Raw genomic sequence first — 111152 nt, 5'->3', positions numbered from 1 at the left:
CGCTCGTCCGGAGCGTCCCCGTCACCCGAACCCACCCGGCCGCGAGTTCGACGAGGAAGATACCCGTCATCAGGAGCGCCCCGAGCGCGGCGCCGAACCCGAAGTCCGCCGCCCACGCCCGGTCGAGGCGGAGGCCGAAGTCGGTGAACCACCGGTGGTCGAGGAGCCGGCCGGCGAGGTAGACGCCCGCGACCGTCAGTCCCGTCGACGACGCGACGCCGATGACCGATATCGAGAGTGTGTCCGCCGTCCCCACGAGCGACGTCGCGAGTGCGCGCATCCCGCTCACCGCGAGCAGCGCCTGGAACGTCAGGCTGACCACGAGTCCGAGGACGACGAACACGATACCGCCACCGAGGAGTCGCCAGGGTGCGCGGAGTCGGTCGCTGTCCGCGTTCCAGAACGCCGCGACGAGCGTACGGGGGAGCACGTCACCGCCTACGGCGCGGCGTGACAAAGGCGTCCCGGACGGACGTAGATTTTAGTGGTTGCCGCGATGAGGGGAGGACGACGCAGCGATGATACAGCTACCGATCCGGCGGTGCCCGGCGTGCGGATACATCGGCCCGGTCAGGCGGTTCAAGACGGAGTCGACGCCCGAACTGACCTGTCCGCGGTGTGGCCAGTCGATGACCGACGCCACCGACCCCAGACTGGCATGACCGCGACCGTCACCGCCGCCATCGACGAGTACCTCGACAGCGTCGAGTCCGGCAACTCCGCCGCCGTCGCCCGCTCGGCGCTGCGGGAGTGGGCGAACTGGCTGGCCGCCAAACGAGACGTGACGGCCCTCGACGACGTCGCCGTCATCGACTGTCGCCGGTACGCCCGACACCTCAAGCGTCGCACCCGGGACGACGACCTGAAGGCGTCGACGGCGAACACCTACTACGCCTACGTGCGAGCGTTCCTCGGGTTCTGCGAGGCCGACGAGCTCATCGAGCGCAACCCGGCCGCCGTCTCGCGGGCGCAGTCGCAGCTCCCGGAGGACCCCGGCGACGCCGACCGGCAGTTCTGGTCGGAGCACGACCGGAACGCCATCCTCCGGTTCATGGACCGCCGCGTCGAGCGCGCGCTCGACGGCGAGACCGACGTCTCCCGCGAGCGCGCCTACCGCGACCGGGCGCTGGTGCGGCTGCTCGCACTGTCCGGCGTCCGTGGGGCTGAGGTGTTCCGCGACCCGGCCGACGACCGCCGCGACGGCGTCACCTGGGAGGACGTCGACGTCGACGGCGGTGCAATCCGCGTGTTCGGCAAGTCCCGCGAGTACGAGTACGCCCAGTTGCCCCAGCGAGCCGCCGAGGCGCTCGAACGCTACCGGACGGTAGCCGAACCGCCGACACCGGAGTTTCCGGTGTTTCCGACGGACCACGCCCCGTCGAAGTACAGCGCCGCACGCGAGCAACTCGGCGAACAGGGGTACGACGACCACCGCGTCGAGCAGATACTCGACGCGAACCCCATCGACGAGGTGGTCCAAGAGTACGAGGTCGTCGTCCCCGCCATCTCGACGCGCGGCGCACGCGGGCTGATGGAACGGCTCTGCGACCAGGCCGGCCTCGACATCGACGGCGAGTACCTGAAGCCCCACGGCGCGCGCCGTGGGCTGGGCCACCAGCTCTACTCGGAGGGGCACGCCGAGCTCGCCCAGTCCGCGCTCCGGCACGCCTCCATCTCGACGACCCACGAGAGCTACTCGAACATCCGGGCCAGCGAGACCGCCGAGCGCGTCGACGACGTCCTTGACGAGTGACGGATTTCGAGAACCGGACCAACAGCCACTTACACCGCGTGGTGCCGAGATACGCACGATGAAGCGACGCTGGACGCTCGCGTCCGTGGCACTCGGGCTCCTCCTCGCCACGGGCGTCGCGACGGCCCACGGAGTCACCACGCGGTTCGACGCACCCATCCCGCTCGTGCACCTCTACGCCGGGGCCGGAGCGACCGTCGCTCTTACCGCACTCTTCCTCACCGTGTCGGTCGGCGACGTCGCGCTCCCCGCGCGACGCGTCGACCTGCTCACGCCCGACACCGGTCGCGTCGCCCGCATCGCCGCTCGCCTGCTCTTCCTCGGGGCGTTCGCAGGCGCCGTGTACGCCGGAATCGCCGGACCGGCGAACCCCACCGAGAACTTCGCCGTCGCGTTCACGTGGGCGGTCTGGCTGAAGGGCGTCGGCCTGCTCGCCGCGCTGTTCGGCAGTCCGTGGCGGACGCTCTCGCCGTGGCGCACTGTCTACGACGGGCTGTCGGTACTCGAGGGCGACGAAATCGCGCTCGCTGCGTACCCCGACTGGCTCGGCGACTGGCCCGCACTCGTGGGGTTCGCCGCGCTCGTCGGCGTCGCCGAGAACCTCACGCGCATCCCCGCCGATCCGCAACTGACCGCCGTCCTCCTCGTCGGGTACGCGCTGGTCATGCTACTCGGCGGCGTCGCCTTCGGACCGTCGTGGTTCGAACGCGGCGACCCGCTCGCGGTCCTGTACCGACTGTTCGGTCGCGTCGCACCGTTCCGGGTGCGGCGAGCGGCGGGCGGATACGAACTCGACGTGCGCGCGCCGTGGCGCGGCTGCACCGACGCGGTGCCGTCGCTGACGACGGCGGCGTTCGTCGTCGCGGCCGTCTACACCGTCAGCTTCGACGGGTTCATGGAGGCTCCGGAGTACCAGACGCTCCTGTTCGACGCTCGCGACCTCCTCGGGACGGGTCCGGTCACGTCCGTCCCGCTGTACTTCGCGGGGGCCGTCGCGTTCCTCGCGGCGTTCTGGCTCGTCACCGTCGTCACGGAGCTGGTCACCGACGGGGGTCCGGACACGTCGTTGCGCGGGACCGTCCTGACGCTCGCGCCCACCGTCGTCCCGATCGCGGTCGCCTACGAACTTGCGCACAACGTCTACTTCGTCGTGCTCCAGACCGCTCGCGTCGTGGACGTCCTCGGTGGGCCCGCGACCGACCCGCTCGCGTGGCTCACGCTGTCGGCGTACTGGACGACCCAGGTCGGCCTCGTGGTCGGCGGCCACGTCGTCGCCGTCGTCGCCGCCCACCGCGTCGTCCACGCGCGCTACGAGCGCGGCGGCCTGGCGCACGTTCCGCTGACGGCACTGATGATCGGCTACACCGTACTCTCGCTGTGGATCATCTCGCGGCCGGTGGCGACGTGACCGGGCGTCCAGCGGGGACCGACGACGCTATCCGGACGTCGGGTTCGCACGGGCGACCCGGTTGAACGGAGAGAACGAACAGGCAGCACCTGCCGGTGGCGTAGGACGTCCGCGAGGGGCGTGCTGCGCTCCGGCCTCGACCCCGTCGCGGTAGTTCGTCAGGGCACGACGGTGCGTGGTCCCGGCTTCGGATTTAAACCCTCGTACCGCGCGTTCGGCCCTTTCGACGCCCGTACCAGAACCCCTTTTCACGCTCCACGTCTAGTCGCGAACGATGACCGAGAGCACTCGCGGCATTCCCCGGCGCGAGTTCGTGAAGGCCGCGGTCGCCATCGGCGGGTCTGCGGCGCTGTCCGCCTGCCTCGACCGCGGCGGCTCGCCGGACGTGGCGACGGGTCCCGACGACCTGTCGACGCTACCCGAGCGCCAGCACGCGTGGAACGACGTCCTCTCCACGGACGAGCACGGGAACGTCCTCGCGGCCCGGCACAAGGTGCTGCTCTACTTCGACTACGCGGGAAGCGGGACGCCGTCGGCGTCCGAGCGCGAGCAGGTCGAGTCGGCACTGCGGAGCCTCGAACGCGCCTACGAGCGGGGGAACCAGGGGCTGCTCTTCACGGTGGGCTACTCGCCGTCGTACTTCGACCGGTTCGACGGGACGTTGCCCGACGCCGTCGACCTGCCGGCCCCGGAGCCGCTCGCGCCGTTCGAGGACCCCGAACCGGACACCCAGGACGTCGTGATCAACCTCGCGAGCGACCACGCGTCTGTGGTGCTGGCGGCCGGGGAGGCGCTGCTGGGCAACCGAGACGCACTCAACGGCGTCGACGTGGAAGCGTCGCTGTCCGGCGTCCTGGAGCGCGTCGACCGCCGGACGGGGTTCGTCGGCGAGGGGCTGCCCGCGGACAACCAGGACGTCCAGGGCATCCCGGACTCCGAGCCCGTTCCGGAGGAGTCTCCGATGTACATGGGGTTCAAGTCCGGATTCAAGAAGAACCAGGCCAGCGAGGACCGCGTGACGATCCGGGAGGGGCCGTTCGCTGGCGGCACGACCCAGCACGTCTCGAAGCTCCGCCTCCACCTCGACCAGTGGTACGAGCAGGACAGCCGCGACCAGCGGGTCGCGAAGATGTTCTGCCCGGCGCACGCCGCCGAGGACCGCGTCGAGGGCGTCGGCGATAACCTCGGCACCGACAGCGCGATGGGCGACGAATGTACTGAGAACGTCACCGAGTACGCCCGCGAGCAGGGGATGGTCGGCCACTCCCAGAAGTCCGCGACCGCGCGCGAGGACGACTCGCCGCTCATCCTCCGGCGCGACTTCGACTCGACGGACGGCGGCGAGGCCGGACTGCACTTCCTCGCGCTGCAACGCACCATCGGCGACTTCGCGGACACCCGGAAGGCGATGAACGGGACCGACGTCGCGGAGGAGTCGTCGGTCGGCCAGCGCGTGAACAACGGCATCCTCCAGTACATGACCGTCGAGCGACGTGGCAACTTCCTCCTGCCGCCGCGCTCCCAGCGGTCGCTGCCGTCGCCGAACCCCAGCTAGCGGTTTCGACGGGCGTACCAGAACCCCTTTTCCGACGCCGTGGCTAGAACGACCCAATGAATCGGCGTACGCTGCTGCAGGCTGCCGGCGCCGGCGTGGCCGCGTCGCTGGCGGGCTGCTCGGGGCTCTTCCAGACGGAGACCATCAACCGCTCCCCGCCGATGGTCGAGAACCGGCCCGACGCCGTCTACGTCCCGTCGCACATCGAGGGGATGGAGATGGGCGGGACGGCGAAGCAGGGACGACTCCGGCTGGCGCTGTTCTACAGCTTCCCGCACCGCTTCTGGCTGATGGGCGGTGGAACGGCGAAACAGCAGGAGAAGGTCGAGATACAGTCCGACGACGACGCGCACGTGATGGCGTCGGTGTGGGACGAGCAGACCGGGACTGTGTTGCCGGCCGGTAACCTCCGCCTCGAACTCGCGAAGGACGACTGGAGCACCACGCGGACGATGTGGTCCATGCTCTCGCAGAACATGGGCCTCCACTTCGGCGACAACATGAGCCTGGACGGCGACGGGGAGTACGAGGCCACGGTGACGTTCAGCGGCGTGACCGCCGACCTGACGGGCGCACTGGCCGGGCAGTTCGGCGATACCACGACGCTGACGACGACGTTCGAGTACAGCCAGGCTGCCAAGGAGGACGTCATGTACGAGACGTTCGACGCGCGGAAGGGCGAGAAGGACGCCGAGCCGCCGATGAGGATGGACATGAAGATGCCCATCAGCAGCGTCCCGAAGGAATCGGAGTTCCCCGGCACGGTCCGCGGGACGACGACGACGGGCGACGCGGACTTCCTCGTCGCGACCGTCTCCGAGGGCGACCTGGCGGGCGAGGGCACCTACATCGCCGTCTCGCCCCGAACGCCGTACAACCGCTACCCACTCCCGATGATGTCGCTCTCGGCGACGCTACAGCGGGGCGAGAAGACGGCGTTCGACGGGGCGCTGACGCCGACGCTCGACCCCGACGCGGGATATCACTACGGGAAGCGGGTCGACGGCGTCGAGTCGGGCGACGAACTGACGATCACGGTCGAGTCGCCGCCGCAGGTCTCGCGCCACGAGGGCTACGAGACGGCGTTCCTCGACATGAACGAGAAGACGGTGACGCTGTAGCGCGACGCGGAGAGAATCAGACGAGGGCTTCCTCGTCCTGGGCGACCTCGAGCAGTTCCTGGTAGCGGTTGCGGATGGTGACCTCGCTCACGCTGGCGACCTCGCCGACCTCGGCCTGGGTGACCTGCTCGTTGGTGAGCAAGGACCCGGCGTAGACGGCGGCGGCCGCGAGGCCGACCGGCGACTTGCCGCTGTGGACGCCCGTGCGCTTCGCGTTCTGCAGCAGTTCGCGGGCGCGTCGCTCGGCCTCGTCGCTGACCTCGAGTTCCGAAGCGAACCGGGTCACGTAGCTCTCGGGGTCTGCGGGCTGGATCTCGAGGTGGAGTTCGCGGACGATGTAGCGGTAGGTGCGCTTGAACTCCATCGCGTCGATCCGGCTGACCGCTGCGACCTCGTCGAGACTGCGGGGGACGCCGGCCTGTCGTGCGGCGGCGTACAGCGAGGCGGTGGCGACGCCTTCGATCGAGCGGCCGGGGAGCAGGTCCTCGTCGAGGGCGCGGCGGTAGATGACCGACGCCGTCTCGCGGACGTTCTCGGGGAGGCCGAGGGCGCTGGCCATGCGGTCGATCTCGCCGAGCGCGTGCTTGAGGTTGCGCTCCTTGCTGTCGCGGGTGCGGAATCGCTCGTTCCACGTGCGGAGGCGCTGCATCTTCTCGCGCTGCTTGCTGCCGAGCGTGTTGCCGTAGGCGTCCTTGTTCTGCCAGCCGATGTTCGTCGAGAGCCCCTCGTCGTGCATCATCTTCGTGGTGGGGGCACCGACGCGGCTCTTCTCGTCTTTCTCGGCGGAGTCGAACGCGCGCCACTCGGGGCCGCGGTCGACGCTGTCCTCTTCGACCACGAGCCCGCACTCCCCACACACCGTCTCGCCGTGCTCCTGGTCCGTGACGAGTCGCCCCCCGCACTCGGGGCAGACGTCCTGGGTCTCGTTCTCCTGTTCTCGCTCGGTCTCGGTGGACTGTACGTCCGTTCCGTCGTAGTTCCTGGTTCGAATGCTTGTCATGATGGTGGTGTCTCCGGTCGCGCTACCGCGTTCGCCACCGGGCGCTCCCGGCGGATGGGGGAAAGTCAGAAACCCCGGAGGGCGAACTCCCTAACCAATAGTAAGGGCGAAAAGTACTTAAAGGTTTCGCCGAATTGTCCGCGTCACACTCGGCCGCAGAAGTGCGACCCTCCGACGCGGCCGTATTCGAACGGAGCACGGTCGAGGGGGTGGCCGGTCTCCATCGAACCGCACACGACCGCGGTCGCCGACGTGGTCGTGCCGGCGGTCCAGAGGCCGCTGGTGACGATGGACGAACGACGGCGGACTGGACCGGTGGCCCGGCCTGCCGTCACCGGTCGAGGTACGACCGCGCCTCGTCGTCCGACACCTGGTCGAACCGCCGGTAGAACTGCCCGACGGCGCCGAACCCCGGCGGCGTGTCGACGCAGATCACCTCGTCGGCCTCGTCGCGCAGGCGCTCGATGGAGTCGGGCGACCCGACCGGCACCGCGAGGACGACGTGGGCCGCCCCGGCGTTCTCGACCTGTCGCAGGCACGCGATGGTCGTCGCGCCGGTCGCGACGCCGTCGTCGACGACCAGGACGCGCTGGCCCTCCAGTTCCGGGACCGGCTTCCCCTCACGGTAGAGGTCGGCCTTCTCCCGGGCCTGCTCGGCCTTGCGCTCGCGCTCGGCCTCGACGTACTCGTCGTCGGCCCCGACCCGGGCGACGATGGCGTCGTTCACCCACGCGCTCCCGTCGGCGCCCACCGCGCCGATGGCGAGTTCCGGGTTGTGCGGCGCCCCCATCTTCTTCGCGACGACGACGTCCAGTGGTGCGTCCAGTCGGTCGGCGACGACGCGCCCGAGCGGCAGTCCACCCCGCGGCACCGCGAGCACGACGTCCGTCTCTACCCCCCGTTGCTCCAGACGGTCCGCCAGTTGTTCTCCCGCGTCCGTTCTGTCGGCGAACATGCTACCTCCGTCGGAGGGACGACCGCGAGAGCGATAAAGGTCGCGCCGGTCGGCGAACCTTTCGAGTCCCTGGCCGTCGAAGGTGGGAGGGATGCAGCGAGTTTCGCAGGCGACGGTGCTCAGACACTGGCTCCGACTGGAGTGTCACAAGCCGGAAGGGCCGGCGGTCGCCGTCGAGTCGCTGTCGGAGCAGGCGGCCCTGGACCGACTGTTGCAGCAGAAACCGGGCGCGGCGGCGTTCGTCTGGCGCGACGGGCCGGTGCGCTGGTACCGGACCACCCTCTCGCGGGCAGAGTTCGAGCAGTTGCGCGTCGTCGAGGGGCCGGAGGACATGCTGTGGCGCGCGCTCTCGCCGGACGGCACCGTCCTCGGCGCGGCGCGGCGCATCGCACGGGGTGACGCGGACGACCTGGCAGCGTCGACGGGCGTCGACGTCGACCGCGTGCGGCGGTTCCGCGACGATCCGCCCGGCGAACCCCTGGTGCTCGCCCGTCGGGAGGGGTGTGTACCGCCGCGCGTCGCCGACGGCAACTACCGGGCGACCGCTCGCGCGCTCGCCCTGGTCCAGACCGGCGATTACGACCCCGTCAGGGCGTACCTCGGCGTCTGTCCGCGCCCGGTGCTCTCGCCGCTCTACCACCGCGCGTGCTCGCTCGTCCAGCGTGTACTCGGCAAGCGCCCCTGGTAGAGCGCTGGCGGTCCGGGCCGCGGTCGGCTCCCCGGCACGGCGAGCGCGAGCTCGTCGAGCGCCACGTCGGCTCCAGGGGCGTCGTTCGAGGTGACGTTGCTCGCCCGGAACGGTCGAAACGTTGCCACGTCGGCATGCAAAATTTGAAGACCTACCTGTCGGTACGGATAGACAAGATGGACGAGGAACAGCGGCTGTCGATCGGTCATCTCGTCGACGACGAGACGCCGGTCTCGCTGCCCGTCGTCGAGATCCTGACGGGGCGCGGGTTCGTCACCGGCAAGAGCGGGTCCGGGAAGAGCAACACCGCGTCGGTCGTCGTCGAGCAACTCCTCGACGCCGGCTATCCGGTCGCCATCATCGACGCCGACGGCGAGTACTACGGACTCAAGGAGGAGTACGAACTGCTCCACGCCGGCGCCGACGAGGAGTGCGACATCCAGGTCAGCAGCGAGCACGCCGAGAAGATCGCCGCGCTCGCGCTGGAGCAGAACGTCCCCATCATCCTCGACGTGTCGGGGTACCTCGACGAGGACGAGGCCGACGAGCTCATCCGGGAGACGGCCCGGCACCTGTTCGCCAAGGAGAAGAAGCTGAAGAAGCCGTTCCTCCTCGTGGTCGAGGAGTGCCACGAGTACATCCCGGAAGGCGGCGGGATGGGCGAGACGGGGAAGATGCTCATCAAGGTCGGCAAGCGCGGCCGCAAGCACGGCCTCGGCATCATGGGCATCAGCCAGCGTCCCGCCGACGTGAAGAAGGACTTCATCACGCAGGCGAACTGGCTCGTCTGGCACCGCCTGACCTGGGAGAACGACACGAAGGTCGTCAGCCGCATCGTCGGGTCGGAGTACGGCGAGATGGTGCCCGACCTCGACTCCGGCGAGGCGTTCGTCCAGACCGACTGGACCGACGGCGGCGTCCGTCGCATCCAGTTCAACCGCAAGGAGACGTTCGACGCCGGCGCGACGCCCGGGTTGGACGACTTCGAGCGCCCGGAGCTGAAGTCCGTCAGCGACGCGCTGATGGACGACCTCGAAGGGATAACGGAGCTCAAAGAGCAGGAGCACGACCGCGTCGCGGAGCTGGAGAGCCGCCTCGAACGCAAGGACGAGCGCATCCGCGAACTGGAGGACGAACTTGAGAGCGCCCGGAACGTCTCCGCGGCGGCCCGGAAGATGGCCAACGCCCTGGCTCACGGCGAGGTGGGGACGGGCGAGGAGCTCCACGAGCGCCTCCGCGAGAAGGACGAACGCATCCGCGAACTCGAAACGACGGTCGCCGAACTCACCGACGACCAGTCCGCGCTCGACGAGTTCGACGGCGAGGAGGAGGCCGAGACCACGGACGACGAGAGCGACGTGATGGACGACGCCGTTGCGGACGACGATGTTACGGACGACGCCGTTGCTGACCAAGCCGACGAGACGTTTCCCGCAGCCGACGCGTCCCCGGACGAGGGAGACGAACCGGACGAACCCGGAGAGAACGACGACCGCGCGACCGACGAGTCGGACGAGGGGACGGACGAGTACGACGACGTCGAGGCCTACCGGCGGAAGCTCCGCGAGCGGGGGTACGAGCTCCGCGACGCGGTGGCGACCGACATCAACCCGGAGACGGCGTCGCTCATCGACCTCGCGCAGTCGGAGCCGGTCGTCGTCCGCATCGACGCCGCGCGCCGGGAGTCGCTCTGCAACGAGGACCACTCCTGGGACGTCGTGGCCGCGCTCGCGAGGGACGGGCCGATGACGGTCCACGAGATCGCTGAGAACGTCGCCGCCTCCGTCGAGCAGATACAGAGCCTGCTGTCGGAGCTCCGCAAGCGGTCGTTCGTCGTGCGCAACGACCGCCGCGAGTACTCGCTGAACCGCGACGCGATGGTGGCGGTCGCCGAGAACCCCGACGAGCGGGTCCGGACCAGCGAACTCGTCGCGCAGTGGCGCGAGTAGCGTCAGCGGTCGCGCCAGGGGTCCTCGACGTCCGCGTCGCGTTCGACGTCGCGAAGCGACCGGGGACGCCACTCGTCGCCGGCCGCGCGGCACTTCGCGACGAGCGAACCGAGCGTGGCCAGTAGCACCGCTCCGACGAGCAGGTCGAGCAGGATGAACGCGCCGATGTCGACCATCACTCCTCGTTCGCGCCGGACTCACCTGTGCGTTCCGGCGACCCGGCGTCGCGACGCGGACGGAGGAAGCGGACGGCGCCGGCCACCATCAGGCCGACGCCGAGCGTCGCACCGACGTAGTCGATACCGCCGGGGAGGACCCCAAGATGGGACGTGGCGAGGTACGCCACACAGCAGAGGCCGAGCGCGGGAAGGACCCGCGACTGGAGTCGGTCGCGGCGGTCGCGGTCGGCGTCGTCGTTCGCGTCTGACACTCGGAACCAGCTACTCCAAACTGCCATCCTCGAGCTTATAAATTTTCGTCAGACGTGGTAGTTGCGTGTGAAAATCTCGAACAGTCGCGTTTACATTCACAATTGTGGTAATTCTGCGCTGGAGCAATTCGAATATCGTCAACAGAATTTCTAGCCGGGGAGCGGCGGTCCGGGGAAACGGACCGCGTGAGGACGTGGCTATGGGGAGAGAGACGAAGGAACGACCGCGACGAGGAGCAGTTGCGACGACCACGGTGCCACCGTCACCGGACGGCGATCCGGCGCGCGGTCGGCGACCGCACCGCGTCGAAGATGCGCTGGAGCCAGAGTTCGACGGTGGTGATCGCGGCGAGCGGTTCCAGGTTGTCGGCGTCACCGCGGAGGTGGGCCTGCTGGAGGTCGCGGACGGCGGCGTCGTCGAACAGGTCGCGGTCGCAGGCGTCGTCGAGCAGTCCGTCGACGAACCGCCGGACGCCGTCGTGACTGCGGTACAGGTGCCCCATCGGGGACGTGTCAGGCGTCCTCCGTTCCCGGACGGCGTCGACGACGGCACCTGCGGCGTGGAACGACAGCGGAAACCGTGGGGCCACGGCAGTTCCCTCGCACGGGACGCCGGCGGCGTCGGCGGCCACCCGGCGCGCCACGCGGAGACGCAACGGGGCGACCCCGTACGGGACGGTACCGCGGGTGAACGGCACGGAGGCGCGGCGGTACCGGTCGTCCGGCATCCGGGCGAGATGGTCGAGGAACGCGCCGTCGGCGAAGGGGACGCGCGTCGCGACCTGGCTCCGGGCGAGGCGGTTCGTCCGGAAGCACGAGTCGGCGAGCAACTGCCAGCGGGCGGATGTCACGCGGTGCTCCGGACGGACGGCGTCGCTCCGCTGGAGGAGATCGACCAGCGTTGCACGGGGAGCGACGTCGCCCGTCAGCAGTTCGGCGGCCTCGTCCGGCAGCCGCGTCGCCGTCGCGGCGGCCAGCGCGTCGACGGGTGACTCGCGAGAGAGATGTGCGCGCGACGGCGAACCGCCGAGAAGCACGTCCTGGCCGCTCGCGGGGAACAGCACGTTCGCACGGGTGGACACGTCGCGGAGCGTCGCGGGGAAGTTAGCGAACGCGGACCACGAGACCATGCCGTCCGTGACCTCGACGCCGCGCCCGACGGCCGCGACGAACGCGTCGGCCGAGGCGTCGCAATGGCGGTGAGGAAGACCGAGCGCGTCCGCGACCCGTGCGCCGCTGCGGTCGGTCGGCGCGGTAGCAGCGTTCCGGGCGTACGTGCACAGGTCGTCGCGTTCCTCGTCGAGCGCGGCCGCGAGCGTCCGGTCGTCGAGGTCGCCGGAGAGCCAGACGCCTGCCGGGCCCGCGGCGGTGGCGGCGACGTCGCTCACGACCCGCCGGTACCGGTCGACCGTCTCGTCGACGTACCCTGCAGGGGACGCGGTGCCGAAGTCCGGCGTCCAGTACCGGCGCGTTTCGGCGTTCCCGGCCTCGTACCGGAGGTACGACGCGGGGCGCAGCGTCACCACGTCACCGGCGAGCGTCTTGGGCCCGGCCACGTGGCCGAGCGTGAGCAGGTCGCCGACCGCGCGTTCGTCCAGTCGCGGCCGCGACAGCTGGGTCAGCAATGGCGCGAGTTCGCTCCCGAAGAGGAACCCGTGGACCGTCGAGTAGTAGCAGGGACGCGTGCCGAGCTTGTCGGTGGCGACGACGACGCGGTCCCGGTCGGCCGCGACGAGCAGGAACGGGCCGTTCAGCGACGGGAGCACGGCGTCGGGGGCGTCGAGCACGCGCCGGAAGAGGTCGGCGGTCGAGAGGCCGAGGGCGCTGCGATTCGAGACGACGCCGTGGACGACGCCGACCGCGTCGCCGCCGTCCCACGTCGTCCGGCCGGCCGGGTCCCGTTCGGCGTGGTGGACGAGCGCGACGTGCCAGTCGCCCGCTGTCAGGGCCTCGGTTCCATACCACGGCTCGCGGTCCATCGCGTCGGCCATCGCCGACAGGGACCGACAGCCGACCGTACCGCCGATTACGCCGGGCATAGCAACGACGTTCACGACTGCCTACATAGTTATGAGACGCCTGAGGAGAACGAAAGCTGGACCTGTCACGCCCGCCGGTCAGCCGGCGTCGTCGAAGAACTCTGCGCAGAGTTTCCGCTGGGCGGCGCGGAGGTGCTCGTGGAACGTCGAACGGGAGATGCCCATGGAGCTGGCGATCTCCTCGCCGGTCACGGGCCGCGGCCAGTCGAAGAAGCCGCCGACGTAGGCGCGCTGGAGCGCCGCGAGCTGGCGGTCGGTCAGGTCGTCGGACACGGACTCGACGAACTCCCGCTTCGTCTTCGCCGGCCGCTGGCGGTGGCGCAGGGCCGCGAGGTCCAGCGTCGGGTACGCCGACTGCAGCTGGTCGACGTGCGAGCGCACGTCCGCCGACTCGGGGAACTCGACCACCAGTCGCCCCTCGCCGTCCTCGGCGGTTATCGACTGGGTCTTGCCGCCACGGCCGGAGAGCGTCGCGACGATCGCGTCGGTCGGGAGTTCGAACTCGACGAGACCGCCGCCGTCGTACTCGGTGACGAGGGCGGCCGACGTCACGTCGTCGCGGTCGGCCGCGGCGTCGACGACCGCCCCGGGATCCCCGCCGCTGACCGAGAACAGCGAGACGAGCGAGTCGTCGTCCTGGTGGACCGAGCCGCGGTAGGTGAGGTCACAGCCCGTCCGGGCAGAGAGCGCGGTGAAGAACACGTCGGACCCCCGGACGGAGAACTCCGTCTCGACGACGCTGTCGGCGACGAGGATGCGCCGCGTCTCCCGCGCGTTGATGGCGCTGGCGATGGCCCGACCGAGCGACCCGAGGACGACGCGCTCGCGCTCGTCGAGCGCGCCGGGACGGGACGCGCGGACGACGAGCACTCCGTAGTCGCCGTCCTCGGCGACGAGCGGGATCGCCGCCGTGCTGCCGTCCTCGCTCACGTGGAGCGCGCCCGTTCCGAGCGCCCGGTCGACGACCGTCGCCGCCGTGTCGGGGTCGTCGACGTCCGCTGCGCCTGCGCGCTCCCGGACCGTCACCGCGTCGGCTCCGACGTCGCGCTCGCCGATCCACGCCAGTTCGTACGGGTCGCTGGCCGCGAGTCGGGCGCAGACCGCCGCCTCGACGTCGGCCCGGGTCTCCGCCTCCACGACCTCGGTCGTCACGTCGCCGAGCAGTCCCTGGATGCGTTCGAGGAGGTGTTCGAGCTCCTCGGCGCGCCTGCGCGCTTCGCGTTCGGCGCGCTTGCGCCCGGTGACGTCGGTCTGGAAGCCGACGTAGTGGGTCACCTCGCCGTCCTCGTTCCGGACTGGCGCGACGTCGACCCGGTTCCAGAACTCCTCGCCGTCCTTCCGGTAGTTGCGGAGTTCGACCGAGACGGGGTCCTCCGCTTCGATGGCCTCGCGCATGGCGGCGACCGGTTCGGGTGACGTCTCCTCGCCCTGGAGGAACCGGCAGTTGCGCCCCAGCACCTCCTCGGCGGGATAGCCGGTCAGCTCCGAGAACGCCTCGTTGATGAACGTGAGCGGGTTGTCCTCGGCCGTCGCGTCCGCGATGGTGATGCCCACCGGCGCCTCGTGGATGGCGCGTTCCTTCAGTTCGAGTTCCGCCGCCACCTCGGCCGCGTCGTCGACGTCGAGCGACGAGGCGGCGCGGCGTCCGTCGCCAGCGTCGGTCGCCGCTGACGCGGCGTCGTCCGGGTGGAACGAGAGCGTGAGTTCGCCGCTGTCGGGGTGCACCCGGACGAGGAAGTCGTCGGCGTCGAGCGCGAGACGGAACGACACCGGGGCGTCCCGACGCCGGGCACGGTCGCAGTGCTCGCGGACGCGGTCACCGACGGCGTCGGGAAGCGCCGCCGGCAGGTGGTCGTCGATGGCCGCGTCGAAACGCGCGCTCGCCGCGTCGTTCAGGTACGTGACGCGCCAGCCGTCGTCGAGCGCGACGATGGGGTCCGCGAGTCGGTCGACGGCCCGGCGTGCCGTGTCGGAGCGGGTCACGTCGCGGGTCTAGGGGGCCGGTCGCCATAGTAGTTCAGTTCTCGGGGCGACCCGCCGGCGACGGTGACCGACGGACGCGACGGCTGACGTGGCGTCGAGGGACGGCGACCGCGTCACCGGCGAACCTCGCGTCGACCCGGTCCCATTGGGAGCCATTTAAGACCCACGTGGACGCGGTCGTACGTACGAGAAACGGATGAACGACAACGACCGCTCTATCGTGGGGCTCGCGATGCTCGCGCACGCGATGGTCCACACCTTCGAGCTCTCGATTCCGATACTGGTGCCCGTCTGGCTGGCCGAGTTCTCGACGACCCGGGCGACCGTCGGCGTCGTCATCTCTGCGGGGTACGCGCTCTTCGGCATCGGCGCGCTGCCGGGTGGCGTCCTGGCGGACGCCTACGGCTCCCGCCGACTCATCGCCGGGTGCATGCTCGGGATGGGGGCGGCGTTCGCGCTGCTGGGCGTCGCCCCCTCGCTCGCCGTCGTCACGGTGGCGCTGCTGCTGTGGGGCGTCGCCGCCAGCGTCTACCATCCCTCGGGGCTCGCCATGCTCAGCAAGGGGGTTACCGAACAGGGGAGCGCGTTCGCCTACCACGGCATGGCCGGCAACTTCGGCATCGCCGTCGGCCCGCTCGTGACGACGCTGCTGCTGCTGGCGTTCGACTGGCAGACCGTCGTCGTCGTCCTCGCCGTCCCGGCGTTCGTCGCGGCGGCGTTCGCCATCCGCGTCGACGTGGACGAGGCGGCGGCGGTCGGCGGCAGCGAGGCCGACGCCCGCGCCGACGGCGGCGTCTCCTCGATGTCGGAACTGGTCGCCGACTCGAGACTACTGTTCTCCGGCTGGTTCGTCGCCGTCTTCGGTGTCGTCATGCTCTCCGGGCTGTACTACCGCGGCGTGCTCACCTTCCTCCCGGACCTGCTCTCCGGGCTGGAACTGTTCGCGCCCGTCGAGTTCGCCGGCGAGTCGCTGGAACCCGCTCGCTACCTCTACGCCGGGCTGTTGACGGTCGGGATGGCCGGCCAGTACGTCGGCGGGAAGCTGACCGACAGGGTCGAGAACGCCCGCGGCATCGCCGCCGCGTTCGGCGTGCTCGTCGTCGTCGCACTCGCGTTCGTCCCCGCGATGGAGGCCGGGCTGGCGTGGATACTCGTCGCCAGCTTCGTCCTGGGCTTCTTCCTGTTCGTGGTCCAGCCGCTCTACCAGGCGACCGTCGCGGAGTACACGCCGGCGGGGGCACGCGGGCTCTCGTACGGCTACACGTACCTGGGTGTGTTCGGCGTCGGCGCGCTCGGCGCCGCCGTCGCCGGGTTCGTGCTCCAGTACGCCTCGCCGTCCGCGCTGTTCGTCGTCCTCGCCGGGTTCGCCGCCGTGGCGTCCGGCATCGGCGCCGTCCTGGCGGTCCGCGGTCCCACTACGGACTGACCGCTGCGACGACCACCTCCTCCCGGTCCTCGTCCACGGGGACGAAACGCGGGCGACGACGACGGCACCGGCCGCGACAGGCGGAGGAAAGACAGTTATGTACGCATCACGATACGTCAGGGTATGGACCCCCGTCTCGACCTCCTCCGCAGGGGCACCGTCGTCCTGGTGCTGCTCGCCACGCCGGCGATGGCGTACCTCCTCGTCGCTGGCGCGATGACCGCCGACGCGGGGCTCGCAGGCTGGTTCCTGCTGGTCGCCGTCCCCCTCTCGCTGCTCGGCACCGGCCTGGTGCTGATGGCAGGCGCGAACCTCCGGTTGCCCATCTCGGTCCGCGACCGAAATTGACTGCCGGTAGGTGACGATTTGCCTTCACGAACGGAGACCGGGACCGTCACGAGAGCCGTCGGCACGCCACTCGACGTCGCCGGAACTATTCGGTGGATATTTGAGGCCGATAGAGAGGCATGGAAACGTATGCCAAAACCGGACCTGGACCGTTTCACGTCCCGGCGCTCGACGGTGTACGCGCCGAACGGCGTCGTCGCCACCAGCCAACCGCTCGCCGCCGAAGCCGGCGCCGAGATACTGCGTGACGGGGGCAACGCCTTCGACGCCGCCGTCGCGACCGCCGCCGCGCTCAACGTCGTCGAACCGACGAGCACCGGCCTCGGCGGCGACGTGTTCGCACTGTACCGCACCGCCGACGGCGACGTCGGTGCGATGCGCTCCTGTGGCGGCGCGCCCGCCGACGCGACCATCGAGAACGTCCGCGACGCGATAGCGGAGCGCGACGACGTCGCCGACTGGTACCCCGAGAACCGCGGGTACGCCGTCGACGGCGACGACGACGCCGACGACCTCGGGATGCCCTTCCTCGGCCCCCACACCGTCACCGTCCCCGGGACCGCACGCGGCTGGGAGGCGACCGTCGACCGCCTGGGGCGGGGATCGCTCGCGGACGCGCTCGAACCCGCCATCCGGTACGCGACCGAGGGGTTCCCCGTCTCGGAGCTCATCGCCCACTACTGGAAGGGCGCCGAGGACATCTTCACCGACGACAACGCCCGCGAGGCGTACCTCCAGGACGGCAGTGCCCCCGACGTCGGCGAACGGGCGACGCTCCCACGGCTCGGCGAGAGCATGCAGAAGATCGCCGAGCAGGGCGCCGACGTGGTCTACGAGGGCGGAATCGGCGAGCAGATCGTCGACGAGGTGCAGTCGAAGGGCGGGTTCCTCTCGATGGACGACCTCGCCGCCTTCGAACCGGAGTTCCCCGACCCCGTCTCCACGACCTACAACGGGACGGAGGTGTACGAGCTCCCGCCGAACAACCAGGGCCTCGTCGCGCTGGAGGCGCTCAACATCGCCGAGGAGATCGGTGCCGGCGACCAGCCGCTCGACTCCCCCGAGCGCGTCCACTACTTCGCCGAGGCGACCAAGCGCGCGTTCCACGACGGCCACCGCTACATCACCGACCCCGAGTACGAGGAGATCCCGCCGCTCGCCGCCGAATCCTGGGCGGAGAAGCGGGCGGCCGACGTCGACGACACGGCGAGCGACGTCACCTTCGGCGTCCCCGACGCCCACGCCGAGGACGCCGACACGGTCCTGCTCTGCGTCGCCGACGACGAGGGGAACGTCGTCTCCTACATCAACTCGCGGTTCGCCGGCTTCGGTTCCGGCCTCGTCGCGGGCGACACCGGCATCGCACTCCAGAACCGCGGGTCGTCGTTCTCGCTCGACCCCGACCACCCCAACCGCCTCGAACCCGGCAAGCGCCCGTTCCACACCCTCATCCCGGGCGTCGCGAATCTCGCGCCGAACGACGACGCCACCGACGACTGGACCGCCTTCGGCGTCATGGGCGGGTACATGCAGCCGCAGGGCCACGTCCAGGTCGTCTCGAACGTCGTCGACTACGACCTGCCGCTACAGGCGGCGCTCGACCGGCCGCGGTGGCGCTACCGCGAGGACGGCGCGCTCGCCGTCGAGGGGCGGATGGACGGGAACCTGACGACGAAGCTCACCCGGATGGGCCACGACGTCCGCGTGCTCGCGCCGACGATGTTCGGCGGCGCACAGATAGTCAGGAACGAGGACGGCGTGCTCTCGGGCGCGACCGAACCCCGCAAGGACGGCACCGTCGCCGGGTTCTGATCAGCTTTCGTCTTCGGTCTCGTCGCTCTCCGCTTCCTCCCCCGCCGCTTCCTCCGTTTCCGCTTCCGACTCCGTTCCCTCCTCCGCTCCGGTCGATTCCTCCGCCGACTCGGCCGCCTCCTCGAGGTCCGCCGCCTCCGACTCCCCGGTCTCAGAGCCCTCGACCTCGACGGACGCGGCGCCGCCCGTCTCCGATCCCTCTATCTCGATCTCCATCGGTTCGGCCTCGCCCGGCGGCACCGCCTCCAGGTCCGCCGCGATCTCCACGTCCGCGCGCTTCCCGCGGCCGGCGAGGTAGCCAGCGAGGAACGAGACCCCGAGCAGCAGCAGCGTTCGCAGCCGTGAGCCGCCACCGTCACCGGTGTCGGCGTCGTTCGTGTGGTCGGTCATAGCACGATATTCACTCGTGAGCGACTTTTCCGTTGTGGTCCGCAAGGCTTTCCTCCAGCGGAGCGAACCCTCCGACGTGCATCCGACGACGAGCGGAACCTTCCGCGTCCTCGACAGCCCCCGCGCCGCGGACGAACGCCTGCTGCTGGACGTCGATAGCCACGACCCGACCTACGTCACGGTCGGGGAGGCGACGACGAACGGCGAGGGGTCCACGGCAGACGACAGCGCGGACGGGGACCGGGACGCGGACGACGGTGCGGACGGGGACCGGGACGGGGAGAGCGACGCCACCGGAAGGCGACTCCTGCCCGGCTACCTGGTCGACGCGACGCTGGAGTGGGTCGACGACGAGCCGACGATCGCGGAGTGCTCGGTCCGCGAGCGCACCCTGTTCGCGTTCGCCGACGACGCGACGAACCTCTTCGAGGCGGCGACGGAGGCCTGCCGCGAGGCCCGCACCGAGGGCATCGCCTCGGACGTGACCCAGGGCACCGACGGCGACGTCAACGGCGCGCTGTACGCCTTCGCCGAGCAGGGCGGCGAGCGCGACCTGTTCGAGGAGTTCCGCTCGGGCGTTCGACCGCTTGACCCGCTCATCGAACGCGCCGCGGAGGGCGTCGACGACCCCCAGGAGGTGTTCGTCCTCAGGCCCGCCGACCTGCCCTGCGTCGTCGTCTACATCGTCCTCCGGAAGGAATCGATGCTGGCCGACACCGTCCGGGACACCTACGACTGTCCGCGGCCCGAGGAGTAGAGAGACTGTCGAGGGACACTCGCCGCTGGTCGGTCGTCACGTCCGAAAGAAGGGTCGGGCCGGGTCGTCGGTTCAGGCGGAGTCCGAGGTCTCGGTCTCGACGGCGGCGTTCGTCGAGTCGGCGTCGGACTCCTGCATCTCCGCCAGCTCCTCTTCGACTTCCTGTCGGCCTTTCTTGAACTCGCCCATCGCCTCGCCCGTCGAGCGGGCGAGCTTCGGAATCTTGTTCGCACCGAACAGGAGGACGGCGATCAGCAGTATCACTGCCAGCTCCATCCCACCCGGCACCGGCCCGAACAGCGGAATCGTTTCGACTACCATCTGTACCGAACACTCGAAGCCACTATTTTATAGGCCTTTTGCCTGTCGTAGTCGGGACGTACTCCCCCGTTTCGGCCCCGTAATCGGCCATTTCGCCCGAAGTCCTGCGATGGTGGCCACCGGACGCAGAGTCCCGGAGCGGTGATTCGGGACGGTGACTCGGAACGAAGCCCCGGGCCGTCGCGTCAGGCCGTCGCGTCAGGCCGCCGCGTCAGTCTGGCCGCGCTCCTCCACGAACGCGACGACGGCTTCGGTCTCCTGGAACCCGCTCGCCATGCGCGCGACCTCCTCGCCCTCCTCGAAGAGGAGCAGCGTCGGCACGCCGCGGATGTCGAACCGGTCGACGAGGTCCAGGTCGTCGCCGGGGTTGATGGGGACGACCGTCGCGTCCGTCACGCGGGCGACGTTCGTGAGTATCGGTTCGATGGACTGGCAGACGGCACACCCTTTCGTGTAGAACTCGGCCAGCACGAGGTCGTGGCGCTCGACGAGGGCGTCGAGTTCCTCGCCGTCCGCGGCCTCGATGGGGCGGTCGACAGGGTCCGTCTCCTCCGTCGGAAGGTCGGCGTCGTCGGTCACGTTTCAGGGTACGTCCTCCTTACTTTTGACTCTCTCGGCGGACGAGGGGTTCGCCGGAACCGCCGGCTCGCCCGCGCGGACCCCGCCGCGACCCGAAGCGGTGATGCCCGACCTGCGCGCCGCCACGTTTTGCCGCAAGAGCTGCGGAACGAAGGGCGTCCGTGCGTGGACTCGGAGACGCTCGCGCCGACCGATGACGGCCGACGAACCGGTATCTCCGGTCCCGCGGCCCGCACGCGACGGACGACGGGCAAGTACCACCTCGTCGCGGCGTCCGGAGTACCGGCGGATGTAGACGCTGCCGACAGCGGTTGAACCACCCGGTGAGAACGGGAGAACACGATGAAAGGGCCGGTGCAACGCACGTGGCGCGGGTACCGTTCGATACCGATCGTCTATCGCATCTCGGCCGGGTTCCTGCTCGGCGCGCTGGTCGGCGTGGTCGTCGGCCAACCGGCGACGCAACTGCGGCCGCTCGGGGACCTCTTCCTCCGGTTGCTGCAGATGCTGGTCGTCCCCATCGTCGTATTCAGCCTGCTCGGCGGGATGCAGAAGCTCTCACCGTCGCGACTGGGTCGGGTGGGCGGCACCGTCGTCGGCCTCTACGTCGCGACGACGGCGGCCGCCGGCGTCGTCGGCCTCGCGGTGGCGAACCTCGTCAACCCCGGAACCGGCGTCGCCTTCACCGGCGGCGAGGCCCAGTCGGCCGAGGCGCCGTCGCTGGCGAAGGTCGTCCTCGGCATCGTCCCGGCGAACCCCGTGTCGGCGATGGCCAGCGGCGACCTCCTCGCGACAATCTTCTTCGCCGTCGCGTTCGGCCTCGCGCTGGCCGTCGTCCGCGACACGACCGACGACGAGTCGGTCCGGGAGGGCGTCGAGACCATCTTCGGCGCCGTCGAGGCCGCCACCGAGGCGCTGTTCGCCATCGTCTGGGGCGTGATGGAGTACGGCGTCGTCGGCGTGTTTGCGCTCGTCGCCGCGTCGCTCGGCGAACACGGCGTCTCCTCTATCGTCTCGCTGGCGGCGCTCGTCGGCACCATCGCGCTCGCCATCGCCGTCCACATCGCCGTCACCTACCTCGGCATCATCACGGTCGGCCTGCTCGGGCAGTCACCGCTCGCCTTCCTCGACGGCGCGAAAGACGCCATGGTGACCGCGTTCAGCATCCGCTCGTCCAGCGGCACGCTCCCGGTCACCATCGCGGACGCCCGGGACAACCTCCGCATCGACGAGAGCGTCTACGGCTTCTCGCTCCCGCTCGGCGCGACGATCAACATGGACGGTGCGGCCATCCGCCAGGCAGTCACGGCCGTGTTCGCGGCGAACCTCGTCGGCGTCCCGCTCGGCATCGCCGAACAGGTGACCATCCTCGCCACCGTCGTCCTCGTCAGCGTCGGCACCGCCGGCGTGCCCGGCGCTGGCCTCGTCATGCTCACGGTCATCCTCAACGCGGCCGGCCTCCCGCTGACTATCGTGGGATTCGTCGCCGGCGTCGACCCCATCCTCGGGCGCATCGCGACGATGAACAACGTCACGGGTGACCTCGCGGTGTCGGCGCTCGCGGGCAAGTACAACGACGCCATCGACCTCGACGGCGGCGTCTGGAGCGGGGGACGGACGGCGGGCGGCGGTGCCGCACCCGCCACTGACGACTGAGAACGCGCCGGTCGCTGGCGAGCAGGCCTACAGGTTGCGCTCGATCTCGTCTTCGAGTTTCGATTCGATCTCGCCCGTCGACTCGTCGGTGACCGTGATGCGGGTCAGGCGCTCGTCGATATCCGCCATCTCCGCGAGCAGGCCGCCGCGGCGGTCGACCTCCAGTCCGAGTTCGAGGTGGTCGGCGGCCGGTCGCGGGACGACCTCGAGTTCGTCGAGACGACCCGAGAACGGGCCGCCGCGGGGGACGAACTCGATCTCCTGGACGAAACCGGTCGAGAACAGACCGCGGGGGACCGCCTCGCACTCGGCGGTCCGGACCGTGAAGCCCAGCGACTCCAGCGCGTCGAATGCGCGGCCGAGACGCGGACCGGGGTCGACCTGCACCGGATCCTCGTCCTCGGGGTCGACCGCCCAGTCGATGTCGAGGCCGGTCTCCAGCTAGACGTTCGTCCGCCCGACCGTGACAGGGGTGTCGCGGGGGACGTCGACGGTCACGTCGAAGGTACGCTCTTCGCCCTCCTCGACGGTGAACGACTCGGCGACGCGGAACTTGTCGACGACGCCCGTCCGCTTGCTGTCGTCGGTCTCGTAGCGGGTCAGCAGCGCGAAGTATATCTCGTCGACCTCCTGTTCCGCCGAACCACCTTCGACGTGGACCTCGGCCTCGACGGACTCGCCGGCCGTCAGCGTGGTCGTGGGGAGGACTGTGTCGACTGTGGCGGCACCGATGCCGACGCGGGAGAGCAATTCCTTCATACGGCATCCATTGCGTCGATGTACGGTGTAAACGTTCTCTCCGCTCCGCGAAACCAAACCTGAAAGTTTGGCGAGACCGCCAGGGCGAGCGATACGGTTTTGTCGTCGGCGCTGTCGCGTTCCACCGATGCCCGACGAGACCCGACGGACCGTGGCGGCCGCCCGCGAGCGACTCCTCGACGACCACGGCGAGACGGTGGCCGCCGTCCTCCGCTGCGCCGACGACGTGGCGGCGTCGTGGGACGGCGCGGCCGCGACCGACCGCGCGGCCGTGGTCGACCCCCTCGAACGGCGCTTGCGCGAGGCGGACCTGCTCCAGCGCCTGCCCGAACTGCTCGCGGACGCCGTGGCGGCGACTGAGCACTCCCTCGCTGCGTCGCCGGTCGCCGCGCCGCCGTACGTCGTGGTCGCGAGTCGTGGCCCGGTGCTGCGCGGCACCACCGACGCCGGTCGACTGGTCGTCACCGTCGGCGCGTTCGCGGTCGAGCGCGGCGAGACGGTCCGCTACGTCCGGGGACCGACCAACCCGGCGGCGGCGCTGTCGGTGTCCTTCGAGTGACCGACCCCGCTGGTGACGTCCGGTCCGCGGTCGTCACCTGGGGTACGGGCCGGTCCACTCGTCGAGACAGTCCTCGCTACAGAAGTGGAGTTCGTCCGTCTGAGAATCGTTGGCCGTCGTTTCGTGGCGAACCATCACCCGCGGGTGGCTCTCGGACAGGTCGACGAGATTGCCGCAGTTGGCACATTCCGTGAACGCGTCCTTCTCGGGGGTGTCGACGGACATGGCCCCGTGTACGCGCCCGGCGGGAGTAAACCTGGCGTCCGACCCCTGAAACCCTGGCGTCCGACCGCCGCCGCCGTGGAACGGCGTCCGCACTACTCCTGGAGCGCGCCCGGGTCCATGGTCTCCGCGTTCACGGTGACCATGTTCTCAAACGCCTCCCGGACGTCCTGGGAGAGCACCGAGAACGCCATCGCCCGGACGAACAGTTCGTGGTCCGCGTGCGTGTCGGTCTCGTCGCCGGTGATGATCTCGTTCACGATCTCGATCTCGGGGTCCTTCTCGGAGAGTTCGCAGACACGCAGCGACGTGTCGTGGTTCCAGAGGTCCACGATGCACTCCCCCACCGAGCGATACAGCGCGGCACGGACGCTCATCCCGTCCTCGACGCGCGCGTCCACGTCGCCGGCGAGGCGGCGCACCACGCGTCGGTACTCCGTCCGGTCGAAGTTCGTCATCCGCAGTAACGTGGGATTTCCCGGTATTAATAACTGGGTGACGGGACAGAACCGGGAGCCGAGGATCGACGCGGCACCGCTTCGACAGGAGGGGTCCTCCGGTGGTGACGTCGCTTTATGTTCGAGACAGAGCCACCACCTTTTTAAAATGGTCCAATAATATTGAATCGCATGGCACGCGAGCAACGTAACGAGAAATTACCGCGCCGGCTGGCGCGCGACGGACAGGCGACAGTCGGTAAGCCGGGCTTGAACTGCCAACCCGGGCGGGAAACAGGACCGAACCCGGGCGAACCATGAGCGCGGCGTCGGATTCGCCCCAGTCGCAGGGGATGGAAGACGCGGGGGAGTCGGTACCGGCACTGCCACGCGACAAGATCTTCCACATCCTCCAGACACAGCGCCGCCGCGACGCGCTTCGCTACCTGAAGGACAACGAGGGGCCGGTCGAGATGCGCACGCTGGCCGAACAGGTCGCCGCCTGGGAAAACGACACGACGGTTGCGGAACTTTCCTCGGACGAACGACAGCGGGTCTACATCGCGCTCTACCAGTCTCATCTACCGAAGCTCGCCGAGGAGGGCATCATCGAGTACGAGAAGGGTCGCGGCATCGTCGAGCGCGGTCCCGTGGCCGAGCAGTTCGATCCGTACCTAGACGCACCCGAGGACGACGAGGGAGCCACGGAGGACGAGGAAAGCGGCGACGAGCAGGCGTCGCCGTGGCTCGACTACTACAGACGGACCACGGTCGTGAGCGCGTTCGTCGTCCTCGCCTCCTGGCTCGGCGTCCCGCCCGCGACAGTCCTCCGGACCGGCGAGTGGGGCGCGGTGGTCGTCGCCGCGTTCGCACTCCTCTCCGCGGCACAGGTCGTCTTCGGCGACGACTGAGCCCCGCACTCCGTCTCGTTCCCCGTTGGCCGACAACGAGCGTCGTGACCGCGGAACCGCGAGACGAGCGGTGACTGCGCAGGCGACAGTTCGAACGAGGTGTGAGCGAGGTGAGAACGGACGAGGAGAGAACGGACGAGGGGAGAGCCGAAGACGGGGCGGTCAGTCAGGGGAGAGCCGAAGACGGGGCGGTCAGTCGAGCGACTCCGAGGCGTCGGCGTCGCGCGCCGTCGAGGACGCGTCGACGTCGGGGCCGAACCAGCGAGACCAGAGGACGAGCAGGCTCGGGAGGACGAAGACGCTCGCGACGAACGAGTAGACCAGCGCGAGCCCGACCATGATGCCGAGCTGGCGAAGCTGCGGGATGATGGCCAGCGACATCGTGCCGAACGCGCCCGCCGTCGTCATGGTGCTGCCGAGCAGGGCACCGCCGGTGCCGGTCACGGCACTGTCAACGGCTGTGAAGGCGTTGCCGCTGCGCTCCAGTTCCTCGGCGAAGCGCTCGCTGACGTGGATGCTGTAGTCGATGCCGAGCCCGATGGCGAGGCTGGACATCAGCGTCGTGAACATCGTCAGCGGCACGTCGAGCGCCCACATGCTGCCGGCGACGAACGCCAGGACGAGCACGATGGGGACGGTGGTCACGAGGCCGCGCGAGGCGCTGCCGGACGTCAGCCGGGAGACGATCGCCAGCAGCGCCGCGATGGCGGCGAGCGAGACCAGCAGCGTCTGGAGCAGATTATCGATGATCTGCTGGCTCTTCACGTCCCAGATGAGGTCGTTGCCGGTCGCGGTGGCAGTGAGCGTGTCGGCCGACGCCGTCTCGACCTCCGCTGCAGCGTCGCGCATCGTCGTCGCCACCGTCGAGGGGTCCGCCCGCTGACTGGTCGGGACGACGAAGCGCAGCGAGCGGTACTCGCCGTCGGTTCGCTCGACGACCGACGCCGCCTGCTGGGGCGCGACCGCGTACAGCGCGTCGTACACCGCCTTCAGGTTGCGGTCCGGCACGCCGTCGCCGTCGGTGTCGGCATTCTGGAACTTCTGCCGGAACGCCGCGTCGCGCTCGGCGACCGACTGCATCACCGTCACCGGTCCCGTGTACGGGACGGTGCCGTCGCCCTGCCGGTAGGCGACGTCGCTCTCCGTCGCCGTCTCGCCGGCGCTGGCGACCCACTCCAGCGTCCCGTCCTGCGTCACGTCGCCCTCGACCAGCAGCTGCGACGGATTGTAGTTCGCGCCGGTGACGCGGTAGCTGTCCTGGACGTAGTTCATGTTGCGGATGAACCGGTACTCCCCGACGCCGAGGGGCTCGGGCAGGTCCTGCTTCCACTGCGCCGGTTCACCGACGGTGTTGCTCGTCTCCGTGTCGAGCTGCGTGCCGCCGTAGACGCCGACGCTACCGACGATGAGAGCGGCGAGGATGACGAGCACGGGCGCGACGCGGGCGGCGTTCGCGCCGACGGAGAGGAACCGGTTGACGAGGCCGCCGCCGACGCCGAACGCGCGCTTCCGGCGGTCGAAGCCGTACCGTTCGAGCAGCGCGTCGATCTCCACCTTGAGCGCGGGGACGAGCGTCAGGAACACCGCGAGCGCGGCCACGACACCGACGCTGGTCGCGACGCTCAGGCTCCGGATGGTCGCGAGCGAGTTCGTCAGGTTCGAGAGGAAGCCGATGGCCGTCGTGACGGTGACGAGCGCGAGCGCGGCACCGACGCTACCGATGGCGACGCGCATCGAGCGGCGGAGTCCGGGGTCGTCGGCTTCGCCGGTGCCACGCCGCTCGCGGTACCGCATGAAGACGTGCAGCGCGTAGTCGATGGAGAGCCCGATGATGAGGATGGGCGCGATGATGCCGGCCTGGCCGAAGGGTACGTCGAGCCAGCCGATGAGGCCGAACATCCACACGAGCGTCAGCACGATTCCCACCGCGCCGACGACGACGTCGACGAGGTCGCGGTAGGCGAGCGCCAGCGCGACGAGCACGAACAGGAGCGCGAACGGCCCGACGATCTGCAGCGAGTCGTCGACGATCTGCTCGTTGACGTCCTGGACCGCCGGGCCGTCGAGCATGAAGTAGGCACCGTCGTGCGGCTGCAGTGCGTCGTACGCCACCTGCTGGGCGGTTGCGATGCGGTCTCCAGCGGCTGTCTCGTCACCCGAGGCGTCGAGACTGAAGACGATTCGTCGCCCGGTAGCGTGAGTCGTGCCGGGCTCGTAGGACGACGGGAGTAGCGCGAGAGCCTCGCTCCCTGGCGCGAGCACGGCACCGACCGTCGCGTTCACCGTCGACGCGTTCGCCGCTTCGAGCGCGCTGATCTGCTGGTCGAGCCTCGCGTCACGGGTGCCCGCCAGGCGGGTAGCGACGAGGTTCGAGACGCCCGTCGTGGCCCGGCCGTCGACCAGCGCGTCGTCGAACGTGCCGTTCGACCGAACCTCGCGCTGGTAGCGCAGCGACCGCAGCAGCGACTTCTTCGAGAGGACGTTGCCGTCTTCGCGTCTCACGTACACCTGAAGCGTCGTCGTGTTCTCGTTCCCGACGTCGTAGTGCTCCTGGATGTAGTTGAGCTTCTTCTGCTCGACCGTGTTCTCCGCCAGGTTCGTCTCGGCGGGGCCGCGCATCATCGTCACGCCGCTCCCGACCGCGAGCGTCAGCACCAGCATCACCGCGATGGTGATGCGACTGTGGTCCGTGACGAAGTCGAGCAGGCGACCGAGTTGCTTCATCGTCGCCTCCCGTGGGCGTCGCAGTCGGGCGAGCTAGCCCGGTCGTTTCGACCGCGGATGGACGGCGACGACGCGCCGCCCCGACCGTCGCGGGAACCTCTACTGCCGGGGGCGGTCGGCACCGCCGCTCGACGACCCTCCACGGACCGTCGAGCGCCGACACCGAGGTGGCAGTCAGACATCCTACTCGCCACTTCTGACGTATCGGTAAAAGCCGTCCACCCACAGTTGCAGGTTCTGCAACGGTGGCATTACTTTAAATACCCCACCACAGTGATAGGACGGTACGGTGAGTGAAGACTGCGAACTGCAGGACGTCGCTGCGCTCCTGGAGGACGAGGTGGCCCGCACGATACTCACCGAGACGAACGTGGAACCCATGTCAGCGAACGAACTCAGCGACCGATGTGGCACGTCGGAGGCGACCGTCTACCGGAGACTCGACAGACTGAGCGGGTGTGCGCTCGTCACGGAACGGACGCGCCTCGACGACGACGGCCACCACCACAAGGTGTACGAACCGAACCTGGAGCGGTTGACCGTCGAACTGACCGGTGATTCGTTCTCGTTCCGGATCGAACGAACGGAGACGAAGGCGGACCGGTTCACTCGCCTCGTCGAGGAGATGTGATACCGATGGTCGACCTCTCCGCACTCGGACGGAACCCCCTGCGCGTCACCGTGTTCCTTACACAGATCGTGAGCGTCGGGCTCGGACTCGCCATCAGCTACTACGCGTACCAGGGGTACCGCCGCAACGACAGCAGACCGATGCTGTTCATCTCGGTCGGGTTCGTACTCGTCCTCGGGATCCCCGCCGTCCTCGCCATCGGGTTCTACAGTTTCGGCATGAACCGGATGCTCGCGGGAGTGCTCAGCCAGACGTTCCAGATACTCGGCCTGCTTAGCATCCTGTACGCCATCCGGCTCTGAGCGAGCGATCGCGTCGCGACAGCAGACGTCCCGGAACGCCACGCGACTGCTTCGGGTTCCACGAACCGGCGACCGCGCTCTGCTTGAGGACGTTTCGCAACCGGTACCAGCAGGACTCCAGAACGCGCAACCGGTACCGGCGGGGAGCCAGAACGGCCGGTCGCTCGAACCGAACTCGAACGACTGCTTCACTCAAACACTGATTTCAGTCCACTCAAGGCCTTTATCACTCCCGTCCGTCGTCTCTCCTATGAAGCGACGTGCCCTCCTCGCGACGCTCGGAAGCGGTATCACGCTCGTGTCGGGGTGTCTCGGACTGGTTGCGGACGCCGGCGACGCACCAGGCGACTCCAGCGGTGCGAACGGTACGACCACCGGAGGTTCCGGCGACGGGGCGACTGGTAGCGCGACGCCAGGCGGCGAGTCCGGCGGATGTCCCTCCTTCTCCGAGGGCGCCGACGAGACGGTCTGCTTCCGGTCCGTCGACTCGTCGACACCGGTCTTCCTCGAACCGAGTTCGCGGACGTTTGCGGTGGAACCCGCGGATGCGAAACCGGACGCGGTGTCGTTCACGCTCCACAACCGCAGCGGCGGGACGGTCGAGTTCAACCCGGCCGGCTGGCGCCTCCGGCGCGAGTCCGACGACGGCTGGACGCACGTCGCGCCCGACGCCACCTACCTGCCGCGCAGTGAGCTCGAAGCCGGGGCGACTCACACGTGGACGCTCTCGACGGCGACCTACCCGACGGCGAACGACGACGACCGCCAGCACGTCGCCGTCGACGCCGACCTCTCGCCCGGCCGCTACGCGTTCCAGGTGACCGCGTCGTCCGCCACGACGGTCATCGACCACGGTGGCCCCGACCAGACGGTCACACACGAGGCGGAACGGCGGACCGTCGTCGAGTGCATCGCCACGTTCGAGTACGACGAACCGACCCAGATGGTCATCGCCCCCTTCGCAGACGGGACGCGAGGGTAGCGTGATCGACACGTGGGGAGCGCGAATGACGTGAGGTGAGCGTGACCGACACGTGGGGAGCGCGAATGACGTGAGGTGAGCGTGACCGACGCGAATGACGTGAGGTGAGCGTGACCGACGCGAATGACGTGAGGTGTGCGTCGTGCGGGGGAGCCTGAGCGCCGCCGCTAAACCAAGGTACTGACCTATGCCGACGAAACATCCAGAATTTTATACTATTATTGACATAATTTTCATCAATAAGGTGAGATGCGAACGACGCAGACGTCGGGCAGTATCGGCAGTGGTGGGACGTCGTCCTCTAAATCATACTATGTACTACACGAGCAGTTTGTGATACTATCTGCCAGTAGTACAAACTTATTTAATAGTAAGCTGTGAGACTTGTGGTGTAGAATGGAACGTCCCTCCATCCGGGTCCTCCATGTCGAAGACAACGAGTTCTTCGCAGCCGTGGCAGCGGACGTCCTCGAAGCAGAAGCTGACATCACTGTTCGCACCGAGACGGACGGCTCCACCGCCCTCCAACGACTCGAATCGGACGAGTTCGACTGCGTCGTCAGCGACTACGAGATGGACGGCATGGACGGCCTCGAACTCCTCGAGTCGATCCGCGACCGTTACCCCGAGATGCCGTTCATCCTCCTGACCGGCGGCGGCAACGAGGAGACCGCGAGCGACGCCATATCGGCCGGCGTCACCGACTACCTCCAGAAGGGAGACGGCAAGCGACAGTTCGCGGTCCTGGCCAACCGCATCGAGAACGCCGTCATGCGGCGCCGGGCAGAGAAGTCCGCGGACAGACAGATAGAGATCAACCAGCTCTTCTGGGACGTGAGCCAGTCGCTGCTGCAGGCCACGTCCCGTGAAGAGATGGAGCGCGCCGTCTGCGAGCGCCTCGCGGGGTCCGAATCGTACCACTTCACCTGGATCGGCAACGTCGACGAGGACGGCGACGTGATACCGACCGTCTCGGCGGGCGTCGAACGGGGGTATCTCGACTCGATCTATCAGGACGGCGAGGAGGGCAACGACGACGGCCCGGTCGTCCGCGCGGTCGAGACGCAGGAGATACAGATAACGCAGAACATCGCGACCGACCCGGAGTTCGAGCGGTGGCGCGACCGCGCGCTGGAACGCGGCTACCACTCGAAAGCTGCGATCCCGCTCTGTTACGAGGGACGGGTGTACGGCGTCCTGAACGTCTACGCCGACTACCCGTACGCGTTCGACGACGGGGAACGACGAATCCTCACCAAGTTCGGCAACAGCATCGCGTACGCGATGAACTCCGTCCGGACCCGACAGGAGCTCGTCCGCCGCGAACAGCGACTTCAGGTCTTCAACCGCATCCTCCGTCACAACCTCCGCAACGACCTGAACGTCGTCCTCGGTCACGCGCAGAACCTCGCCGAATCGGAACCGGCCGCCAGCGACAGCGTCGAGGTCATCAAGCGGAAGGCGTCTGACCTCATCGACATCAGCGAGAAGGCCCGCGAGGTCGGGAAGATTCTCGAGAACGATAGCCCTGATCGACGGCAGGTCGACGTGACGAGCATCGTCGAACGCACCGTCCAGGAACTGCAGGACCGGTACCCCGAGGCCGACCTCTCGGCCGACTTTCCAGACGTCGCGTGGGTGTACGGCGACAACAGGCTCGACGCGGTCGTGGACGAACTCGTCGAGAACGCCATCGAGCACAACGACAGGGACGTCCCGGAGGTGTCGGTCTCGGTGAACGCACCCGCGGAGAGCGACGACGGAACGGTCGAGATAACCGTCACCGACGACGGACCGGGGATTCCCGAGGAGGAGCGGGCGGTGCTCCTCGAAGGGCGCGAGACGCCGCTCCACCACGGCAGCGGCCTCGGCCTCTGGCTCGCGAACTGGGTCGTCGGGAAGTTCGGCGGGGAACTCGAGTTCGGACACAATCAGCCCCGAGGTAGCGTCGTGACGATATGTCTCAAGCGGGCCGAGACTCCCGCCAGATCCTGAATCCCGGCTGGACGCCGACCGCAAGTACGACCCGAAGCCTGTTTCGAGCGTCGATCGCCACTACGGCACGACCCCCGTTTCGACCTTTGTTTCGGTGCTTACGGCGACATATATTTATCGCTCGACAGTGTAGAGCCCGAAGAATCAGGATGAACGGAGAGCTTCCGATACTCGGCCGCCTTCGACGACCCGAGTACACTGGCGAAAATCGCTGTACTGCGTGCACCCTCGTCAACGTGTCAATCGCGCTCGTACTGGGTGCGGCGGTTGCGACCGTCGCCGTACCGGTCGGCGTCGGCGTGTTCGTCCTGAGCCTGGTCGCCATCTACCTCCGCGGATACCTCGTTCCGGGGACGCCCCAACTGACGAAGCGATACTTCCCCGACTGGTTCCTGCGCTACTTCGAAGCGCACGACGCGGCCGGGGTCCATGGAGGTCAGACGGCCGGAATCCACGGAAGCGCGACGGCCGAGAGGGGCGCGGTGTCGGAGGGGAGCGCGACGATCGAATCGAAGGAGACGACAGGCGGTCAGGTCACCGGGACGACCCAGGAGGAAGACGGCGGGACCGACGTCGAACCCGAGAAGGTGCTGACGGCTGCCGGCGTCGTCGAACCGTGCGAATCGGTCGACGACCTCTGCCTGACGGACGAGTTCCGTACTGCCTGGCACGAGGACATGGCGCGTGTTGAGGACGACGGGGTGAAGAAACGCGACCTCGCCGGAATCCTCGACGTCGAGGAGTCGGAACTGGAGTTCGAGGAGCACGACGAGGCGTTCCTCGCGCGACTGGACGGGCGACGTATCGGACAGTGGGAGTCGAACAGTGCTCTCGTCGCCGACCTCGCCGCCGCTCGGACGCTCAGCGAGCAGTACCCCTGCTGGGATTCGCTGTCCGTCCACAGTCAGAGTCGCGTCCTCAGCGGACTGCGCATCTTCCTCGAGGAGTGCCCCGATTGTGGCGGAACCGTCGTGCCGAAGCAGGAGACCGTCGAATCCTGCTGTCGGTCCATCGACGTCGTCGCCGTGACGTGCCAGGACTGCGGCGTCCGCCTGCTCGAGGTCGAACAGGACCCCTGAATCCCCGACGGCCGGACGCGAGCCGGTCTGCGTATTCCAGCACCCCGTCGTTTCCGCTGTTTCTCGCCGCGCCGTTCTCGCCGGCGTTGATTTCGCTCCGCTTCGCCGACACGGCACGTGCGGAGGACCGTGGACGACGACCACTGCCCGTGTGGCTAACACGCGTGTAGCTAACACGGGGATCGGAGAGGGCTTCGAAAGACCTCACCGTCGTTGTACGAGACGAGTGGCGAGGGTCCCTGACGGTATCCGAGAATCGCTCACTGACGGTATCCGAGCTTCGGAGTATCCACTGCCGGTTTCGTTCGGGGCTCCACCACGGGACCTTTCGTGATCGACATATCGTCGTTCATTCCAGAGGGCTGCTAGTTCCGGGATTTCGTTGGATTCGGAGGGTTGCTGGATCCGGGAGATTGCTGATTCAAGGAGGTCGCGGTCCACACCGTCTTCGCAACCCCACCGTTTCCGGTGTCTTTTCGGACGTGAAGTCGACCGAGTGACACGTGGCCGACTGTCCGACCCGACCGTAGATCTGGTTCTGGACGGCCTGTTGGCGGTGGTCTTCGCACGGAGCAGGGCGTTCGAGGAGGAGAGACAGACGGGAGTAGTGCGATGAAATCGGAGGGTGCTCGTCGGCCGGTGAACCGCAGTGACCCCGTCGTTTCCGGTGTTCGGCGTCCGAAAGGTGGGGGGAGTGCGTTCGACACCCACCCCATCGTTTCCGCTGTCCCGGGAGACGCAAGGGGAGGGGACACGTCGGAATTGTCCTTCGGAGTGTAATCGATGGTGGTTAGCACGGTCACCCCCCGACGCTCAGACGTCGAACGGAACTGACCGGAAACGAAGCAACGGAAATGGCGGTGTTCAACCACGTCGGACGCCGGTTCTCGAACCACGGGATGAACACCTAGACCGTTGAATGCCGTTTAACGATTATTCGATTTCTCTAGTACGGGTATGGTTTGATTCTGATATGTATAAATCTGTCGACTATACAGAGGCCCCATCCCCTCCCCTTTCCTCTCCGACTAAACACCGGAAACGATGGGGTGGGTGTCTCCTGCGCGACACCACCGATACCGTTTTCACTCGATTCCTCTCCGAGACGTATCCGAACGGTCGCTACTGCTCTGACGAACAGTCGTTACTGCTTCGAGCGTGTCACACACGGCCGTTCGACGACCTCATGTCCTGTCGGATCGTGTATCGAGCCAGGACGCACCGCTGGACATCGGAAACGACGCACCCGTCTCTTACGGCGATTGCTTATAAGAGTTTGGGACAGAAGAAACAGCGGACGCCACAGTTTTAAGTATCGTTCCGAGAATGATGACGTAATGTCATCGTTCAGTTTCGACCGAGACAACTCCCTCTACAAGAACAGGGACGCGCTCCTCGAGGAGTACACCCCGAACAACCTGGTCGGTCGAGACGACGAACTGGAGGAGTACCACGCTGCCCTCCAGCCGATCATCAACGGCGAAGCGCCGTCGAACATCTTCCTCTACGGCAAGAGCGGCGTGGGCAAGACGGCCGCGACGCGGTTCCTCCTCAACCGCCTCCAGGAGGACGCCGCCAAGTACGACGACATCTCGCTGTCGGTCATCGAGATCAACTGCGACGGCCTCAACTCCAGCTACCAGGTCGCGGTCCGGCTCGTCAACACGCTCCGCGACCCGGCGGACCAGATCAGCAACACCGGCTATCCGCAGGCGCAGGTCTACAGCTTCCTCTGGGACGAACTCGACAAGGTCGGCGGCACCGTCATCGTCGTGCTCGACGAGGTCGACCACATTAACGACAACTCCATCCTCTACCAGATTCCGCGCGCCCGCAGTAACGGCTACCTCGAACACGCGAAGATCGGTCTCATCGGCATCAGCAACGACCTCTCCTATCGAGACTCCCTCTCCGCGAAGGTCCGCTCTTCGCTCTGCGAGAAGGAGGTGTCGTTCCCGCCGTACGACGCGAACGAACTCCAGAAGGTCCTCAGCCAGCGCGAGGAGGTCGCGTTTCACGACGGGGCGCTCGCGGAGGACGTCATCCCGCTCTGTGCGGCCTACGGCGCCCAGGACGCCGGCGACGCCCGGCAGGCGCTGGACCTCCTCCTGGAGGCCGGCGACCTGGCGCGCAAGGACGCCGAGCAGGTGACCGACGAGCACGTCCAGGAGGCCAGACAGAAGCTCGAACGCGACCGCATCATGGAGGGCGTCGCCGACCTGACCCAGCACGCCCGGCTCATCCTCTACGCCCTCACCTCGCTGGAGGCGGAGGGCGCGACGCCCGCTCGCTCACGCGACATCCGCCCCCGGTACGAACAGCTCTGCAAGCACATCGGGACCGAGGCGCTGACCAGTCGACGGATGCGCGACCACCTCGCCGACCTCGCCATGCTCGGGGTCATCTCGTCGACGGAGAAGAACGAGGGGATGTCCGGCGGGAAGTACCGCAAACACTCGCTCAAGCAGGATCTCCAGCTCGTCGTCAGCGCGCTCGAGGAGACCATCGAACTCGCGGGCGTCCACGACAGCATCCGGCCGTACTACCAGTCGGACGCCGAGGAGAGCGCGTAAGCGACGCCGTCTCTCGTCTCCCCCGATCGGTTTCCGCTCGCCTCGCCGAGCATCGGTTGCGGTCGTCTCGGTGAACGTCGGCAGTACAAACAGTTCGTGCGGTGTCCGGTCGGAAGCGACTCCTCTGCCCCGCTTCCGTGCTGCGTCAGACACCACTGTTTCCGCTGTCTTCCTCGTGACAGCGTACTGGGGGACGACCTGAGTTCCCGGACCGCTACCCCGCCGTTTCCGCTGTTCGCACCGCTATTTCCTGTGTCTTCACTCGGTTAGCGCCGCTCGATGAACTCCACCGTTTCCGCTGTTTTCACTCCGGAACAGATAAGATGATAGTTACTTCATCGGTGCTCGTACCCCTGAACCAGCCGTCCGAACCCGCACCAGGGCGAACCCTTCACTCACACCGAACACCGCGGTTTCCGCTGTCTTTGGCGGCTGCGTACGAGCGACGTCGACGGCATTCGGCGCCCCTCAACGCCCATCGCTACGCCCCGTCCGACGCACTCCGCCGGATTCGCTCGCCGACGTCGAGACCACTCCGGAGCGCCCGGTGGACGCGTCCCTCGCCCGCGACCCAGTCGCCGGCGAACCAGAGGCTCGCCCGTTCGGCGCGAGCGAGTTCGTCGGGGTCCGCTCCGGCGTCCGGGAGCGCGTCGCGCCACCGCACAACGTCGTACCAGTCGGGTGCTGCGAGGGCGTGGTCGTCGAGCAGGTCCGCCACGCCGTCCGCCGCGGCCGCGGCGACGTCCGCGTCGCTGCGGTCGTACCACTCCGCCGACCAGTCGGGCGCCATCTGCGCGACGAGCAGACTCTGGCCGTCGGGGACGTGTCCAGGCTTGCACTCCTCGCGCGCGAGCCATCCCACGTCGTGACTCTGGACCTCACCGTTCGTTCCGCTCTCGGTCGACCCACTACGGCGTCCCCCGTCGTACACCAGTGCGTAGTAGGGCCGTTCGACCTCGAACGTGTAGTGGAGTGCGACGGTGGTGACGGTCCGGTAAGGGACGTGGCCGACGTGCTCGCGGAGGTCGCGTCGCAGGTCGTCCGCCCAGTCGGCCTGGTCGAGCAACGACGCCGTGACCGGCGCAGGCGGCGTCAGAACGAGGGCGTCCCACGGTCCTTGCCGCCCACCGTCGTCGTTCCGGCGTCCACCGTCGTCGTTCCGGCGTCCACCGTCGTCGTCCCGGCGTCCACCGTCGGTCTCGACGTGCCACTGCCCGCCGTCCGCGTCGTACGCCAGTTTCTCGACGCGGACGCCGGTTTCGAGCGTCGCGTCTGTTGCGGCCACCAGGCGGTCGCCGAACCGTGATATCCCCTGCCGGTCGGTCCACTTCGGCGCGTCGTCTCCCCGCCCTTCGCTGACCGTTCCGTCGGCGTCGAACGTCCAGACGTCCCCATCGACGGTGACGAGGTCGTCGCCGAACTCCTCGCGGAGTAACCCCGAGACGCGCTCGTCGTCGTTCTTGACGTAGTTCGCGCCGGTGTCGTAGACGCAGTCGTCGTGTCTGCGCGTCGCCATCCGGCCACCCGGCCGGTCGCGGCGCTCGAACAGGGTCACGTCGTGGCCCGCGGCGTCGTCGGCGTCCCTCTCGTTCGGTTCGGCGTCGTCGTCTTCGACGTCGACATTCCTTCTATCGCCGCCCGTGAGCGCGTACGCGACGCCCAGCCCGGCAGCGCCCGCACCCACGACCGCGATGCGCACGGGTCAGTCGTCCCCCGTATCGGGTTCCTCGCCGTCCGTCCCGTCCCCGTCACCGCCGTCCGACGACGCTCCGGCCGACTCCTCCTCCGCGGTGGCCGCGTCGTCCACGCTGTCGCTCTCTTCCTCGTTCGCAATCTCCTCGATATCGTCCTCGATGAACGTGTCGTCTCCGGGAATCGGCATCGATTGTCACCGAAACCCGGTTCGGTCGATACGTCAATAGAGGTTGTGGTGGTAGCTATCGATTCACGGGGGCAGCAGTGGACGACGACCTCGTCCGACTGATGGAAAGGCGACCGAGGAGGTACTGTGGGGCGATGGCGGAAAAGCTGCGATGGAAACGTGATAGCCGAAACGAATTTGTCGCCCTCCGTCGCCTATAGGCTGTGACGGCCGCCAGGACGTTGCGGTTCACCGAACCGCGGGAGGTGGAGGTGCACGAACGACCAGTCCCCGACCCGGGTCCGGACGAGGTGCGGGTCCGGACCGAGGTGTCGGCCGTGAGCCCGGGGACGGAACTGCTCGTCTACCGTGGGGAGGCGCCGACGGAGATGGCCACTGACGCGACTATCGACGCCCTCGATGGAACCTTCGAGTTCCCGCTCACGTACGGGTACGCCGCGGTCGGGCGCGTTACAGCCGTCGGCGGCGAGGTGGGAGACGAGTGGCTCGACGAGCGGGCGTTCGCGTTCCACCCCCACGAGAGCCACTTCCTCGCCACGCCGGACGAGCTCGTCCGCGTGCCGGACGACCGCTCGTTCGCCGAGGCCGCGCTTCTGCCGAACGTCGAGACGGCGGTCAACTTCCTGCTCGACGGCGACCCCCGCGTCGGCGAGCAGGCCGTCGTCTTCGGTCAGGGGCTCGTCGGTCTGCTGACGACACACCTGCTCGCAGACCACCCTCTCGCCGATCTGGTCACGCTGGACTGCTACCCCGAGCGGCGCGCGCTGGCCCGCGACCTCGGCGCCGACCGGGCGTTCGCTCCCGGCGACGCGCCGACGACGGTTCGCGACGCGCTCGACGCCGACGCGACCCCGTCCGGCGCGGACCTGACGTACGAACTGTCGGGCGACCCGTCGGCGCTCGACGACGCGATCTCGGTGACGGGGTACGACGGACGCGTGCTCGTCGGGTCGTGGTACGGCGAGAAGCGCGCCGACCTGGACCTCGGCGGGCGATTCCACCGGAGCCGGGTCGCCGTCGAGAGCACGCAGGTCAGCACCCTCTCACCGGAACTTCGCGGCCGCTGGGACAAGGCTCGCCGCCTCGACGTCGCGTGGCGACGACTCGCGGACGTCGACGCCGAGCGGTTCGTCACCCACCGCGTACCGGTCGAGGAGGCCGACCGGGCGTACAGACTGCTGGACGAACGCCCGGACGAGACGCTCGGCGTCCTCCTCACCTACGACTGACGCCTGCACCGCACACGACCGACCCCACGAATACCGACCACCGACAACGCCCACGGACGACCAACATCATCCAAGATTATGTACGAAGTTAGCGTTTCACACACGTTCGTCGCACAACACTACCTCACCGTCCCCGACCCAGGCCCCGAGGGCGACCTGCACTCCCATCGCTACGAGGCCGACCTTCGACTGCGCGGCGAGTCGCTGAACGAGTACGGCTACCTCGTCGACATCGACGACGTTCGCGACGCCGTCGGCGACGCCGCGTCCCGCTACCGCGACGAGACGCTGAACGACCTGCCCGAGTTCGACGGTCGCAACCCCAGCGTCGAACACCTCGCGCGGGAGTTCTGCGACCGCGTCCTCGACAGACTCGACGCGCCCGAAGCGTCGACGGCCGAACTGCGACTGTGGGAGGACGAGGAGGCCTGGGCCGCCTACGAGCGGCCGGTGTGATGGACCTCGCGTTCGTCGTCTACGGCTCGCTCGACGAGCGGTCCGGCGGCTTCAGGTACGACCGCCGGCTGGTCGACCAGCTCCGCGACCGCGGTCACGACGTCGACGTGGTCTCTCTCCCCTGGTCGTCGTACCCCGCCGCACTCACGCATAACCTCGGCACCGGCCTCCCGTCGCGACTGTCGGGGTTCGACGCCGTCCTCGAGGACGAACTCTGTCACCCGTCGCTCGTCGGCGTGAACCGCCGCGTCGACGCGCCGGTCGTCTCCGTCGTCCACCACCTCCGGTCCAGCGAGCCCGGGCCGCGTTGGCGGACGGTGGCCTACCGGGCGGTAGAGCGCCGGTACCTCCGGAACGTCGACGCCGCCGTCTGCAACGGCGAGACGACGCGCGCCACCGTCGCCTCGCTGGCCGACCTGCCGACCGTCGTCGCGCCGCCGGCGGGCGACCGCTTCGTCTCGCTCGGCGACCCGGCGGAGATGGCGGCCCCGTCGACTGACGGCGGCGATGCCGGGGCCGACGCGACGGCCGCGGTCCGGCCGCCCGGTCCCGACGAACCGCTCCACCTGCTCTCGCTGGGGAACCTCGAACCGCGGAAGGGGACGCACGTCCTGCTGGACGGCCTCGCGCGCGTCGACGCCGACTGGGAGCTGACGGTCGTCGGCGGCGTCGCCGACCCGGAGTACGCCAGGCGAATGCGACGTCGCGTCGCCGAACTCGACCTCGGCGACCGGGTGACGTTCGCGGGTCGGCTTCCCGACGACGCGGTCGCCGACCGCCTCGCCGAGAGCCATCTACTCGCCGTCCCGTCGCTGTACGAGGGGCTCGGCCTCGTCTACCTGGAGGCGATGGCGTTCGGCGTGCCCGCGCTCGCCACGACCGCCGGCGGCGCGTCCGAGGTGGTCACCGACGGCGAGAACGGCGTCCTCGTCCCGCCGGACGACCCTGCGGCCGTCGCCGACGCCGTCCGGAGTCTCCGCGACCACCCCGCGCGCCTCGCGGAGATGAGCGTGGCGGCCCGCGTGCGGTTCGCGGCGCAACCTGGCTGGGACGACGCCGCGGCCGACGTCGAGTCGCTGCTTGCGGCGGTGGTCCCGCCGTGACCGACGACTCCAGCGCCGGAGACGATTCTAGCGCCAGCAGCGACTCCACGCCGCCAGAACCGCGCGCGTACTCGTTCGAGCGCTACCTCGACGCCAAGCACACCGTCGACGACCGCGCACTCGACCGGCGCGTGCTCGACCGCTTCGCGCACGAACTCCCTGCGCCCGCTCGCGTCCTCGAGGTCGGGGCTGGCACCGGGGCGATGGTCGAGCGCCTGCTCGACTGGGGCCGCCTCCCCGACGAGGTCCACTACACCGCCGTCGACGTGGACGGGACGTCGCTCGCGACGGCGCGCGACCGCCTTCGGGAGCGCGGGTTCGAGCCCCGGGTCCCCGTTCCCGACGGTCACGAGGCGGCCGTCCTCGCGGCCGACGGGGCCACGGTCGAGTTCGCCGCCGCCGACGCGGTCGAGTTCGCGCGGGTCACCGACCGCCGCTGGGACGCCGTCGTCGGGCACGCCGTCCTCGACCTGCTCGACCTCGACGAGGCGATACCGGCGCTCTGCGGCGTCGTCCCGGGGGGTCTCGCCTACTTCACCGTCACCTTCGACGCCGAGACGGCGTTCGAACCCTCCCGTCCGCTGGACGACCGGGTCGTCGCGCGCTACCACGAGCGGATGGACGACGGCGACGGGTCGAGTCGCGCCGGCCGTCGCCTGCTCGCGCGCCTGCCCGCCCACGGCGCACGGGTGCTCGCTGCAGGGGGGTCAGACTGGGTCGTCCACCCCCAGGACGGGGGGTACCCCGCCGACGAGGCGTACTTCCTCCACCACCTGGTCCGGACCGTCGAGGACGCGCTGGCCGACGACCCCGCCGTCGACGGGGACGAACTCGCGGAGTGGGCCGCCGCGCGCCACCGGGCCGTCGCGGACGGCGAACTGGTCGCCGTGGCGCACAACCTGGACGTGCTCGCCCGCGTACCGGAGTGACCTCGGCTCACCGCTGCCGCCTTCCAACGGCGCGACCCCGTCGGGTTTGATATGGTCGCGCCACCCACGTCCTCACATGTTGATGACCCCTGGCCCGACCGAGGTTCCGCCATCGGTTCGGGAGCGGATGAGCGAACCGATGCCGAACCCCGACGTCGACCCCGCGTTCCGCGAGCTGTACTTCGACGTGACCGACAAGCTCGCCACGGTCTACGGGACGGACGACGACGTCGTCGTGATGGGCGGTGAGGGAATCCTCGGCCTGGAAGCTGCCGTCGCCTCCCTCGTGAACGAGGGCGACGAGGTGCTCTGCCTGTCGAACGGCCTCTACGGGGCCGGATTCGCCGACTTCGTCGAGACCTACGGCGGCGAGCCGACGACCGTCGAGGTCCCGCCCACCGAACTGCTCGACGCCGAGGACGTGACGGAGGCGCTTGCAGGCGAGTCGTACGACGTCGCGACGATGGTCCACTGCGAGACGCCGACGGGGACGCTGAACGACCTCGACGAGATACTGGGCGTGCTCGACGACGCCGGCGTCCTGACCGTCGTGGACGCCGTCTCCTCGCTCGGCGGCGCCGAGGTCCCGGACGAGGGCGTCGACGTCTGCTGTGGCGCGTCCCAGAAGTGCTTCAGCGCGCCGCCCGGCCTGACGACCCTCTCGGTCAGCGACGACGCCTGGGCGGCGACCCAGGAGGGCGACGCACCGTCGTTCTACGCCCACCTCGGCCCGTGGGACGGCGTGGTCCACGACGACGCGCAGTTCCCGTACACGCAACTGCCGGCCAACGTCGCCGCGCTGGACGAGGCGCTCGACCTGCTGCTCGACGAGGGCCTGGCGAACGTCCGCGAGCGCCACGCCGACGTGGCCGACTACTGCCGGGAGCGCGCTCGGGACCTGGGCCTCTCGCCCTTCCCCGACGAGGATGCCTACTGCTCGCCGACCGTCACCGCCCTGGAGGTTCCGGGGCGGGCCCGCCAGCTCCAGGAGCGACTCGCCGACGAGCACGACGTCGTGCTCGCGACCGGCCTCGGCCCGTACGAGGACGACGTCCTCCGCGTCGGCCACATGGGGTACGGCGCCGACCGCGAGAAGGTCGAGCGGACGATGGACGCGCTCGCGGCCGCACTCGACGACTGACGGTCAGGCTCGCGGACTGAACCTTTCTGTCTGCTCGTTCACGAACCCGACTGCTTGTGGAACAGTCCGAGCAGGAGGTACACGGTGGCGACGGCTGCCCGGCCGCCGACCAGGACGGCGACCTGCCACGCGGCGAGCGCCAGCGCGCCGACGGCGACCGTCCGACGGGTCCACCGCGAGACGACCGCGGACGTCATCACGCGCTACCAACCCTGCGACGCGACAGAACGATTTCCCCGCACGCCTGCGGTCTCAGTCCGCGAGCCAGTCGAACTGCGCGTCGACGGCGTCCTGGTACGTCGACCGCCGGACGAGTCGGACGAGCACGCCGAAGTGGCCGGCGTCCCACTCGGTGCGATTCTGCGGCGGGACGTCCCACCGCCTCAGCAGGTCGTGCGCGTCACGGTACGGCGCCATCCGGTCCCGGCGGCCGGCGAACGGGAACACGCGCTCAGGGGGGAGACCGGGGTCGTTCGGGGCCGTTAGCAGCGGGGCGAAGTTGGCGAGGCGGCCGGGCGTCCACCCCTCCTCGCGGACCGCGTCGCGGACGCCGAGCAGTTCCGTCAGGTCGCTCTCGACGAGCACCCGGTCGAGCCGTGTCGTCATCGCCGCCGGGAACGCGAGGTCCGGCGTCGTCTCGTCGGGCCACGGCCCGCAGAACCCCGCGAGCAGCAGCGTCGCGATGCCGCCCAGGCTGACGCCGCCGACGCCGACCACCGGCGCGCCCTGCTCGCGCGCCCACGCGGTCAGCACCGCCCACTCCTGTAGCTGGGCGGCGTACAGTTCGACGAAGGAGACGGGCGGGGCGGCGAGGTACGGTTCTCCGCTGTAGCGGCCGGGCCGCTCGCGCCGGCCGTGCCACGGCGACGTCGGGAGGACGGCGCGGTACCCCCGCGCGGCGAGTTCGCGACCGGCGTACTCCTCCTCCGGCCAGTAGGGCAACTGGTCGTTCTGCATGCCCAGGCCGCCGCCGTACACCAGGGTCGGTCGCTCGTCGCGGCGGGCGTCGGGTTCGACCACCTTCGCGAACGCTGGCGCGTCGACGTACGACGACGGCGACGGGAACCGGACCCAGTACTCGCGGGTGCCCGGCCCCGGAACGGTCGCCGACGTCTCCACGTCCGGCATAGAGTCCGGGGCGGCGTACACCTCCTCCGGGGCGTCGATGCGGTCCTCCCACTCGTCCATCGCTTCGCCCGGGTCCGGAACGTCGACCCCGACCGGCGGGACGTCGACGGCGTCGGGAACCGCCCGGCGGACGTCGGTCGCCTGCGCCAAGCGACCGCTTGCCTCGCGTCGGTCGGACTCCAGCGCGACCCGCTCGGCGAGCGTCTCGTCGCCGCCGTCCCAGAACACCGACTCCCAGCGCGCTTCGAGGGCGTCGCGCGCTCGCTTGCGACCGGCGTGGCGGCCGAGCGCCGACCGCAGTCGGTCGCGTTTCGTGACCCGCTCGGTGCCGAGTTCGTCGAGGAAGGCGTCGACGCCCTCGTCGGCCGTCGCGTCGGCGACGGCGCGGACGCGGAACGTCCGGAACTCGCGGGGGAGACTCCGGCGCTTCAGCCACTCGTACGGTCGGGTCGAGAGCACCGCGCCGACGGGCGACGTTATCGCCCGGTGGACGAGCGGCGTCTCGAGGTGAGGAGTCATGGCTCCGTCGTACGACGCCCTCCCGGACGTGCGTTACGGGCGGTCCGCTACGCCGAAGGCCCGCTACGCCGAACCGCTCTCGAACGTCGAACCGGCTCCGGTGTCGTCGGTCTCCTCCCGGCCGAACACCCGCCCGCAGTCGGTACAGGCGCAGGCGTAGTCGAAGAAGGGGTTCGCGACAGGGTAGAGCGTTCGCCCGCTGCAGTCGTCGTCCGGACATCGGCTCGGCGGCCAGCGGTCGGTCGCGCCCGTCATGTGCGGTCGTTGTACGCCGGTCGCATAAACGTCTCCGGCCGCGAAGACAGGACGAGAATAGGAGGATTACGCCGCTGCACCCTCGGGGCCGTCGGCGTCGTCGACCGTGACGTTCGTCGGGAGGGCGTCGGTCTCGCCAGCGGCGGCGAGCAGTTCCTGGTAGCGGTTGCGGATGGTCACCGTGCTCACGTCGGTGACGTCGCTGACCGCGTCCTGGGTGAGGTCGTCGTCCTCCACCAGCGCGGCACCGTAGATCGCTGCAGCGGCGAGGCCGACCGGCGACTTCCCGCTGGTGACGCCCTCCTGCTTCGCGGTCTCGAGCAGGTCGTGGGCGCGGCGCTTGGTCGCGTGTTCGAGGTCGAACTCGCTCTCGTACCGCTTGAGGTAGCTGTGGGGGTCTGCGGGCTGGATCTCGAGGTGGAGTTCGCGGACGATGTAGCGGTAGGTGCGCTTGAACTCCATCGCGTCGATCCGGCTCACGACCGCCATCTCGTCGATGCTGCGGGGGACGCCAGCCTGTCGTGCGGCGGCGTACAGCGAGGCGGTGGCGACGCCTTCGATCGAGCGGCCGGGGAGCAGATCCTCGTCGAGGGCGCGGCGGTAGATGACCGACGCCGTCTCGCGGACGTTCTCGGGCAGACCCAGCGCGCTGGCCATGCGGTCGATCTCGCCGAGCGCCTGCTTCAGGTTCCGTTCCTTCGCGTTCCGCGTGCGGAAGCGCTCGTCCCACGTGCGGAGGCGCTGCATCTTCTCGCGCTGGCGGCCGCTCAGGGTCCGCCCGTAGGCGTCCTTGTTCTGCCAGCCGATGCTGCTCGAGAGCCCCTCGTCGTGCATCATCTTCGTGGTGGGGGCACCGACGCGACTCTTCTCGTCCTTCTCGGCGGAGTCGAACGCGCGCCACTCCGGCCCGCGGTCGACGCTGTCCTCTTCGACCACGAGCCCGCACTCCCCACACACCGTCTCGCCGTGCTCTTCGTCCGAGACGAGGCGCCCGCCACACTCGGGGCAGACCTCCTCGTGCTCGACGGCGTCCTCTCGTTCGTCGTCCACTCGCTCGTCGTGCTGTACTCGCTGACCTTCGTCGTAGCTCTTGATGGTTGTCTTCGTCATGGTGGTGATCGCGGAGGGCAGCCACCGGAATCGGGCGCACGGGACCGGCAGCCGACTGTCGCTAACGTAAGGTAAGGGGGAAAAGTATTTAAATCTTTCGCCGATGACGAGGGGCGTTCCGCCGCCAGTCGCCGCGTCGGTTCCGTCGCCTGCTGGCGTTCACGTAGGTCGCGATACGGCGAGCGCTCACAGCCGTCGACGAAGCCAGGACTTCGCGTTTCGCGAACGCTCACGCGAAGATTCAAGGGAAATGACGTGTACATCGGGAACAAAATGGTCCCTCCTGTCGTTATCGCGTTCGCTGCCCTCCTGCTGGTCGGCGGTGGCTGGGCCGTCCAGTCGTGGCGCGCCCCCGACGACGCGGCCGCGCTGGCGACCGGCAAGATCCGCGCCCACCCCCTCCCGCTCGAACTCGCCGAACCGCCGGCCGTCGCGACCGTCGAGGACGGCGACGACGGCGTCGCTCCGATAGTGACCGTCCTGCTCGACGACGCGGGCGACCCCGCCCAGCACCTCGTCTGGAGCACCGTCGACAGCGTGCTCGACGCCGTCCACCCCGTCTTCGCCTCCCGCCCCGTCGAGCGCTACGAGTTCCAGCTCGCCTACGCCACCGACGACACCGACCGCATCCGGTACCGCCGCGTCGCCGTCCCGGGGGACCTCGCCGAACGACACCTCGACGACCGCGACTGGCGCAGTCTCCGCGACGCGGTCGAAAATCGCGACGACGCCGTCTTCTGGAACGCGCTCGAGGCCGGGACCGGACCGAGCGTGGCCGACCGCCAGGACGCGCCCATCGTCGCCGCCGTCGCGTCGTGCGACACGGGACCGCTCGCCGACCGCCCCGCGACGACGGCCGCATCGACCGGTGACACCGCCGAAACGGCGGCGGGAGACGCATCGTGAGTACAACGAACTTTTGGTGATGGGGGGCGGACTGCCGAACATGTCTCCCAGGGAGCACGTCGAGTTCCTCGCCGCCTCCCCGAACCGGCGGGCCCTCCTCGAACTCCTCGGCGAGGGACCACACCGGCCGTCGACGCTGACCGACGCCGGGTCGTTCTCGCGGTCCACGGTCCACCGCAACCTGGACGCGTTCGTCGAGCGCGGATGGGTCCGGAAGGACGGACAGCGGTACGACCTGACGTCGGTCGGCGAGCGGATCCTCGACCGCTACGGGTCGCTTCTGGACGCGGTCGAGGCCGTCCACGACCATCGTCCGCTGTACGACCACCTCGACGACGCGAGCGCGACCCTTCCCTTCGCGGCGGTCGACGAGGGAACCGTGGTCACCGCGACGGCGGGCGACCCGCACGCCCCGCTGAGCCACTACGCCGCCGCACTGGGGAACGTCGAGGCGGACACGTTCTACGGCGTCACGCCCATCGTGAGCCAGGTGTTCAACGACGCGAGCAGTCGCTTCGTCGAGTCCGACACGGCGATCGAACTCGTCCTCGACGAGTCCACCCTCGAGACCTCTCGCGAGGAGTATCCGGACGCGTTCGACACCGCCAGGCAGGCCCGAAACATCACCCTCTACGTCTCCGACGACGTCTCCTTCGGTCTCAGCATCTTCGACGACCGCGTGTTCGTGGGTGCGTACGACGACGACGGTCGACTGCGGGCCCTGCTCGACGGGACGACCGACCCGCTCCGCGAGTGGGCGCTCGAACGCTACGAAGATGTCCGGGCCGACGCCACCCGGGTCGGCGTCCGGGCCTGACGCCCCTGGATGTTGCACGCCGTGACACAGTTCCCGCGGTGCGACACGACGTCCGTCGGATACGTATAAATTTAGTGGCCGCATCGGTTCCGATGGCGGCCCACCAGAGTCTTCCTCTGGCGTTGTCCCCCGGTCCCCCGGGACCGCCGCCCTGACCTCAGACATCTCGCAGTTTTCGGTCCTACGTTTTTAGTTCAGGGGCACGTACGGGAGATATGCCAGTCAGCCCCGACTACGTCAAGAAGATCGGCAACGTCCTGCTGGAACGGTACCCGACGGCGTTCACCGACGACTTCGAGCAGAACAAAGAGAGCGTCGACAAACTGACCAACGTCGACTCGAAGGACGTCCGCAACCGCATCGCCGGCTACGTCGCCCGCAAGAAGGGCCGACAGCAGGCCCAGTAGCTACCCGTCCCAGTAGACGCCGACCGGTTCCTCGTCGTCCATCTCGGCGGCGGCCTCGACCTTCGCGCGGTTGATCTCCTCGACCAGCGATTCGGCGTCGCGCATCCACGCCGCGAGACCGCGCTCCAGGCGTCGCCGGACCTCCTCGACGTCCTTCGGCGAGTAGACGTTGACGTACCCGCCCTCCGAGAGCAGGCGCTGTCGCTTCCCGAGGACGCCGACGTCGACGAGGTGGTTGACCTGCCGGGCGACCGTGCTCCGGTCGAGGTCGAGCGCCTCGGCGACCGCCGGCACCGTCGACTCGCCGTCGCGCATCAGGCAGACGCAGATCTCCAGGCCGGTCCGCGAGATACCGAACACGTCGCGCAGCACCAACTGGAGGTCGGGATCGCGGACCGGCGTCGCCGGCACCTCCCGCATCGGCCGGTCACAGCAGGTCCCTGCCGTCTCCTCGACGGTGTCGCAGGCGCGGCACTCGTAGACGGTCGCGACGCCGCCGTCCCCGCCGTGGTCGTCGACCCCGTGGCTGTCGGATGTTACCATACGACACGTTCGTGCGTCGTGACCAAGAGCGTTTTCGTGCCGGCACGGACCCCCGTTACTCGTGCGGGAGCGAGAGGACGACGGCCGACCCCGTCAGCACCGCCTCGTCCGTCTCGGCCACAGTCTCCACCTCGAGGCGGTCGTCGCCGAGGTCCTCGACGACCTCGACGGTCGCGGTGACGGTCTCGCCGGGGAAGACCGGGTTCTCGTAGGCGGTCTCCTGGGAGAGGTAGACGATGTCGCCGTCGAGGCGCGCCAGGGCGGCGCTGACGACGCTGGCGGTGAGCGCGCCGTGGGCGACGCGTCCGCCGAACAGCCCCTCCTCGGCGTACGTCTCGTCGGTGTGCAGCGGGTTGTCGTCGCCGGTCAGGTCGGCGAACCGGTCGACGCGGTCGGCGGTCAGTTCCAGTGTCGCTCGCGCAGTGTCCCCGACGGATGCGACTGGCATACCGGTACTGGGCACGCTGGCGGGTTGAATCGGCGGGTTAACATGTGAAGGAATGGCTTGAATACGCGTTCGGCCGTCGACATATCCATGCCATACGCTGACAACGACGGCGTCTCGCTCTACTACGAGACGGACGGTCCCGCCGACGCCGAGACCGTCGTCTTCGTCGAGGGGCTGGGGTACGGCCGCTGGATGTGGCGCTGGCAGCGCGAGCGCTTCGCCGAGGAGTACCGCGTCGTGGTGTGGGACAACCGCGGCACGGGCGACTCCGACGCGCCGCCGGGTCCCTACTCCGTCGCCGAGATGGCGGCCGACCTCGACGCCGTCCTCGCGGACGCGGGCGTCGACGCCGCTCACGTCGTCGGCGCGAGCATGGGCGGGATGGTCGCCCAGCGGTACGCCCTCGACCACGACCGCGCCGAATCGCTCGCGCTCCTCTGTACCTCCCCCGGCGGCGACGACGCGGTCCCGACGCCCCCCGAGACGCGGGAGCGGATGTTCGCGGTCCCGGAGGGCGCAGACGAGCGCGAGACCATCCGCCACCGGATGGCGCCCGCGATGACGGACGAGTTCGTCGCCGAGCACGACGACCTGATCGCCGACGTCGTCGACTGGCGGCTGGCGAGCGACGCCGACAACGCCGCCCGCGAGGCCCAGGCCGCGGCCGTGGCGGCGTTCGACCCCGGCGACCGCCTCGACGAGGTCGACGTGCCGGCCCTGGTCGCGCACGGGACGGCGGACCGCGTGCTCCCCGTCGAGAACGCCCGCCTGCTTGCCGAGCGACTCCCTGACGCCGAACTCGAACTGTTCGAGGGCGGTCCGCACCTCTTCTTCGTCGAGCAGGCGGACGCCGTGAACGACCGACTCCTCGCATTCCTCGACGATGCCTGACCACAGCCAGCGCCCCTACGACTGGGTGGGAGCGTGGAGCGAACGCCGGGCGCGCCTCTCGCCCGACGCGGTCGGTCTCGTCGACGCGACCACGGGCGAGTCGTTCACCTACCGCGAGCTCGACGAGCGAGCGAACCGCGCGGCCAGACTCCTCCGCGAGCACGGCGTCGGCGGTCCAGCGCCGTCGGCGCACTCGGACCCGGAGCGGGCGACCGGCGACCGCGTCGCCGTCCTCTCGCGCAACCGGCCCGCGTTCGTGGACCTGTTCTTCGCGACGGCCAAGACCGGCGGCGTGCTCGCGCCGCTGTCCCATCGACTCGCGCCGGCCGAACTGGTGGCGTTGCTGAACGACGTCGACCCCGAACTGCTCGTGGTCGAGGAGCCGTTCGACGACCTCGTTCGCGACGTTCTGACCCGCGACGACCGCGCGTTCGACGCCGACGTGGTGTCGCTCGCCACCGACGGCGACCACGCGTGGCCGGCGTACGCCGACGCGCTGCCCGCGGACGACTCGCCCGTCGAGTCTGCGGCCGTGTCGATGGACGACCCGCACCTGTTCCTGCACACCGGCGGGTCGACCGGTACCCCGAAGGAGACGGTGCTCACGCACGGCTCGATCCTCTGGAACTCGTTCAACACCATCACCGCGTGGGGACTCCGCCCGGAGGACGTGACGCCGATGACGTTCCCGCTGTTCCACACGGGCGGGTGGAACGTCCTCACCGTCCCGCTCTTCCACCTCGGTGCGACGGTCGTCATCAGCCGCGAGGTCGACCCCGGACGCATCCTCCGGACCATCGAGACGGAGTCGGCGACGGTGCTCGTCGCCGTGCCGGCCGTCCTCCGGATGCTGGCGAACCACGACGACTGGGAGACGACCGACCTCTCGTCGCTGCGGTTCGCCAAGAGCGGCGGCGGCCCCGCACGCGAGTCGGTGATGGAGGCGTGGTGGTCGCGCGGCGTCGACCTCTCGCAGGGCTACGGCCTCACCGAGTGCGGCCCGAACAACTTCACCATGCCCGACGGATGGCCCCGGGAGAAGGCCGACAGCGTCGGCGTCCCCGCGATGCACGTCGACGCCCGCGTCGTCGACGACGACGGCGACCGCGTCCCGACCGGCGACGTCGGCGAACTCGAACTCGCGTCGCCACACGCCGCCGACCGCTACTGGCAGACCCCCGAGGAGACCGACGACGCCTTCGGCGACGGCTGGGTGTCGACCGGCGACCTGGCGCGTCGCGACGAGGACGGCTATTTCTACGTCGAGGGCCGCAAGAAGAACATGTTCGTCAGCGGCGGCGAGAACGTCTACCCCGCCGAGGTCGAGGACGCCGTCGCCGACCACCCGAAGGTCGACGAGGTGGTCGTCGTCGGCGTTCCCGACGACCGCTGGGGCACCGTCGGCAGGGCCGTCGTCCAGGGCGACGAGTCGCTGACGCTCGACGAACTGACGGCGTTCCTCGACGGCCGCCTCGCGCGGTTCAAGCGCCCCCGCCACCTCGCGTTCGTCGACGAACTCCCGACCAGCGGCCCGTCGAAGATCGACCGCGAGGCGGTGAAGGCCGAGTTCGGCGGCACGTAGCCCGCTGCAGGCCGTCCGCTAGCTCTTGCTCGTTGGCGTCCTACCGTGGCATATCTCCTCCGACCACCGGGAGTTCACCGAACTGGACGACGTCGACCGCGGCATCCTCCACCTGCTCCCCTCCACCTGCTCCAGTTGAACGCGCGCAACACGCTCACCTTCGTCGGGGAACAGGTCGTCGTCTCGGCGACGACGGTGACCAACCGCATCGAACAACTCGAAGACGACGGCATCATCTGCGGGTACCACGTGGACATCGACTACGCGAAGGCGGGCCTGCCGCTGCAGGTGCTGTTCGTCTGCTCGGCCGCGCCCAGCGACCGTCCGGCGTTCGCCGAGCAGGCGATTGACATCCAGGGCGTCGTCAACGTCCGGGCGTTTCTGGGCGGCGAACTGAACGTCCGAACGACCGGGCAGATCGAGGAGGTGGCCTCCGAGCTCCACGACCTCGGATTTCCGGTCGTCAACTCGGACATCGTGCACGCCGAGTCGACCAGGCCGTGGAACCAGTTCCAGATCGAGGAGGATGCCGAGTGACCTCTCCGGGCGCGGGTTTTAAAAGCCCAGGTTTGCAGGTGTAGCTTTCCACTCTGACCCGGCATTGATCAATCATTCCAAATTTGAAGGCGGGGATGTTGAAAATATGGTATTTGACAGCCTGTATATAAACAATGATTAAGCACTACCGCGCCTCATCCTCGTATGTCACGATGGAACCGAGTAACGAAACGACGACCGACGAACTCCTGTCGGTGCTCGCTGACGCACGTCGTCGGTTCGTGCTCCACTACCTGCGCCGGAACGGTCCGACGGCGAGCGTCGCGGAACTCGCGAACCACGTCGCGGCGTGGGAGGCCGACGCGAGCGTCAGTGACGTGTCCGACGGCCTGGTCGCGGACGTCCGGACCTCGCTGCACCACGTCCACCTTCCAAAACTCGACGACACGGACGTCGTCCAGTGGACCGACCAGCACGTCAGGTTCGACGCCGGGAACGAAACCGTCTCGCAGTGTCTCGATATCGTCGTGGAGTTCGACCGCTGAGAGCGGCCCCACTACCGACCTCGAGGTTCGTCCACCGGCCTGTCGGAGCCACGGCGTCGTCCGCGGGGCCACCGTTCTCTCTCTCTACCCGACGGCCGCGCCCGACTCAGAGGATGGAGTAGGACGCGGCGACGGTCAGCGCGAGCGCGGCCAGCAGGCCGACGAGCACGAGCACGGTCACGGAGCGCGGTTCGTACCGGAGGTGCTGGTAGTAGCCGGCGACGAGCACGGCCTTCGCGAACGAGACCCCGAGTATCGCAGCGAAGGCGGTCCAGTAGGCCATCCCCATCGACTCGATGAACACCTGCGCGGTCGCCATCCCGAACAGCAGGACGTAAATCGCGGTGTACAGTTTCGTGCTGGTCATGGTCACAGGATGTAGAAGAGGGGGAACAGGAACAGCCAGACGATGTCCACGAAGTGCCAGTACAGCCCGAAGTACTCCACCGGCCGCTCGTCGTCGAGGTACGCGCCGTTCCACGCCCGTACGAGGAGGTAGAGGCTGATCAGTAGTCCGACCGCGACGTGTGCGCCGTGGAGTCCCGTCGTCAGGTAGAACGTCGACGAGGCGACGTTCGTCCCGAGCTCCCACCCGTGCGGGAACGCCTCGCTGTGGACGTGGAACAGGTGCTGCCACTCCATCGCCTTGTTGACGAGGAAGGCGACCCCGAGCGCGAACGTGGTCGCGAGCGAACCGACGAGGCCCCAGCGACTCCCCCGCTCGGCCGCGACCAGCGCGAGCACGACGCTGAAGCTGCTCGTCAGCAGCAGGTAGGTGTTGATGAGCCCCGGTAGCGGGACGTGAGCCGCCGGGACGAGGTCGTGCCACTCCTGCCAGCCGTGGGCGACGCGGATGAACACGTACGAGCCGACGAACGCGCCGAACAGCACCACGTCGGACGCCAGGAATATCCACACGCCCAGCTTCGTGTTCTCGACGCCCGCGAACGGCCAGCTCTCGCCGAACGGGCCGCTCTCCACGGTGAACTGTTCGCGCGCCATCGAGACCAGCGCGTACCCGCCCAGCGCGGTGCCGAAGGTCAGCGACGCCATCGCCAGCACGCCGCCGACGCCCGGCGCGAGCGTCCCCGTTTTGAACCCCGAGACGCCGAGCAGCGCGAAGAAGGAGGCGAGACCGACCACGAACGGCCACACGCTGGCGTGGTCGGCGCCGTGGCCGGTCGGGTGCGCCGAACCGGTCGCCTGCGCGACCGGCGTCGCGTTTGCGGCGAGGCCGCCGTCGGAGCGTTGCTCCGACGAGGGTCGTGTCGTCGACGTGCTCCCGACCTCGCCGCCATCCGCGGCGCCGCGTCCGAACCGCAGCGACCCGCTGGCGAAACTCGGCACCTTGGGGAAGTTCTCCAGCGGCGGCGGCGAGGGGAGCGCCCACTCCGTCGTCCGTGAGTACTCCCACGGGTTGTCCTCGGCGTCATCGCCGGCGACGAGGCTGGTCGAGAGGTTGTAGAACATGACGAGGAAGGAGGCCCCGAGCAGGAAGGCCCCGACGGTGGCGACGCGGTGCTCGGTGACGAACGCGGCGTCGTACACGAAGTCGCGGCGCGGCGTCTCCCAGGCGAGGAACATCGGGAAGTAGAGGAGGTTGAACCCGACGAAGTAGATCGCGAAGTGGAGCTTCCCGAGCAGGCGGTCGTACATCTTCCCCGTCATCTTCGGGAACCAGTAGTAGAGGCCGCCGACGAGCGCCGTTACGCCCGCGACCATCACGTAGTGGAAGTGCGCGACCACCCAGTAGGTGCCGCGGAACTCGTAGTCGAGGACGACCGCGCCGAGGAATACGCCCGTGATGCCGCCGAGGATGAACAGCAGGAGCGCGCCAAAGGAGAAGAGGAACGGCGTGGTGAAGCGTATCTTCCCCTTGATCATCGTGTAGATGAGCGCGAACACCATCAGGTCGAAGGGGAGCGAGATGCCGATGGTGGTCGCCATGAACAGCGTCTTGATCTCCAGGTTGATGCCTGTCAGGAACATGTGGTGCATCCAGACGAGGAAGCTCTGCAGCGCCACGAGCACCATCGCGGCGATGAACCACTTCCGGCCGACGATGCGCCGGCCGGTGAACGTCTGGAACGTCTCGGCCATCACGCCCAGCGCGGGGAAGAAGACGATGTACACCTCCGGGTGGCCGAAGAACCAGAACAGGTGCGCCCACAGCAGCGACCCGCCCGCCTTCGCCGAGAAGTACGTCGTCCCGAGCAGGCGGTCGGAGGCGAGGATGAGCAGCGCGGCCAGCAGCGCCGCGAACGCAAAGAGCATCATCCAGACCGTGAGCAGGATGGTCCACGAGAACAGCGGCATCCGGCGCAGCGTCATCCCCTCCGCCCGCATCCGGTGCATCGTCGTCAGGAAGTTCACCGAGGAGACGGTGACGGAGGCGACGAACAGTATCAGCGCCAGTACGGCCGTCGACGCGCCCACGTTCGGCGTGTAGACGGGCACGTTCAGCGGCGCGTACATCGTCCACCCGCCGGCGAACGTGCCGCCCTGGAAGAACGAGACGCCGAGCAGGAGCCCCGAGAAGAGGTAGAGCCAGTACGACAGCGCGTTCAGCCGCGGGAACGCGAGGTCCTTCGCGCCGATCTGGAGCGGGACGACGTAGTTCGCGAACCCGAACGCGAACGGCGAGAGGAACCAGAAGATCATGATGAGCCCGTGGGCCGAGACGGCCTGGTTGTACGACACCGCCGAGAGGACGTCCGCACCGGGCGACCACAGCTGCAGCCGCATCAGGAGTGCGAGCACGCCCCCGAACACCAGGAAGAACAGCGATGTGACGACGTAGAGGATGCCCACGTCCTTGTGGTTCGTCGTGACCAGCCACCGCCGGACGGAACTGGTCGGCGGGAACTCGTGGGCGTGACCGCCGTCGGTCGCGGCTCGTCCCGCGCCGCTCGGTTCACCCTCGTCGCTCATGCGCCACCTCCCGTGGCGACGCGGACGGCGATGGAACTCGCGTTCGTCGCATCACTCGCGTTCGTCGCATCACTCGCGTTCGTCGCATCACTCGCGTTCGACGCACTCCCGTCAGTGGTCTCGTTCCCCGTGCTCTCGTACCACTCGCGGAACTCGGCGGGCTCCATGACCGTCACGTTCGCCGTCATCTGGGAGTGGCCGGCTCCGCAGAGCTCGTAGCACCGCGCTTCGTACGTCCCCGTCCCGTCCGGTTTGAACCAGGTGTCGGTGTGCTGGCCGGGGATGGCGTCGGTCTTCACCCGCAAGCCGGGGACGCCGAACGTGTGGAACACGTCTTTCGAGGTGACGTGCAATTCCACGGCGCGGCCGCTGGGGACCCGTAGCTCGGTCGAGGTGTGACCGTTCGGGTAGACGAACGTCCAGCCGAAGCGGTAGCCGACGACCTCCACGTCCAGAGCGTTCGCGTCCTCCGCCGGCGAGTTCGCCTCGACGTACTGTAGCGTGCCGTACGTCCAGACGATGAGCGAGGCGATGATGACCGTGCTCAGGAACAGCGAGAGGAACAGCTTCCGGCCGCCGCCGCTGCTCGACGGCAGTTCCCCCAGCTCCGGGGGATCGAACGCCTCGCCGCGTTCCTCCTCTCCGTTGCCGTCCCGGTACTTCACGGCGTTGTAGACCGTGTACGAGACGACGACCACGCCGACGACCGTACCGAGCAACAGGAACACGTCGAATATCTGCCGGAAGATCTCCGTCCTCGTCCCACGGGGGACGACGCTGTCTCCGTGGAGCAGGGGGAGTGCTGTGTTAACTACCCGCATGACGCCACTCCTGTCCTTAATCATCGTCCACGCACTTAGTGATTCTGGAGGTTGGCGGTGTGAAACGCCACTCCATCGTCGTTCACTGGTGAACGGCACGCGGCGACCGACGGACGTCCCCGCGTTATTTGTACCGGCGATGACAACCCCCGCCAGATGGCGACCGACGAACGGCCGGTCGGGGACGAGTACCCCCCGGAGACGCGCGAGCAACTGCTCGAACGCGCCGTCGACTACGCCCGGACGGTTCCCATCGACGTGGACCCGACCGACCTGGAGTGGGAGATATCCGACCGCGCGAAGCGGCGCGCGGGAGCCTGTATCTACGACCACGGTACGGGACGGGTGACGGTCCGTCTGACGTGGGACGCCTACCGCGAGTTCGGCTGGGAGGAGTTCACCGGCACCATCCGCCACGAACTCGTCCACGCCTGGGAGTTCCAGCGGTTCGGCGAGTCCGGCCACGGGGAGCGGTTCCGGGAGAAGGCGGCGGCGGTGGACGCGCCGCGACACTGCCAGGCGTTCGCCGCCCCCCGCCTCCGCCTCGTCTGCACCGACTGCGACTGGACCGCCGACCGCCACCGCGCCTCGAAGGCGGTCAGCCGACCTGCCGAGCGTCGCTGCGGATCGTGCGGGAGCCGCTACCGCGTCGAGCACGTCGACAGCGGGCGGACGTGGCGGACCCGCGCTGGCTACCTCGTCGCGCGTAACCGACTCGGCGACGAGTGGTGACCGTCAGGCCCCATCGGGATTCTGAACGGTTCTTCGCACCCGGAAGGTTTAGTTATACTTGACTCCCAATGTACAACTACCTATGTCGAGTAGCACCAGGAACCCCGAGATTGTACGGGTGTCACAGAAGGGGCAGACGACGATCCCGAAACCGCTCCGCGAGAAGTTCGGTATCGAGACCCCCGGTGAAGTCTTCGTCTACGAGGAAGGCGAGCGGATCATCATCGAACCGATTCCCTCGCTCGACGAACTTCACGGCATCCACGGTGGCGAACGCGAACCCGGTGAGCTGCTGGACAGGGTACGAGAGCTGAAAGACGAAGCGCACCAGCGCGAAAGAGAACGGGCCGAGCGGCTTCGCCCCTCCGACGCCGAGGACGCCGAGGAATGAGCGACGCCTACGTCTTCGACACCGAAGCGCTCGTCGCGTTCCTCTACGGCGAGCCCGGCGACGACGTCGTCGCCGACCTGCTGGCCGACGTCTTCGAAGGCGGTTCCGAAGGGTATCTCGCCGAGGCGAACGCGAGCGAAGTGTTCTATCTCGTTGCTCGGTTCGAAGGCGCTGAGAGCGACACGCCCACCGACGCGTCGCTTCGCGTCGCCGACCGGGACATCCGTGCTCTCGAACGGCGGGGCCTGACCATCGAGCGGGCTGACTGGCGACTCGCTGGAGAGGTGAAGGCCGACGGTCACGTCTCGCTCGCCGACGCTCACGCGGTTGCGCTGGCGGACCAACGGGATGCGACGCTCGTCGCCGGTGCCGACGACGACTTCGAAGCGCTTCCGGTGGCGGTGGATCTCCTCCGGTTCCGGGACCACGGCGTTTGAGTGACTCCCTTTCACTTCTTGCTGCCGTCCTCTCGTTCCACCCGCCGGTTTTCCGTTCTGAACTGCCCCGGTCAGGGCTCGACCCGCGTGACCGCCTCGCCGTCCCAGCGGACGACCTCGACCGTCCCGTCGGCGTCGACGGTGACCGTCTCCAGCTCCCCGTCGAGCAGGGCCGGCAGCGCGTCCTGGAACCGCTCGTACGCGTCCGACTCCTGGTGGGTCTCCAGCGCCGTCTCGTCCTCGTAGCGCTCGAAGAACCGGACGGCGTTCGGATCCAGCACGCCCGTCGACGCCCGGTACGTCGTCGTTCCGTCCTCGGCCCGCGACTGCGCGACGAGTTCCTCGACGAGTTCGAGCGCCACCGCGCGCTCGTCCGGTTTCACTGGAACGGTGGTGTGAACGACGATGGTCACGTCGGCGACGTCACACCCCGCCGGCATAACTGCTCGGCGAACTGCAGTTCGCTCCACGGGCTGACAGGTTCGGCGGGCGTCGGGCCGACGCCTTCGGTCCCGTTTAGTGACGGCGGACGGTAGCGCATCCATGGTCCGCGACCTTTCCCACCCGCTCGGCCCGTCGACGCAGGTGTACCCGGGCGACCCGCCGGTGGAGGCGTCGCCGCACGCCACCCACGACGAGGACGGCTACCGGGTGACCCACCTCTCGCTCGGCACCCACAGCGGGACGCACGTCGACGCGCCGAGCCACACCGAACCCGACGGCCGCACGCTCGACGCCGTCCCCGTCGAGACGTTCGCGTTCGACGCGCGCCTCGTCGACTGCACCGACTGCGGCCCCCGCGACGCCATCGAGCGCGCAGCGCTCCCCGAGACGGACGCCGAGATGCTCGTCCTCCGGACGGGATGGGCGGACCGGTGGGGAACCGACGCCTACCTCGACCACCCGTACCTCGCGCCCGACGCCGCGGCGTGGTGCGCCGAGCGCGGCCACCACGTCGCCCTCGACGCGCTCAGCGTCGACCCGACGCCGACGCCGAACGCCGCCCCCGGCGAACCGGACGGCGTCCCGGCCCACCACGAACTGCTCGGTGCTGACCGACTGGTGGTCGAGAACCTGACGAACCTCGCGGACCTTCCCGGCCGGTTCACGCTCCGGGCGTATCCGCTGCCCGTCGCGGCGGCCGACGGAGCGCCGGTCCGCGCCGTCGTCGAGGACGCCGAGTGACCCCTGCAACCGCTCCGCCTTTAACTCGGCCGCTGCAAGTGAGGTGCGTGCAGAACGTCACCGACCGAACGAGCAACCCCTTCGACATGTCGCCGCCGTGCGACCACGCCTGCACGCCCGACGGCGACCACCGCGCGGTGTTCGGCTACGGCGACGCCAACGCCGACTTCCACCTCGTCGGCGACCACCCGAACGTCCACGGCGGGACGAGCACGGGCGTCCCGTTCACCGACGGCGTCGCTGGCGAACGTCTCCAGCCGGTACTGAACGAGGTCGGTCTGCTCGGCGACGTCTACAGCGACGAGCCGACCGTCTCGAACCTGTTCGCGAGCTACCTCCACATGTGCTGTCTCCCCGACGGCGAGTCGCCGACCGAGGGAGCGTACGCCGACCTCGAACCGTTCTTCGACGCCGAACTGCGGGCCATCGCGGCTCACGTCCTCCTCCCCGTCGGCGAGCGCGCGACGGCGCACGTCCTCTACGAGTACACGGCGCGAGCGGCGGAGATGGAACGTGGGATGGCTGCACTCCACGCGACGCCGTTGAAGGGCCGCGGGTTCCTCGTCGTTCCCATCCGCGACCCGGCGGAGTGGTCGGACGGCGACGGCGACCGCCTCCGCGACGAACTGTCGGCGCTGCTCGCGTCCGACTACCGACAGACGGCCGACCTCGGTCGGTTCACCGCGACCGACGGATCCTACGAGGTTCGGTGATCACCCGGACGACGGTCTCCACGATTCCGGCGACGAACTCGACCGCCAGCAGCGCGACCGGGAGCACGACGAGTTCGACGACCAGCAGGCCGACGACGCCGCCGAGTGCGAGGGCGACCAGTTCGAGTCTCCCCTCCGGCGGAATGTCCATGGCCGAGCCACGACGCCCTGGCACTTGGCAACTCCGGACTACGGGGTCCCCTCGCCGGAGTCGTGACTGGGACGCCGCCTCGACGGTGACCCGTTCGTCGGCGGTCGGACCGTGGCTGCGGAGAAGAGACCGGTAGCCGTGACGTCACGCGTCCGCGACGGTGACGTCGCCCGCGGCGGACACGGTGACCTCGTATCCGGCGTGCGTGAACGTGACCGTCCCGGATCGCGTGGACGTGCCGTTCCGCGAACTGAAGAGCGCGTCGAGCGCGTCGGGGTCGATGGTGTTGAAGAGCGGTTCGAGCATGTCGTCGCCCGGCCGGTCGGCGTCGAGCGACGGCGAGCGGTCGCTCGCTTTCCGGAGGGCCACGATCACGGCTTCGCTGGGGTTCTCGTCCTCGGCCGCAGTGTAGGTGATGGACGTCTGCTGCTCCGTACCGTCCGGGTAAGCTGAATCCATTGACATTGGCGTAGTTGTACTGATGGGGTGACGACGGGAGTCTTTCCGGGTTTGCCCACCAACGTTTTAAATACCGTCCTCGCTGGCGACCGTGCTCTGCAGCAGCGCCGCGTGGCCGCGCCGGAGGAGTGCGGAGAGCGCCTGGCCGGAGATGTCGAACTCCTCGGCCAGTTCCTTCGTCGACACCTCCCGTGGAACCTGGTAGTAGCCGCGTTCGAGCGCGCGCCGGAGTACCTCCGCCTGCCGCGGGGTGACGCCGTACCCCTCCGTCTCGTCGTCCTCGCTCCGGTAGAGCCGATGGAGTTCGAACGAGAGGTCGCGTTCCTGGCACTCCTCGCGGTAGTTCAGGAACGCCTCGCGGTTCGGCATCTGGGCGCGGTAGTTCACTTTGTCCGTCTCCGTCCCTCCTTCCGCAGTGATGTCGAGCAGCGTGATGCCGTAGTCGATAGCGCTGACGTACGTCAGGCCGCGCTCCCCCTCCTCGGACAGCGTCACGCGGAAGAGCCGAAGGCCGGCGAGCCGGGACAGGACCTCGAATCCCGAGATTGACGGGTCGTCGGGGAGTGCCCGGAAGAATCGTTCGAGGTCGTCCTCGCACCCCTTCGCCCAGAGGATCAGTCGCGAGCGGTCGCCGGAGACGAACTGCTCGTCCTCCACGGAGACCTCGACGTCGGGAACCGTCCGCCGGGTTTCCAGCAGGATCGGATTCGACAGCGAGTACTCGGCGATGAACCCCATCGGTCTAGAGTTCCGCCCGGACGACAAGGCTCTTTTCGCCGACGCGACGAGGTGGTCGTTTCCACGTCGAGGGCGTCCCGAAGATAGCGGCGTCGGCTCCCGGTCGCGACCCCGTTCTCACGGCACGGCTCGCGTGCCGGGGGTCAGTAGCTGCGGACTTCGAGTCTGTCGACGCGGCCGGGGCCGCGTGACGCTCTCGTCCCGTCGTGTCGTGACGGTGCAACCCCACCGTAGATTCTTGCCACTGGTGCACGTACTGCTGTCGATGGTCTCGCAACTGCACAGCCAACCGGCCAGTAGCGTTCGGCGACGCCGTCCCGCTCTCCGTCCCCACCGGCGTGGTCGCTGCGTCGTTCCGAAGCGGCCGTCGTCCACCTCGGTCCCGGCCGCCGGCGTCCGCGTCGGAAGCGCCGCCCACCGACCGCAGCGACCGCCGGGGGACCGACGGCGATGACCGAGTTCGACGTCGTGGTGGTCGGCGGCGGGACGGGGAACAACGTCGCGGCCGCCGCCGCGGACGCCGGACTGGAGACGGCGTTGATAGAGAAGGGTCCGCTCGGGGGGACGTGTCTCAACCGGGGCTGCAACCCGTCGAAGATGCTCGTCCAGCGTGCGAACGTGCTCAACGGCGTCCGCGACGCCGGCCGGTTCGGCGTCGACGCCACCGTCGAGGGTGTCGACTACGCCGGGATGGTCGACGAGATATCGTCGACGCTCTCGTCGGCCGCGGAGAACATGGAGGCCGACTACCGCGACCGCGAGCACCTCACGCTCTACAAGGAGGAGACGCGGTTCGTCGACGAGCGCACCCTCGCGGTGGACGGCGAGGAGATCACCGGCGAACGCGTCGTGGTCGCGGCGGGCAGTCGGCCGTCCGTGCCGCCCATCGACGGCATCGACGAGGTCGAGTACCTGACGAGCGACGAGGCGCTGTACCTCGACGAACCGCCGGACAGTCTCGTCGTCCTGGGCGGCGGCTACATCTCGGTGGAACTCGGCTACGTCTTCTGGTCGATGGGGACCGACGTCGCCATCCTCGAACGCAACGACACGCTCGTCCACCGGGAGGACGGCGACGTGGCCGAGACGATCACCGACGTCGCACGGGAGCGCCACGACGTGTACACGGGGTACAGCGCGACCGCCGTCGAGGATGACGAGGAGGGCGTCACCCTGCACGCCGAGAGCCAGGCCGGCGACGTCGCGCTGACCGCCGACGAACTGCTCGTCGCGACCGGCCGACGACCAAACACCGATCTGCTCGCCCTCGACGCGGTGGGCATCGAACTCGACGAACGCGGCTTCGTCGACACGAACGAGTACCTCGAGACCACCGCCGAGAACGTCTGGGCACAGGGGGACATCGCCGGCAACAGCCAGCTCAAGCACGCCGGCGACTACGAGACGCGTCACACCGTCGCCAGCGTCGTCCACGGCGAGCGTCGCTCCATCGACCTCTCGGTGATGCCGCACGTCATCTTCACCGAACCGCAGGTCGCCGGCGTCGGCGCGACCGAGGAGGAACTCGCCGCCGAAGGCCGGGAGTACGTCGTCGGCACGGCGCGGTACGAGGACACCGCGATGGGTCGCGCGAAGAAGCTCGACACCGGTTTCGCGAAGGCCATCGCCACCCTGGACGGCGAGATACTCGGCTGCCACGTCGTCGGCGAATCCGCCTCGACGCTCGTCCACGAGGCGGTCATAGCGATGCAGTCCGCCCCAGGCACCGTCTCGGACGTCGCCGAATCCATCCACGCCCACCCGACGCTGAACAAGGTTGTGGAGGCTGCGTTCCGTGACGTTCCGCGCTGACTGCTCCGGCCGACCCTGCGGCACGTCGCGTCGTCCGGTGCGATCTGTTTTACCGCTGGCGTCTGTCGCCCCGGACGTGACCAGCACGTCGACCGGACCGCGGCCGCACCGCCCTCTCACCGACCGTCGTTCCCTCCGCAACCGCCCCGTGCAGGCGCCGATGCATCGTCCGACGTCGGTAACGGCCGTCGGTCCGTCCCGTCCCGCGAGGTGCGCCGCCGGAGGCGCGGCGTGACCGGGACCGTCCTCGTGACCGGCGCGACCGGGACCGTCGGCTCGGCGGTCGTCGACCAGATCGCCGACCGCCCGGTCCACGTCCGCGTCGCGACTCGCCACCCGTCGCAGGCCGCCGCCTCCGGCGGCGAGTCGGAGCCCGTCGAATTCGACTTCGAGCGCCCCGAGACGTGGGGGACGACGCTCGCGGACGTCGACCGCCTCTTCCTCGTCCGACCGCCGAGCGTCGGCGTCGACCGTCTGCAGGAGTTCGTCGACGCTGCGGTGCGGGTGGGCGTGGAACACGTCGTCTACCTGTCGGTCCTCGGTGCGGAGCGCAATCCGCTGCTCCCCCACTACCGGATGGAGCGCCACCTCGAACGCGCGGACGTGGCCTACACCTTCCTCCGGGCCGCCAACTTCATGCAGAACTTCAGCGAGATCCACCGCCCCGACGTCGTCGAGCACGACCAGATCTACGTACCCGCGGGCGACGGCGAGACCGGGTTCGTGGACGCCCGCGACGTCGCCGCCGTCGGCGTCGCCGCGCTCACCGACCCCGGCCACGAGAACGCCGCGTACGACGTGACAGGCCCGGCGGCGCTCGACTGCTACGAGGTCGCCGACGCGTTCACCGCCGCCCTCGACCGCCGCATCGCGTACCCGAACCCGTCCATCCTCCAGTTCGCGCGCCGGATGCGCTCGCGCGACGTCCCGTCCCGGCTGGTCGGCGTGATGGTCGTCCTCTACACCGTCACTCGACTCGGCCTCTCCGGGCGGGTCAGCGACGACGCGGAGCGCGTGCTGGACCGGAAACCGAACAGCTTCCGAACGTTCGTGGCGGACCACACCGACTGCTTCCGGCGGTGAGAGGCCCGTCTACGCGGTCGTGGTGCCGCAAGCGACCAGGGTCTCGTCCACCGAGGTTCCGACGCGACCGTCCCCGAGGAGGGCGACGTTCACGTACTTCGCGTTGCAGTCGAAGTTGCCGCGGTCGTCCGTGATTGTGACTTCCGAGACGGTCTCGCTCCCTTCGGCGACGGTGACAGTCGTGCGGTACGTGTCCGGTTCGTGCACGTCGACGCGAACGACTGCGTCCGGCGGTAACTGCAGCGCTTTCTCGGCGACCGTCGCGTTCGACGCCCGGACCGTCATCGCCACGGTGCGGTCGACCGACGCGTCGTTCCAGACGACGTAGGCGTGCGACTCCGCGTCACTCGCTCCCTGGTTTCCCACCGAGATGGTCGTCATGGTGCCGTTCCGCGGCAGTTGCCAGGCGTACCCGGTGGCCCGTTCTGCCCCTGCGAGCGTTACCTGTGGCATCGACGCGTCCTCGCTCGTCGACGTGGCGGTTCGCTGGGTCGGCCCAGTGGTCGCTGACGGCGTGGTGGTCGCCGTCGGCGTCATCGACGCCGTGGCTGTCGGCGTCACTGACGTCGTCCCGGATGGGTGCTGGGTCGGTGCGTCAGGGCTACCCTGGAGGCTAGCACAGCCACTGGTCACGACGGCCATGGCGACGACGAACGCGAGCATCGTTCGACGCATACTGCAGCCGTTAGACTGCGAACAGTAAGTACTTCTTGCGGTGAAAAATCCGGCACGGGTCATCTCCGGGTGTCGGCCTGTGCCTGCCGAACGTTCGTTCGGGCCGCGAGGTCGCGGGCGGTTCCCTGCCGCGCCGGGTTCGAGCGTTACCGGAACAGTTCGCTGTTGAGCCAGGGGTCGTCGATCCAGTACGACCGGAGGTACATGTAGCCGACGCCGACGAAGACGCCGACTGCCACGCCCGTTTCGAGTAGTTCCATGGTCTGACCTTCGACTCCTCCAACAAATAGATTCTGACTGGTCTGGCGGCCGACCGTCTCGCGGGCGTTCTGCTCGAATACGTCCCGTTCGAAGACATCGCTCCCACGCTCACTGCACGTCGGAACTCGACGCCTTCGAGAGCATGTAGACGGCGACGCTGCCGAGGACGAGGTCGAGCGCGAGCAGGACGCCCAGGCCGGGCAGGAGCGTGTTCCAGACGGTGCCGAACTCGACGCCGGCGACGGTCGTCGGGAAGACGGACACGTCGACGACCGTCATCACGTCGCGGCCGAGCATGAGCGACCGCGCCGAGTCGACGCCGTAGGTGATGGGGTTGTACGTCGCGACGGTCTGGATCCACCCGGGGAGGACCCGCAGCGGGAGGAAGGCGGTCGAGACGAAAAGCAAGGGGAACTGGAGCAGGTTCGCGCCGATGATGGTCGACTCCTGGTCCTTCGTGAGCACGGCGATGGTGTTCGACAGCGAGACGAACCACATCGAGAACACGACGCCGACGAGCATGATGCCGAGCGCCCCCGGAATCCCTGTGGCGACGTCAGCGCCGAGCAGCACCCCGAGGCCGAGGATGATGCCGATCTGGACCAGGATGCGGAGGATCTCGGCGGCGGTCTTCCCGAGGAAGACCGCGGTCCGGTTCATCGGCGTGACCAGCACCTTCTCGAACATCCCGTTCTCGATGTCGTTGACGAGGCCGACGCCGGAGGTCGCCGCGGCCGCCAGCGACACCTGGATGGCGATAGCCGGCACGAGGTACGTCTCGTAGGTGATGTCCGCGCCGCCGCGGCTGATGGCACCCGTCGCGATCTGGCCGAACACCTGCGTGAACAGCACGAGGAAGATGATGGGCTGGACCAGCGAGACGACGAGGACGAACGGGTTCCGGACCGCTTTCAGGTTCCACCGCTTGAAGTTCACCCACCAGTCGCCGGCGAAGGAGTTGCCCGACCGGGGAACGTCGGCCGGCTCCTCGCCGTCCGCGGCGGACTCGGTCGGCGCGCTCATCGGTTCACCCCCGTCGGCGCGTTATCGGCGGCGGCCGCGGCGTCGCTCTCGACGTGCTCGCCGGTGATGGCGAGGAAGACGTCGTCGAGCGTCGGCGAGCGCACGTTGAAGCCAGTGACGGTGAGTCCGGCGTCGCGGAGTTCGACCAGGAGGTCCGTCCCGCGCTCGCGGGCCGCCCGCGACGTGACGGTGACGCCGTCCTCCGTCACCTCGACCGTCGCTTCGTCCCCGAAGGGGTCCGCGCTCCGAGCGACGTCGGCGGCGCGTTCCCGTTCGCCGGCACCGCCCTCGACGTCGATGTCGAGTATCTCGCCGCCGACCCGCCGCTTGAGGTCGTCCGGCGACCCCGTGGCGACGATCTCGCCGTCGAGGATGACCGAGATGCGGTCGCAGAGCTGGTCGGCCTCCTCCAGGTACTGCGTGGTGAGGAAGATGGTCGTCCCCTGGTCGTTGATGCGCCGGAAGTAGTCCCACAGCCGGTTGCGCGCCTTCGGGTCCAGCCCCGTGGTCGGTTCGTCGAGGAAGACGAGCGGCGGCCGGTGGACCAGCGCCGTGGCGGCGTCCAGCCGTTTCTTCATGCCGCCGGAGAACTCCTCGGCCCGCTTGTCACCGACCTCCGCGAGGTCGGCGAGGTCGAGCAGTTCGTCGATGCGGTCCTCGCGCTCGCCGCGCGGGACGCCGTAGGCCTCGCACGCGAACCGGACGTTCTCCCGCGCGGTGAGCTCCTCGTCGACGCTCGTCTCCTGGGCCATGTAGCCGATGGACTCCCGGACCGCCTGTGGGTCGGCGACGGCGTCGAAGCCGTTGACCCGAACGTCGCCGGCGGTCGGTTTCAGCAGCGTGGCGAGCACCTTGATGGTCGTCGTCTTGCCCGCGCCGTTCGGGCCGAGGAATCCGAAGAACTCCCCCGCCGGAACGGACAGGGAGACGTCCTCGACGGCCTCCGTCCCGTCGCCGTAGGTCAGGTTGAGCCCTCGCGTGTCGATGGCGTGCCGACCGGGTGACGGTTCCGTCCCACTGCGCTCCTGCGTTCGTTCCGTCGTCGAGTTCGGTCGTGCCATGGTTCCTGTGGTTTTCGGACGCCGTCGCGTACGTCTCCGGTGGCGTCCGCTCTCGCTACCTCGTCGATGGCGATGCGAACGTATATAGCTGCTGACTGAATATTCAGTCATGTGCCATCGTCTCGTCCCATCGACGGCGACACGGACGACACCAGGACCGCGATCATGCAGGCGACGTACCACGCGCTCTGCGAGCACGGGTACGCCGACCTGACCATCGAGCGCATCGGCGACGAGTTCGAGAAGAGCAAGTCGCTGCTGTACTACCACTACGACAGCAAGGACGAACTGCTCGTCGACTTCCTCGGGTTCATGCTCGAGAACTTCACGTCGGACGTGCCGGTCGAGGCGAGCGACGACGCCCACGCCCACCTCCAGGCGCTGCTCGACCACGTCCTCCCGCCGACGCTCGACGACGAGCGCTTCGAGTTCACGAGCGCGATGATGGAACTCCGCGCGCAGGCGTCCCACGACGCGGGCTACCGCGAGCAGTTCACCCGCACCGACCGCTTCTTCCGCGACCGCATCGCCGACGTCGTACGCGACGGCGTCGAGTCGGGCACGTTCCGCGAGGTCGACCCGGAGGCGACGGCCGCGCTGCTGGTGACCACCATCAACGGGTCGATGCTCGAACGCGTGACGACCGACGAACCCGCCGACGCCGTTCGCGCGACGCGACGCGAACTCGACGCGTACGTCGACGCGCGCCTGCTGGCGGACGACCCGGAGTGACCGTCGGCCGACTCCGCGGTCATCCCTGCACCGCGTCCACGACGGTCATGCTGCACTTTCGCCATGAGTTCGGGGACGACGCTCCTGTGCTCGCTCTCACACTCGGAAGGGTCGTCGTACCCTGGCTCCCGTGTCGCCTCCACCGCGAACTCGCCGTCGGTCAGGCGCTCGGCTGACGGGTGCCGGCGGCCCCGTGCTACGTGCGGATCACGTCGACCACGTCCCAATCACATGAGCGTCACGAGCGCGCCGACGCCGAACACTATCAGGCCCAGGGCGAAGAACGCCTTTCTGGCGCCGAGGTGCTCGTTCTCCTCGTGGACGACGACGCTGTCGTCCCTCGACTTGAGTCCTGACACCGCCTCCGGCTCCTGGGCCAGGGTCGGGCCACCGCCCTTCCCGCCGGCTGCGGCCCGCCACATCAACAGCAACCCGACAGTGATAGCGCCGAGCAACGCGTATGGGCGGATGTGGCTCGGGAGGAGGTAAGCGACGCCGACCGTGCCGCCACCGAACAGTACCGTGTACCGACCGCCGTACCGGGCGACGAACTCCCAGTCCATGTTCCGGTACGCCGACGGCTTTCGGTATAAGCGCTCGTATCATAGAACTAACAATCCCGCTGGCAACATCGTTTGCTCGGGCCGTGGCCGATCCGGGCCCCCGGCTGACGAGAACGGTATCGCGTTATACGATTTATCAATGGTTTGCTCCGGCGGCTATCTCAGCGGAGCGCCGTTCACAATCAATCACTGAACGCCGCGTTCAGCGCCTCCAGATATCGAAACCTGGACGCATTGGGTCGTCTATATACCTGGGTGCCATACCTTCACCCATGCCCGAACGCTCGCCGCTCGGCGTGCGGTCTGCAGTCTCGTCCGACCGGTCCATCGCGTGGTGGTGGCTCCTCGGCCTGGTGCTGGCCGCACTGACGCTGTTCGTCTTCTACTCGTACGTGGGGACCCTGATGTTCGGACTGTTCCTGTACTACGCCGCGCGACCGGTGTCGCGCGGCCTGGAGCGCCGGACCGGGTCGCCGGGCGTCGCCGCGGCGCTGACGATGCTGCTCATCGTCCTCCCCTTCGTGGCCGTCGCTGCAGCCATCGTCCTGGTGAGTCTCGGCCAGCTCGCGGCGATACGCCCGGCGGACGTCGCGACGTTCGCTTCCGTCCTCTTCCCGCAACTCGACGTCGCGGCCGTCCCGACCACGCCCGAACAGCTCTACTCAACGGCCGGCGAGCTCTGGGCGAACCAGAACGTCCAGCAGGGTCTCGACCTCGCGCTCGGAGCGGCCGGCGCGTTCGCGAACGCGGTGTTCCACGGCTTCCTCGGCCTCGTCTTCGTGTTCTTCCTGCTCCGCGACGACCGCCGACTCGCCGACTGGTTCCACGCCGAGATCGCCGACGAGGGGACGGCGGCCTCCAGGTACCTGACGGCGGTCGACGAGCACCTGAAGGGCGTCTACTTCGGGAACCTCCTCACCATCTTCGTCGTCGTCGTCCTCTCCGGTCTCATCTACTCCGTCCTCGACCTCGTCGCACCGCCGGGTCTCTCCATCCCGGTCCCGATACTGCTCGCGGTCGTCACCGGCGTCGCCACGTTCGTCCCGCTCGTGGGTCGCAGCGTGGTCTACCTCCTCGTCGGCGGCTACCTCACCGCGCTCGCCGTCCAGACGGACCCGGCGTCCCTCTGGTTCCCCGCGCTGTTCTTCGCCGTTCTCCTCCTCGGTCTCGACACCCTCGTCCGCTACGGCGTCCGCCCCTACCTCTCCGGCCGGTCGTTGCACACGGGACTCATGCTGTTCGCTTACCTCCTCGGTACCGCCCTCTTCGGCTGGTACGGCGTCTTCTACGGCCCGTTCCTGCTCGTGGTCACCGTCGAGTTCGCCCGGCTGGTGCTCCCGCGACTGATCCACGGTGAGAGCGCAGCGGAGCGCCCGGATCCTGCCGATTCGGACGCACAGCAACACCTCGAACGGTACGTCGAGGACGAGTCGGTCCGCCAGTCCGACGTCGACGACTACGAGGGTGCGCCCGGGTCGACGCGGGGCTGACCGGCGACGGCGAAAAGTTACTCGTCGGCGGGCGTCCAACCTGCGGTATGCAGGAGTTCGATTTCGTCGTCGTCGGCTCGGGGTCGGGCCTCGACGTCGCCTCGACCGCGGTGCGCCAGGGCCTTGACGTCGCCGTCGTCGAGGAGGGACCGCTCGGCGGCACCTGTCTGAACCGGGGTTGCATCCCCTCGAAGATGCTCATCCACCGCGCGGACCTCGCCGAGGAGATACGCGACGCGTCCGCGTTCGGCATCGACGCGACTATCGAGGACGTCGACTTCGCCGGCATGGTCGAGGAGGTCACGGACGACGTCGCGGGCGACGCCGAGAGCATCGAGCGCGGCCTCCGCGCCTCCGAGCACCACACCCTCTTCCACGAACGCGGCCGGTTCGTCGACGAGCGCACACTCGAGGTGGGCGACGAGCGCATCCGGGGGGAGACGGTGCTCGTCGCGGCCGGAACCCGTCCGAAGATACCCGACATCGACGGCATCGACGACGTGTCCTATCTCACGAGCAAGGCGGCGCTCGAACTCCAGGAGCGCCCCGACCGCCTGATCGTCGTCGGCGGCGGCTACATCGCGGCCGAACTCGGCCACTTCTTCGGCGCGTTCGGCACCGACGTGAGCATCGTCGGCCGCCGCGACGTCCTCCTCCCGGACGAGGACCGCGAGGTGAGCGAGACTTTCACCGAGGTCTTCGCCCGCGACCACGACGTGTACGCAGGTTACGAGGCCACCGCCGTCAGCGAGGACGGCGGGGACATAACGGTCAGGGCCGAGGGCCCGGACGACGCCGTCGAGGTGACCGCAGACGAACTGCTCGTCGCGGCGGGCCGACAGCCGAACACCGACACGCTGAACGTCGAAGCCGCTGGCATCGAGACAGACGAGGAGGGGTTCGTGGAGACGAACGAGTACCTCGAGACAACCGCCGACGACGTCTGGGCGCTGGGCGACATCGTCGGCAACTACCTCTACAAGCACTCTGCGAACCACGAGGCGCGCTACGTCGCCAGGAACGCGCTCGGCCGCGGCGAGAAGCAACCGGTCGACTACACGGCGATGCCACACGCCGTCTTCTCCTCTCCGCAGGTCGCCGGCGTCGGGCGGACCGAGCAGGAGCTCCGCGACGCGGCCCGCGAGTTCGCCGTCCGGACCTACGAGTACGGCGACACCGCGATGGGCCAGGCGCTCATGGAGGACGACGGCTTCGTCAAGGTGCTCGCGGACCCGGAGGACGCCGCGATTCTCGGCTGTCACATCGTCGGCCCCGACGCTTCGTCGATCGTCCACGAGGTCGTCGTCGCGATGACGTCCGGGTCAGGGACGGTCCACGACGTCCGGGAGACCATCCACGTCCACCCGGCCCTGAACGAGGTCGTTCAGCGGGCGTTCAGCGGGCAGTTCCGTCCGTCGGACCACGAACATCACCAGCACGGACGCGGTCACGAGCACGACCACAATCACCAACACGACCACGAGCACGGGCACGACCACTGAGTCGACGCCCGTACCGACCCAGACAGTCGAACGCAGGCGGTTGCCTTCCGGCGGTCCGTCGTCTATCCGTCGTCAGCGTCGCGCGACCAGGAAGAACGTCTCCGGGCGTTCGTACCCGTGTTCGACGGTGAATCCGGCATCGACGAGTTGCTCGCTGGCCTCGTCCACGTCGAAGCGTTCGTCGACCGGCGGTCCGCTCTCTCCGATACCCTTCCCGCTCCAGTCGGCGACGACGAGTCGGCCGCCGTCCGCGAGGACGCGCGCCACCTCGGCGAGCGCGTCCTCCCCGGCGAACTCGTGGAACGTCATCGTCGAGAACGCACCGTCGAGCTCGCCGTCGTCGAACGGAAGCTCCGCGACGTTCGCCGTCACGAGCGAGACGTTCTCGGGAACGCCCTTCTTGCGGTACTGGTCGTGCATCGGCTCCTGGACGTCCACCGCGTAGAGCTGTTCGACGTGCGGGGCCACGTCGTCGGTGTAGAATCCGGTCCCGCTCCCCAGGTCGGCGACCACGTCGTCGTCGGACGGGTCGAGGCTGCCGACGAGTTCCTCGCGGGAGACGTACCGGTAGCGAGAGTCGTCCTCGAGCTTCTCGGCCTTCTCGGCGTCGAACGTGTGAAATCCCATCGTCCGAGCGTTCGTACGCCGCCCCCTTAAAGACGCGAGAACGACGTCGACGAGGATCAGGCTGCGTGCTGCTGGATCTTGTTCCGGAGCGTCGACTCGTCCTGGACGCCGACCATCTGCTCGACGGGCTCACCGTTCGCGTAGAGGAACAGCGTCGGGACGCCCTGGACGCCGTTCTGGCGGGCCAGCATCTGGTGCTGGTCGATGTCGACCTTCGCGACTGCCGCGTCCGTGTCCGCCGCGATGGACTCGACCACCGGTTCGAGCATCTTGCACGGGCCACACCAGTCCGCGTAGAAGTCGACGAGCACGACGTCGGCGTCCTGGACGAGCTCGTCCAGGTGGTCCGACCCCTCGATGTGGATGGGCTCGTTCGGCACGTCGGTGCCGGACTCGTCGTCCTCTCCGAGCAGTTCTTTCTTCTTCTGTTCCTTGATGCTCTCTATATCGTCACTCATGTACCCTCCACTTGCGTCTCCACCGACTTAACGGTTTTGTACACAGAATACAATACCGGTGTCTGGTGGTTCACATCGTTCTCCCGGTTGTACTCCCGTTGTTTCGCCGGTACCGCCCGTCCGGCCGGAGAAGACCGCTGGGGGCTCTGTCTGTGAATATAACCAGACACTCATACGTATAGCTAAGTGGACATCTATTTGGATAGCTATCTAGATAACCGCAATACGGAACGGACCTTTCGCTATCGGCGGCCGTATCCCCACTCCTCCATCACGCGTTCCACGTCGTCGAAGTTATCGAGCCCCGCCCGCACCAGCGCCTCGCGGACGTCGAGTGCCATCACCTTGTCGCTGTCGAACTGCTGGTCGAGTTTCCGCTCTACCTCCTCGATCTCACTGGCAGTTTCGTCCTGGACGTACACCGGGACGGCCTCGCGGTCCGCCTTCACCGTTCGCCGCGCGAAGATGAACGGGAGTGCGTCCGTCTCGTCGTCGCTGCTTTCCTCGTCGCCGGTCTCCTCTGCGGCCTCCGTCGTCGACGCGCCGGTCGAATCCGTCAGGTCGCTGAGGTCGTCGCCGTAGTCGTCGTCGGTGACTCCGTAGCGGTCGTCCTTCGTCATGCCTCCACCTCCGGAACGTCGACCGTTCCCCGTTCGACGATGCGAGCGAGGTGTTCGAAGTTGGCGAGCAGGTCCTCCTCGTACTCGCGGAGGTCGCGCGTCTCCTCGCTCTCCGCGAACTCGAAGACGTTCATCTGTCGTTTCCACGCCTCCTTCAGGACGTCACGCTTGCGAACCCCGAACGGCGTCACCGGCTTGCCGGCGGCCTCCAGTTCCTCCCGCGTGTCGCGGTAGATGTTCGAATCGCCGACCTCGTTGGGGACGACCGCGAGGATTCCGAGGTCGAAGTCGTCGTCGAACTTCTGGAACCCTCGCTCCATGCTGTCGAGGGTGTCCTCCAGGCCCTCGATGGAGATGCTGCCCTTCCGCGTCAGTTCGATGGGGATGAGGACGTTCCGCGCGGCCACGAGCGCGTTGTCGACGAGGACGTTCAGCGTCGCCGGTGGGTCGACGACGAAGTAGTCGTAATCGCCCGCGACGCTCTTCAGCGCCGACCGCAACTGGAACTCCCGCAACGACGTGTTGCGTGCCGCCATCTCGCTCTCGATGTTCGCGAGCCCCTCGTGGGACGGGACGAGGTCGAAGTCCTCGGTCTCGACGATGAGCGACTCGACGTCCTTCTCCTCGTCGAGCAGTACGTCGCCGAGGTGCTCGCCGTCGTGTGTCTTCAGGTCCTGGTATCCGACGTGGTCGGTCAGACTACCCAGCTGGGGATCGAGGTCGATCACGAGAACCCGTTCGTCGCGCCGGCCCAGCGCTGCGGAGACGTTGGTCGCCATCGTCGTCTTGCCCACTCCGCCGGACTCGCTCCACAGTGTGATGGCTCGTTTCATATATCTGGACTGTATACGCTTACCCCTCATAAATTCTCGTCAGACGAGAGGCTCAAACTATCCGGATAGCTATACAGTTAGCTATCTCGCCAGATATATTCCTGGATAGATTGCCAGATAACCGCCATACGGCGGCTTTCTGGTGCTGTATCGCGGGTTCGCCTCGTCCTGTGTCTTGGCTGCAGCCTCGAAGATATCTAGATAGATATCTGGATGGCTGTCTATCTCTCTGGCAATCTACGTCGTAGGGTTGACGCTCACCTCCCCTACGCGCCGATCGTCTCGCTGCTGGAGTTCTCGCTTCCGATGTCGCGTCCTCGGCCGGCCTGCCTGGTCCGCCCGCCGTTCGAACCCCTTCCGTCCTCTGCAAATCTGGCAAGATATCTGGATATATTTCTCGATAGCTATCTGGAATCCCTTCATGGCTTTCTTCGCGGGGCGTGTGAGGCCTGCGTGATGGACGATACAGTCCACACTCCCAGCGTCAACTCCCTTCTGGACTGCGTCTCCGTTCGACGGGCTCGCACGTCGCGTCCCCATCCACAGACCAAACCTGGCTTTCCGGTTAGCTATCTAGATAGCTAACCAGGATGTCTGGCTGGATCTCCGGTTGCCGCGGCACTGCCGGGTATCCTCTCTGCACTCGCCGTCACCACAGATAGCTGTCCAGATAGCTGTACAGAAAACCACCGGCGAGGGCGACTACAACGGAACGGTGGTCCCGACGTCGTTCTCGATCGCGCGCTGGAGGACGTGCTCGCTCGCCGCGGCGTCGAGGACCGCCGACCCGACGCTCTCGACGACGAGCACCTCGTCTGCCCTCTCGCGCCCGGCGCGTCCCTCGAACGCTTCTGAGAGCGGTACAAGCTCGTCTGCTGCGAGGTCGGCGGCGCGAACGCCACCCACGTCGGCGGCCTCCCCGGGGACGTCGGCGAAGACGCGTGCGGCGCGCTCGAACGTCGCCGCGTCCAGTTCACGCATCGCGGGGGTGTAGGCGCCGACGGCGACGACCACCGCTCCGTCGGCCAGGTCCGTCCCGTCGAAGACCGGTTCCGTGCTCGTCGTCGCCGTGACGATGGCAGTCGCCTCCGCGACGGCGTCGGCAGGCGTCTCGACCGCCTCGACGGTGGCGTCGAGTTCCGCGTCCAGGTCGTCGGCGCAAGCGTACTTCGAGTCGCTCGGCGAGTACACCCGGACGGCGTCGAGGTCGGTCGCGGCGTCGACGCAGCGCGTCTGCCAGCGGGCCTGCGTTCCCGCGCCGAGGACGCCGAGCGTGACGGGTGCGGCTGCGAGTTCCGCGACCGCGAGACCGCCGATGCAACCGGTGCGGGCGTTCGTGATGCGGTTTCCGGCGAGCAGCGCCGCCGGCTGACCGGTCTCGGCGTCCGTGAGCGCCACCTGAGCGTTGACCGTCGGCAGGTCTCGCCGGGGATTGTCCTCGTGGACGCTCGCGAGCTTCGTGACGTAGTAGTCCGCGCCGTGGACGTACGCCGGCATCACGAGACCGGTGCCGAGCGGTTCGTCGCCCGATAGCCCGGTTCCGACGGGGAAGTGTGGTCGCTCCGGCCGTTCTACTTCGCCGCGTCCCTGGCTGACGAAGGCAGATCTGACGACCGGGAGGAGTTCGGCGACGTCGAGGCAGTCGGCGACGTCCGCGTCCGAGAGTATCCTGACCATGCGCGGCGTTCGTCCGGGAGCGCCGTCAGCGTTTGGTGCCCGTTCGCGTCGCAGAACGCTCTCGTTCTCTGTGGGGGCACCCGGAACGTCATTACCCGGGCGTCCGTACCCCGGCACATGCGCGTCGTCGTCGTGGGTGGCGGTATCGTTGGGCTCGCGAGCGCCTACTACCTTGCCGAGCGAGGGGCCGAGGTGGTCGTCTGCGAGCAGTCGTCGCTCGGGGCCGGCAGTACGGAGCGGTCGGCCGGCGGTATCCGCCAGCAGTTCTCCACGCGCGTCAACGTCGAACTGTCGCGGGCGAGCGTCCCCGTCTGGGAGAACTTCGAGTCCGAGTTCGGCGTCGACATCCAGTTCCGACGCCCGGGATACCTCCTCGTTGCCAGGGAGCAGTCCACCGCGGCGGCGTTCGCCGAGAACGTCGCGATGCAGAACGACTGCGGCGTTCCGAGCGAACTGCTCTCGCCTGCCGAAGCCCGCGAGCGCTGCCCGGAGTTACGCGCCGAGGAGTTCGTCGCTGCGACGTACTCGCCCACCGACGGCTTCGCCGACCCGCACCTCGCCCTGCAGGGATTCGCTGCCGGTGCGCGCGACGCCGGCGTCGAGATCGTGACCGGCGTCACCGTCACCGACGTCCTGCGGCCCGACCGCGGCGTCGCTGGCGTCGCGACGACCGAGGGGCGACTCGACGCCGACGTCGTCGTCAACGCCGCCGGTCCGTGGGCGCACGAGGTGGCCGCGATGGCGGGACTGACGCTTCCGGTCGCCCCCAGGCGTCGGAGCGTCGCCGTCGTCGACCCGGAGGTGCCGGTTCCAGAATCGGTGCCGCTGACCATCGACCTCGACTCCGGCGCGTACTTCCGGCCGGAGCGAGACGGTGCGGCGCTCGTCGGCGGTCACTTCGCCGACCACGACCCGGACGCCGACCCCGACGGGTTCGCCCGGTCCCCGGGACTCGACTGGACCGCCGAGGCGCTGGAGCGAGCCGCCGATTGCGCGGACTACTTCGGCCCCGGGACGCAGGTCCGCCGGGGCTGGTCTGGACTGTACGCCGTCACCCCGGACCACCACCCCATCGTCGAGGAGACGATACCCGGCTTCGTCAACGCCGTCGGCTTCTCGGGGCACGGCTTCCAGCAGGCGCCCGCGACCGGCGGCGTCGTCGCGGACCTCGTCCACGACGGCGATACGTCGCTCGTCGACGGCTCTCGGCTGACCAGCGAGCGATTCGAGGACGGGCAAACCGTCTCGGAACGGAACGTGGCCTGACCATGGGCGCGGTGCCGGCGACACGTAAGCTCGAATTTCTCCCACGTGAGCGACTTCGCATCCGTTCATCGCGGCGTGAACCGTCGCGGCCGTTAATGCGCTATCCATCGTAGCAGAGAACGTGAGTGAGTCAGAAACCGAACGTCGAGAGACGACAACGTCAGAACAGACCACGACGGCGCACTCCAGCCTGAAGTGGCTCAGCGGTTTCGTATCACTCTTCGGCGCGTGGGTGTTCGCGTCCGCGTTCGTCTATCCGGGGCTATCCCTGGCGAACTACTGGAACAACATCATCATCGGGCTCGCCATCTTCCTGGTCGCCGGGTACAACTACTACCGGATGACGAACGGGTACACCGTCAGCGTCGGCAGTTCGGCCTTCGTCGCGCTCATGGGGCTGTGGATGATACTCGTCCCGTTCGTGCTGACCGGCGTCGGGACAGCGTTCTGGAGCGACGTCGTCTCCGGCGCCATCGTCGCCGTCGGCGCCGGCTACAACGCGTACGCAGGTAGCTCGACGGAAGCCGGTGCCGCGACCGGCGCGTAGACGTCTTCTTTCGACGAGGCGAACGAAATAGCGACGGCTCATCTATGGCTCGTCGCGCTCCAGTCGCCGGACCCGGAACGACACGAGGTGATGGCGAGTGACGAGTACGGCGAAGGCGATCATGACAACCCCGAACAGGGCGTGGTAGGTCAGCGTGGTCCCGTAGTAGATCCCGTTGAACAGCTGTGCGATCGCGAGCACGACCGGTCCGAAACTGAAGAGACTGGTCTGTACGGGTAGCTCGCGGAACATCTCCCGGAACGTGACGTCCCCCTCGTTCATCCGTCGACTCTGGCTCCGACTGCCTGCCGTGAGGACAATACCGTTTCGGTCCGTTCGTTACGCGTCGACACCGTCCGGATCGTGGCCTTCCGGAGCGTAGAGCGTCAGCGATCCGTCGCTGTGGACGACGACCTCGAAGCCGCGAGCGGTGAAGACGACCTTCCCGTTCGTCCGCGGAGTGCCGTCGTGTTTGTCGTCGAAAATGGCGTCGAGCGCGTCCGGGTCGATGCTGTCGTAGAGCCAGGTGCTCTCCCCGTCCTCGTCGCCGATCTCCTCGATGGCCTGAATGACTCGGGTGCTGACGTCGTCATCGTCGTCGCCGGCCACGCGGTACGCCGCGCGGTCGTCCCGGTCAAGGCTCTTCGCTCGTTCGGTGATGCAGTCGGTTTTCATGATGCGCTCCCATCGTCTCCTGATTCGATTGCCGGGCCAGACTGGTTGCGTTGAAAAAAGAACACCGACTGCAATTGAAAGCAACGAATGAACCTCCAGTCGAAACCGAACTTCTGTGCGCGAGGGTCTACCGTGACGTCACGGGACAGACTCCGTCACGTGGCCCAACGTCCTCTCGAAATCGTCGATCCGGTCTTCCGACCGTCTCGGGGTTGGTAGGCCGTACTTACGCGTCGGTAGGTCGCCCCTGCGCGACCGTTCGGGACGTCCGGGGCAGCTGGACCGTCTGTAACGGGGTGCCGACTGTCCCTCCCGTCGTCGTGTGAGCACCCGCTCGACCGCCGGAGGGATGAACCACATGTCGCTATACGATATCCCGGGTGCCTGGCCGAGGCCAGCGGGTTCTACCGTCCGTCGCGCAGTGGTCGGCGGCCCGACGTGTGGACGTCCACCCCGTGTTTCGTGCTCGTTCCGTCACGTGCGGTTGTAATCGACGTTACGGTTCGCGAGACCGGCGTCGCGACGCCCGCTGCACTGTCACGACGTGGCTCTCGTTTCCGGGTGGTCGCCCGGGAACGAGGGTTGACAGACGCTCAGAACGCCATAATATCGTGTTTCAGGCCGTTAACCTGCTGTTTCCGGTCGTGGGTTTTTGGTTCCGGAACACGTAGCGCGGGCGGAGGGGAGAGAAATGAGAGCAATCGAGAACGACAACGCGACGAGTACAGTGCCGGACGGCCGAGGGGGATGAACGCGCTCGAGAGCCTCCGCATCAGCTGGCGTAACATCCGGGAACACAAGCTCCGGTCGGCGCTGACCACGCTGGGCGTCATCATCGGCGTGGCCGCCGTCATCACCTTCGTCACGCTCGGGGCGAGCCTCCAGGCGGACATCGTCCAGACCGTGGCGGGCGGCAACGCGGCGACGATGTACGTCTCCGCGCAATCTGGCGACAGTACCGGCCTGCCCAACCTGGGTGGCGGACGCCCCGTGTTCACCGAACACGACGTCCAGGAGATCCGGTCGCTCCAGGGGGTCGAGGCCGCGGTCCCACAGAGCGGCCTCGCCGCCTCGTCCGTGACGTTCCAGAACGACACGGTCGGCCGGCAGTGGGTGACGGTGACGTCGCCGTCGTACTTCGCAGTGCGCGACCAGGCGTTCGTCGCCGGCGGTGCGTTCCAGAGCGGAAAGCGCGAGGTGGTGTTGAACCGCCCCGCGGCGACGATGTTCGGGGACGAGAACGTCTCCGTCGGCGACACCATCGGCATCCAGCGCGCGGCCACGGGCGAGACGATCAACGCGACCGTGGTCGGCGTCGTCGAACCGAAAGAGCAGTCTGCGCTCGGCCTGCAGGAGGGGCCGCAGCCGCAGCTGTACGTACCGCCGGATCCGTTCTACCAGCGGACCGTGTTCAGTCCCACGGAGAACGAGAACCAGCGCGTCTACGGCCGACTGCTCGTCCTCGCCGAGGACACCGGCAAGGTCGACGCCGTTCAGGGCCGGGTGTACACCTATCTCGGCGAGCAGTCCGACGCACGGCAGCTGAAACCGGAATCCTACGACTTCCAGGTCACCACTCAGGACGAACTGGTCAACCAGGTCCAGCAGGTGAGCGACACCTTCACCGCGTACATCACCGGTATCGCGCTCATCTCGCTCGTCGTCGGCGCGATCGGCATCGCCAACATCATGCTCGTGTCGGTCACCGAGCGCACCCGCGAGATCGGCATCATGAAGGCCGTCGGCGCGCAGAACCAGGATGTTCTCCAGCTGTTCCTGCTGGAGGCCATCCTGCTCGGCGTGTTCGGCTCGGCACTCGGCGCGGCCGTCGGCCTCGGTGCCGCGTTCGTCGCCGCCGAGTTCATCGGGCTGCCGCTGGCGTTCCGGGTCGAGTGGTTCGTCGTCTCCATCGCGGTCGGCCTGTTCGTCGGCGCGCTCGCTGGCCTCTATCCCGCGTGGGACGCCTCTCACATCGACCCCATCGACGCGCTCCGGTACGAGTAGCGCCAGGCCCTGGCGTCCCCCGGTTCGATGGCCGGCGAAAAGGGGTCGTTACCGGCCGTGAAAGCGCACCCAAACGAGCGACATCGTACGGTATCCCGGCCATAGCCACTGGATAACAAAGAATGAGTCGGGCAATAGGTTCCCCGGAGACCGGGGTCGCCCTCGGCGACCACAGTTCAGAACCATGGCCAGGGAGCAGACGCACACGACGACGCAGGACCAGAAACACCCAGTCGGCGAACTCCTCTGGCTGGCGCCAGCACTGCTGGCCGGACTCTGCATCCTCTTTTTCTACCTCGAGTCCCATCCCTACCCGGCGTTCGGCGCGGGCCTGTACTTCAGTATCGCCGACCAGATATCGACCAGCGGGTACGCGCTCCCGTCGCGGATACCGGGTTACACCGCCGAGGGCGTCCCGTTCGCGTATCCGCCGCTGATGTTCTACGTCCTCGCGGCGATGCAGGACCTGACCGGGCTCGACGCCATCACCATCTCCCGCTTTCTCCCCGGTATCGTCACCCTGGCGTACCTCGTCCCGCTGTACTACACCGCCCGCGACCTGCTCGGGTCGCGGGCTCAGGCGACGCTGTCGGCCTTCATCGTCGCCGTCAGCCCGCCGGTGCTGCAGTGGCACATCTCCGCGGGCGGAATCGTTCGAGCGCCCGCCATGCTGTTCGCGCTGACGGGCATCTACGCTGGCGTCCGCATCTTCCGCGCCGGCGATCGCAACTGGTTCGTCCCCGCCACGGTCGCGTTCGCGCTGACGATACTCACCCATCCCGTGTACACCGTCTTCTTCGTGGTCAGCTTCCTGTTGCTGTACGTCCGGTTCGACCGGTCGTTCGACGGACTCCTCTGGGGAGCCGCGGTGGCGGCGGGCGGTCTCGCCGCCACCGCGCCGTGGTGGCTGCAGGTGGTGACGATGCACAGCCCGGGGGTCTTCACCGCCGCGGCGGGGACCCACGGCGGCATCGGGAGCAGCATCCCGACGATAGAGCACCTCGTCGAACGCCGCATCGAACAGATGCCGCTGCTGTCCGTCTGGCAGGTGGTCCCGACCGTCGGCTGTCTGTACCTCGTCGCGAAGCGCAAGTACTTCCTCCCGGCGTGGCTGCTGGCGGCCGTCCTGACCGTCGGCAAGGCGCGGTTCGTGTTCCTCGTCGGCGCGATGGTCAGCGCGGCGTTCGTCGTCGACGGCGTCCTGCCGCGTCTGCGGCACGAGGCGGCGGTGCTGGACAGGGAGGTGGTCGTGACGGTGTCGGTCGTCCTCGTCGTCCTGCTCGGGGTGAGCAGCGGCGCGCTCTACGCCGCGAGCGACGTGGACGCCCACGCCGGCAGCCCCTCGCTTCCGCAGTTCGTCGACCGGAGCGAGATGGCGGCGATGGACTGGGCGGAGGAGAACACGGCGCAGTCCGCTGACTTCGTCGTCCTCGGCGACGCTGCCGAGTGGTTCCCACAGCAGACCGGTCGGACCATCCTCGTCGGGCCCTGGGGGGTGGAATGGAAGGGACACGACGCCTACCGTTCACAGCTCCATCAGTTCAGGCGGCTGTCGCTCTGTCGCAGTGCCAACTGCCTCTCGGCCGAACTCGAACGGAGCGACGTCCAGCCGGACTACGTCTTCGTCCCGAAAGGCCAGTACACCGTGCGCGGGATGCAGAAACACCAGCGGGCGACGATGACGACGACGCTGCTGTTCTCGCCCGGATACCAGCTCGCCTTCGAGAACAGCGACGTCGCTATCTTCCGGGTCGCCGACGGCTGGGTGAGCGACCAGCCGTCCTCGTCGAGTCCCACGCCCACGTGACGCCGCGTCCCGCAGCGAACGCGTGCGAAGAACCGGGCCGTCGTCCCTCGCCGACCTGGCCGCTGCCGGACTCGCCCGCTGCGACGGCGCGGTCGTCCCGACGGACCGCGTCGGTTCGCTCGACCCCTACTTCGCGCTCCTGGAGTGAACGGTCAGAGCCGGTCGCCGACGCGGTCGCTGATGCGGTCGACGTCGAACTCGTCTTCCTCCTTGGCGTAGACGTCCTCGCCGTCGACGCGCACCTCGAACACGCCGTCGTCGCCGGTCTTCAGCGCCACCGCGTCGAGGCGCTGGCCGTACTCCGAGAGCAGGGCGTGCTGGACGTCTTCGGCGCGTTCGAGCAGTCCGCAGGGGACGCAGTACTCTATCTCGACTCGAGCCATGTCGGTTGCTAGTCGTTGGCAACCACACTTAAGCCCCAGCGAACCGGAACTGGTCGCCGCGACCCGCGGGTGGTACGACTCTCGAAACCGACGGCGGAGTGAGAGCCCTTTTGCCGTCGGACCGCCAACTGCCGCCGATGCGGACCGTCACCGCTCTCGCACTCCTCGTCATCGTGGCTGCACTCGCCGGCGCCGGGGCGTTCGCCGTCGTCCAGGGGGACGGCGGGTCGCTCGACGAGCGGTGGGTCAGCGACACCGGCCGGGACATGAAGGGCAACCACCACGCGCCGGCCGTCGCCACGGTCGACGGTCACACCTTCGTCTTCACGCCGGTCAGCGACCGCGGCAACGGCGACGGCTGCGGCCTCTACGCGCTGAACGCGAGCGACGGCAGCGTCGCGTGGGAGTACCAGGTGCCCCCCGCCAACTGCACGCTCCACGCCGTCGCCGACCCGACCGTCGCGGACTACGACGGCGACGGCGACCGCGAGGTGCTCGCGACGAGCACGGAGGAGGACGTCAAGGCCTTCGACCCCGTGACCGGGGAGACGGAGATGCGCCACGAACTGCGCGCCTACGGGTACACCCAGCCAGTCGTCGCGGACCTCAGCGACGACCCCGGCACCGAGACGGCCGTCGTCGACGTGAAGGGCTACCTCCGGGTCGTCCGGGCGGACGGGACGGCCGCGTGGACCAGGGACCTCGGCGGGATGGTGTGGGGCCAGCCGACCGTCGACGACGTGGACACGGACGGCGACCCGGAACTCGTCGCTGGCGTCGCGCCCTCCTCGGGCGGTCGCGTCGTCGCGCTCGACGGGAACGGCTCGGTCGAGTGGTCGACGAACGTGAGCAGTTCCATCCTCTGGATGGGGTCCGGACAGACCGACGACGACGCCGCGGTGGAGACGGTCGTCGCGACGTCGAGCGGCCACGTCGTCGCGGTCGACGGCCGCGACGGTTCGGTCGAGTGGCGGCGCGACGTCGGCGACCCCGACACCGACGCGGGCGACCTCTCGGCCGTCGACCGGATCGTCGACGCGGACGGCGACGGAACGGCGGAGGTGTACGCTGCCTCGGCCGACGGGACGCTGCACGCGCTCGACGGCACCGACGGCAGCGTCGAGTGGTCGACGTCGCTGACGAGCGGGACGAAGATGATGCCGCCGCCCGCGGTCGGCGACGTCGACGGCGACGGCGACCCCGAACTGGTGGCGGTCACGAACGACGGCACCGTCGCGGTCGTCGCACCCGACTCGGGCGAGGTGCAAGCTACCTACTCTCGGTCGGTGCCCATCTACACCCATCCGGCGCTCGCGGACGTCGACGGCGACGGTGCCGCGGAGATCCACGTCATCTACGGCGACGCCCGACTCGTCTCGCTCTCGTTCTCCGCCTGAACGCGCCGGCCTCCCGTCGCTCCCTTTCGCTCGGCGATACGAATTAAGGGGCCAGTCGCTGAAACGACGTGCATGCCTCGTTACGGTGGGGGAAGCAATGGTGGAGAGTAGTCCGGGACCGGAGAAACTGCGCGTCGGCGTCGTCGGCGGCGGCTACATCGGGAAGACGGTCGGTGCCGAGTTCGTCTCCGACCCACGGTCGACGGTCGTCGCGCTCGCCGACATCGACGAGGAGGCCCGCGAGGTGGCGGGCGAGACGCTCTACGTCGGCCGCGGCTCCCGGTACGAGAACTACGCCGAGATGCTGGACGCCGAGGAGATGGACGCCGTCCTCGTCGGGACACCGCACACGTTGCACTACGAGCACGTGACCGCCGCGCTCGACCGCGACCTCCACGTGCTCTGCGACAAGCCGCTGACGACCGACCGAAAGCGGGCCCGCGACCTCGTCGAGCGCAGCGACGCCGCCGACGAGGTGCTGATGGTCGGCTACCAGCGCCACCTCAACCCCGCGTTCGTCCAGGCGCGCAAGCGCTGGGCGCAGGGGAACCGGACGCCGACGTTCGTCACCGCCGAGATAACCCAGGACTGGTACTCGCGGTTCTCAGACACGTGGCGCGCCGACCCGGAGCTCTCGGGCGGCGGCAACCTCTACGACACGGGCAGCCACCTCGTCGACGGCGTGCTCTGGACGACCGGGCTCACCCCGACGGCGGTCCGGGCGGACATGCAGTTCGCTGACGACGAACAACGCGTCGACGTCGAGGCGCTGCTCAACGTCGAGTTCGCCGAGGGTGCCCGGGCCAGCATCTCCGTGTTCAGCCAGGCTCCCTGCGTCCGCGAGCACGTCCACGCCTGGGACGACGAGGGTGCGATCTACCTCGAGGGCCGCCAGTGGGAGCCCCGCCGGCTGACGAAGGTCGAGTCGGACAGCACGGACGTGGTCCCCTACGTCGACCGCGAGCGGGAGGGGAGCAAGGCCGGGGCGTTCATCGACGCTATCGGGACGGGAGCGACCCCGCCGGCGACCGCCCGCGACGCGTTCGCCGTCACGGCGCTCACCGAGGCCGCCTACGAGGCGGCACGGACCGGGGAACGAGTGCCGGTCGACGTCGACGTCTGAACGCGGTCAGACGCCGGTGGTAAAGTAAAAGAGGCGCGGCGAGAGAGCGACGATAGTGATGAATCGACAGCGGCGTCGGCTCTTCCTCTACGTCGGCGCGTTCGTCATCGTGGTCGTCGCCTACACCTTCGCCTACTCGTGGGGGATGGCGACGTTCGAGGGCGAAGAGCGGAGCCTGCTGGAGTCGTTCTCCATCGTCGTCGAGACGTTCACGACGACGGGGTACGGCGAAGACGCGAGCCTCTGGCAGTCGATGGAGATGGAGCTGTTGATGATCGTCATGCAGATGACGGGCGTGTTCCTCATCTTCATGGCGCTGCCGCTGTTCGTCGCGCCGTGGGTCCGGGAGGCGGTGCGCGTGAGCCCCCCGACCGCCATCGACGAGCGCAGCGACCACGTCGTCATCTGCGGCTACTCGCCACGCGCGGAGGCGCTCATCGACGAACTCCGGACCTGGGACCGCGAGTACGTCCTCGTCGTCGGCGACCGCGACGTGGTGCTGGACCTCTACGAGCAGAACTTCGACGTCATCCACGGCAACCCCGAGTCCGCAGACGTCCTCCGGAACGCCCAGGTCGAGACCGCCGACACCGTGGTCGCCGACGCGAGCGACGAGCAGAACGCCAGCATCGCGCTCGCCGTGCGCGAGGTGACCGACGAAGTACACGTCATCAGTCTCGTCGAGGACACCGACCTGGAGAACTACCTCCACTACGCGGGCGCCGACGAGGTGTTCTCGCCGCGCCACCTGCTCGGGACCAGCCTCGCCGAGCAGGTGACCGCCTCCGTGACGACCGACCTCGGCGAGACCGTCACCGTCGGCGAGGACTTCGAGATACTCGAACTCTCCGTCCACGAGGGCGCGGAGATCTGCGGCAAGCGACTCTCCGACAGCGACATCCGCGAGCGCACCGGCGCGAGCCTCATCGGCACGTGGACCCAGGGGGAGTTCCAGACCCCGCCGTCGCCGGACACGCTGCTCGACGAGGACACCATCCTGCTCGTCGCGGGCCAGGAGGCCCAGCTCGAACGCCTGAAGGAGATGACCATCGGCGAGGAGTACGTCCGCTCCCACCGCTCGGCCGTCGTCGCCGGCTTCGGCGAGGTCGGGAGTACCGTGTGCGACAGGCTGGCGACCTCCGGGCTGAGCAGCACCGTCGTCGACCTCGAGGCCCGCGACGAAGTGGACGTCGTCGGCGACGTGACCGACGAGGCCACCCTGCGCGAGGCCGGCATCGAGCACGCGAACGCCGTCATCTTCGCGCTCAGCGACGACACGACGACCATCTTCGCGACGCTCGTCGCCCGCGAGATATCGTCCTCCGTCGAGATCGTCGCCCGCGCCAACGAGACGGAGAACATCGGCAAGCTGTACAGCGCGGGGGCGGACTACGTGCTCGCACTGGAGACGGTCAGCGGCCGGATGCTCGCCTCGACCATCATCGAGGACGAGGAGATCATCTCGCCGAACAAGCAGATCGAGATCATCCGGACCACCGCGCCACAGCTCGTCGACCAGAGCCTCGGCGAGGCCGACGTCCGCTCGCGTACGGGCTGTACCGTCATCGCAGTCGAGCGCAACGGCGAGGTCATCACCGACCTCGGCCCCGACTTCGTCGTCGAGTCCGAGGACCAGCTCGTCGTCGCCGGTACGGACCCCGACACGAACGCGTTCACCAAAATCGCGCAGTGAGCGACGCTCGCCTCCCACCTCAGACGAGGCTGGCCACCCACCACGTGACGAACGCCTCGATGAAGGCGGCCACGATGAACACCGGTAACAGTCCGAGCAGCGCGTAGTACGTCCGGACGAGCTCCGCCGCGAGGTCGTCGGCCGACGCGCGACCGCGGACGTACGACCACGCCGACGCCCCGAGGTGGAGCCCGAGCGCGCCCGAGACCGCCAGCGCCGGCACCTCCAGGATGCCGTGCGGGACGACGAGCGCGGCAACGTCGACCGGGTTCTCGCCGAGTCCGACGACGGCACCGACCAGCGCGCCGTTGAACAGCATGTTGATCACTGACGGCACGCCGAACCCGAGGCCGGCGAAGGCCGTCGCGATGGCGACCAGCCAGTTGTTCGCCGTCAGGCTGACGAACGTGTCCACGGGGAACGCCCCGAACACGTTCGTCGTCGGCGAGGCCGGGAACGGCACCGCGTACGGGCGCACTGCGGCCAGACCGCCCGCGATACCGGCGGCGAACAGGCCGAGCGCGGCGACGACGAGCAGTGCCCGCTCTCGCACGAAGACGAGCAGTTCGTCCCAGCCGCGCCGGAACGCGGCGACGACGGACCCGACAACCCCGGGCTCGCCGACCGATGCCGGTTCGGCTCCCCAGCCGCGCTCGCCCGCCGTGGCGTCGTCGACTCCGACGCCCGTCGCGTCGCTCGCACCTGCGACCGAGACGTTCGACGGGTCGAGGTACAGCGCCGTCTTCAGCACGCCGAGCGTCGGCGCGAGCGCGAAGGCCCCGACGACCTGCGCCAGCGGTCCCACGCCGAGGGCCTGGAACGCGAACGCCGCACCACCCGCCGTCGCGACGAGGAGGAAGACGACGACGAAGTACGCGCCGACGCGGCCGGGATTGCGGCGGACGAAGCCGGCGCCGTGTTCGATTCCGCCGAGGACGCCCACGCCGTCGACGACGATGGCCTGTGGCGCGAACGCGAAGAGGACGTAGACGGCGACGGTGACCGGCAGCCACAGTAGGACGGCGAGGGCGAGCAGCGGCAACAGCGCGCTGTCCGCGACGACGAGAGCGACGAGCGCGAGAGCGACCGTCGGAGCGAGCAGCGCGAGCCCCCGGAGGACCCCGAGTGCGAGGAACGTCCCGGCGTCGGCGCTCGCTCCGCGAACGCCGGCGACCACCGGACGCTCGCCACGGAGCGCCGCGACGACGGTGTGGACCTGGGCCGCGCCGACGACGGCCCGCGCGACGAGGAACGCGACCAGGCCGCCGACCGCCGACCCGACGAGCAGGGCGACCGTCGTAGGGGTGAGAAGCGCCGTCGTCGCGTCGGCGAGTTCAGACGCCGCGGCGTCGCTCGTGGGCCCGGTCGGGGATACGTCGACGCTCCGTACCGTCGATACGAACCGGTCGATGCGCCCCGTTCCGAGGAGGGAGACGAACGCCAGCGCGACGCCGACGAGCGGGACCGTCTGCGCGACGAGCGCGACGCTGGTGCCGGCCAGGTACGCCGGCAGGACCGCTGTGAGTCGGTCGACGAGCACCGAGCGCGTCGCCGACCCCGCGTCACCGAGCTTCATGATCGTGCAGTGATACGCCAGCCGGATACGTCTATCCCTGGTCCGGCCTCGCCGCGTACGTCACGGTCAGGAACTGCCGGCCGAACGCCCACATCTCGTGGGTGGCGCGGACGCCCCCGCCGTCCGACCACACGCGGAACCGCTGGGACAGCGGCAGGGCGACGGCGCCCAGCGGCGTGACGAGGTAGAGCCCCTCGTCGTCGGTCCCCGCCCGGGTGGTCAACTCGACGCCGCCCCCCGGCGTCGTCCGGGGCAGCAGGACCGTGCTCAGGTTCGAACGGGGGAGCGGGACGGCGATGTTGACGTAACGGCGGCCGTCGGACACGTGGCTAGCGTAGATGGCGACGAAGACCGCAGTGCCAGCTTCGTCCGTGCGGATCCACGCCCGCGCGCCGTCGCGCGGGTCTGACCGCTCGCCGACCGCGACGATGCGACTCCGGAGGCGACCGCCGGCCTTTCCGGGTGCGGGGAGGTCGAGTTGCTCGATACGACCGGTCAACCGCACCGCCAGGGTCGCTCCGAGGCGGAACCCGCGATGCCAGCGGACCGCGTAGTCGAGGTCGTAGCTCGCAGTCCGCTCGTAGAACTCCCTGACGGTGGGGTCGAGCGCGTCGGGGTCGAACGCGTCGCTCGCGTACGCCGCGACGTCGTCCATCTCGCCGGGGAGGGCCTCGCCCGTCTCCACCCCGTACCGGTCGAGGTAGTCCGCGCCGACGCGCCACCGGGCGAACAGGGGGCTGAACGGAACCGTGCGCTCGACCGCAGCCCCGAGGCGCTCGAGGGTGAGGGCGACCAGCGCCAGCGCCACGACGGCGCCACGTCGTCTCCACGTCACGCCGGACGGTTGGACGAGCGGCCACTTCAACCTCGCCTCCGTCGCCCCAAGGTTGATGCGCGTTCCTCTCGAACGTACCGGTCGGTCCAGCGTTCGGCGGGGGTCGAGCGTTCGGCAGGGGCCGGGGGTGGAAGATGGGCGAACACAGGACAGAGACAAGACCTGACAGCAACGCCAGCGGTGACCTCCAGGCGGAGGAGAGCCGCGAGGCAGCACAGGCGGAGAAACGCAGCCGGTTCAACTCGACGCTTCGGGAGGCGTTCGGCTCCCAGCCGTTCATCCTCACGAAGTTCGACAAGTTCATGAACTGGGTCCGGGGGTCGTCGATGTTCATGCTGCAGTTCGGCATCGCCTGCTGTAGCATCGAGATGATGCACACGTACGCCGTGAAACACGACCTCGACCGGTTCGGCGCGGGCGTGCCGCGGGCGTCGCCCAGGCAGGCCGACGTCATCATCGTTCCGGGGACCATCGTCTCGAAGTTCGCGCCGCGGATGAAGCGCGTCTACGACCAGATGCCCGAGCCGAAGTTCGTCGTCGGGATGGGCTCGTGTACCATCTCGGGTGGGCCGTTCCAGGAGGGGTACAACGTCATCAAGGGCGCAGAGGAGGTCATTCCCGTGGACATCAACGTCCCCGGCTGCCCGCCGCGTCCGGAGGCGCTCATCTACGGCGTGGTGAAACTCCAGGAACGGACCGCCAACGGAGAGAGCAGCCCCGTCACCGTGAAGCCGTACGAACTGGAGCAGTTCGGCGACCTCGAACGCGACGAACTGATCGACTCGCTCGCCGACCGCATCGACGAGGACACTCTCGTCATGCGGTACAACTGGAGTGATTCGCCATGAGTTCACAGGAGGTCACCGGGCGGGAGGTCGACTACGACGAACTCGCGGAACTGCTCGACGAGTACGTCGTCGGCCGCGAGGACCACAGCAACGCGGAGGCGTTCGTCGTCCGCCCGGACGACGTCCAGGCCGCCCTCACCGCGCTGCGCGACGAGGCCGGCTTCGACCACCTCACCTGCCTGACGGCCCAGGAGTACGAGGACCGCTACGAGAGCATTTACCACCTGACGAAGTACGACGACCGCACGCAGGAGGTCAGCGTCGTCGTCCCGGTGCCGACCGACGACCCCGTCAGCGAGACGGCGGAACCGGTCTTCCGGACCGCCGACTGGCACGAGCGCGAGGCGTTCGACCTGGTCGGCATCGATTACGAGGGTCATCCCGACCCCCGTCGTATCCTCCTGCCGGAGACGTGGCAGGGCCACCCGCTGAGTCTCGACTACGACCAGAACCGACCGCAGGTCGTGCCGCTGCGGGAACACCGGAATCCGCTCCAGGACGACCATCGCGCGGGCAGCCAGGACACGATGTTCCTCAACATCGGCCCGCACCATCCGGCCACGCACGGCGTCCTCCACCTGAAGACCACCCTCGACGGCGAGCAGGTCGTACAGGTCGAACCAGACGTCGGCTACCTGCACCGCTGCGAGGAGCAGATGGCCCAGAGCGGCAACTACCGGTACGAGATCATGCCGTACCCCGACCGCTGGGACTACACCGCGAACATGACGAACGAGTGGGCGTACGCGCGCGCCATCGAGGACCTGGCGGACATCGACGTCCCGGAGTACGCCCAGGTCCTCCGGACGCTCGGCGTCGAACTCTCGCGGATGACGGGCCACTTCCTCGCTGCCGGTACCTTCGCGCTGGACGTGTACGGCGACTTCACGGCCATCTTCATGTACGCGATACGGGACCGCGAGAAGGCCCAGAACATCCTCGAGGACCTCACGGGCCAGCGGATGATGTACAACTACTTCCGGCTCGGCGGGGTCGTCTGGGACGTCCCGGAACCCCGCGAGGAGTTCTTCGACAAGGTGCGGGACTTCGTCGAGGACCTCCCGACCGCGCTGGAGGAGTACCACGACCTCCTGACGGGCAACGAGATATTCCAGCTCCGCTGCATCGACACCGGCGTTCTCGAACCCGAGGTCGCGAAGCAGTACGGCGTCACGGGGCCGGTCGCGCGCGGGTCGGGCATCGACTACGACCTGCGCCGCGACGACCCCTACGGCTACTACGACCAGCTCGACTGGAACGTCGTCACGGAGGACGGCTGTGACAACTACTCGCGCGTCCTCGTTCGGCTCCGTGAGGTCGAGGAGTCGGCGAAGATCGTCGAGCAGTGCGTCGACCTGCTGGAGGACTGGCCCGAGGAGGAACGCACCCTCCAGTCGAACGTCCCCCGGACCGTCAAGCCGCCGGCGGACGCGGAGACCTACCGGGCCGTCGAGGGTGCGAAGGGAGAACTCGGCGTCTACATCCGTTCGGACAACACCAGCCAGCCCGCGCGGTTCAAGATCCGCAGTCCGTGCTTCCACAACCTCTCGGCGCTACCGGAGATGTCCGAGGGCGAGTACGTCCCGGACCTCGTCGCGTCGCTGGGTAGCCTGGACATCGTGCTCGGCGAGGTCGACCGGTAGCACGCGCCGGCGGTGTCAGGTCTTCCTCTTTCCGTCCCTGCCTGCGACGTCACTCCTCGTCGACGTCGACCCGGAGGTACATCCGGAACTCCAGGTCGTCGGGGTCGTCGCCCTCGACCGCCGACCCCACCTTCTCCAGTCGCTCGGAGCGGTCGACGACGTCCTGGACCTCGCCGGCAGCCGTTCCGGGCGCTCGCACGACCAGCCTGGCCGCGCGCTCGTCGCCCGACAGCGATTCGGTGGCCCGGGCGAGGAGGTCCGCCGCGTCGTCGACGTCGTCGAACGCGACGGGCGCGTACTGCTCGCCCAGGTACTGCTCGCTCCCGCCGTTCCCTGCATCCGGCGACTCCTCCCTGGCCGTTCGCACCGCCCGGTGTAGCCGTTCGATGCGCCGCTCCTGCTGCTCCAGCCACGCGTCGACGTCCTCGTCGGGACGACAGCGGACCCAGTACTCCCCGTCTTCGCGGTCGAGGAGACCGTACGCGGTGAGCAGGTCGAGGGCCGCGGGCACGTCGACCGTCGCCGGGTCGATGCCGTGCTGGTGCGCCTCGAACTCGGACAGCAGCGCGTCGGCGGTGAACGGGTCGTCCCCGTACCGCCGCCAGACGGCCAGGTAGCAGTCGACGGCTTCGTCGAGGTCCGGTAGCGAACTGGACGTGGACATCGGGGGAGCAACGACGGCGACCGGATTAAAGACTGGTGTGCCCGGCGGACTCTCTGGTCGCCCGGTCGCCGACGACCGTTCCGCCTCCTCGCCGGCTAAACTATCGACGAGAAACGATTAACTATTAATAATCAATTATTTGGCTGGCACAGTTGGACGCTAGCACGGACCATGCCAGAAACAGTGTTCGAGGTCGACGTCGACGCCGCACCGGAGGAGCAACCCGACCCGATCGTGAACCGGTGGCATCCGGACGTCCCGCCGGTCGAGCGCGTCTCGCCGGGGGAGAAGTTCAGGGTCGAGTGTCTCGACTGGACCGGCAACCAGGTGAACAACGACGACAGCGCGAGCGACATCCGCGACATGCGGCTCGACCCCAACCACCACCTCAGCGGCCCCATCGCGGTCGACGGGGCGAAGCCGGGGGACCTGCTGGTGGTCGACATCCTCGACCTCGGTCCGTTCCCGGACAACGAGTGGGGGTTCACGGGCATCTTCGAACTGGACAACGGCGGCGGCTTCCTGACCGACCACTTCCCGAACGCGCGGAAGGCCATCTGGGACTTCGACGGGGTCTACACCTCGTCGCGGCACGTCCCGGACGTGCGGTTCGCCGGCCTCTCGCACCCGGGCATCCTGGGGACAGCGCCGTCGCACGACCTGCTCGAACGGTGGAACGAGCGCGAGCGCGACCTCATCGAGCGGGGTCCGGACGACGAGACGGCGGTCAATCACGAGACCCACGACGACGACCCGCCGCTCGCGCTCCCACCGGAACCGAACGAGGTCCTGCTCGGCGACATGGACGACGAGGCGGTCGAGGAGGCCGCCGAGAAGGCCGCGCGCACGATTCCGCCGCGCGAGAACGCCGGTAACTGCGACATCAAGAACCTCAGCCGCGGGTCGCGGGTGTACCTCCCGGTGTTCGTCGAGGGTGCGAACCTCGTCACCGGCGACCTCCACTTCTCGCAGGGCGACGGCGAGATCACCTTCTGCGGTGCCATCGAGATGGCCGGCTACGTCGACCTCAAGGTGGACGTCATCGAGAACGGGATGGAGCGGTTCGGCGTCGACCACGCCATCTTCAAGCCAGGCAACGTCGAGCCGCAGTTCTCCGAGTACGTCGTCTTCGAGGGTTACTCCGTCGACGAGGACGGCACCCAGCACTACAAGAACGCCAACGTCGGGATGCGGCGCGCCTGCCTCGACGCCATCGACTACCTCACGAACTTCGGCTACACGCCCGAACAGGCGTACATCATCCTGAGCACCGTCCCGGTCGAGAGCCGCATCGCCGGCATCGTCGACCTCCCCAACACCTGCGTCACCGTCTCGGTGCCGGAGGCCGTCTTCGACTTCGACGTCGACCCCGACAGCCTCGCGGAGATATCCAGCGAGGGCCGCGGTCGGGCGGCACGACCGTCGTAACCTGCTCTCGTTTCCTCTCCTCGGTACTGTTACTCCGCCACCGCCCTCAGTGGCCGATAGCCCAGGGGTAGCCGCCGCCCCCGCCGCCACCGTGGTCGTGGTCGGCGTGGCCGCCGCCGGGCCCCTCGTCGCCCCCCTCCTCGCCGGTCGCAGCGATGACGTCGTCGATGCGCAACAGCGCGTTCGCGGCCTCCTCCGCGTTGGCGACGGCGTGCTGCTTGACGACCAGGGGTTCAAGGACGCCCGCCTCGGCCATGCTCCGCGGCCGCCCGGCCCCGACGTCGAGGCCGACGTCGCGGTCGCCGTCGTGGTGGCGCGCCCGCAGTTCCACCAGCGCGTCGACCGGGTCGACGCCCGCCGTCGTGGCGAGCGTCCGCGGTACCGCCTCCAGCGCGTCGGCGAACGCCCGGACGGCGAGCTGTTCGCGCCCGCCGACGCCGTCGGCGACGTCGCGGAGCTCGCGGGCGAGGTGGAGCTCCGTCGCCCCGCCGCCGGGGAGCACCCGTCCGTTCTCGACGGCGAGCGTCGCGACGTGGACGCAGTCCTCGACGATTCGCTCGACCTCGTCGACGACGTGCCGGGTGCCGCCGCGGAGCAGCAGCGACACGTGCTCGGCGTCGCCGCCCTCGGTGACGACCAGCAGGTCCGTCGCCCCGAGTCGCCGTCGTTCGACCGACTCCGCCCGGCCGACGGTCGCCGGCGACAGTTCGTCCAGCGACGCGACGAGTTCGGCCCCCGTCGCCGCGGCGAGGTCGTGCATCTCGTCCTGTCGCGTCCGCTCGACGGTCAGCACGTCGGCCCGGGCGAGCTCCCGGCGGAGCGGGTCGTCGATGGACTTCTGGCAGACGACGACGTCCGCACCGACGTCGCGGAACGCCGCCACCGTCGCCGCGTAGGCGTCGTTTTCGTACTCCCGGAGCGCCTGCAGCGTCTCCGGCGAGTCGACGGAGACGTTCGACACCGCGTCGGCCTCGTCGACCGTCAACTGCCTGTCGAACAGGGCGACCGTCGCGCCGTCGATGCGCTTCGGAACGTCGACGTTCTCGATGGACGTCGAGGAGGACTCCATGTCGACCGCGAGTCCCGAGACGAGCGCCGAGTCGTCGACGCTCCCGCCGGCGACCGGCCGGAGCGTCACCCGGGAGAGGTCGACGGTGCCGTCGGCCTCGGCGGCGCGAACGGCGCGGACGGCGAGATCGGCGAACGTCGCGTTCGCGTCGTCGTCCCACTTCCCGGTCACCGCCGTCGCCGCGACGTCGCGCAGTCGGGCGTCGTCCCCGGGGTCGACCTCGACGGCCGCGGCGTCGAGGCGGTCCATCGCCGTCTCGCCCGCGCGCCGGTACCCCCGCGTCACCGTGAACGGGTGCAGCCCCATCTCGAACAGCTCCGCCGCCTCGCTCAGCAGTTCGGCGGTCAGCAACACCGCGGTCGTCGTCCCGTCGCCGACGCTGCTCGACTGGTTGGCCGCGACGTCGACGACCAGCTCAGCCGCGGGATGCTCGACGTCCATCCTGTCGAGGATGCTAGCCCCGTCGTTCGTGACGACGACGGTTCCCGACGACCCGACCAACATCTTGTCCAGCCCCTTCGGCCCGAGCGTCGTTCCGACGGCGTCGCCGAGCGCCTTCCCGGCGGCGACGTTCGACTCACGGGCGTCCGTCCCTTCGAGTCGTTCCACCGTCGCGGCGCTCACCGCGGACAGCGGTCCGTTTCCAGCGGGCGTTGTCATGGCACGACATAGCACGACGCCGGTTCACAAAAACCCGCCAGTTCATCGGAAACGTTACAGAAGCCGCCAGTTCGTCGGCTTCATCCCGCGGCTAAAGCCGTGGGGTTTCACCTCGCACTTTCTATAACGACGGCGGGCAGTCGGACGAACTGTTAATTATATATGCTTTTCCACCGACGATACAGATGGCGAGGGCTGACACCGGGGGCGATACGCATGTCACTGTACACCATTCTGGGGATGGGGCTGGTGTTCGTGGGTGCCGTGCTGATAGTGAACGGCATCTGGCTCCTCGGACGGGCCGAGGACCGGGACACGGCCGTGCTGAACTTCTTCGTCGGCGCGCTGACGTTCCTGATCGCCATGTGGTGGGCGTTCGGCGGCGACGCGTCGGAGGGGACGCCGTTCAACGCGGCGGGAACGCTGCTGTTCTCGTTCACGTACCTGTGGGTCGGGTACAACGCGTACCGGAGCGCCGACGACCAGCGGTCGCTCGGCTGGTACTGCATCTTCGTCACGGTGGTCGCCGTCCCGACCGGCTACCTGGTGTGGCTCACCGGCGACGTCGGTCTCGCCGCGCTGTGGTGGATCTGGGCCGTGCTCTGGGCGACCTTCTGGCTGCTGCTCGCGCTGCGCCGGAGCGAGTACACCGCGCCCGTCGCCTGGTACACCGTCGCGGTCGGCGTCGTCACCGCCGCCGCCGGGTACGTCATGGCCGCGGGCATGTGGCCCTGGGCACCCGCCTGAGTGGTCCTCACGGCGCGACGAGCCACGCCAGGCCGATGGCGAGCACCGCGCCGACGAGGTTGACGACGGCGTTCGCGGCCGACTTCCAGCGGTTGCCTCGCTCCCAGAGGCGGACGGTGTCGTAGGAGAACGACGAGAACGTGGTGAACGACCCGCAGGCCCCGGTTCCGACGAACAGCAGGACGTCGTTGCCGACGCCGAGGAACGTGACGAACCCCAGCACGAAGCTCCCGACGACGTTCACCGTGAGCGTGCCGACGGGGAACGTCTCGCGCTCGATTGCCGCGGTGACGAGGTAGCGCAGCACCGCACCGACCATGCCCCCGAAGCCGACGAGGTGCCCCGGCGTCACCATCACTCCTCGCCCCCTATCGACGACGCGACGTACCGTCCGAGCAGCACCGCGAGGAAGCCCGCGGCGTAACTCGCCGCGACGTTCAGCAGGCCGACCAGCGGCTCCGCCTGCACGCTATCGAGTGCGAACGTGCTGTAGGTGGTGAACGACGAGAGGAAGCCGGTGCCGAACACCACGACGGACTCCTCGGCCAGCATGGAGGTGTAGAGCGCCTCGTAGAGCAGGACCCCGAGCAGGAAGCTCCCGACGACGTTGGCGACGAAGGTTCCGCGGAGGCCGGGGAGAGCGGTCCCGACGAAGAACCGCAGGTTAGCCCCGACGAATCCGCCGATGGCGACGAGCAGGACCTCCTCCAGTCGTAGCAGCGGGTGCTCCCCTGACATCTTCGACACTCGACACCTACGCGCCCCACTGTCCTTGTCTTTTCCCCCACCGAACCGGCTGGTTTTATGCGCCTTTCCTGTCGACGACTCGACGTAAACGAAGACGACGAGCCGCTACTGGAGATGGGAACGGGCGGACTCGCCGTTCTCTTCGCGAGTGCCGTTCCAGCGGTCAACTGGGCCGTCGGCGTCGGGTCGGAGACGTTCCGGACGGCGGAGTTCCTGCTCCTGGACGCCGCGGCAGTCGTGATTTGGGTCCGCTGGACACCATCCGGGTGAACGCCGTCCCCCACTTCGGCGGGCGACGACCGATTCCACAGCAGGTCGACTCCCACGCGTTCCGAGCACGTCCGTCGCGTCCAGGGGCACCGCCGGGAGTCCGGTCGCCCGCCGACCCCGGTCCTCAGTCGCCCGGCTCCGCGGCCGGTTCGACGTCCACCATCGCGGCCGAGGCCTTGTACTCCGGGATCTTCGCCTCGGGGTCGAGCGCGTCGTTCGTCAGCCGATTGATGGGCGAGTCGGGGAAGTGGGTCGTCGTCCAGATGACGCCCTTCTTGATGTCGTCCGTGACGTGGGCCTTCACCTCGACCTCGCCGCGCCGCGAGACGAGTTTCACGTACTGCTCGTCCTCGACGCCGAGCGACTCCGCGTCGTCGGGGTGGATGTCCACGAAGTTCTCACCGGTCCGGCGCATCAGCGTCGGCGACCGCGTGCTCATCGTCCCCGTGTTGTAGTGTTCCTCCAGCCGCGCCGTCGTCAGCACGTACGGGTACTCGGCGTCGGTCTCCTCCTTCGGCGGCTGGTGGCGGACGCCGCGGAGTTTGCCGAGCCCGTTCTCGGTGTCGAACGAGTCCTCGTAGAGGAAGAGGTCGCCCTCGTCGCCCTCCTCGTAGCAGGGCCACTGGACGCCCTCCAGGCCGAGGCGGTCGTACGTGATGCCGTGGTAGATGTCCATGACCTGGCGCAGCTCCTCGAAGATGTCCTCGGCGGAGTCGAATTCGAAGCCTTCGTCGAACAGGCGCGTTCCGACCTCGCCGAGGATGTTGCGGTCGTGCTTCGTGTTCCCGGGTACGCGCGTGGCGGCGCGCATGCGCTGGACGCGCCGGTCCGTGTTCGTGACGGTGCCGCCGCGCTCGGCCCAGGAGGTGGCAGGGAGCACGACGTCGGCCAGTTCGGCCGTGTCGGTCATGAAGATGTCCTGGACGACGATGAACTCCATCCGTTCGAGGTTCTCGACCACCTCGTTCCCGTTCGGCTCGCTGATGACCGGGTTCTCGCCCATGACGTAGAGGCCGTGTATCTGGTCGCCCGCGGCCTGGGTTATCTCGATGTTGGACAGCCCCGGTTCGGCCGGCGGCTCGAAGCCCCACACCTCCGCGACCTCCGCGCGCTGCTCCTCGTCGTCGGTCGGGATGTAGCCCGGGAGCGTGTTGTACATCGCACCCACGTCGCAGGTTCCCTGGACGTTGTTCTGCCCGCGGAGCGGGTTCACGCCGGTCCCGGGGCGTCCGAGGTTCCCCGTCGCCAGCGCGAGGTTGATGAGGTTCTGGACGTTGTCCGTCCCGCAGGCGTGCTGGCTCATCCCCATGCCGGTGAAGATGGCGGCGTTCTCGGCGGTGGCGTACTCCTCCGCCGCGCGCTGGATGTCCTCCAGGGGGACGCCGCAGGTCTCCGCGGCCTCCTCGACGTCGAAGCCCTCGAGCGTCGCCTCGACGTCCTCGAAGCCCTCGGTCCGCTCGTCGAGGAACTCCTCGTCGACCCACCCGTTGTCGAGCACCGTCTTCAGCACGACGTTCAGCAGCGGGATGTCGGTCCCGGGCGTCAGCTGCAGGTGGAGGTCCGCGTCGCGGCTGGTCTTGTTCGAGTGGGGGTCGACCTGCACGACGAAGGTGTCCTCCAGCGCGGCCTGCTTGAAGTACTTGCTGTGCGCGATGGGGTGTTGCTCCGACGGGTTGGCCCCCTGTATCCAGTAGACGTCGGCCTCCTCCATGAGGTCCTGCATGCTGTTGGTCATCGCGCCCGCGCCGAGGCTCGCTCGCAGCGCCGCGACCGTCGAGGCGTGGCACATGCGCGTGCAGTTGTCGACGTTGTTGTTGCCGTACCGCCGCGCGAGCTTCTGGAGCAGGTAGTTCTCCTCGTTGGTACACTTCGAGGAGCCGAAGAACCCCATCGCCTGCCGGCCGTGCTCCTCGCGGATGCGCTCCATCTCGTCCGTGACCACGTCGAACGCCTCCTCCCACGTCGCCTCGCGGAACTCGTCGCCGTCGCGGATCAACGGCTCCTTCAGTCGCTCCTCGTGGTCGACGACCTCGGTCGCCGCGCCGCCCTTGATGCAGAGCGCGCCCTCGTTGACCGGCGCGTCGAACCACGGTTTGATGTTCACGTCGCCCTCCTCGTTTCCTTCTTCGAGCTGCAGTCCACAGCCGACTCCACAGTACGGACAGATCGTGTGAACGCCGTCCTCGGATTCCTTGCTCATGCTTGGTGTACCTCGTTGATTGCGCTGTCGTCGTCCGACGCCCGGATCGGCTGCCGACCCACGGCGGTGGTCGAACCACGGGTAGACGTCGCCGCTAGCTACGCTATCACTCACCAGACGGGGCGCAGGGTATTAGCCATTACGCCGGTCACTGTCTCGCTGTCGTTCGTTTCGCCGCGCGGCCCGGCGTTCGTTCCGTGGTCCGACCGGTATCCGGCAACACGCCTGCCATCCAGCAAGACCGGCAAGATGGTCGAACGTCTGCGCGTGCGAGGTCCGGTCCGGCCGACACTTATGATGGTCGAGGTCGTGTCCCCGACTGGAGGCGACCGGGACTCGACCCGTCGACGTCCCCGTCGTCACACGTCTCCACGATGACCCTGGACAGCCAACTCGTCCGCGAGAAGAGCGAGGAGTACGAGCGGCGCGAACCACTGTACCTCGTCGAGCGCGACCGACTCGACACGATGCCGGCGGCGTTCGAAGACGGCGACTTCGTCTGGAAGGACGTCGAGTGGATCGTCCGCTGGTACTACCGCCGCGACCTCGGTCGTCGGCCCCACGAGGAACGCGCTGCGGCAGAGAACCGGTTCCGCGAGAACGACTGGGAGACGGTCCAGTCGGCGATCGCCGCCGCCGTCGACGCGCCGGACGCGCGAACGGCGGTCGAGCGGTTGCGAGAACTGACCGCCGTCACCGTTCCCGTCGCGTCCGCCGTCCTCCACTACGTCGACCCCGACCGGTACGTCGTCGTCGACGAGCGTCCCTGGTCGGTGCTGTACGACCGCGGCGAACTGGCCGACCCCTGGCCTGACCCGCCGTCGGTCGACGACTACCTCGCGTACCTCGACCTGTGTCGCGAGACGGCCGCCGACCTCGACGTCGGCCTTCAGACGGTGTACCGCGCGCTCTGGCGGCTCGGGGCGACGGACGACCGGGCGACGTGAGCGCGGCGGCGGGCACACTCGGCTCGACGGGGGCAGTTCCGAGACCGTCTCTGAACGGTGTTCACAACTGACACACTTGGAACAGACTGCATTACGCTCCGAAAATTCTCAAAAATCTATATTTGTCTGGGTGGCGACGCGGTACTGGGGGTACCATGCCTGAAGTACGATTCGAAGTGGACGTGGACGCCGACCCGGAGGAACAGCCGATGCCGGTCCACAACCGCTGGCATCCAGACATCCCGGCCCAGATCTCCGCCGAACCCGGTGACCAGCTGCGGGTCGAGTGTCTCGACTGGACAGGGGGGCAGATCCACGACGACGACAACGCGAACGACGTCCGCGACGTCGACCTCGACGCGGTGCACTACCTGAGCGGCCCCATCGAGGTCGAGGGTGCTGAACCGGGCGACCTGCTCGTGATGGACATCCTCGACATCGGGGTCCTGAACGAACGCTGGGAGTACGGGTTCACGGGCATCTTCTCCCAGCAGAACGGCGGCGGCTTCCTCACCGACCACTTCCCGGACGCCTCCAAGTGCATCTGGGACCTGCAGGGGACCAAGACCACGTCGCGGCACATCCCCGACGTACGCTTCGAGGGGAAGATACATCCCGGGCTGGTCGGGACGGCGCCGTCGCACGAACTGCTCGAGGAGTGGAACGAGCGCGAGCAGGAACTCATCGACAAACACGAGGCGGACCCGTCGTCGATCCCGGACCACCCGACCAAGGAAGCACAGCCACCGGTCGCCAACGCGCCGACGACGCACTCCGCGGTCATGGGCGGCATGGACGACGACGAGGCCGAGGCGGCCGCAGAGGAGGGTGCCCGCACCGTTCCACCGCGGGAGAACGGCGGCAACTGCGACATCAAGGACCTCTCGCTCGGGTCGCGGGTGTACTTCCCGGTGTACGTCGAGGGCGGCAAGCTCTCGATGGGGGACATCCACTTCTCGCAGGGCGACGGCGAGATCACCTTCTGCGGTGCCATCGAGATGGCGGGGTACCTCGACATCGAGGTCGACCTCATCGAGGACGGGATGGACAAGTACGGCATCGACCATCCCATCTTCGAACCGGGCCATCGCGGTCCCACGTTCGAGGACTACGTGGTCTTCGAGGGGTACTCCGTCACCGAGGACGGCGAACAGAAGTACATCGACTCCCACGTCGCCTACCGCCGCGCGGCGCTGGAGGCCATCGAGTACCTGAAGAAGTTCGGCTACACCGGCGAGCAGGCGTACATGATACTGGGGACGGTGCCCGTCGAGGGCCGCCAGAGCGGCGTCGTCGACATCCCCAGCGCGTGCTCGACGCTCGCGGTGCCGAAGGCCGTCTTCGACTTCGACGTCACGCCCGACTCGCTGGGCGAGAGCGAGGACATGGGGCAGGTCGCCATCACCGACGACCCGCTCGGCGACTGAACGACGCTCACCCGGGGTCGCGCGACCCCGTTGGCGTCGCCTCGTCGACCACGTCGGCGAGGCCGACCGCTTCGAGCGTCGCCCGCGTCGGCCGTCCTGCGGCGTCCCAGCCGCGGACCGCGTAGTAGGCGTCGAGCATCGCCTCGAACGTCTCGGCGTCGAGTTGCCCGCCGACGCCATCGCCGGCCGACGAGTCCAGCAGCAGGTCGGGGACGTCGTCGTCGGCGCGGGTGAACCCCTCGCGCAGGTTGAACAGCCGCGTCAGGGTCCAGATGCGCTCGCCGGTCCGCAGCAGTTGCTCGGGGGTGAACTCCATCCCGGCGGCGCGCAGCCACTCGGCACCGAGCGTCTCGCGGAGCGACCGGCCGACGAAGTCGTCGGCGACCAGGCTCCAGAGTATCGAGCGGACGTCCTGGTCGTGAGCGACGAGTCGGGCGGTGTCGGCGGGCGTCCACGACGCCCCGGAGAGCGCCTCTGTCTCGACGGGGAGGGCCCGCCGGTGGCAGGCTCCCCGGTCGCTGGTCGCGTACGCGAGCGCCATGCCGACCGCACCGCGCGGGTCGTAGGCCGGCAGCGCCATGCCCTTCACCGTCGGCACGAGGTCCTCGCCGCCGTATCGCCGTGCCGCCCGGGCGACGCCCTCGGCCAGCGCGTCGCCGAGCTCGGTCTCCCGGGCCGCGACGTCCTCCAGCAGTCGCCGCGCGTCCTCCGGGTCGCCGAAGTCGAGGTCGCGGCCGTGGTCGGCGGCGATCTCGGCCCTGATGGCCCAGGCGACGGCCGTTCCGGCGCTGATGACGTCGATGCCCAGCCTGTCGCATGTCTCGCCGAGGGCGGCGACCGCGTCGAAGTCGTCGATGCCGAGGCCGGCGCCGAGCGACATCGGGGTCGCGCCCCGGGGGACGCTCTCGCCCGCGTCGGTCTCGACCCGGAACCCGCCGGGGATCGGCTCGTCGCGCCGCTCGCGCTCGCTCGCCGCGCGCGACGCCGCCTCGATGCCGATGTCGTCCGCGCCCTCGAACTCGCGTTCCCGCCAGCCGCGGGTCGCGAGCGCCCCGATCTCGTCGGCGAAGTCGACGGTCTCCAGCGTCTCGCTGGTCAGGTACCACTCGTTCTCCTCGTCCTCCGTGAACCGCTCGGTCAGTCGCTGTCGAAGCTCCGCGAGCGCGTCGGGCGGCCGACCGCGCGCGACCACCGCCTTGAGTCGCTTCGACCCCATCACCGCTCCCGCGCCGCCCCGGCCCGCCTGGTGCTCGCCGCCGTCCGACGCGATGGTCGCGTACCGGACCCGGCGCTCGCCCGCCGGGCCGATGCAGGCGACGCCGGCGTCCGGGAACGCTGCATCGGTGGCGCGGGTGTCCTCGCCCCAGAGCCCGTCGGCCGGCCGGACGTGGGCGGTTCCGTCGGCGACTTCCAGCCGCACCGGCCGGTCGGCCGCGCCCGTCACCAGGACGCCGAGGTGGTCGCCCAGCGCCCCGACGAGTCGCCCGGGGAAGGTGCCGCCGCCGTACGAGTCGAGGAACGCGCCCGTGAGCGGCGACTTCGTCACGACGGCGTAGCGAGCGTCTCCCGGGAGGACGCCCGAGAGCGGCCCCAGCACGAACAACAGCGCGTTCTCGGCCCCGAGCGGGTCGACGCCGGCGTCCAGTTCCTCGTAGAGGTACCGCGCGCCGAGTCCCTTCCCGCCGACGAACCGGCGTCGCCACTCCCCGGGGACCGCCTCGCTTTCGACCGTTTCGGCGTCGAGGTCGACCCTGAGCAGGCGGGTGGGCGGCTCGTACATGACCACGAGGAGTTACACCCGCGTTCGGATAAGCGTTCTTTCGCCGACTGTGCGGTGGTCGTGTGGTCGGTCGCCGGTGGGATGGTCGTCGTCCGGGCGCGTCCGCGGAAGCGCGACGGTCCGTTGCCGGGGGCGCCGCCGCTTCGCGCGGGAGGCTCCTGGGGACGACGGTGCACCTGCCGGTCCTCTGGGAGACGGTGCACCTGCCGGTCGCTGGAGGACTGGCGACAGAGAATCGTTTCGACGGAGGAGGGCGGTTCGCGGACGATACAGCGGCTCGGAGTGGCGTCAGGCCAGCCGGTTCCTGACGCCGTAGTAGATGCGCCGGCGGTGGTAGACGAGTTCGCCGACGATCCACCCGAGGAGCAGCAGGATGGCGGCGAGCGCAGCGATGAACTCGTACTCGTCCATCCAGATGGGGCGGACGAACTGCGCGCCCTGCTCCCACTTCTCGCCGAGCGTGCGGGCCTCCTCCTGGAACGGCGTCGCGGCGAACAGGTTACCGAGCATGCTCGCCATCGAGAAGCGGTCGCCGCCGGGTTCCAGGTTCGCGCTGCCGGTGACGTCGTAGTGGCCGGTGACGTTCGCGTCGGCCATCGTCGGGCCCTTCGACTCGTCGCCGTACGTGACGCGCTCGACGTCGTAGGGTAGCCACGGCGAGTAGAACTCCCAGACGATCTCGCCCGTGGGCGTCACCTCGACCACGCGGTGGTTCGCGGAGTCGACGACGAGCGTGTTGCCGTTCGGCAGGCGGTCGGCGTCCCGGGGCCAGTTGAAGCTGTCCGACGAGCCGACGGACCACGTCCGGTTCCACTCGCCGTTCTCGCGCTCGTACTCGACGGCGCGGTTGTTGTGCGAGTCGGCGACGATGAAGGTGGGGTCGCCCTCCTCGCTCTCCAGATAGTCGGGGTTGTGCTGGCGGTTGATGATGGACTTGTTGTTCTGCTTCCCGAGGCTCATCGTGACGTCCTTCGTCTCCTTGTCGACGACGATGACACGGTTGAAGTTCCGGGGGGAGGCCATGTACTTCCCCGGCGCGATCTTCTCGACGTCGTTGACGTGGGTCCAGTCTTTCGTGTACTCGTCGCCTGCGCTCTTCGGGAAGTGGTTGCGGAAGTACCAGCGCCAGGTGATCTCGTCCTTCTCGAGGTCGTAGACGAAGATGCTGTCCCTGTTCGTCCCGTCCTCGTAGTGCTTGAGGTTGGCGACCAGCAGCTGGGTGCCGTTGTTGATGAGGTCGACGTCGTGGGTGTCCTCGATGTCGAGGCGCTGTGTCCACACCTTCTCCTTCGTCTCGGGATCGAACTCGTAGACGAGGGTGCTTCCCTTGCGCGTGGAGGTGACGAGCAGGTTCCCGTTCTCCATCGGGTCGACGTCGTAGAACCACGTCGCACCCTGCTCGGAGCCGTTGTACACCCATTCGACGTCGCCGCGGGGACCGACGGCGACGAGGCGGGCGGGCTTCTTCTTGTTCCCCTGTCCTTTGAAGTGGTACCCCTGGACGCTGATGACGGTCGTGCCGTTCACGGCCTTGTCGATGGTCCCCTTCTGGAGGTTCGACTCCTCCGGATCGTACGTGATAGCGGAGACGCCGGAGGGGGCGAGCAGAGCGAGGACCAGCAACAGGACGACCCCGCGCACCAGCCACGGGCGCGCAGGGAGGCGTTCTTCCCAATCCATACACAGCTAACGCCTCCGCTCGCGTTTGAATATCTTTCTGTTTCATCTACCATCGATACCGCCTGAATACGACGGTGTCGAGGAGAATTCTTCGTCCTCGCGAGGTGCGGCGAGCGGCTACCCGGGGAGGACGACGTTCAGCAGCGCGACGACGACGCCGGCTGCGCCCATCCTGACCCCGGCGCGGTACCAGACCCCGCCCGATATCGAACCCATGTACGCCCCGAAGACGAACAGAAGGGTGACGCCGCCGGCGATGGCGAGCAGCGTCGCCGACAGCGGTGCGAGCCCTCCCTCGACGGCGAGGAACGGCAGGACGGGAACGAGCGTCCCGACGACGGGTCCGATGCCGCTCATGGTGGCGGTGACGGCACGCGCCGCGCGCTCGTCCCGGTGTATCCGGGTGTCTTCGAGTCCGCGGAGCATCGCCTGCTCGGTCCGCCGTCGCTCGACGCGGCGCTCGGCGCGCTCTATCTCCCACACGCTCCAGACCCCGGAGGTGCTCAGGCCGACGGCCGCGCCGACGCCGATCTTGACGACGGTGAGGCCGTCGGTGACGCCGGAGAGGTACGCGCCGACGACGACGCCGATGCCGGTGAGAACCCCGTCGAAGCCGTTCGAGACGAAGTAGCGCCTGGAGATGGAGCGCACCTCCTCGTCCGCCAGCGCGCGACGCAGTGCGCTGCGCACGGTCACTCCTGGGGGACGGTCCGTTCCTCGACGACGTACTCGCCGCAGGCGACCTGGTCGACGGAGTGGACGGTCCCCCCGAGGTCCTCGACGGTGTCCTCGACGTCGTCGAGGCGTATCGCCTCCCCCTCGACGGTGAGTTTGACGTTCCGTACCTCCCGGTCCGACTCGAGCAGCGTGACGTCGACCGCGGTGACGCTCTCACTGTCGGCGACCTCGCTCGCGATTTCCAGCATCGTCGGTTCGTGCGGCGTCAGGACGTCGACGACGACCCTCCGGAGCGGTGCCATACGTCCTCCACGGCGGCGAGTCAGTTCGCCTTTGGGGTCAGCGCAGTTCGGGCGCGTACTCGTCGAGGAGGCGCTCGACGCCGACCTGGAGGTCCTCCACCGTCTCGTACCGCTCCGGCTTCCGCTTCGCCATCGCGCGTTCGACGACGGCGTCGACGCCGTCGGGGAGGTCGGAGTCGACCTCGGTCGGTGACGGCGGGTCGTCGGACGTCACCTGCTGGACGACGACGTGCGAGTCGCCGTCGAACGGCTGCCGTCCGGCCAGCAGGGCGTACAGCAACACGCCGAGTCCGTACACGTCGGTCGACTGGTCGGGCCGGCCGAACGTCTCGGGGTCGACGTGCTCCGGCGCGGCGAAGGCCGGCGGCACGGGGGTCGTGCCCGCCTCCGCGAGCACGCGGCCGAATCCCCAGTCGGCCACCTTCGGGGCGGCCCAGGTCGGTCCGAGCGTGCCGACGAACCCGACGACGCCGGGGCGCAGGCTGCCGTGGACGATCCCGACCGCGTGTGCCTGCGCGACGGCGGTCACGACGCGGTGGGCGTACCACAGCGACGGTCTGAACCCGTCGTTCACGTGGTCGTCGAGGGTTCCGGCGTCGAAGAACTCCGTGGCGACCCAGGGGGCCGGCTCCTCGCCGTGGGCGATGACGCCCGCGACGTGGTCGTGGTCGTCGATGGACGCCCACTGCCGGGTCGCCCGACGGAACGCCGCGGCGTGGTCCGGCCGTCGGTCGTCGCGGAGCGTCCGCAGCGTCGCCAGCGTGTGTGCGCCGGGGCCGGACGCGAGGACGCGAGCCCTGTGTCCGTCCGTGAGCGGGTCGGTGCCCACCCGTCGCAGGGGTTCGAACTCGTCGTAGTCGGCGTCGACGGACGGGGGTGAGGCGACGTCGACGGGGTCGGGCGGACGCCCGGGGCGCTCCGTACGGTCGTGGCCCTCCTCCGGGGCGGCGCGCGTCGCGTCGACGTCCGACGCGGGCGCGATGCGGATGGGGGCCGACTGCTGGGACTCGCTGGTCTGGACCACGTTCGGCCCCGAGACGACGCTCGCGAGTTCGGGTCCGGCGACGCTGATGACCACCGGCTCACCGTCGAGTTCGACGTCGGAGAGCGCGTCCATGACGTGGTGGAGCGCCTCGGAGGCGTACCGGCGGACGATGGCGTCGTCGTCGTCGGTCAGGTCGCCCAGCTCCTCGATGGCCGGTTCGGCTGCCCTGGGGAACTCCGTCGCGACGCCGGCGACCGTGACCACGGCGTTCTCGCGGACGAGCGCGTCGTCGGCGTCGACGAGTTCCGTCGTCCGCTCGACGGCGGGGCGGGCCGCCTCGGGGTCGGCCTGCGCGACCTCCGCCAGCGCCCACGTCGCGCCGCGGCGCACCCACACGTCCTCGTCTTCGGTCGCCCGTTCGAGGTCCGGGACCGGGATCTGCTCGGGCCGGTTGGCGGCCTGCTCGGCGAGTGCCCAGGCCGCCGTCGCACGCCGACGGCTGTCGTCCGCCGAAAGCGACAGGACGAGGTCCGACACCTCGCGGCTCTCCGGCGCTCCGACCTCCTGCTGGTACCGGTTGGCGAGCTGGGTCCGCTCGTCGGACTCGAAGCGCGTCATGAGACGATTTTACGAAGGGTTCTCACCGCTTCAGATAAAGGTTTCTCAGTTTCGACAGGTCGGCGCGGCGAGCGTCGCCGGGTCAGTCGAGGTCCTTCCGCCGGAACCACCGCTGGCTGGCGACGACGAGGGCGACGGCCGCCGCGAACAGCAGCGCGGCCCCGGCGACGTCGTACTGGCCGTCGACGAGGACGGCCGTGGGGTCGTAGTACCGCATCGGGGCGACTGCGCCGACGGCGCTGTAGTCGGTGTCGGAGACGACCGACTCCACCAGAAAGAGGGCGAACACGACGCCGAGGCCGACCCGCTGGGCGACGCTCTCGCGGTCGAAGACGACGGAGGCGACCAGCCCGACGCCCGCACAGGCGAGCAGGTAGGGGACCGACAGCGCGTGGACGGCGAGGAGGTCCGCCGCCGGTAACGTGTGGTCGATGAGGACGCTGCCGACGTAGACGACGACGGCCGTGATGGCGTTGACGAGGAGGATGGGCACGACGAGCGAGAGGTACTTCTCGCGGACGATGCGCGACCGCGAGACGGGCAGCGACAGCAGCATGTCCATCCGCTCGCGCTCGACGTCGTCCGCGACCAGCGAGGCGGCGCTGTACGCGAAGTACAGCCCCAGCAGGATGACCCACGCGAAGCTGTACAGCTCGACCGCGAGGAACCCCGCGAGGGTGCTCATGCTCTCGACGCCGAACGCTTTGAGCACCGGCTGGGGGTACGACTGGACCAGCTGGTCCATGTCGATGCTCTCTGCGAACGAGGGGTACAGCCAGATGACCAGCGCGGCCAGCACGGAGAGCCCGACCGCGAGCGCGACGGCGCCCCGGACCCGGTGGCGGGTCTCGTAGCGCGCGAACTCAAGCATCCGCGACGCCTCCCTCGCGGTCGGTCGCCCCGTCGCCGCCGGTCGCATCGTCGGCTCCGCCCGCCTCGTCGCCGTAGAACCGCATGAATACCTCGTCGAGCGGTGCCTCCTCGACGTCGAGTTCGAGGACGTCGTGGTCGCAGAGACGGACGAGCAACGCGTTCACGTCGCCGGTGTAGGTGAACGACAGCTCCGTCACGGTCGTCGATGCGCTGGTGCCGTCGCCGCCGCCACCGCCGCCACTGCCGGGCGCAGCGGCTTCGAGTCCGAGGGTCTCGCCGTCGACCTGCCGGGCCGTGAGGTCGTGGACGCCGTCGAGGTCGAACTCGCCGTCGTCGACGCCGTCGGCGACCGTGAGGTGGACGACCTTGCCGCTCCGGTGCATCAGCCCCTCGACGCTCTCGGTCGTCACCAGCCGCCCGTCGCGGATGATGCCGACGCGGTCGCAGACGCGGCGCACCTCGCTGAGGATGTGCGAGGACATGAACACCGTCGTCCCGGAGCGCTGCTCCTCGCGGACGAACTCGTTGAACCGCTGCTGTTTCAGCGGGTCGAGGCCCCCGGTCGGTTCGTCGAGGATGGCCAGGTCGGGGTCGTGCATGAACGCCTGCACGATGCCGAGCATCTGGCGGTTGCCCGAGGAGTACTCGCGTACCGGCCGGTCGAGCGGCGGGTCGAAGATCTCCAGCAGTTCGTCGCGCCGCTCGTCGCCGCGGACCTCGCCGTACAGGTCGAGGATCTCGCGTCCGGTGACGTTCTCGTCGAATGCGGGGTTCGACGGCAGGTAGCCGACGTCGCGTTTCGCCTCGATGAGTTCGCTCTCGTCGCGCACGTCGTGCCCGAGGACCGTCGCCGTCCCCGCGGTGGGCGACTGGAACCCCATCAGCGTGCGGATGGTCGTCGTCTTGCCCGCGCCGTTCGGGCCGAGGTAGCCGAACACCTCGCCCGACTCGACCGAGAACGAGAGGTCGTCGTTCGCCAGCACCTCACCGTACCGCTTGGTGAGATTCCGGACTTCGATGGTCGCCATGCGCCGAACGAGACTCCATGACTAAAAACCGCTTTCGGTTATGAGGTTTTGCGCCGTTCGAAGCGCGTTCCGGACCGCGAGACCGTCGTTCGGCGTCGCTACCATCCCCGCGCTCGACCGTCACTCCGGGCGTCGTAGCCGGCCACTCTGCCACTCCGTCGCGCTTCCGTCAACCGACTGCCACGATTCTTTCCCCGTCCCGGCGTCCGAACGCGACGGTCGGAACCAAGTGACGGTCCGTCGTACACGTCGTCGAGAATGGGAGACACGAACGACACGGCGGGCCGACGACCGCGGCTCCGGTCGGCCCGCGACAGGGGGTTGCAGACGATGGGCCGGCGTCGCTTCGTGGAGACGCTCGCAGCCGCGGGGCTCGGAGGGATGGCGACGCTGCTCTCGGCCGACGACGTGCTCGCCGCCGGCAGCGACCAGGTACCGGTCGTCTACGGCTTCGCCGGCGGGGACGGCGGGACCGACGGTCTCCGGCCGCTGAAGACGGACGTCCCCGCGGACTGGTTCGCCGACTTCCGTGCGGCGCTCGACGCCCACCGCTCGAAGCGGTTCGCCGAGCGCGACGGTGTCGTGGCGTCGTCGGTCGTCCCGGGCGAGTTCGGCGGCCGTAACGCCGCCGTCGAGGTGGAGGCGACCGGCGCGGCCGACGTCCCCGAGCGGGTCGGCGAGGTTCCCGTCGAGGTGAGCCGCGTCGACTCCGCCTGGTCGCCGCCGGGGAGCGTCGACGCGACCGGCTCCGACCCCGGGACGCCCGTGCCGGGCGGGGTGGCCTGCGGGACGCGGGAGACGTCCGCGACGCTCGCCCCGGCGATGTACGACGGCCGTCGACCCTTCTTCACGACCGCGAACCACGTCTACGGCGGCGACGGCACCGACCACCGCGGCCGACCGTTCCGCCTCGTCGGCGCGGCCGACTCGCCGGTCATCGGCACCGTCGAACGGGGGCACGCCCTGGACGACTTCGTCCGCGTCGCGCCGACGAACGGCTTCCGCCCCGCGAGCGTCATCCGCGGCGCCACTCCGAACGAGGTCGTCGGCCAGTTCTCCCGCTCGGGGCTGGCGACGCTGAAGGCGCGCGGCGAACCGCTGGAGAAGGTCGGCATCACGACCGGCCACACCACGGGGGGCATCCACGCCGTCGCCGGGATGACCTGCGCCTACGGCCAGGTCTGCAAGCGCGGCCAGGTGAAGTGGGGGTCGGAAGGCGCTTTCGACGACGGCGATAGCGGCAGCGTCAACTACCACCCGGACCCGGAGCGCCCCGGGGAGGGCGTGCTCGTCGGGGGGTTCAACAACGCCCGGACGTGGTGGCCCGGCGAGAACTACGTCTGGGGAACAGCGGCCCACCGCATCACGGAGCGCCACGGCTTCACGTTCGCACCCAGCGCCGGGCCGTAACCCGGGCGGCGACCGGTCGACGGGACCGCAGTCGGCCGTACTCCGGTCTTTTCGCCGACCAGTCGAACAGCTTAAGTAATCGCCGCGTCACGTCGTAGGAGATATGCTCGTTCCGCTCGCGCAGGTCGAATCGGGGGCCAGCGCCAGCATCGTCCAGTTCGTGGGAGCGGGCCTGCTCGCGGTCTCGTCGGCCATCTTCTCCGTCTACGCGTTCCAGAACCGCCGTCTGGACCGACTGGAGTCCCAGCGGTCGTTCTGGCGCTATCTCGTGCTGCTCGGCGTCGCGGGGACGACCTACGGGCTGTCCGGCGTCCTCCGCGTGGCGTCGGACGCCCGCCTCCTCGTCGCGCTCTCGCACGCGTCGCTTCTGTTCGCCACCGTCTTCCTCGCCTTTGCCATGCGCGAACTGTACTACAACAGCGCGCTCGCGCCGCCGCCGGAGGAGCGTCGCATCTCCCTGGAGCGACTGCGCCGCATCGAGACCGGGTTCGTCGTCGTCATCCTCGTCGAACTGGTCGTCGTCCTGCTCATCGGGCAGGCGGGCGTCGCCGCGTTCGTCAAGGGCGTCGGCAGCCTCGCGTTCGCCGGATACGGCGTCGTCTTCGCCGAACGCCTCGAATCGCTCACCCGAGGGACCTCCGTCGACACGCTCCGTCGCCACCTGCTCCCGGTGCTCGTCTCCATCGGCGGCATCGGCGTCGCCGGCCTCGCCGTCTTCGTCGGCGTCCGTGCGCCGGTCGTCCGGGGCGTCGAGAGCGTCTTCGTCGTGATGGTCGGCGCCTTCCTGCTCACGGCGACCATCCGGCTCCAGCAGAACGTCCACGGCCTCTCCTCGCCGTAGGCGTCCTGCGGGTCGTCGACCCGACCGCCACCTCCCGCCGGCGCTACAGCTCGCGGAGCTGTCCTCGCTCGCAGTACGGGCACGTGTTCTCCACCCCGTGATGGATGCAGACGCGGCCGCAGGTGGTGCACGTCTTCAGGTTCTGGTTCCCGTCGACGGCCGTCGCCTCCAGCGTCTCGAGACGCTTCTCGGCGTCGGCGAGTCGGCTGCGCAGCGCACGCACCTCCGCCCGTAGCTCGGCCCGACTGGCGCTCCGCTGGGGATCACGACCGAGTCGCGGCCGACGCTCGACC

Annotated in this window: 114 protein-coding genes and 1 pseudogene (2 of these 115 cut by a window edge); 59 read left to right on the top strand and 56 right to left on the bottom strand. The window is 68.7% G+C overall.

From position 1 onward, the window contains the following. Window positions 1-430, bottom strand: the 5' end (the start) of a protein-coding gene (locus NKT36_RS16020; protein ID WP_327053786.1) for a CPBP family intramembrane glutamic endopeptidase. It extends 563 nt beyond the left edge of the window; 430 of the gene's 993 nt are visible here — the first part of the coding sequence; its start codon is at window positions 428-430; its stop codon lies beyond the left edge, outside the window. An 88-nt stretch (window positions 431-518) separates the two neighbouring features. On the opposite strand from NKT36_RS16020, the gene NKT36_RS16015 reads away from it, so the two are divergent. The 5 genes from NKT36_RS16015 to NKT36_RS15995 all read left to right on the top strand — a co-directional run bounded on the left by NKT36_RS16015 (window position 519) and on the right by NKT36_RS15995 (window position 5837). After that, window positions 519-662 (top strand): hypothetical protein, encoded by a 144-nt coding sequence (locus NKT36_RS16015; RefSeq protein ID WP_327053785.1) that lies wholly within the window; start codon window positions 519-521, stop codon window positions 660-662. Further along, window positions 659-1753 (top strand): tyrosine-type recombinase/integrase, encoded by a 1095-nt coding sequence (locus NKT36_RS16010; RefSeq protein ID WP_327053784.1) that lies wholly within the window; start codon window positions 659-661, stop codon window positions 1751-1753. The genes NKT36_RS16015 and NKT36_RS16010 overlap by 4 nt, the downstream gene beginning before the upstream one ends. A 58-nt stretch (window positions 1754-1811) precedes the next feature. Further along, window positions 1812-3161, top strand: a complete 1350-nt coding sequence (locus NKT36_RS16005; RefSeq protein WP_327053783.1) for a hypothetical protein — start codon at window positions 1812-1814, stop codon at window positions 3159-3161. A 274-nt stretch (window positions 3162-3435) separates the two neighbouring features. Next, window positions 3436-4716, top strand: a complete 1281-nt coding sequence (locus tag NKT36_RS16000) for a DUF7405 family protein (protein ID WP_327053782.1) — start codon at window positions 3436-3438, stop codon at window positions 4714-4716. A 56-nt stretch (window positions 4717-4772) separates the two neighbouring features. Next, entirely contained in the window at window positions 4773-5837 is a 1065-nt protein-coding gene (locus tag NKT36_RS15995; protein ID WP_327053781.1) for an iron transporter, read from the top strand. Between the two features lie 16 nt (window positions 5838-5853). Here NKT36_RS15995 and NKT36_RS15990 read toward each other — a convergent pair whose 3' ends face one another. Both NKT36_RS15990 and NKT36_RS15985 read right to left on the bottom strand, forming a co-directional pair. Then, on the bottom strand, window positions 5854-6837 hold the full coding sequence (locus tag NKT36_RS15990; protein ID WP_327053780.1) for a transcription initiation factor IIB: 984 nt from the start codon (window positions 6835-6837) through the stop codon (window positions 5854-5856). 331 nt (window positions 6838-7168) lie between these two features. Further along, complete coding sequence (locus NKT36_RS15985; RefSeq protein WP_327053779.1) at window positions 7169-7792, bottom strand: phosphoribosyltransferase; 624 nt, start codon at window positions 7790-7792, stop codon at window positions 7169-7171. Window positions 7793-7883: 91 nt separating this feature from the next. Between NKT36_RS15985 and NKT36_RS15980 the strand changes: the two genes are divergently transcribed. After that, window positions 7884-8480 carry a hypothetical protein gene (locus tag NKT36_RS15980; protein WP_327053778.1) on the top strand — a complete coding sequence of 199 codons (597 nt, stop codon included), beginning with the start codon at window positions 7884-7886 and terminating at the stop codon, window positions 8478-8480. A gap of 176 nt (window positions 8481-8656) precedes the next feature. After that, window positions 8657-10429 carry a helicase HerA domain-containing protein gene (locus NKT36_RS15975; protein WP_327053777.1) on the top strand — a complete coding sequence of 591 codons (1773 nt, stop codon included), beginning with the start codon at window positions 8657-8659 and terminating at the stop codon, window positions 10427-10429. A 2-nt stretch (window positions 10430-10431) separates the two neighbouring features. Here NKT36_RS15975 and NKT36_RS15970 read toward each other — a convergent pair whose 3' ends face one another. The 4 genes from NKT36_RS15970 to NKT36_RS15955 all read right to left on the bottom strand — a co-directional run bounded on the left by NKT36_RS15970 (window position 10432) and on the right by NKT36_RS15955 (window position 14881). Further along, window positions 10432-10605, bottom strand: a complete 174-nt coding sequence (locus tag NKT36_RS15970) for a hypothetical protein (RefSeq protein ID WP_327053776.1) — start codon at window positions 10603-10605, stop codon at window positions 10432-10434. Continuing rightward, the gene (locus tag NKT36_RS15965) at window positions 10605-10859 is read right to left on the bottom strand and encodes a hypothetical protein (protein ID WP_327053775.1); all 255 of its coding nucleotides are present in this window, start codon (window positions 10857-10859) and stop codon (window positions 10605-10607) included. The genes NKT36_RS15970 and NKT36_RS15965 overlap by 1 nt, the downstream gene beginning before the upstream one ends. A 263-nt stretch (window positions 10860-11122) precedes the next feature. Next, on the bottom strand, window positions 11123-12898 hold the full coding sequence (locus NKT36_RS15960) for an asparagine synthase-related protein (RefSeq protein WP_327053774.1): 1776 nt from the start codon (window positions 12896-12898) through the stop codon (window positions 11123-11125). Between the two features lie 78 nt (window positions 12899-12976). After that, on the bottom strand, window positions 12977-14881 hold the full coding sequence (locus NKT36_RS15955; protein WP_327053773.1) for a bacterio-opsin activator domain-containing protein: 1905 nt from the start codon (window positions 14879-14881) through the stop codon (window positions 12977-12979). A gap of 196 nt (window positions 14882-15077) precedes the next feature. Between NKT36_RS15955 and NKT36_RS15950 the strand changes: the two genes are divergently transcribed. The 3 genes from NKT36_RS15950 (at window position 15078) to NKT36_RS15940 (ending at window position 18467) form a co-directional block, all read left to right on the top strand. After that, a complete protein-coding gene (locus tag NKT36_RS15950) occupies window positions 15078-16307 on the top strand; it encodes an MFS transporter (RefSeq protein WP_327053772.1) in 1230 nt (409 codons plus the stop codon). A 123-nt stretch (window positions 16308-16430) separates the two neighbouring features. Further along, window positions 16431-16655 carry a hypothetical protein gene (locus tag NKT36_RS15945; protein WP_327053771.1) on the top strand — a complete coding sequence of 75 codons (225 nt, stop codon included), beginning with the start codon at window positions 16431-16433 and terminating at the stop codon, window positions 16653-16655. A gap of 129 nt (window positions 16656-16784) precedes the next feature. Further along, on the top strand, window positions 16785-18467 hold the full coding sequence (locus tag NKT36_RS15940; RefSeq protein ID WP_327053770.1) for a gamma-glutamyltransferase family protein: 1683 nt from the start codon (window positions 16785-16787) through the stop codon (window positions 18465-18467). On the opposite strand, the gene NKT36_RS15935 is transcribed toward NKT36_RS15940, so the two are convergent. Next, entirely contained in the window at window positions 18468-18857 is a 390-nt protein-coding gene (locus NKT36_RS15935) for a hypothetical protein (protein ID WP_327053769.1), read from the bottom strand. 76 nt (window positions 18858-18933) lie between these two features. On the opposite strand from NKT36_RS15935, the gene NKT36_RS15930 reads away from it, so the two are divergent. Beyond that, entirely contained in the window at window positions 18934-19614 is a 681-nt protein-coding gene (locus NKT36_RS15930; protein ID WP_327053768.1) for a DUF6663 family protein, read from the top strand. A gap of 72 nt (window positions 19615-19686) precedes the next feature. Here the strand turns inward: NKT36_RS15930 and NKT36_RS15925 are convergent, their stop codons facing one another. Continuing rightward, window positions 19687-19935, bottom strand: coding sequence for a Sec-independent protein translocase subunit TatA/TatB (locus NKT36_RS15925; RefSeq protein WP_327053767.1), 249 nt, complete (start codon window positions 19933-19935; stop codon window positions 19687-19689). A 198-nt stretch (window positions 19936-20133) separates the two neighbouring features. Continuing rightward, window positions 20134-20514, bottom strand: coding sequence for a thioredoxin family protein (locus tag NKT36_RS15920; RefSeq protein WP_407652248.1), 381 nt, complete (start codon window positions 20512-20514; stop codon window positions 20134-20136). 342 nt (window positions 20515-20856) lie between these two features. Between NKT36_RS15920 and NKT36_RS15915 the strand changes: the two genes are divergently transcribed. Then, the gene (locus tag NKT36_RS15915) at window positions 20857-22170 is read left to right on the top strand and encodes a dicarboxylate/amino acid:cation symporter (RefSeq protein WP_327053766.1); all 1314 of its coding nucleotides are present in this window, start codon (window positions 20857-20859) and stop codon (window positions 22168-22170) included. A 27-nt stretch (window positions 22171-22197) separates the two neighbouring features. Here the strand turns inward: NKT36_RS15915 and NKT36_RS15910 are convergent. Further along, window positions 22198-22929, bottom strand: a pseudogene (locus tag NKT36_RS15910) (sporulation protein). A gap of 127 nt (window positions 22930-23056) precedes the next feature. Between NKT36_RS15910 and NKT36_RS15905 the strand changes: the two are divergent. Then, a complete protein-coding gene (locus NKT36_RS15905) occupies window positions 23057-23488 on the top strand; it encodes a hypothetical protein (RefSeq protein ID WP_327053765.1) in 432 nt (143 codons plus the stop codon). A gap of 33 nt (window positions 23489-23521) precedes the next feature. Here the strand turns inward: NKT36_RS15905 and NKT36_RS15900 are convergent, their stop codons facing one another. Both NKT36_RS15900 and NKT36_RS15895 read right to left on the bottom strand, forming a co-directional pair. Further along, window positions 23522-23713 (bottom strand): DUF7576 family protein, encoded by a 192-nt coding sequence (locus NKT36_RS15900; protein ID WP_327053764.1) that lies wholly within the window; start codon window positions 23711-23713, stop codon window positions 23522-23524. Between the two features lie 92 nt (window positions 23714-23805). Continuing rightward, window positions 23806-24168: a hypothetical protein gene (locus NKT36_RS15895; RefSeq protein ID WP_327053763.1), complete on the bottom strand. Its 363-nt coding sequence runs from the start codon at window positions 24166-24168 to the stop codon at window positions 23806-23808. 296 nt (window positions 24169-24464) lie between these two features. Between NKT36_RS15895 and NKT36_RS15890 the strand changes: the two genes are divergently transcribed. Further along, entirely contained in the window at window positions 24465-25058 is a 594-nt protein-coding gene (locus NKT36_RS15890; protein WP_327053762.1) for a DUF7344 domain-containing protein, read from the top strand. A gap of 192 nt (window positions 25059-25250) precedes the next feature. Here NKT36_RS15890 and NKT36_RS15885 read toward each other — a convergent pair whose 3' ends face one another. Then, window positions 25251-27782, bottom strand: coding sequence for an efflux RND transporter permease subunit (locus NKT36_RS15885; RefSeq protein WP_327053761.1), 2532 nt, complete (start codon window positions 27780-27782; stop codon window positions 25251-25253). A 289-nt stretch (window positions 27783-28071) separates the two neighbouring features. On the opposite strand from NKT36_RS15885, the gene NKT36_RS15880 reads away from it, so the two are divergent. The 6 genes from NKT36_RS15880 to NKT36_RS15855 all read left to right on the top strand — a co-directional run bounded on the left by NKT36_RS15880 (window position 28072) and on the right by NKT36_RS15855 (window position 35344). Further along, window positions 28072-28413, top strand: coding sequence for an ArsR/SmtB family transcription factor (locus NKT36_RS15880; RefSeq protein WP_327053760.1), 342 nt, complete (start codon window positions 28072-28074; stop codon window positions 28411-28413). Between the two features lie 5 nt (window positions 28414-28418). Next, on the top strand, window positions 28419-28715 hold the full coding sequence (locus NKT36_RS15875; RefSeq protein ID WP_327053759.1) for a DUF7521 family protein: 297 nt from the start codon (window positions 28419-28421) through the stop codon (window positions 28713-28715). 250 nt (window positions 28716-28965) lie between these two features. Then, entirely contained in the window at window positions 28966-29697 is a 732-nt protein-coding gene (locus tag NKT36_RS15870; RefSeq protein ID WP_327053758.1) for a hypothetical protein, read from the top strand. A 396-nt stretch (window positions 29698-30093) separates the two neighbouring features. After that, the gene (locus tag NKT36_RS15865; RefSeq protein WP_327053757.1) at window positions 30094-31692 is read left to right on the top strand and encodes a response regulator; all 1599 of its coding nucleotides are present in this window, start codon (window positions 30094-30096) and stop codon (window positions 31690-31692) included. Window positions 31693-31928: 236 nt separating this feature from the next. Next, window positions 31929-32771: a hypothetical protein gene (locus NKT36_RS15860; RefSeq protein WP_327053756.1), complete on the top strand. Its 843-nt coding sequence runs from the start codon at window positions 31929-31931 to the stop codon at window positions 32769-32771. Between the two features lie 1337 nt (window positions 32772-34108). Further along, a complete protein-coding gene (locus NKT36_RS15855) occupies window positions 34109-35344 on the top strand; it encodes an orc1/cdc6 family replication initiation protein (protein WP_327053755.1) in 1236 nt (411 codons plus the stop codon). 481 nt (window positions 35345-35825) lie between these two features. Here NKT36_RS15855 and NKT36_RS15850 read toward each other — a convergent pair whose 3' ends face one another. Continuing rightward, window positions 35826-37043, bottom strand: coding sequence for an NAD(P)/FAD-dependent oxidoreductase (locus NKT36_RS15850; protein WP_327053754.1), 1218 nt, complete (start codon window positions 37041-37043; stop codon window positions 35826-35828). Window positions 37044-37046: 3 nt separating this feature from the next. Beyond that, window positions 37047-37226: a hypothetical protein gene (locus NKT36_RS15845; protein WP_327053753.1), complete on the bottom strand. Its 180-nt coding sequence runs from the start codon at window positions 37224-37226 to the stop codon at window positions 37047-37049. A gap of 203 nt (window positions 37227-37429) precedes the next feature. On the opposite strand from NKT36_RS15845, the gene NKT36_RS15840 reads away from it, so the two are divergent. The 5 genes from NKT36_RS15840 to NKT36_RS15820 all read left to right on the top strand — a co-directional run bounded on the left by NKT36_RS15840 (window position 37430) and on the right by NKT36_RS15820 (window position 42084). Further along, window positions 37430-38455, top strand: a complete 1026-nt coding sequence (locus NKT36_RS15840; RefSeq protein WP_327053752.1) for a zinc-dependent alcohol dehydrogenase — start codon at window positions 37430-37432, stop codon at window positions 38453-38455. Window positions 38456-38533: 78 nt separating this feature from the next. Continuing rightward, entirely contained in the window at window positions 38534-38911 is a 378-nt protein-coding gene (locus NKT36_RS15835) for a 6-pyruvoyl trahydropterin synthase family protein (protein ID WP_327053751.1), read from the top strand. Beyond that, a complete protein-coding gene (locus NKT36_RS15830; RefSeq protein WP_327053750.1) occupies window positions 38911-40014 on the top strand; it encodes a glycosyltransferase family 4 protein in 1104 nt (367 codons plus the stop codon). Before NKT36_RS15835 ends, NKT36_RS15830 begins: the two co-directional genes overlap by 1 nt. Beyond that, window positions 40011-40943 carry a class I SAM-dependent methyltransferase gene (locus NKT36_RS15825; RefSeq protein ID WP_327053749.1) on the top strand — a complete coding sequence of 311 codons (933 nt, stop codon included), beginning with the start codon at window positions 40011-40013 and terminating at the stop codon, window positions 40941-40943. Before NKT36_RS15830 ends, NKT36_RS15825 begins: the two co-directional genes overlap by 4 nt. Before the next feature lie 76 nt (window positions 40944-41019). Then, on the top strand, window positions 41020-42084 hold the full coding sequence (locus NKT36_RS15820) for a pyridoxal-phosphate-dependent aminotransferase family protein (RefSeq protein WP_327053748.1): 1065 nt from the start codon (window positions 41020-41022) through the stop codon (window positions 42082-42084). Window positions 42085-42122: 38 nt separating this feature from the next. Here the strand turns inward: NKT36_RS15820 and NKT36_RS15815 are convergent, their stop codons facing one another. The 4 genes from NKT36_RS15815 to NKT36_RS15800 form a co-directional block, all read right to left on the bottom strand. Continuing rightward, window positions 42123-42281, bottom strand: a complete 159-nt coding sequence (locus NKT36_RS15815) for a hypothetical protein (protein WP_327053747.1) — start codon at window positions 42279-42281, stop codon at window positions 42123-42125. Between the two features lie 55 nt (window positions 42282-42336). After that, on the bottom strand, window positions 42337-43731 hold the full coding sequence (locus NKT36_RS15810; RefSeq protein WP_327053746.1) for a hypothetical protein: 1395 nt from the start codon (window positions 43729-43731) through the stop codon (window positions 42337-42339). Between the two features lie 63 nt (window positions 43732-43794). Next, window positions 43795-43986: a hypothetical protein gene (locus tag NKT36_RS15805; RefSeq protein WP_327053745.1), complete on the bottom strand. Its 192-nt coding sequence runs from the start codon at window positions 43984-43986 to the stop codon at window positions 43795-43797. 66 nt (window positions 43987-44052) lie between these two features. Then, a complete protein-coding gene (locus NKT36_RS15800; RefSeq protein ID WP_327053744.1) occupies window positions 44053-45096 on the bottom strand; it encodes a transcription initiation factor IIB in 1044 nt (347 codons plus the stop codon). A gap of 273 nt (window positions 45097-45369) precedes the next feature. Here NKT36_RS15800 and NKT36_RS15795 point away from each other — a divergent pair, with 273 nt between their 5' ends. The 3 genes from NKT36_RS15795 (at window position 45370) to NKT36_RS15785 (ending at window position 47226) form a co-directional block, all read left to right on the top strand. Next, complete coding sequence (locus tag NKT36_RS15795; RefSeq protein ID WP_327053743.1) at window positions 45370-46002, top strand: hypothetical protein; 633 nt, start codon at window positions 45370-45372, stop codon at window positions 46000-46002. Window positions 46003-46042: 40 nt separating this feature from the next. Further along, window positions 46043-46819 (top strand): helix-turn-helix transcriptional regulator, encoded by a 777-nt coding sequence (locus NKT36_RS15790; RefSeq protein ID WP_327053742.1) that lies wholly within the window; start codon window positions 46043-46045, stop codon window positions 46817-46819. A 215-nt stretch (window positions 46820-47034) separates the two neighbouring features. Continuing rightward, the gene (locus NKT36_RS15785; protein ID WP_327053741.1) at window positions 47035-47226 is read left to right on the top strand and encodes a 30S ribosomal protein S17e; all 192 of its coding nucleotides are present in this window, start codon (window positions 47035-47037) and stop codon (window positions 47224-47226) included. Here the strand turns inward: NKT36_RS15785 and NKT36_RS15780 are convergent, their stop codons facing one another. Continuing rightward, on the bottom strand, window positions 47227-47769 hold the full coding sequence (locus tag NKT36_RS15780) for a helix-turn-helix domain-containing protein (RefSeq protein WP_327053740.1): 543 nt from the start codon (window positions 47767-47769) through the stop codon (window positions 47227-47229). A gap of 55 nt (window positions 47770-47824) precedes the next feature. Next, entirely contained in the window at window positions 47825-48217 is a 393-nt protein-coding gene (locus NKT36_RS15775) for a MaoC family dehydratase (protein ID WP_327053739.1), read from the bottom strand. A gap of 87 nt (window positions 48218-48304) precedes the next feature. On the opposite strand from NKT36_RS15775, the gene NKT36_RS15770 reads away from it, so the two are divergent. The 4 genes from NKT36_RS15770 (at window position 48305) to NKT36_RS15755 (ending at window position 51733) form a co-directional block, all read left to right on the top strand. Next, a complete protein-coding gene (locus tag NKT36_RS15770; RefSeq protein WP_327053738.1) occupies window positions 48305-49108 on the top strand; it encodes an alpha/beta fold hydrolase in 804 nt (267 codons plus the stop codon). Then, window positions 49101-50690 carry an AMP-binding protein gene (locus NKT36_RS15765; protein ID WP_327053737.1) on the top strand — a complete coding sequence of 530 codons (1590 nt, stop codon included), beginning with the start codon at window positions 49101-49103 and terminating at the stop codon, window positions 50688-50690. Before NKT36_RS15770 ends, NKT36_RS15765 begins: the two co-directional genes overlap by 8 nt. 135 nt (window positions 50691-50825) lie before the next feature. Further along, window positions 50826-51227, top strand: coding sequence for an Lrp/AsnC family transcriptional regulator (locus tag NKT36_RS15760; protein WP_327053736.1), 402 nt, complete (start codon window positions 50826-50828; stop codon window positions 51225-51227). A gap of 173 nt (window positions 51228-51400) precedes the next feature. After that, complete coding sequence (locus NKT36_RS15755; RefSeq protein ID WP_327053735.1) at window positions 51401-51733, top strand: DUF7344 domain-containing protein; 333 nt, start codon at window positions 51401-51403, stop codon at window positions 51731-51733. Window positions 51734-51839: 106 nt separating this feature from the next. Here the strand turns inward: NKT36_RS15755 and NKT36_RS15750 are convergent, their stop codons facing one another. Genes NKT36_RS15750 through coxB form a run of 3 tightly spaced genes read right to left on the bottom strand, consistent with a single transcriptional unit; the run spans window position 51840 to window position 55485 of the window. Then, complete coding sequence (locus tag NKT36_RS15750; RefSeq protein WP_327053734.1) at window positions 51840-52100, bottom strand: cytochrome C oxidase subunit IV family protein; 261 nt, start codon at window positions 52098-52100, stop codon at window positions 51840-51842. Window positions 52101-52102: 2 nt separating this feature from the next. Beyond that, on the bottom strand, window positions 52103-54664 hold the full coding sequence (locus NKT36_RS15745) for a cbb3-type cytochrome c oxidase subunit I (RefSeq protein ID WP_327053733.1): 2562 nt from the start codon (window positions 54662-54664) through the stop codon (window positions 52103-52105). Continuing rightward, on the bottom strand, window positions 54661-55485 hold the full coding sequence (gene coxB, locus NKT36_RS15740) for a cytochrome c oxidase subunit II (RefSeq protein WP_327053732.1): 825 nt from the start codon (window positions 55483-55485) through the stop codon (window positions 54661-54663). Before coxB ends, NKT36_RS15745 begins: the two co-directional genes overlap by 4 nt. Window positions 55486-55641: 156 nt before the next feature. Here coxB and NKT36_RS15735 point away from each other — a divergent pair, with 156 nt between their 5' ends. From NKT36_RS15735 to NKT36_RS15725, 3 genes are all read left to right on the top strand, one after another. Beyond that, window positions 55642-56217, top strand: a complete 576-nt coding sequence (locus NKT36_RS15735; RefSeq protein ID WP_327053731.1) for a SprT-like domain-containing protein — start codon at window positions 55642-55644, stop codon at window positions 56215-56217. Window positions 56218-56299: 82 nt separating this feature from the next. Beyond that, complete coding sequence (locus tag NKT36_RS15730; protein WP_327053730.1) at window positions 56300-56608, top strand: AbrB/MazE/SpoVT family DNA-binding domain-containing protein; 309 nt, start codon at window positions 56300-56302, stop codon at window positions 56606-56608. Continuing rightward, window positions 56605-57045 (top strand): PIN domain-containing protein, encoded by a 441-nt coding sequence (locus NKT36_RS15725; RefSeq protein ID WP_327053729.1) that lies wholly within the window; start codon window positions 56605-56607, stop codon window positions 57043-57045. The genes NKT36_RS15730 and NKT36_RS15725 overlap by 4 nt, the downstream gene beginning before the upstream one ends. A gap of 71 nt (window positions 57046-57116) precedes the next feature. On the opposite strand, the gene NKT36_RS15720 is transcribed toward NKT36_RS15725, so the two are convergent. After that, window positions 57117-57458, bottom strand: a complete 342-nt coding sequence (locus NKT36_RS15720; RefSeq protein WP_327053728.1) for a putative quinol monooxygenase — start codon at window positions 57456-57458, stop codon at window positions 57117-57119. Between the two features lie 130 nt (window positions 57459-57588). Between NKT36_RS15720 and NKT36_RS15715 the strand changes: the two genes are divergently transcribed. Further along, window positions 57589-58230 carry a cyclase family protein gene (locus NKT36_RS15715; RefSeq protein ID WP_327053727.1) on the top strand — a complete coding sequence of 214 codons (642 nt, stop codon included), beginning with the start codon at window positions 57589-57591 and terminating at the stop codon, window positions 58228-58230. Window positions 58231-58277: 47 nt separating this feature from the next. Next, window positions 58278-58943 (top strand): uracil-DNA glycosylase family protein, encoded by a 666-nt coding sequence (locus NKT36_RS15710; RefSeq protein ID WP_327053726.1) that lies wholly within the window; start codon window positions 58278-58280, stop codon window positions 58941-58943. Here the strand turns inward: NKT36_RS15710 and NKT36_RS15705 are convergent. The 3 genes from NKT36_RS15705 to NKT36_RS15695 all read right to left on the bottom strand — a co-directional run bounded on the left by NKT36_RS15705 (window position 58909) and on the right by NKT36_RS15695 (window position 60291). Further along, window positions 58909-59094: a hypothetical protein gene (locus NKT36_RS15705; protein ID WP_327053725.1), complete on the bottom strand. Its 186-nt coding sequence runs from the start codon at window positions 59092-59094 to the stop codon at window positions 58909-58911. The genes NKT36_RS15710 and NKT36_RS15705 overlap by 35 nt on opposite strands. Before the next feature lie 144 nt (window positions 59095-59238). Beyond that, the gene (locus NKT36_RS15700) at window positions 59239-59559 is read right to left on the bottom strand and encodes a HalOD1 output domain-containing protein (RefSeq protein ID WP_327053724.1); all 321 of its coding nucleotides are present in this window, start codon (window positions 59557-59559) and stop codon (window positions 59239-59241) included. A gap of 60 nt (window positions 59560-59619) precedes the next feature. Further along, window positions 59620-60291 (bottom strand): helix-turn-helix domain-containing protein, encoded by a 672-nt coding sequence (locus tag NKT36_RS15695; RefSeq protein ID WP_327053723.1) that lies wholly within the window; start codon window positions 60289-60291, stop codon window positions 59620-59622. Between the two features lie 450 nt (window positions 60292-60741). Here NKT36_RS15695 and NKT36_RS15690 point away from each other — a divergent pair, with 450 nt between their 5' ends. Both NKT36_RS15690 and NKT36_RS15685 read left to right on the top strand, forming a co-directional pair. Beyond that, window positions 60742-62103 carry a dihydrolipoyl dehydrogenase family protein gene (locus NKT36_RS15690; RefSeq protein ID WP_327053722.1) on the top strand — a complete coding sequence of 454 codons (1362 nt, stop codon included), beginning with the start codon at window positions 60742-60744 and terminating at the stop codon, window positions 62101-62103. A 231-nt stretch (window positions 62104-62334) separates the two neighbouring features. Then, a complete protein-coding gene (locus NKT36_RS15685) occupies window positions 62335-63186 on the top strand; it encodes an SDR family oxidoreductase (protein WP_327053721.1) in 852 nt (283 codons plus the stop codon). 9 nt (window positions 63187-63195) lie between these two features. Here the strand turns inward: NKT36_RS15685 and NKT36_RS15680 are convergent, their stop codons facing one another. The 3 genes from NKT36_RS15680 to NKT36_RS15670 form a co-directional block, all read right to left on the bottom strand. Continuing rightward, window positions 63196-63861 (bottom strand): hypothetical protein, encoded by a 666-nt coding sequence (locus NKT36_RS15680; RefSeq protein ID WP_327053720.1) that lies wholly within the window; start codon window positions 63859-63861, stop codon window positions 63196-63198. A gap of 369 nt (window positions 63862-64230) precedes the next feature. After that, window positions 64231-65145, bottom strand: coding sequence for an ABC transporter permease (locus NKT36_RS15675; RefSeq protein WP_327053719.1), 915 nt, complete (start codon window positions 65143-65145; stop codon window positions 64231-64233). Then, complete coding sequence (locus tag NKT36_RS15670) at window positions 65142-66206, bottom strand: ABC transporter ATP-binding protein (protein WP_327053718.1); 1065 nt, start codon at window positions 66204-66206, stop codon at window positions 65142-65144. The genes NKT36_RS15675 and NKT36_RS15670 overlap by 4 nt, the downstream gene beginning before the upstream one ends. A 111-nt stretch (window positions 66207-66317) precedes the next feature. Here NKT36_RS15670 and NKT36_RS15665 point away from each other — a divergent pair, with 111 nt between their 5' ends. Beyond that, a complete protein-coding gene (locus NKT36_RS15665) occupies window positions 66318-66938 on the top strand; it encodes a TetR/AcrR family transcriptional regulator (RefSeq protein ID WP_327053717.1) in 621 nt (206 codons plus the stop codon). Between the two features lie 227 nt (window positions 66939-67165). Here NKT36_RS15665 and NKT36_RS15660 read toward each other — a convergent pair whose 3' ends face one another. Next, a complete protein-coding gene (locus NKT36_RS15660) occupies window positions 67166-67501 on the bottom strand; it encodes a hypothetical protein (RefSeq protein ID WP_327053716.1) in 336 nt (111 codons plus the stop codon). A 272-nt stretch (window positions 67502-67773) separates the two neighbouring features. Here NKT36_RS15660 and NKT36_RS15655 point away from each other — a divergent pair, with 272 nt between their 5' ends. Then, window positions 67774-68991: an AI-2E family transporter gene (locus tag NKT36_RS15655; protein ID WP_327053715.1), complete on the top strand. Its 1218-nt coding sequence runs from the start codon at window positions 67774-67776 to the stop codon at window positions 68989-68991. A 47-nt stretch (window positions 68992-69038) separates the two neighbouring features. Then, the gene (locus tag NKT36_RS15650; RefSeq protein ID WP_327053714.1) at window positions 69039-70493 is read left to right on the top strand and encodes a dihydrolipoyl dehydrogenase; all 1455 of its coding nucleotides are present in this window, start codon (window positions 69039-69041) and stop codon (window positions 70491-70493) included. Window positions 70494-70565: 72 nt separating this feature from the next. Here NKT36_RS15650 and NKT36_RS15645 read toward each other — a convergent pair whose 3' ends face one another. The 5 genes from NKT36_RS15645 to NKT36_RS15625 all read right to left on the bottom strand — a co-directional run bounded on the left by NKT36_RS15645 (window position 70566) and on the right by NKT36_RS15625 (window position 74708). Next, window positions 70566-71120, bottom strand: a complete 555-nt coding sequence (locus NKT36_RS15645) for a class I SAM-dependent methyltransferase (RefSeq protein WP_327053713.1) — start codon at window positions 71118-71120, stop codon at window positions 70566-70568. 56 nt (window positions 71121-71176) lie between these two features. Further along, the gene (gene trxA / locus NKT36_RS15640) at window positions 71177-71578 is read right to left on the bottom strand and encodes a thioredoxin (RefSeq protein ID WP_327053712.1); all 402 of its coding nucleotides are present in this window, start codon (window positions 71576-71578) and stop codon (window positions 71177-71179) included. Between the two features lie 242 nt (window positions 71579-71820). Next, window positions 71821-72198, bottom strand: coding sequence for a hypothetical protein (locus NKT36_RS15635; RefSeq protein ID WP_327053711.1), 378 nt, complete (start codon window positions 72196-72198; stop codon window positions 71821-71823). Further along, window positions 72195-73031, bottom strand: a complete 837-nt coding sequence (locus NKT36_RS15630; RefSeq protein ID WP_327053710.1) for a ParA family protein — start codon at window positions 73029-73031, stop codon at window positions 72195-72197. Before NKT36_RS15630 ends, NKT36_RS15635 begins: the two co-directional genes overlap by 4 nt. 702 nt (window positions 73032-73733) lie before the next feature. Further along, on the bottom strand, window positions 73734-74708 hold the full coding sequence (locus NKT36_RS15625) for an ornithine cyclodeaminase family protein (protein ID WP_327053709.1): 975 nt from the start codon (window positions 74706-74708) through the stop codon (window positions 73734-73736). Window positions 74709-74825: 117 nt separating this feature from the next. Here NKT36_RS15625 and NKT36_RS15620 point away from each other — a divergent pair, with 117 nt between their 5' ends. Continuing rightward, the gene (locus NKT36_RS15620; protein ID WP_327053708.1) at window positions 74826-75974 is read left to right on the top strand and encodes an NAD(P)/FAD-dependent oxidoreductase; all 1149 of its coding nucleotides are present in this window, start codon (window positions 74826-74828) and stop codon (window positions 75972-75974) included. Between the two features lie 121 nt (window positions 75975-76095). Continuing rightward, the gene (locus NKT36_RS15615) at window positions 76096-76521 is read left to right on the top strand and encodes an SPW repeat domain-containing protein (RefSeq protein WP_327053707.1); all 426 of its coding nucleotides are present in this window, start codon (window positions 76096-76098) and stop codon (window positions 76519-76521) included. A gap of 42 nt (window positions 76522-76563) precedes the next feature. Here the strand turns inward: NKT36_RS15615 and NKT36_RS15610 are convergent, their stop codons facing one another. Beyond that, window positions 76564-76803, bottom strand: a complete 240-nt coding sequence (locus NKT36_RS15610; protein WP_327053706.1) for a hypothetical protein — start codon at window positions 76801-76803, stop codon at window positions 76564-76566. A gap of 57 nt (window positions 76804-76860) precedes the next feature. Then, complete coding sequence (locus NKT36_RS15605; RefSeq protein ID WP_327053705.1) at window positions 76861-77196, bottom strand: HalOD1 output domain-containing protein; 336 nt, start codon at window positions 77194-77196, stop codon at window positions 76861-76863. Window positions 77197-77943: 747 nt separating this feature from the next. Here NKT36_RS15605 and NKT36_RS15600 point away from each other — a divergent pair. The 3 genes from NKT36_RS15600 to NKT36_RS15590 all read left to right on the top strand — a co-directional run bounded on the left by NKT36_RS15600 (window position 77944) and on the right by NKT36_RS15590 (window position 81155). Further along, a complete protein-coding gene (locus NKT36_RS15600) occupies window positions 77944-79200 on the top strand; it encodes an ABC transporter permease (RefSeq protein ID WP_327053704.1) in 1257 nt (418 codons plus the stop codon). A gap of 184 nt (window positions 79201-79384) precedes the next feature. After that, a complete protein-coding gene (locus NKT36_RS15595) occupies window positions 79385-81007 on the top strand; it encodes an ArnT family glycosyltransferase (RefSeq protein WP_327053703.1) in 1623 nt (540 codons plus the stop codon). A gap of 22 nt (window positions 81008-81029) precedes the next feature. Further along, complete coding sequence (locus NKT36_RS15590; RefSeq protein WP_327053702.1) at window positions 81030-81155, top strand: hypothetical protein; 126 nt, start codon at window positions 81030-81032, stop codon at window positions 81153-81155. 4 nt (window positions 81156-81159) lie between these two features. Here NKT36_RS15590 and NKT36_RS15585 read toward each other — a convergent pair whose 3' ends face one another. Beyond that, window positions 81160-81390: an Rdx family protein gene (locus NKT36_RS15585; RefSeq protein WP_327053701.1), complete on the bottom strand. Its 231-nt coding sequence runs from the start codon at window positions 81388-81390 to the stop codon at window positions 81160-81162. A 137-nt stretch (window positions 81391-81527) separates the two neighbouring features. On the opposite strand from NKT36_RS15585, the gene NKT36_RS15580 reads away from it, so the two are divergent. From NKT36_RS15580 to NKT36_RS15570, 3 genes are all read left to right on the top strand, one after another. Then, window positions 81528-82787, top strand: a complete 1260-nt coding sequence (locus NKT36_RS15580; RefSeq protein ID WP_327053700.1) for an outer membrane protein assembly factor BamB family protein — start codon at window positions 81528-81530, stop codon at window positions 82785-82787. A gap of 97 nt (window positions 82788-82884) precedes the next feature. Further along, entirely contained in the window at window positions 82885-83910 is a 1026-nt protein-coding gene (locus NKT36_RS15575) for a Gfo/Idh/MocA family protein (protein WP_327053699.1), read from the top strand. A gap of 58 nt (window positions 83911-83968) precedes the next feature. Further along, the gene (locus tag NKT36_RS15570; protein WP_327053698.1) at window positions 83969-85603 is read left to right on the top strand and encodes a potassium channel family protein; all 1635 of its coding nucleotides are present in this window, start codon (window positions 83969-83971) and stop codon (window positions 85601-85603) included. Window positions 85604-85622: 19 nt separating this feature from the next. On the opposite strand, the gene NKT36_RS15565 is transcribed toward NKT36_RS15570, so the two are convergent. After that, entirely contained in the window at window positions 85623-87179 is a 1557-nt protein-coding gene (locus NKT36_RS15565) for a stage II sporulation protein M (RefSeq protein ID WP_327053697.1), read from the bottom strand. Between the two features lie 31 nt (window positions 87180-87210). After that, window positions 87211-88014 (bottom strand): hypothetical protein, encoded by an 804-nt coding sequence (locus tag NKT36_RS15560; protein WP_327053696.1) that lies wholly within the window; start codon window positions 88012-88014, stop codon window positions 87211-87213. A gap of 134 nt (window positions 88015-88148) precedes the next feature. Between NKT36_RS15560 and NKT36_RS15555 the strand changes: the two genes are divergently transcribed. Both NKT36_RS15555 and NKT36_RS15550 read left to right on the top strand, forming a co-directional pair. Beyond that, entirely contained in the window at window positions 88149-88862 is a 714-nt protein-coding gene (locus tag NKT36_RS15555) for an NADH-quinone oxidoreductase subunit B (protein WP_327053695.1), read from the top strand. Further along, the gene (locus NKT36_RS15550) at window positions 88859-90505 is read left to right on the top strand and encodes an NADH-quinone oxidoreductase subunit D (protein WP_327053694.1); all 1647 of its coding nucleotides are present in this window, start codon (window positions 88859-88861) and stop codon (window positions 90503-90505) included. The genes NKT36_RS15555 and NKT36_RS15550 overlap by 4 nt, the downstream gene beginning before the upstream one ends. Window positions 90506-90554: 49 nt before the next feature. On the opposite strand, the gene NKT36_RS15545 is transcribed toward NKT36_RS15550, so the two are convergent. Next, complete coding sequence (locus tag NKT36_RS15545; RefSeq protein WP_327053693.1) at window positions 90555-91169, bottom strand: hypothetical protein; 615 nt, start codon at window positions 91167-91169, stop codon at window positions 90555-90557. Window positions 91170-91340: 171 nt separating this feature from the next. Between NKT36_RS15545 and fmdA (NKT36_RS15540) the strand changes: the two genes are divergently transcribed. Then, window positions 91341-92597 (top strand): formamidase, encoded by a 1257-nt coding sequence (fmdA, locus tag NKT36_RS15540; protein WP_327053692.1) that lies wholly within the window; start codon window positions 91341-91343, stop codon window positions 92595-92597. Window positions 92598-92643: 46 nt separating this feature from the next. Here the strand turns inward: fmdA (NKT36_RS15540) and thsA are convergent, their stop codons facing one another. Next, window positions 92644-94326 (bottom strand): thermosome subunit alpha, encoded by a 1683-nt coding sequence (gene thsA, locus NKT36_RS15535; RefSeq protein ID WP_327053691.1) that lies wholly within the window; start codon window positions 94324-94326, stop codon window positions 92644-92646. Between the two features lie 216 nt (window positions 94327-94542). Here thsA and NKT36_RS15530 point away from each other — a divergent pair, with 216 nt between their 5' ends. Then, the gene (locus NKT36_RS15530) at window positions 94543-95073 is read left to right on the top strand and encodes an AmiS/UreI family transporter (protein WP_327053690.1); all 531 of its coding nucleotides are present in this window, start codon (window positions 94543-94545) and stop codon (window positions 95071-95073) included. 7 nt (window positions 95074-95080) lie between these two features. Here NKT36_RS15530 and crcB read toward each other — a convergent pair whose 3' ends face one another. Together crcB and NKT36_RS15520 are read right to left on the bottom strand one after the other, a co-directional pair. Then, on the bottom strand, window positions 95081-95428 hold the full coding sequence (gene crcB, locus NKT36_RS15525) for a fluoride efflux transporter CrcB (protein WP_327053689.1): 348 nt from the start codon (window positions 95426-95428) through the stop codon (window positions 95081-95083). After that, entirely contained in the window at window positions 95428-95811 is a 384-nt protein-coding gene (locus tag NKT36_RS15520) for a fluoride efflux transporter FluC (RefSeq protein WP_327053688.1), read from the bottom strand. Before NKT36_RS15520 ends, crcB begins: the two co-directional genes overlap by 1 nt. A 66-nt stretch (window positions 95812-95877) precedes the next feature. On the opposite strand from NKT36_RS15520, the gene NKT36_RS15515 reads away from it, so the two are divergent. Next, window positions 95878-96090, top strand: a complete 213-nt coding sequence (locus tag NKT36_RS15515) for a hypothetical protein (RefSeq protein WP_327053687.1) — start codon at window positions 95878-95880, stop codon at window positions 96088-96090. A gap of 124 nt (window positions 96091-96214) precedes the next feature. Here the strand turns inward: NKT36_RS15515 and fdhF are convergent, their stop codons facing one another. Then, window positions 96215-98290 carry a formate dehydrogenase subunit alpha gene (fdhF, locus tag NKT36_RS15510; protein WP_327053686.1) on the bottom strand — a complete coding sequence of 692 codons (2076 nt, stop codon included), beginning with the start codon at window positions 98288-98290 and terminating at the stop codon, window positions 96215-96217. A gap of 374 nt (window positions 98291-98664) precedes the next feature. Between fdhF and NKT36_RS15505 the strand changes: the two genes are divergently transcribed. Then, the gene (locus NKT36_RS15505) at window positions 98665-99237 is read left to right on the top strand and encodes a hypothetical protein (RefSeq protein WP_327053685.1); all 573 of its coding nucleotides are present in this window, start codon (window positions 98665-98667) and stop codon (window positions 99235-99237) included. Window positions 99238-99392: 155 nt separating this feature from the next. Next, window positions 99393-100664 carry a formamidase gene (gene fmdA, locus NKT36_RS15500; RefSeq protein ID WP_327053684.1) on the top strand — a complete coding sequence of 424 codons (1272 nt, stop codon included), beginning with the start codon at window positions 99393-99395 and terminating at the stop codon, window positions 100662-100664. Between the two features lie 7 nt (window positions 100665-100671). Here fmdA (NKT36_RS15500) and NKT36_RS15495 read toward each other — a convergent pair whose 3' ends face one another. The 7 genes from NKT36_RS15495 to NKT36_RS15465 form a co-directional block, all read right to left on the bottom strand. Then, window positions 100672-102444, bottom strand: coding sequence for an aldehyde ferredoxin oxidoreductase family protein (locus NKT36_RS15495; protein WP_327053683.1), 1773 nt, complete (start codon window positions 102442-102444; stop codon window positions 100672-100674). Window positions 102445-102732: 288 nt separating this feature from the next. Beyond that, entirely contained in the window at window positions 102733-104124 is a 1392-nt protein-coding gene (locus NKT36_RS15490) for an arylsulfotransferase family protein (RefSeq protein ID WP_327053682.1), read from the bottom strand. 117 nt (window positions 104125-104241) lie between these two features. After that, entirely contained in the window at window positions 104242-104820 is a 579-nt protein-coding gene (locus tag NKT36_RS15485; protein ID WP_327053681.1) for a VIT1/CCC1 transporter family protein, read from the bottom strand. Next, entirely contained in the window at window positions 104817-105104 is a 288-nt protein-coding gene (locus NKT36_RS15480; RefSeq protein WP_327053680.1) for a DUF211 domain-containing protein, read from the bottom strand. The genes NKT36_RS15485 and NKT36_RS15480 overlap by 4 nt, the downstream gene beginning before the upstream one ends. Window positions 105105-105141: 37 nt before the next feature. Then, window positions 105142-106707 (bottom strand): protein kinase domain-containing protein, encoded by a 1566-nt coding sequence (locus NKT36_RS15475; protein WP_327053679.1) that lies wholly within the window; start codon window positions 106705-106707, stop codon window positions 105142-105144. 82 nt (window positions 106708-106789) lie between these two features. After that, window positions 106790-107578: an ABC transporter permease gene (locus tag NKT36_RS15470; protein ID WP_327053678.1), complete on the bottom strand. Its 789-nt coding sequence runs from the start codon at window positions 107576-107578 to the stop codon at window positions 106790-106792. Then, complete coding sequence (locus tag NKT36_RS15465; RefSeq protein ID WP_327053677.1) at window positions 107571-108608, bottom strand: ABC transporter ATP-binding protein; 1038 nt, start codon at window positions 108606-108608, stop codon at window positions 107571-107573. The genes NKT36_RS15470 and NKT36_RS15465 overlap by 8 nt, the downstream gene beginning before the upstream one ends. 258 nt (window positions 108609-108866) lie before the next feature. Here NKT36_RS15465 and NKT36_RS15460 point away from each other — a divergent pair, with 258 nt between their 5' ends. Further along, a complete protein-coding gene (locus NKT36_RS15460; RefSeq protein ID WP_327053676.1) occupies window positions 108867-110018 on the top strand; it encodes a hypothetical protein in 1152 nt (383 codons plus the stop codon). 103 nt (window positions 110019-110121) lie between these two features. Continuing rightward, window positions 110122-110859, top strand: coding sequence for a hypothetical protein (locus tag NKT36_RS15455; protein ID WP_327053675.1), 738 nt, complete (start codon window positions 110122-110124; stop codon window positions 110857-110859). Between the two features lie 43 nt (window positions 110860-110902). Here the strand turns inward: NKT36_RS15455 and NKT36_RS15450 are convergent, their stop codons facing one another. After that, window positions 110903-111152, bottom strand: the 3' portion of a protein-coding gene (locus tag NKT36_RS15450; RefSeq protein ID WP_327053674.1) for a hypothetical protein. It continues 32 nt past the right edge of the window; the window shows 250 of its 282 coding nt (coding positions 33-282); its start codon lies beyond the right edge, outside the window; its stop codon occupies window positions 110903-110905.

The organism is Halomicrococcus gelatinilyticus (genome assembly GCA_024227995.1).
GTDB classification, from domain to species: domain Archaea; phylum Halobacteriota; class Halobacteria; order Halobacteriales; family Haladaptataceae; genus Halomicrococcus; species Halomicrococcus gelatinilyticus.
This window is presented reverse-complemented; position numbering and strand designations above follow the sequence as displayed.

Excerpts from the sequence above, each read along its gene's own strand:
- NKT36_RS16015 (WP_327053785.1), top strand. The coding sequence starts at position 519 with ATGATACAGCTACCGATCCGGCGGTGCCCGGCGTGCGGATACATCGGC.
- NKT36_RS16010 (WP_327053784.1), top strand. The coding sequence starts at position 659 with ATGACCGCGACCGTCACCGCCGCCATCGACGAGTACCTCGACAGCGTC.
- NKT36_RS16005 (WP_327053783.1), top strand. The coding sequence starts at position 1,812 with ATGAAGCGACGCTGGACGCTCGCGTCCGTGGCACTCGGGCTCCTCCTC.
- NKT36_RS16000 (WP_327053782.1), top strand. The coding sequence starts at position 3,436 with ATGACCGAGAGCACTCGCGGCATTCCCCGGCGCGAGTTCGTGAAGGCC.
- NKT36_RS15995 (WP_327053781.1), top strand. The coding sequence starts at position 4,773 with ATGAATCGGCGTACGCTGCTGCAGGCTGCCGGCGCCGGCGTGGCCGCG.
- NKT36_RS15990 (WP_327053780.1), bottom strand. The coding sequence starts at position 6,837 with ATGACAAGCATTCGAACCAGGAACTACGACGGAACGGACGTACAGTCC.
- NKT36_RS15985 (WP_327053779.1), bottom strand. The coding sequence starts at position 7,792 with ATGTTCGCCGACAGAACGGACGCGGGAGAACAACTGGCGGACCGTCTG.
- NKT36_RS15980 (WP_327053778.1), top strand. The coding sequence starts at position 7,884 with ATGCAGCGAGTTTCGCAGGCGACGGTGCTCAGACACTGGCTCCGACTG.
- NKT36_RS15975 (WP_327053777.1), top strand. The coding sequence starts at position 8,657 with ATGGACGAGGAACAGCGGCTGTCGATCGGTCATCTCGTCGACGACGAG.
- NKT36_RS15970 (WP_327053776.1), bottom strand. The coding sequence starts at position 10,605 with ATGGTCGACATCGGCGCGTTCATCCTGCTCGACCTGCTCGTCGGAGCG.
- NKT36_RS15960 (WP_327053774.1), bottom strand. The coding sequence starts at position 12,898 with ATGCCCGGCGTAATCGGCGGTACGGTCGGCTGTCGGTCCCTGTCGGCG.
- NKT36_RS15950 (WP_327053772.1), top strand. The coding sequence starts at position 15,078 with ATGAACGACAACGACCGCTCTATCGTGGGGCTCGCGATGCTCGCGCAC.
- NKT36_RS15945 (WP_327053771.1), top strand. The coding sequence starts at position 16,431 with ATGGACCCCCGTCTCGACCTCCTCCGCAGGGGCACCGTCGTCCTGGTG.
- NKT36_RS15940 (WP_327053770.1), top strand. The coding sequence starts at position 16,785 with ATGCCAAAACCGGACCTGGACCGTTTCACGTCCCGGCGCTCGACGGTG.
- NKT36_RS15935 (WP_327053769.1), bottom strand. The coding sequence starts at position 18,857 with ATGACCGACCACACGAACGACGCCGACACCGGTGACGGTGGCGGCTCA.
- NKT36_RS15925 (WP_327053767.1), bottom strand. The coding sequence starts at position 19,935 with ATGGTAGTCGAAACGATTCCGCTGTTCGGGCCGGTGCCGGGTGGGATG.
- NKT36_RS15915 (WP_327053766.1), top strand. The coding sequence starts at position 20,857 with ATGAAAGGGCCGGTGCAACGCACGTGGCGCGGGTACCGTTCGATACCG.
- NKT36_RS15905 (WP_327053765.1), top strand. The coding sequence starts at position 23,057 with ATGCCCGACGAGACCCGACGGACCGTGGCGGCCGCCCGCGAGCGACTC.
- NKT36_RS15900 (WP_327053764.1), bottom strand. The coding sequence starts at position 23,713 with ATGTCCGTCGACACCCCCGAGAAGGACGCGTTCACGGAATGTGCCAAC.
- NKT36_RS15895 (WP_327053763.1), bottom strand. The coding sequence starts at position 24,168 with ATGACGAACTTCGACCGGACGGAGTACCGACGCGTGGTGCGCCGCCTC.
- NKT36_RS15890 (WP_327053762.1), top strand. The coding sequence starts at position 24,465 with ATGAGCGCGGCGTCGGATTCGCCCCAGTCGCAGGGGATGGAAGACGCG.
- NKT36_RS15885 (WP_327053761.1), bottom strand. The coding sequence starts at position 27,782 with ATGAAGCAACTCGGTCGCCTGCTCGACTTCGTCACGGACCACAGTCGC.
- NKT36_RS15875 (WP_327053759.1), top strand. The coding sequence starts at position 28,419 with ATGGTCGACCTCTCCGCACTCGGACGGAACCCCCTGCGCGTCACCGTG.
- NKT36_RS15870 (WP_327053758.1), top strand. The coding sequence starts at position 28,966 with ATGAAGCGACGTGCCCTCCTCGCGACGCTCGGAAGCGGTATCACGCTC.
- NKT36_RS15865 (WP_327053757.1), top strand. The coding sequence starts at position 30,094 with ATGGAACGTCCCTCCATCCGGGTCCTCCATGTCGAAGACAACGAGTTC.
- NKT36_RS15855 (WP_327053755.1), top strand. The coding sequence starts at position 34,109 with ATGTCATCGTTCAGTTTCGACCGAGACAACTCCCTCTACAAGAACAGG.
- NKT36_RS15845 (WP_327053753.1), bottom strand. The coding sequence starts at position 37,226 with ATGCCGATTCCCGGAGACGACACGTTCATCGAGGACGATATCGAGGAG.
- NKT36_RS15835 (WP_327053751.1), top strand. The coding sequence starts at position 38,534 with ATGTACGAAGTTAGCGTTTCACACACGTTCGTCGCACAACACTACCTC.
- NKT36_RS15830 (WP_327053750.1), top strand. The coding sequence starts at position 38,911 with ATGGACCTCGCGTTCGTCGTCTACGGCTCGCTCGACGAGCGGTCCGGC.
- NKT36_RS15820 (WP_327053748.1), top strand. The coding sequence starts at position 41,020 with ATGTTGATGACCCCTGGCCCGACCGAGGTTCCGCCATCGGTTCGGGAG.
- NKT36_RS15815 (WP_327053747.1), bottom strand. The coding sequence starts at position 42,281 with ATGACGTCCGCGGTCGTCTCGCGGTGGACCCGTCGGACGGTCGCCGTC.
- NKT36_RS15810 (WP_327053746.1), bottom strand. The coding sequence starts at position 43,731 with ATGACTCCTCACCTCGAGACGCCGCTCGTCCACCGGGCGATAACGTCG.
- NKT36_RS15805 (WP_327053745.1), bottom strand. The coding sequence starts at position 43,986 with ATGACGGGCGCGACCGACCGCTGGCCGCCGAGCCGATGTCCGGACGAC.
- NKT36_RS15800 (WP_327053744.1), bottom strand. The coding sequence starts at position 45,096 with ATGACGAAGACAACCATCAAGAGCTACGACGAAGGTCAGCGAGTACAG.
- NKT36_RS15795 (WP_327053743.1), top strand. The coding sequence starts at position 45,370 with ATGGTCCCTCCTGTCGTTATCGCGTTCGCTGCCCTCCTGCTGGTCGGC.
- NKT36_RS15790 (WP_327053742.1), top strand. The coding sequence starts at position 46,043 with ATGTCTCCCAGGGAGCACGTCGAGTTCCTCGCCGCCTCCCCGAACCGG.
- NKT36_RS15785 (WP_327053741.1), top strand. The coding sequence starts at position 47,035 with ATGCCAGTCAGCCCCGACTACGTCAAGAAGATCGGCAACGTCCTGCTG.
- NKT36_RS15780 (WP_327053740.1), bottom strand. The coding sequence starts at position 47,769 with ATGGTAACATCCGACAGCCACGGGGTCGACGACCACGGCGGGGACGGC.
- NKT36_RS15775 (WP_327053739.1), bottom strand. The coding sequence starts at position 48,217 with ATGCCAGTCGCATCCGTCGGGGACACTGCGCGAGCGACACTGGAACTG.
- NKT36_RS15770 (WP_327053738.1), top strand. The coding sequence starts at position 48,305 with ATGCCATACGCTGACAACGACGGCGTCTCGCTCTACTACGAGACGGAC.
- NKT36_RS15765 (WP_327053737.1), top strand. The coding sequence starts at position 49,101 with ATGCCTGACCACAGCCAGCGCCCCTACGACTGGGTGGGAGCGTGGAGC.
- NKT36_RS15755 (WP_327053735.1), top strand. The coding sequence starts at position 51,401 with ATGGAACCGAGTAACGAAACGACGACCGACGAACTCCTGTCGGTGCTC.
- NKT36_RS15750 (WP_327053734.1), bottom strand. The coding sequence starts at position 52,100 with ATGACCAGCACGAAACTGTACACCGCGATTTACGTCCTGCTGTTCGGG.
- NKT36_RS15745 (WP_327053733.1), bottom strand. The coding sequence starts at position 54,664 with ATGAGCGACGAGGGTGAACCGAGCGGCGCGGGACGAGCCGCGACCGAC.
- coxB (WP_327053732.1), bottom strand. The coding sequence starts at position 55,485 with ATGCGGGTAGTTAACACAGCACTCCCCCTGCTCCACGGAGACAGCGTC.
- NKT36_RS15735 (WP_327053731.1), top strand. The coding sequence starts at position 55,642 with ATGGCGACCGACGAACGGCCGGTCGGGGACGAGTACCCCCCGGAGACG.
- NKT36_RS15730 (WP_327053730.1), top strand. The coding sequence starts at position 56,300 with ATGTCGAGTAGCACCAGGAACCCCGAGATTGTACGGGTGTCACAGAAG.
- NKT36_RS15725 (WP_327053729.1), top strand. The coding sequence starts at position 56,605 with ATGAGCGACGCCTACGTCTTCGACACCGAAGCGCTCGTCGCGTTCCTC.
- NKT36_RS15715 (WP_327053727.1), top strand. The coding sequence starts at position 57,589 with ATGGTCCGCGACCTTTCCCACCCGCTCGGCCCGTCGACGCAGGTGTAC.
- NKT36_RS15705 (WP_327053725.1), bottom strand. The coding sequence starts at position 59,094 with ATGGACATTCCGCCGGAGGGGAGACTCGAACTGGTCGCCCTCGCACTC.
- NKT36_RS15700 (WP_327053724.1), bottom strand. The coding sequence starts at position 59,559 with ATGTCAATGGATTCAGCTTACCCGGACGGTACGGAGCAGCAGACGTCC.
- NKT36_RS15695 (WP_327053723.1), bottom strand. The coding sequence starts at position 60,291 with ATGGGGTTCATCGCCGAGTACTCGCTGTCGAATCCGATCCTGCTGGAA.
- NKT36_RS15690 (WP_327053722.1), top strand. The coding sequence starts at position 60,742 with ATGACCGAGTTCGACGTCGTGGTGGTCGGCGGCGGGACGGGGAACAAC.
- NKT36_RS15680 (WP_327053720.1), bottom strand. The coding sequence starts at position 63,861 with ATGCGTCGAACGATGCTCGCGTTCGTCGTCGCCATGGCCGTCGTGACC.
- NKT36_RS15675 (WP_327053719.1), bottom strand. The coding sequence starts at position 65,145 with ATGAGCGCGCCGACCGAGTCCGCCGCGGACGGCGAGGAGCCGGCCGAC.
- NKT36_RS15670 (WP_327053718.1), bottom strand. The coding sequence starts at position 66,206 with ATGGCACGACCGAACTCGACGACGGAACGAACGCAGGAGCGCAGTGGG.
- NKT36_RS15660 (WP_327053716.1), bottom strand. The coding sequence starts at position 67,501 with ATGGACTGGGAGTTCGTCGCCCGGTACGGCGGTCGGTACACGGTACTG.
- NKT36_RS15655 (WP_327053715.1), top strand. The coding sequence starts at position 67,774 with ATGCCCGAACGCTCGCCGCTCGGCGTGCGGTCTGCAGTCTCGTCCGAC.
- NKT36_RS15650 (WP_327053714.1), top strand. The coding sequence starts at position 69,039 with ATGCAGGAGTTCGATTTCGTCGTCGTCGGCTCGGGGTCGGGCCTCGAC.
- NKT36_RS15645 (WP_327053713.1), bottom strand. The coding sequence starts at position 71,120 with ATGGGATTTCACACGTTCGACGCCGAGAAGGCCGAGAAGCTCGAGGAC.
- trxA (WP_327053712.1), bottom strand. The coding sequence starts at position 71,578 with ATGAGTGACGATATAGAGAGCATCAAGGAACAGAAGAAGAAAGAACTG.
- NKT36_RS15635 (WP_327053711.1), bottom strand. The coding sequence starts at position 72,198 with ATGACGAAGGACGACCGCTACGGAGTCACCGACGACGACTACGGCGAC.
- NKT36_RS15630 (WP_327053710.1), bottom strand. The coding sequence starts at position 73,031 with ATGAAACGAGCCATCACACTGTGGAGCGAGTCCGGCGGAGTGGGCAAG.
- NKT36_RS15625 (WP_327053709.1), bottom strand. The coding sequence starts at position 74,708 with ATGGTCAGGATACTCTCGGACGCGGACGTCGCCGACTGCCTCGACGTC.
- NKT36_RS15620 (WP_327053708.1), top strand. The coding sequence starts at position 74,826 with ATGCGCGTCGTCGTCGTGGGTGGCGGTATCGTTGGGCTCGCGAGCGCC.
- NKT36_RS15610 (WP_327053706.1), bottom strand. The coding sequence starts at position 76,803 with ATGAACGAGGGGGACGTCACGTTCCGGGAGATGTTCCGCGAGCTACCC.
- NKT36_RS15605 (WP_327053705.1), bottom strand. The coding sequence starts at position 77,196 with ATGAAAACCGACTGCATCACCGAACGAGCGAAGAGCCTTGACCGGGAC.
- NKT36_RS15600 (WP_327053704.1), top strand. The coding sequence starts at position 77,944 with ATGAACGCGCTCGAGAGCCTCCGCATCAGCTGGCGTAACATCCGGGAA.
- NKT36_RS15595 (WP_327053703.1), top strand. The coding sequence starts at position 79,385 with ATGGCCAGGGAGCAGACGCACACGACGACGCAGGACCAGAAACACCCA.
- NKT36_RS15585 (WP_327053701.1), bottom strand. The coding sequence starts at position 81,390 with ATGGCTCGAGTCGAGATAGAGTACTGCGTCCCCTGCGGACTGCTCGAA.
- NKT36_RS15580 (WP_327053700.1), top strand. The coding sequence starts at position 81,528 with ATGCGGACCGTCACCGCTCTCGCACTCCTCGTCATCGTGGCTGCACTC.
- NKT36_RS15575 (WP_327053699.1), top strand. The coding sequence starts at position 82,885 with ATGGTGGAGAGTAGTCCGGGACCGGAGAAACTGCGCGTCGGCGTCGTC.
- NKT36_RS15570 (WP_327053698.1), top strand. The coding sequence starts at position 83,969 with ATGAATCGACAGCGGCGTCGGCTCTTCCTCTACGTCGGCGCGTTCGTC.
- NKT36_RS15565 (WP_327053697.1), bottom strand. The coding sequence starts at position 87,179 with ATGAAGCTCGGTGACGCGGGGTCGGCGACGCGCTCGGTGCTCGTCGAC.
- NKT36_RS15555 (WP_327053695.1), top strand. The coding sequence starts at position 88,149 with ATGGGCGAACACAGGACAGAGACAAGACCTGACAGCAACGCCAGCGGT.
- NKT36_RS15550 (WP_327053694.1), top strand. The coding sequence starts at position 88,859 with ATGAGTTCACAGGAGGTCACCGGGCGGGAGGTCGACTACGACGAACTC.
- NKT36_RS15545 (WP_327053693.1), bottom strand. The coding sequence starts at position 91,169 with ATGTCCACGTCCAGTTCGCTACCGGACCTCGACGAAGCCGTCGACTGC.
- fmdA (WP_327053692.1), top strand. The coding sequence starts at position 91,341 with ATGCCAGAAACAGTGTTCGAGGTCGACGTCGACGCCGCACCGGAGGAG.
- thsA (WP_327053691.1), bottom strand. The coding sequence starts at position 94,326 with ATGACAACGCCCGCTGGAAACGGACCGCTGTCCGCGGTGAGCGCCGCG.
- NKT36_RS15530 (WP_327053690.1), top strand. The coding sequence starts at position 94,543 with ATGTCACTGTACACCATTCTGGGGATGGGGCTGGTGTTCGTGGGTGCC.
- crcB (WP_327053689.1), bottom strand. The coding sequence starts at position 95,428 with ATGGTGACGCCGGGGCACCTCGTCGGCTTCGGGGGCATGGTCGGTGCG.
- NKT36_RS15520 (WP_327053688.1), bottom strand. The coding sequence starts at position 95,811 with ATGTCAGGGGAGCACCCGCTGCTACGACTGGAGGAGGTCCTGCTCGTC.
- NKT36_RS15515 (WP_327053687.1), top strand. The coding sequence starts at position 95,878 with ATGCGCCTTTCCTGTCGACGACTCGACGTAAACGAAGACGACGAGCCG.
- fdhF (WP_327053686.1), bottom strand. The coding sequence starts at position 98,290 with ATGAGCAAGGAATCCGAGGACGGCGTTCACACGATCTGTCCGTACTGT.
- NKT36_RS15505 (WP_327053685.1), top strand. The coding sequence starts at position 98,665 with ATGACCCTGGACAGCCAACTCGTCCGCGAGAAGAGCGAGGAGTACGAG.
- fmdA (WP_327053684.1), top strand. The coding sequence starts at position 99,393 with ATGCCTGAAGTACGATTCGAAGTGGACGTGGACGCCGACCCGGAGGAA.
- NKT36_RS15495 (WP_327053683.1), bottom strand. The coding sequence starts at position 102,444 with ATGTACGAGCCGCCCACCCGCCTGCTCAGGGTCGACCTCGACGCCGAA.
- NKT36_RS15490 (WP_327053682.1), bottom strand. The coding sequence starts at position 104,124 with ATGGATTGGGAAGAACGCCTCCCTGCGCGCCCGTGGCTGGTGCGCGGG.
- NKT36_RS15480 (WP_327053680.1), bottom strand. The coding sequence starts at position 105,104 with ATGGCACCGCTCCGGAGGGTCGTCGTCGACGTCCTGACGCCGCACGAA.
- NKT36_RS15475 (WP_327053679.1), bottom strand. The coding sequence starts at position 106,707 with ATGACGCGCTTCGAGTCCGACGAGCGGACCCAGCTCGCCAACCGGTAC.
- NKT36_RS15470 (WP_327053678.1), bottom strand. The coding sequence starts at position 107,578 with ATGCTTGAGTTCGCGCGCTACGAGACCCGCCACCGGGTCCGGGGCGCC.
- NKT36_RS15465 (WP_327053677.1), bottom strand. The coding sequence starts at position 108,608 with ATGGCGACCATCGAAGTCCGGAATCTCACCAAGCGGTACGGTGAGGTG.
- NKT36_RS15460 (WP_327053676.1), top strand. The coding sequence starts at position 108,867 with ATGGGAGACACGAACGACACGGCGGGCCGACGACCGCGGCTCCGGTCG.
- NKT36_RS15455 (WP_327053675.1), top strand. The coding sequence starts at position 110,122 with ATGCTCGTTCCGCTCGCGCAGGTCGAATCGGGGGCCAGCGCCAGCATC.